The following is a 113948-nucleotide window of genomic DNA, read 5'->3' on the forward strand; positions in this document are numbered from 1 at the left end:
TGGTGTTCGAGTGGAGCCCGTCGGCGCCGATGACCAGGTCGAACTCTCGGCTGTCCCCGCTCTCGAAGGTGACCGTACGGTCGTCGATCGTGCCGATGGAGTCGCCGAAGAGGTACTCCACGTCGTCCTTGGCCGCCTCGTAGTAGATCTCGCTGAGGTCGTCGCGCATGACCTCGACGTGGCGGGACGAGGTGGCGCGGTAGATCTTGCCGAGGCCGACCGTCACCGGCCGCTTCCCGCGGCGGTGGGCGATCATCGTGGTGATGCCGGTGCGCCTGGCCTCGATCGCCTCCGAGACGCCCATGCGCTCGGAGATCTCCAGCGCCGGGCGGAACAGGTCCACCGCGTGGCCGCCCGTCTTGCGCAGCGTCGGCGCGCGCTCCACCACCGTCACCTCGAACCCGTGCCGGGCCAGCCAGTAGGCCGCGACGGGCCCCGCGATGCTCGCGCCGGAGATCAGCACCTTCATATCCGGTCCTTACTTAACGTTAGGTAAGTTGCTGACTTAACGGATGGTAAGGGAGGCTGGGTGGCGTGACAAGCCCCACCAAGCAACGCATCCAGGACGCCGCCCGCGAGCTGTTCGCGGTCAAGGGGGTGCAGCGCACCACGCTGCAGGAGATCGCCGACATGCTCGGCATCACCAAGCCGGCGCTGTACTACCACTTCGCGTCACGCGAGGACCTGGTGCGGAGCATCGTCCAGCCCATCGTCGACGGCGGCGAGGACTTCCTGGAGCGCATGGAGGCCCTGGAGAGCATCGAACAGGGCGAGCTGCTCAGCGCCTTCTTCGACTTCCACTACGCGTACCGGCGCGACATCCTGCTGCTGCTGACCGAGCTGTCGACACTCAGCGACCTGGGGCTCATCGAGCTGGTGGTCCGGTGGCGGGAACGGCTGACCGTCCTGCTGCTCGGACCCGAGCCGACACTCGCCCAGCGGGCGAGGGCCGTCATGGCGCTGGGCGGGATGCAGGACATCTCCACCCAGTTCGCTGACGTGCCCGCCGAGGAGCTGCGGCCGATCGCCGTGGAGGCGGCGCTGGACGTGTTGCGGACCGGTTGATCCGCGGCGCGCGGCGGGAGAGGAGTGGCGCGATGGCCGACGCTTCCCCCGTTACCAGAGCTCGTCTCGACGGGGACGATCTCTCGCGGGCCCGTTTCACCGACCCCGACATCACCGGCGCCCGCTTCACCCGCGCCAACCTGCCGCTGCCTGACCGTCCCCGGCCGCGCGATACTGGGGGCGTGGAGTACGTGTCCAGAGTGCCGCGGCCGCCGCTGGACGGGCTGATCGACGACCTGTACTACCTGGAGGGCGCGCCGCCGTACGCCCGGCTGCTGCTGCCGCCGACGCCGTCGGCGCTGCTCATCGTCAACCTCGGCCCGCCGTTCCGTATCCGCGCCGGCATCGGAACGGCCGGCTACGCCGACGGCTGCGCGATCACCATGCCCACCCGCGCCTTCGAGTTCGGCTACCCGCCGGAGACCCGGTCCGTCGGCGCGCACATCAAGCCGTGGGGGCTGGCGCCGTTCCTGCCGATGCCCGCGGCCGAGCTGTGCGACCGGCCGGTGACGCTGGAGCAGGTGTGGGGCCGCCCCGCCGTCGCCGAGCTGCGAGACCGGATGGCCACGGCGGCCGGACCCCACGAGATGCTGACGCTGCTCGAAGAGGAGCTGATGCGGCGGCTGGGCGAGACCAACGGCCTGGGGCTGGTCCGCCACACGTGCGGCGTCATCACGGCGACCGGCGGAGCGGTGCCGATCGGCGACCTGAGCATGGCGGCCGGCGTCAGCAGCACCCACCTGGCTCAGAGGTTCAAGGAGCTCGTCGGCGTCACTCCGAAGCGGCTGGCCCGCACCCACCGCTTCACCGCCACCGTGTTCGCGATCGACCCCGCCGGGCCGATCGACTGGGGCGACCTCGCCAGCGCGGCGGGCTACTTCGACCAGGCCCACTTCTGCCACGAGTTCCGGGAGTTCACCGGCCTCACGCCGACCACGTACATCGAGGTGCGGCGGCGGTTCCAGCGCGAACACCCCGGCCACGTCCTCGACAGCTGGCCGCTGCCCGCCGATTGATTTCTTACAAGAACGCCGGCTCACGAAACGTTAGCTTGGGGACACCCTGAAGCAGAGGAGAGTGCCGTGAGCAAGGTCGTCATGTACAGCTCGGTGTCGGTCGACGGCTTCATCGCCGACGACAACGACCAGCCCGGGCCCCTGTTCGACTGGCTGACCAGCGGCGACGTCCCGCTGGACGAGAGCGGCGTGCTGAAGCTGTCGCAGGCCTCCCACGACTACACCCGGGCGTACTGGGACCAGATCGGAGTCACGATCGCCGGCCGCCGCGTCTTCGACCTGACGGACGGCTGGGACGGCAAGCCGCCGGCCGGCGTCGATCACGTGGTCGTCGTGTCGCACCGGCCGATGCCCGAGGGCTGGGACCCCCGGGCGCCGTTCCACTTCGTCGACGGCATCGAGGCGGCCGCGGCCAAGGCACGGGAGCTCGCGGGTGACCGCATCGTCGAGGTCGCCGCCGGCGACGTGGGCGGCCAGATGCTCGCCGCGGGGCTGGTCGACGAGGTGCGCATGGACGTCGCCCCCGTCGTGTTCGGGTCCGGCAGGCGCTTCTTCGGGTCGGTCAACGCCCAGCACCTGCTGGAGGACCCTGACGTGGTGCTTCAGGGCAAGCGGGTCCTTCACCTGCGCTACCAGGTGCGCCGCTGACCGCCGCCGGGCGCCGGTTAGAGGGTGGCCGCCGGCCGTGACGCCCTCAGGGCCGTGACCACCGGCGCCAGCCCCTCGGCCTCCGCCCGGTCAAGCGCCTGCGTCAGCGCCGCCTCGTAGGTGTCGCTGGCCCCGGCCTTTCTGGCCCGCCCCTCCTCGGTGATCACCGAGTAGACCCCGCGCCGGTCATCGGCGCACAGGTCCCTCCGCGTCAGCCCCGCCTGCTCCAGCCTGCCCACGAGCCGGGTCACCGAGCTCTGGTTGAGCCCCAGCAACTCGGCCAGCTCCTGCATCCGCAGCTCGCCCTTGCCGGCCGTCGACAGGTGGCACAACGCCCGATACTCCGACAACCCCAGGCCATGCCGCTGCAGCGCGGTGGCCAGCGCGTGCTCGACCCTGGCGTGCAGCCGTACCACGCCCACCCACATGTCGTCGTCGAACGTCGTCATTTTCCCTCCAGGATTGACACCCACTCTACATGCATGTACAGAATATGCATGTACAAGCAATTATCAATCTCCTGGAGCTCTCCCCCATGGCCTGGATCCATCTCCTCATAGCCGCGGTCTTCGAAGTCGTCTTCGCCCTGGCCACCAACGCCAGCGAGGGCTTCACCCAGCTCGGCCCCTCGCTCCTGACCGTCGCCGCCGCCGCGGGAGGCATCTTCTTCCTCAGCCTCGCCCTCAGGACCCTCGACGTGGGCGTCGGCTACACCGTGTGGACCGGCATCGGCTCCATCGGCACCGTCGTCTTCGGCACCCTGCTCTTCCAGGAACACGTGAACACCTGGAAAGTGCTCGCCTTCCTCCTGATCATCGGCGGCGTCCTGGGCCTCAAGCTCTCCGACCGCCCCACCCCTGCGTAAGGAACCCCGTCATGGCCTGGATCTACCTCTCCATCGCGATCGTCTTCGAGATCGGCTTCGCCCTCGGTACCAACGCCACCAAGGGCTTCACCCGCCTGTGGCCCTCGATCTTCACCCTGCTGTCGGCGGCAGGCGGCATCTTCACCCTCAGCCTCGCCCTCAAGACCCTCGACGTGGGCGTCGGCTACACGATCTGGACCGGCATCGGCTCCATCGGCACCGTCATCCTGGGAGCACTCATCTACAAGGAGAAGATCACCCCGGCCAAGCTCGTGTCGTTCGCCGCGATCATCGGCGGCGTCGTGCTCCTCAAGCTCGCCGCGGGCCTCTGAACCGCTCGCCGCACCTCGTACCCTGGACCTCTCACGCGACGCAGAGGAGGCAGGGGTGACCGGGACGACCGTGGACGAGGTGATGGCCGAACTGGCCGCACTCGACGACCCGAGGGCGCGCGAGGTGAACGAGAAGCACGGCGACGACCACGGCGTGAACCTCGGCAAGCTCCGCGCCCTCGCCAAGAGCCTCAAGACGCAGCAGGACCTCGCCCGGCAGCTGTGGGCCACCGACGACACCGCGGCCAAGCTGCTGGCGCTCCTGATCTGCCGCCCGAAGGCCTTCGAACGCGACGAGCTCGACACCATGCTCCGCCAGTCGCGCACCCCCAAGGTGCACGACTGGCTCGTGAACTACGTCGTCAAGAAGAACCCGCACGTCGAAGAGTTGCGCCTCGCCTGGTTCGCCGACCCGGACCCTGCGGTCGCGAGCGCGGGCTGGGCCCTGACCACCGACCGCGTGACCAGGCGGCCCGACGGCCTCGACCTGGTGGCGCTCCTCGACACCATCGAGGCGGAGATGAAGGGGGCGCCGGAGCGGCTGCAGTGGGCGATGAACCACTGCCTGGCGCAGATCGGCATCGACCACCCGCAGCACCGGGAACGGGCGATCGGCATCGGAGAGCGGCTGGAGGTGCTGAAGGACTACCCGACATCGCCGGGCTGCACGTCACCCTTCGCACCGGTCTGGATCAACGAGATGGTGCGGCGACAGGGGTAGTCAGCCGGCCGCGGGCAGCTCGACGGTGACGGTGAGGCCGCCCTCGTCGCGGGGGCGCGCCGAGACGTGCCCTCCGTGCGCCTCCACCACCGTCTTGACGATCGACATCCCCAGCCCCGTCCCCCGGTCGGAGTTGAGCCGGTCCCCGTGCAGCCGTCTGAACGGCTGGAAGATGGTCTCCACCTCGTGCGGATGCACCAGCAGCCCGGTGTTGGCCACGACGAGCTCCACCCGGTCCGTCCGCTGCCGCGTGGTGACCCATACGCCGCCGCCGGGCTCGTTGTGCCGCATCCCGTTCTCCACGAGGTTCTGCACGAGCCGTTCGACGAGCACGGGGTCACCGGCGACGGGTGCGGAGTCGAGCAACCGGTGGATGGCGATCTTGCGTGTGGTCGCCTCCTCGTAGGCCAGGTCGAGGGCGTGCTCGACCACGTCCGACAGGTCGAAGGCCCGCCTGTCGAGCACGACCTGCTCGCCTTCCGCCAGGGCGAGCAGCCCGGCGATGAGGCGTTCGTGGCGCTCGTTGACGACGAGGAGGGATTCGCCGAGCCGTCGCAGGTCGTCGGAGGCGTCGGGGCGGCGGACGGCGACGTCGACGAGGGTGCGGTTGATGGCCAGCGGCGTGCGCAGTTCGTGGGAGGCGTTGGCGACGAAGCGGCGCTGGCCGTCGAAGGCTCGCGACAGCCGCTCGAGCATGGTGTCGAAGGTGTCGGCGAGTTCCTTGACCTCGTCGTCGGCGCTGTAGTCGAGCCGTTCGCGCAGGTCGTGGCTCTGGGCGACGCGGCGGGCGGTGAGAGTGGCCTGTTCGAGCGGCCGGTGGACGACGCGGGCCAGGCGCCAGGCGAGGAAGGCGGCCAGGGCGGTGCCGAGCGGAAGGACGAGGAGCCCGACGTTGCGGACGGATTCGAGGGTTCCCACCTGGTAGAGGCGGCGGATCTGGATGCCGCGCTGGTTGGCGACCTCCCATCCGGCCTGTCCCGGGTAGAACTCGAATCCGGCGGCGCGGACCACGTCGGGGTTGCGCCAGCCGGGCACGGGTTCGAGCTGGGCCCGCACGAGCAGGTAGAGGCCGATGAGCAGCAGCCCGGCCAGGACGAAGAAGATGGCGCCGCTGATGACGGCGAAGCGCACGCGCAGGGTCATGGGATGCGGTACCCCGATCCGGCGACGGTCTCGATGACCGGTGGTTCGCCGAGCTTGCGCCGTAGTTTGACCATGGTGGTGCGCACGGTGTTGGTGAAGGGGTCGATGTGCTCGTCCCACACCTTCTCCAGCAGGTCCTCGGCGGAGACGATGGAGCCGCGGGCGCGCATCAGCTCGTAGAGCACACCGAATTCCTTGCGGGCCAGCGGCACATAGCGTCCGTCGCGGAAGACCTGGCGCTGGCCGCGGTCGACGGTGATGCCGGCGCGTTCGATCACGGGCGGGTCGGCGGGTCTGGCACGCCGCCCGAGGGCGTGGACGCGGGCGAGGAGTTCCTCGAAGTCGAAGGGTTTGGGCAGGTAGTCGTCGGCTCCGAGCGAGAGCCCCGCCACGCGCGCCCGGACGTCGCCCGAGGCGGTGAGCATGAGGATGCGCAGCAGCCCGCCGCTGACCTGCCTGCAGACCTCGTCGCCGTGCACCTTGGGCAGGTCGCGGTCGAGGATGAGCACGTCGTAGTCGTGGACGGCCAGGCGTTCGAGCGCCGCCTCGCCGTCGTAGGCGATGTCCACCGCCAGCGCCTCGGCCCGCAGGCCTTCCCCCAGGGAGTCCGCGAGCATTCGCTCGTCCTCCGCAATCAGAATCCGCAACACATCCCCCGAATCCTGGCGTTTCTGATGTAACGCGAGCGTAACCACTTTTGATAACGGGCGGGTTATCGCCAGACCGGTCAACTTGCTGGTCATGCTGCAGAGAAACGCCCTGTTCGCGGGCATCCTGATCCTGGCGGCCTTGCTCCGTGCGGCCGTGATGCTGGGCTACAACACCGCCCAGTTGTTCTGGTACGACTCCTTCACCTATCTGGACACCGCGCTGCATCCGAAACCCTCTGGAGCGTTCCACCCGGTGGGGTACTCGTTGTTCCTGGGGTTGTTCCGCAGTGTGGAGCTGGTCGTGGCGGTGCAGCACCTGATGGGTCTGGGCATCGGGGTGATGATCTACGCTCTGCTCCGCCGTACCGGAGTGCCGGGGTGGGGGGCGGCGCTGGCGACGGTCCCCGTGCTGCTCAACCCGGCTTTCCTGCGCATCGAACACACGATCCTGTCGGAGACCCTGCTGATCCTGCTGATCGCCGGCGCGCTCACGGCGATGGCGGCCAGGCGGCCGGTCCTGGCCGGTCTGCTGATCGCGAGCGCCGGGCTGGTGCGCACGGCGGCGGTGCCGCTGCTGGTCGTCTTCGCGCTGTATCTGATCGTCAAGCGCAGCGGATGGCGCCCGCTGGCGGCGCTGGTCATCGCGGGCGCGCTGCCGCTGCTGGGTTATGCCGCCTGGTTCCAGCAGCATCACGGCAGGTTCGCGCTGAGCAACGCCGACGGGGTGTCGTTGTGGGCCCGCACGATGACCTTCGCCGACTGCGCGAAGATCAAGCCGAGCCCGGACGTGGCGCGGCTGTGCCCGAACGGCACGGTGGTCGACGCGGCCTCGGAGTACGTCTGGGCCCCTGATGCGGCGCTCGCCCGGCTCGGCGGCGACCGGTTCGGCCACAACCAGCTTGCCAGGAAGTTCGCGCTGCAGGCGATCACGAGCCAGCCGCTCGACTACGTGGCCGACGTCGCCAGGGACGCCGCGCTTCCCTGGTCGCTGACGCCGGTCGCGCATCCGCGCCGGGTGCCGCACCTGACCGATCTGCCGGTCGGCTCCTGGGGGCTGCCCACCGGGCACGACCTGATCGGCAAGGTCAGGAAGGAGTACGACACGAGCATCACGGGTCTGGCCAGCGTCGCGCCGTACGACACGGTCTTCGAGGTCTGGAAGTACCCCTACCTCCTGCACGGCCCGCTCTTCCTGATCATGCTCCTCGTCTCGCTGCTCAGGCCGTCGCTCCCGGCGGCCGTGGCGTTCTTCCTCTACCTCGGCCCGATCGCCGCGATGGACTTCGACCACCGCTACATGCTGCCCGCGGTGCCGTTCGCGTGCCTGGCGGGGGCGATCGCGCTTCACCACCTGGCGGGGCAGGTCACGCGGAAACGGGCCGGCGCGACGACCGTCAGCACGGCACGCGCCGCGGGCGAGACGAGGGTCGTCGAGGACGCCTTGCGCAGGTAGCCCACGGAGATCTCCTCGGTGCGCGCCTCCGGCTCCAGGGGCCGGCAGCCCGGCATCTCGAACATGCGCACCCTCACCGACGAACCGGGCGCCAGGTGCCACAGGGAGCGCACCCGCGACCCGGCGGGCACCTCGTCCAGAACGCTCATGACCTCCCCTTCGACCATGACCTTCCTGGTACGGCTGACGCCGTACGCGTCGTCGGTGAGCTCGTAGACCTGCCGGGTGCGCCCGATGGACGAGCTCACCAGCCGCGTGGCCGTACCGGGCCGGAACCGCGCGCCCTCGACGACGGGCACGTTGTGCGCGGTGGGCCCGACGGTCCAGGCCTGGTAGGCGGTCCGCTCGTAGGAGTGGAAGCCCGCCTCGACGAGCTGGTCGCGCCCGCCGATCTGGAAGGTCACGCCCATGTGGTCCTCGTGGCCGTGCAGTTGTCGCCCCGGCCCGAAGCGGATGGAGTAGAAGGTCGCCGACGGGTGCCACGAGCTGCGCCCGAACACGTAGCCGCCGGCGAAGACCCTGATCCGTTCCTGCGGCCGGGGGAAGCCTCGCGGCCGCAGGTCGGCGGGCCCGTCGCCGATGGCCACCAGCCGCCCGTCGGGCTGGGTGGCGTGGCCGACGTAGGCCTCCAGCGCGGTGCGCCGGGCGGCCAGCTCGGGCGGCGGGCGCAATCCGCACTCGCGCATGGCCTCGAAGGCGACGCCGAGCCGCTGGTGGACGTAGACGCCGTAGCGCGGCGCCTGCTCGCGCAGCACTCCCTGGTCGTCGACGGCCTGGCGCGCCGAGGAGGTCATGCGCGAGAGCGCCAGGTCGCGCCACTGGCCGACCTCCAGGCGGCAGCCCAGCCCGAGCAGGGCGATGTCCTGGTCGAGCCCGTGGTTGTGCCCGGCGCGGTAGAGGCCGGGGTCGGCCAGCACCCCGGCGTGCTCGACGAGGCTCGCCGACAGCCAGTCGCTGCGCACGTAGGCGCTGAGGCAGACCAGGGTCGGCGCGCGCAGCGCCACCGCGTGCTCGGCCCACGCCCACTCGCTCACGCCGAGCCCGGAGCGCGGGTTGTCGCGCACCCAGTCGCGGGTGATCTCCTCGGCCCGTTCCAGGTAGGCGTCGTCGCCCGTCTTCTCGTACTCGACGACGAGCCGTCCCATCCAGCGCAGCGCGTGCAGGCTGAGCATCCACGACCGGTTGCGGTGGGGGTCCATGCGCCAGTCGACGTCGGGTCCGAGCCGTACGGCGGGCAGTCCGTGGAAGGAGACCGGCTCCTTGAGCGCGTCGGAGACGGCGAACTGGGCGCGGTCGCAGATGGGCCGCCCCTTGCTCGCGGCCAGCGAGGGCCCGCCCGGTTCGGCGAGCGAGACGAGCCCGGCGACGAGCACCAGGACGAGCAGCAGCCGCCTCCTCACGGGCGCGGCCCACGATCGGTCCAGCCGGCTTCCAGGACGAGCTCGGAGCCGCCGTCGGTGACCGAGGCGAGCACCTGGCCGTCACCGGGGTCGATGATCAGCTGGCGGTGCGAGGCGCGCGGCCAGCGCAGGTCGTAGGCGAAGCCCACGCCGGGCCTGCCCAGCGAGTCGACGGTGCCGCCGAGGTAGCGCACGTTGCCGAGGCCGGCCAGCGCCCGGTAGGCGGCGGCGCGCACGCCGGAAGGCGCGGGCTTGCTCCACAGCAGGCCGCTCAGCGCATCGGCGACGACCCCGTCGCGCGCCCCCTCGGGCAACGACGGGAGCAGGGCGGTCACCGCCTGCAGCAGTCGCCCCGGGTCGTCGGGCAGCTCCTGGATCTCGGCCAGGCTCATGGGCCGTCCCGCCAGGCTGAAGGGCCGGTCGGTAGGGCTCAGCGCGCCGTCGGCCCCGCTCCAGGCGCGTCCGTCGCGCGCGGCCCACAGCTCGGTGACGCGGCCCGCGCTCTGCCGTCTGACATGCCAGAACGCGCCGCCGGCCGTGCTCGACTCGGCACGCGTGGCGGCCGCCAGCAGGATCGACTCGCCGGAGACCGTCACCGCCTGCCCTGGCCTGCTCTCGGGTGCCCGGGTCAGCGCCGGGTGGGCGACGGCCAGCGCGGCGGCGGCCCCGGCGAGCAGCAGACCGCCGACGAGCCGCCGACGAGCCGGGTACGGCGGGCGCGCCCGATGCGCGGCCGCGGGCCGTACCCTCTCCTGCTCCAGCCGCGCCCGCACGCGCTCGCGCGCGCCCGGGTCCGTCGCGGGCTCGCCGTACAGGTCACGAATCAGCTCATCCACGCGAGTCCTCCACCGGGTTGACGCCGCCCAGGGCGTCGCGCAGCTTGCGACGGGCCCGGCTGAGCCGGGAGCCGACCGTTCCGTACGGGATGCCGAGCGCCACGGCGATCTCCTCGTGGGAGAGCCCGGCCAGGGCGACGAGCAGCAGCACGTCACGATCGCCCTGGTTGAGGCGGGCGATGGCCCTGGCCAGATCGGGGCGCAGGGCCTGGGCGCTGACGCGGGCGGCGGCCTGGTCGTCGAAATGACCGGAAAGATCACCGTCGGCCACGCGCAGGGCCTTCAGTGCCCGGATCTCGCTGCGCCTGTGCTTGCCGATCAGCTTGGTCGCGATGCCGTACAACCAGGTGCGCACCGTGGCCCGCGACGGGTCGTAGACGTCACGTCTGCGGTAGGCGGCCAGGAAGGTCTCGGCGACCACGTCCTCGGCGTCGTCGGGCCCGAGCCGCTGGGCGACGTACCGATGGATCTCCCCGAAATACGCGTCGAACACCGCCTCGAAGGAGGCGGTCAGGTCATGCACCGCCGATGCGGTCCCCGTCATCACATGCCTTCCGAAAACAGAAGCGGTCGACCGGTATCACCCGTTCGACCGCTTCGCTTTCACGGAAGTTGCTAGACGGACAGATAGATCTCCGCGCCGTCGCCGTGGTGCACCTCGAGATCGGTGCGGAAGGAACGCGGCGGCTGCGCGCCGGCCTCGGTCTGCTTCCAGATCTGCTGCCAGGTCTCGATCAGCGCGCCGGGCATCGGCCCGCGCACCTCGATCTTCAGCGAGGGGCCCGCGGGCACGCGCACCGCGACCATGCCCTCGGGCAGCTTCGGCACCGCCCGCACGGCGACGCCGACGACCTGGGTGTAGGCGCCGTGGTGGTCGCTTTCGTAATCGGTCAGGACCGCGTACAGGTTCTCGTCGAGCCGGCCGGGGACGTGCGCGAAGGCGCCGGGCGCCGACGCCCGCTGCCACAACCGGGCCAGCCGCGCCCGCGCCGGATCGGACTCCTCGGCGTTGGTGGTCCGTACGGCAAGGCCGACGACAGTGAGCTCGCCCCGCTCGATCACGTCCATGCGATCGATCATAAGCCCTGATGAAAGGGGGAAAGCTCCTTCATATCGCAGCACCGCATAAGGTGGACTAACGTGAAGTTTCTCAACGGGCTCGAACCGTCGTACGACCTGACGTACAGCGACGTCTTCATGGTGCCCTCCCGTTCGGCCATCGGTTCCCGCCTCGCCGTGGACCTGTCGACCGCCGACGGCACCGGCACCACCATCCCGATCGTGGTCGCCAACATGACCGCCGTCGCCGGCCGCAGGATGGCCGAGACCATCGCCCGGCGCGGCGGCATCACCGTCATCCCCCAGGACATCCCCATCGACGTCGTCACCGAGGTCGTCGACTGGGTCAAGAAGCGCGACCTGGTGCACGACACCCCGCTCACGCTCACCCCGCACGCCACCGTCGGCGAGGCGCTCGCCCTGCTGCCCAAGCGCGCGCACGGCGCGGTCATCGTGGTCGACTGGGACAACCGCCCCATCGGCGTCGTGACCGAGGCCGACTGCTCGGGCGTCGACATGTTCACCCAGCTCGAGCAGGTCATGTCGACCGGGCTGCTGACGCTGCCCGCCGGGCTCGACCCGCGCGCCGCCTTCGACCGGCTGCACGAGGGCCGCCACCGGCTGGCGCCGATCGTCGACGACGAGGGCAGGCTCATCGGCATCCTGACCCGCACGGGCGCGCTGCGCGCCACGCTCTACCAGCCCGCGCTCGACGCCGAGGGCCGGCTGCGCATCGCCGCCGCCGTCGGCGTCAACGGCGACGTGGCGGCCAAGGCCAAGGAACTGCTCGAAGCGGGCGTCGACTGCCTGGTGGTGGACACCGCGCACGGGCACCAGGAGAAGATGATCTCCGCGCTGCGTGCCGTACGGGCCCTCGACCCCGGCGTGCCGGTGGCGGCGGGCAACGTGGTGACCGCCGAGGGCGTGAAGGACCTGGTCGACGCGGGCGCCGACATCCTCAAGGTCGGGGTCGGGCCGGGCGCCATGTGCACCACGCGCATGATGACCGGCGTGGGCAGGCCGCAGTTCTCCGCCGTGCTGGAGTGCTCGACCGAGGCACGCCGCCTGGGCCGTCACGTGTGGGCCGACGGCGGCGTGCGCCACCCGCGCGACGTGGCCCTCGCGCTGGCCGCCGGTGCGGCGAACGTGATGATCGGCTCCTGGTTCGCGGGAACGTACGAGTCCCCCGGCGACGCTCGCACCGACGCCGACGGCCGTAAGTACAAGGAGAACTTCGGCATGGCCTCGGCCAGGGCCGTTCGGCTGCGCACCGCCGACGACACGCCGTTCGAGCGGGCTCGCAAGGCCCTGTTCGAGGAGGGCATCTCCACCTCCCGCATGTACCTGGACCCGCACCGGCCCAGCGTCGAGGACCAGATCGACGCCATCGTGGCCGGGCTCCGCTCCTCGTGCACCTACGCGGGCGCGACCACGCTGGAGGAGTTCCACGAGCGGGCCATCGTCGGCATCCAGAGCTCGTCCGGCTACAGCGAGGGCATGCCGCTGCACCAGAGTTGGTAGCTTGGAGGCTTCGCTCATTTCGATCGGTTCGCTAGGAGAAACACGTGGCACTCGAGAAGCCGGAGATCGACTTCCCGGAGGGCAACCCGCCCGCTGACCTGGAGATCGTCGACATCTGGGAGGGTGACGGCGAAGAGGCCAAGCCCGGTCACCAGGTGAGCGTCCACTACGTGGGCGTGGCGTTCTCGTCGGGTGAGGAGTTCGACGCCTCCTGGAACCGCAGGCAGGCCTTCGAGTTCCCGCTCGGCGGCGGACGCGTCATCGCGGGCTGGGACCAGGGCGTGGCCGGCATGAAGGTCGGCGGCAGGCGCAAGCTGGTCATCCCGCCGCACCTCGGCTACGGCAACCGCGGCGCGGGCGCCGCCATCAAGCCCGGCGAGACGCTCATCTTCGTGGTCGACCTGCTGGGCGTCGCCTAGACATGTGAGTACGGCACCGCGGGGGCTCCTCTTCCTCGCCGCGGTGCCGTACACGCTTGTTCTCTTAAGCGTTCACCAGCGCCTCCTTGTTCCGCTTGTTCCTCAGGAGGGTGACCGACAAGGCGGCCGCCCCCAGGGCCAGCACCGCCGCCGCTCCCGACGCGACGTTCAGCCCGTCGGTGAAGGCGTCGCGTGCCCGGGCGATCAGCGCCTCGTCGCCGCTGGTCAGGGCGTCGGTGAAGCTGGTCGACACCTGCGAGCCGTAGACCGCGGCTCCCACGCTGCCCAGGATCGCCACGCCGAGCGAGACACCCAGGTCACTGGCGGTCGTGTTGACCGCGGAGGCCGCTCCCGCCTTCTCGGGAGGCGCGGAGCCGATGACCAGGTTGGTGGTCAGCGCCATGGTCGGGGCGATGCCCGGGTAGAGGATGTAGAAGCCGGTGATCAGCATCGGCAGGCCGGCGACGCTGCCGACCTGGGTCAGCACCAGGTAGCCGATCGCCGAGACCAGCAGGCCGCCGGCCACGACGTAGGCGGGCTGCACGCGCCGCGCCCAGATCGGCGAGAGCGTCGAGACCGCCACCAGCGCCAGCGCCGCGGGCAGGATCCACAGGCCCGACTCCAGCGGCGACAGGCCCGCCACGAGCTGCAGATACTGCGTGAACAGCAGGTAGACGCCGCCGAGGGCGATCGCGCCGAGCAGGAAGACGCTCAGCGCGCCGCTGAAGACCTTGTTGCCGAACAGCCGCACGTCCAGCAGCGGCTGCTCCAGGCTGAGCTGCCTGCGCACGAACGCCACCCCGAAGGCCAGGCCGACCACGATCGTCACCACCGCGGTGAGGGTGAAGCCCGCCTTGGCCAGCTCCTTGACGCCGTAGACGATCGGCAGCAGCGCGGCCATCGACATCAGCACGCTGGCCACGTCGGGCCTGCCCGCCTCCTTGTTGCGGTACTCCGGCACCGCGAACGGCGCGGCGACCACCACCAGGGCCATCACCGGCACGCCGATCAGCAGCGCGGCGCCCCACCAGAACGACTCCAGCACCAGCCCGCCGACCAGCGGGCCGATGGCCACGCCCACCGAGATGGAGGCGGCCCAGACGCCGATCGCGGTGGCCCGCTCCCGTGCGTCGGTGAACATGTTGCTGATCAGGCTCAGCGTCGACGGCATCACCGCCGCGGCGCCGACGCCCATCACCGCGCGGGCCGCGATCAGGGCCGGCGCGCTCTCGGTGAAGGCCGCGAACGCCGAGGCCACGCCGAAGGCCACCGCGCCGAACATGAGCACCTTGCGGCGCCCGATCCTGTCACCGACGGTGCCCATGGCCACCAGGAGGCCGGCCATCATGAAGCCGTAGATGTCATTGATCCACAACAGCTGGCCGTCGGTGGGTCTCAGGTCGGCCGCGATGTGCGGGGTCGCCAGGAACAACACGGTCATGGCCAGGAACAGCAGGATGGTGGGCAGCGACAGGACTGCCAGACCAAACCATTTCATTTCTTGTCTCCCTTAAATCTGGATAGTCGGCTTGCCCGGCGGCAACTCGCAGGGCGTCACCACGACGAGGACGTCCGCGTCCTCCAGCCAGGGCTCCAGGTCGGCCGCCTGGGCCAGGTCGATGAGGTCGACGTCGTACCCCTCTTCGCAGGCCCGCTCGGCCAGCCAGTCGGCCAGCAACCGGTCGGGTCCGGTGCGGTCGACGATGATCGCCACTCGCATGAAGGTCACCTTGCTGGGGAGGGCTTCGGAAATCCTTCGGACGGCCTTCGGCTACCGTGGTCCGCATGCGTTTCGGGGTGCTTGGTCCGCTTGCCGTGTGGACGGATTCCGGCGAAGAGGTCAAGATCCCCGAGGTCAAGGTCCGTGCCCTCCTGGCCGAGCTGGTCGTCAACGCGGGCCGCGTGGTGCCCTCCGACCGGCTGATCGACCACCTGTGGCCCACGCGGCTGCCCGCCAACCCGGCCGGAGCGCTCCAGACGCGCGTCTCGCAGCTGCGGCGCGCGATCGGCGCGCCGCTCGTGCTCTCGCGTGCCCCCGGCTACGTGCTCGACGTGCAGGCCGACGCCGTCGACTCGGTGCGCTTCCAGTCGCTGGTCGTCGCCGCCCGCGCCGCCTCTGCCGCGCGCGAGCGGGTCGACCTGCTGACGCGGGCCCTCGAATCGTGGCGCGGCGAGGCTCTGGCCGACTTCGCCGACCACGAGTTCGCGTCCGCCGAGGCCGTACGGCTCGCCGAGCTGCGGCTCACCGCCCAGGAGGAGCTCTTCGAGGCCCGGCTGGAGCTCGGCGAACACACCGCGCTGGCCGACTCCCTGGCCGCCGTGGTCGCCCAGCACCCGCTGCGCGAGCGGCTGCGTGCCGTCCACCTGCGCGCCCTCTATCGCGCCGGACGGCAGAGCGAGGCGCTGGAGGCCTACCAGGAGCTGCGCGAACGGCTCGCCGACGAACTCGGGCTCGACCCCTCGCCCGCGCTGGTGGCGCTGCAGCAGGCGATGCTCGCCCAGGACCCGTCGCTCGACTCCGCGCCCTCCAACCTGCCCGCCCCGCTGTCCGGGCTCGTCGGCCGCTCGGCCGCCGTCGCCGCGGTCACCGGACGGCTGGCCGCCTCGCGCCTGGTCACCCTCGTCGGGCCCGGCGGGGTCGGCAAGACGCGCCTGGCCATCGAGAGCGCGCGCAAGCTGACCGGGGCCCACCCCGACGGGGTGTGGCTGGTGGAACTGGGCTCGCTGACCGACGCCGCCTCGCTGGCCGAGCACGTGTCGGCGACCCTCGGCGTGCGCGACGACGCCTCCGGGGGCGACCACCTCGCCGAGTTCCTGCGGGGCAAGCGGCTGCTGCTCGTGCTCGACAACTGCGAGCACCTCACCGAGGGCGTGGCCGTGCTGGCCTCACGCCTGCTGGCCCACGCGCCCGGACTCCGGGTCCTGGCCACCAGCCAGCGTCCACTCGGGCTCGGCGGCGAGCAGCTGTGGCCCGTGGCGCCCCTGGAGGAGGCCAGCGCGGTCGAGCTGTTCCTGCAGCGGGCCGAGGCGGCCGGGCTCTTCCTCGACGACTCCGCCCTCGCCGCGGTCACCGCCGTGTGCCGCCGGCTCGACGGCATCCCCCTCGCGCTCGAACTGGCCGCCACGCGTGTGCGCGCCCTGGGCGTGCACACGCTGGCCGAACGTCTCGAAGACCGCTTCAAGGTGCTCACCGCCGGGCACACCGACGCGCCCGCCCGCCAGCGCACCCTGCGGGCGATGATCGAGTGGAGCTGGTCGCTGCTGTCGCCTCGGGAAGCCGTCCTGCTGCGGCGCCTGGCCGTGCACGCCGACGGCAGCACCCTCGAGGCGGCCGAGCGGGTGTCGGGGATGGACGACGTGCTCGACCTGCTGGCCGAGCTCGTCGACCGGTCGCTCGTGACCGTGTCGGGCACGCCGCCGCGCTACCGGCTCCTGGAGTCGGTGGCGGCGTACGGGGTGGAGCGGCTGCGGGAGGCCGGGGAGTACGACGAGCTTCGGGGTCGGCACCTGGAGTACTACGCCGGGCTGGCCGCCTCAGCCGTGCCGTACCTGCGGGGGCCTTCGCAGCTGGAGTGGCTGGGCAGGCTCGACGCCGAGGCGGGCAACCTGCGCGCGGCCTTCGAGACGGCCCTGGGGGTGGGGGTCGGGGTGGGGCTGGCGAACTCGCTCGCTTGGTACTGGGTGCTGCGGGGGCGGCTCGGCGAGGGTCGCCGCTGGTTCACCCGCGCCTTGGAGGCGGGGGCCGGCGCCTCGCTCGGCTCCTCGTCCGCCTCCCCGTCCGCCTCCCCGTCCGCCTCCCCGTCCGCCTCCTCGTCCGCCTCCCCGTCCGCCTCCCCGTCCGCCTCCCCGTCCGCCTCCTCGTCCGCCTCCCCGTCCGCCTCCTCGTCCGCCTCCTCGTCCGCCTCCTCGTCCGGCTCCCCGTCCGGCTCCTCTCCCTCCTCCTACGCCGCCGCGTCGGCCGAGCTGTGGCGGGCCGGGTTCGCGATGCGTCAGGGCGAACCCACCATGCCCGAAATATCCGGCGACCCCCTGGCCGCCTGGTACCTCATCAACGCCCGCCTCGGCGTCGGCGACCTCCCCACCGCCGAACAGCACGCCGCCCGCCTCCTGACCACCTTCGAGGCCGCCGCCGACGACTGGGGCACCGCCGCCGTCCTGGCCACCATGGCCCGCCAGTCCCTCCTGCGCAGCGACCTGACCCTGGCCGAGCAGTACGGCAAGCGCAGCCACGCCCTGTTCACCCGCCTGGGCGACCGCTGGGGCCAGCTGCACGCCACCTTCGCCCTCGGCGGCCACGCGGAGATCATGGGCGACTATCCCGCCGCCGCCCGCTTCCACCGCGAGGGCCTGCGCATGGCCGAGGAGCTCGGCCTCGGCACCGAGGTGCCCGACAAGCTCGCCTTCCTGGGCCGCATCGCCCTGCTGTCGGGCGACTTCGCCCAGGCCGACGAGCTGCACGAGCGCGCCCGCCGCCGCTCCGCCGAGCAGGGCTACACGCTCGGCGAGGAGTTCGCCGAGCTGGGCCTGGCCCTCAGCGCCCGGCGTCAGGGAGACCTCGACCGCGCCGAACGCCACCTGCTGAACTGGCTCGACTGGGACCGCAACCTGGAGTCGGCCACCGCCCTGTCCCTGATCCTGGCCGAGCTCGGCTTCGTCGCCGAGCAGCGCGGCGACGCCGTACAAGCTCGGACCCTGCACCTGGAAGGCCTCGACGCCGCGCGCGCCAGCGGTGACCCCCGGGCCGTCGCCCTGGCCATGGAGGGTCTGGCCGGAGCCGCCAGCCTCGAAGGCGACCTGGCCGAGGCCGCCCGCCTCCTGGAGACCGCGGCCGGGCTCCGCGCTTCGGTCGGCGCGCCCCTGCCCTCGGGCGAGCGCGGCGACGTCGACCGGATCACCGCCCGTCTGGCGGGGGCGGACGCGCAAACCCCCAGGTCGATCTGAGAACCCCGGAAGGGACAACTGTCGGTCGGATGAGGCACGATGGCCATGTGCTTCTCATCGACGTCGTACGCGTGTCGCAGGCGGTCGCCCAGACCTCCGCGCGGCTGGGCAAGGTCGGCCACCTGGCCGAGCTGCTCGGCAGGGTCGGTCCCGAGGAGGCGGAGATCGCCATCGCCTACCTCTCGGGAGAGCTGCCCCAGCGCCAGATCGGCGTGGGCTGGCGCTCGCTTCAGGAGCTGCCCGCGCCCAAGCTGGTGGCCACGGCGACCCTCACCGACGTCGACACCCTGTTCACCCGCATCAAGGCCGTCTCCGGCCAGGGCTCCCAGGCCGCGCGCAAGGCCCTGGTCCACGAGCTGTTCTCCGCCGTCACCAGCCAGGAGCAGTCCTTCCTCACCCGCCTGCTCAGCGGCGAGCTGCGGCAGGGGGCGCTCGACGGCGTCATGATCGAGGCGATCGCCAAGGCCTCCGGCGCGCCCTCCGCCGACGTGCGCCGCGCCCTCACCCTGCGCGGCTGGCTGCCCGCGGTCGGCGCCGCGGCTCTGTCGGGCGGCGTCGAGGAGCTCCACGCGTTCAAGCTCGAGGTCGGCCGCGCCGTCGCCCCCATGCTGGCGGGCAGCGCCCCCAACGTCGCCGCCGCGCTCGAGAAGATCGGCGGCCCCGCCTCCCTCGAATGGAAACTCGACGGCATCCGCGTCCAGACCCACCGCCTCGGCGAGGTGGTCAGGGTCTTCACCCGCACCCTCGACGACATCACCGGCCAGGTGCCCGAGCTGGTCGAGGCCGTGCTCGGACTGCCGTCCCAGGACCTGGTGCTCGACGGCGAGGTCATCGCCTTGCGCCCCGACGGCCGCCCCCACCCGTTCCAGGTGACCGCCTCCCGCGTCTCCAGCAAGATCGATGTCGCCCGGCTGCGCGAGAGCACCCCGCTCAGCGTCTACTTCTTCGACCTGCTGCGCATCGACGGCCAGGACATGCTCGACCTGCCCTACTCCGACCGCCAGAAAGAACTGGCGCGTGCCGTGCCGTCCGCGCTGATCACCCCGCGCCTGGTGACCGACGACGTCGCCCAGGCCGAAGCGTGGTTCACCGACGCCGTGAAGGCCGGCCACGAGGGCCTCGTCGTCAAGGCGCCCTCCTCCCCCTACGCCGCCGGCCGCCGCGGCGCCGGCTGGATCAAGGTCAAGCCCCGCCACACGCTCGACCTGGTCGTCCTGGCCGTCGAGTGGGGCCACGGGCGGCGCGAGGGCAAGCTGTCCAACCTGCACCTCGGCGCCCGCGACCCCGAGACGGGCGGGTTCGTCATGCTCGGCAAGACCTTCAAAGGGCTGACCGACGAGCTGCTCGCCTGGCAGACCGAGCGATTCCTCGAGATCGCCGACGGGCCGACCGACGAGTGGACCGTCAACGTCCGGCCCGAGCTCGTGGTCGAGATCGCCTTCGACGGCGTGCAACGGTCACCGCGGTATCCAGGCGGGATGGCGCTGCGGTTCGCCCGCGTGCTGCGCTACCGGCCCGACAAGCGCGCCGAAGACGCCGACACCGTCGAGACCGTCAGGTCGTTGATGTTCTGACCGTGGTCTCAGTCACCCGAGCAGGTGCGGGTGATGTGCGCACTGGCACGGCACGCATGACGCTTCTTCTTCCCGTTGGTCCCGTTCGCGGAAGGGCCACCGGAAGAAGCCACGAAGACGCGGGTCCAGGCGCTGGCCGTCACGCCCGTCGGCTGGTCCGGCCGGAAGCCCTCGGCCAGCAGCTCGGCCTTCAGCACCAGCTTTCCCCACACGCCGTTGGAAACCTTCAGGCGTAGAGACGCCGTCATGGCCGCCCCCGGTGCCAGCTCGACCGGGCGCGACGACATCATCACGCGCGGCGTCGCTGCCGCCAGCCGCAGCGGCATGGAGCCGCTCAGCGCGCCGTTCGCCGCGCGGGTCAGCGACAACTGCCGCCCGTTCCAGCTCAGGCGCAGGTTCCCTGGGGTGATGCCGTACCCGGTGACGCTCAGGCGCACGGACGCGGCGCGGTAGTGCGGCCCTCCCGCGGGATTGGTGAGCCGGAGGGTGGATCGGGCCGCGGGCCCGCCGAGCTCGGTACGGCGCGGCAGCTTGAGCTTGATGCTCGCGCGCCGGCCGGTGGTGAAGTCGTAGGTGGTGCCGAGCAGGGTGATGTTGTCGACGTACGTGTCGAGCGTGGCGGTGGTGTCACCGAGCCGGCCGATGTTGGCGATCACGCCGATCGCCCCGTCGCCGGCCCCCGTGCAGCCGTTGACGAAGGTGTCGAAGGTGGCATCGGCTCCGGCCGCGACCCCCGCGATCGCCCGGGAGGTACGCCACAGGGAGGAGCCCGTCGAGGTGAAATGTTGCCACTCGTCCGGACGTACCCCGCCGGCCAGCTGGGGCTGGAAGCTGAGCGTGGTGAACAACCCGCCGCAGAACATCGGCAGCTGCAGGCTGGGGCCGACCCCGGCGGCAGTGGTGCCCGCGCTGCTCACGTAGGTGTCGTAGGACACGGGCGACGCGGCGATCCGGGCGAGCGGTATGGCCTGGATCTGGCCGCCGCTCACGAAGTAGCGGGCGGCCTGGGCCTGCTCGCCGCCGTCGATCCGGAGATGCAGGCTTCCGTTGAAGCGGACCGGGTCGGTGAAGGACGTCACCTCTTGCACGCCCGGCTGCCGTCCGGCGTTGTTGGGATCGTCCTGCAGCCTGATCCACGGGCCTGCGGGGCCCAGGTCTCCGGAGCGGACCTCTTCGACCGTGCCGGCATACGAGGGGGCAGGGAGCCCGGCTATCACCAGCATTCCGGAAATGGCCGCGATTGTCTTAATCATGCGCGCAAGGTAACTGATCTCACACTCACCGTGAGGTCGCCTCGGTTGGACATGTCAGAACAGCACAGACAGATGATCACCGCTTGACGGATCGCACCACGGTCGCTGCTCGGCCCACCGCGTCCACCGCGTCCACCGCGTCCACCGCGTCTCCCGCATCCACCGCATCCACCGCATCCACCGCGCCTGCCGCGCCTGCCGCGCCTGCCGCGTCTGCCGCGAGCCAGTGCAGCCACTGCCCATGCGGCCCCGCCACCGCCAGCGGGCGCCCGTCCAGCGAGGGCAGGAACCCCGCCTGGTCCCGCGGCAGGTCACTCCCGGCCCGCTCCAGCAACTCGGGCAGCCGCGCCGTACCCTCGTTGGAGATCCACCGCACCGGCAGCTCCCGCACGGTGGCGATGAACCGCTCCCGTTCCTCCAGCGGCAAGTACGGCATGACGGCGCTGTGGAACACCACCACCGTCACACCCTCCGGCGCCTGCTCCACGAGCGCGCGCAGCCCCTCGTTGAGATCGGCGGCGACGATGCGCGGCGGTTGCGCCGCCACCACCCGCACGGCCGCCCGCAACCGCCGCAGCCGGTGCTCCTGCTCGGGCCAGACGAGACACTCCAGCCACCGCATCTCCTCGGCGTCGCGCACGTCGAGCGGATTGATGTCGAGCCCCGCCCGCCACACCACCTCGAGCGGCCCACCCGGCAACGGCACCGGCCCGGTGGTGCGGCACTCCAGCAACACCGGACTGTCCCGCGGCCCGATCGCCTCCGCCCCGTCGTAGCTGTAGCGGTAGCGATCGGGAAAGAGGCACAACCCCGCCGACGCCCCCACCTCGATCAACGCCAGCGGCCCGGGGATCGAGGCGAGGATCGGATAGAGCGTGGCGCACCGCCCGACCTCGTTCGTCTGCGTACGGCGAGCCAGCATGATCGCGCTCACCCGCCGCCAGTGCTCGACGATCCACCCGACGACATCGCCGTCGACGGCCCCACCCGCATAGCGCACAGCACCGAACAGCAGATTCGGCTGCCGCTTCATCTCAGGCAGCTCATCCAGCAGCTTCAGTAGCCCAGGATGATCGGCGACCTCGTTGGCAAGCCGCTCGTACCGGGGCGAGTGCCCCCGGACCTCCTGCGCCGCAAAACGCCTATACCACTGCGCGGTCGTCTCCATCCGACCTTCCTCCCCATCGGCGCGGACCCCTACCGAAGTAAGCGGTTAGCCAGAAATCACAAGATCCCCCCTCTAGTGTCGGGTACTCGCGACGACCGCTTTGGCAAAGTGGCATATGTCACCATACGTACCTTTAATTTGCCTTTGTCGGCTATTCGTCGCATAGGTTCAACCAGTCGCGGGCCCCCGCTTTGCCCGCCCTTGGGACTGGCCGACGCACCCCATCCCCTCCGGCCCCGGTCCCGTGACTCTGTCCCCGACCTAGGACTCGTGGTTCCCCTTGGGCCAGCACTCCGCCAAGCCTTCCCGCACGCCGTCGCGCAAGCCTTCCCGCACGCCGTCGCAGAAGCCTTCCCGCACAGCTACGGCTTCCCGCACAGCTTCCCGCAAGAACCTGCTCGCGCCCGGCAAGCGCCGCTGGACCGCCATCGCAGCGGGCGCCGCCGCCCTGGCCATCGCCTCCACGGCCGCCTGGGCCTCGGTGAACACATCGTCGACGACCACCATGGCCACCGCGGGCTCCCGCGTAGCCGTCTCCCCCACCACCCCGTCGACCACCTCCAAGCCGACGCCCACCGAGTCGACACCCTCCAAGTTCTCGGCCGCATCGCCTTCGCAGACTTCGTCAAGCGGTTCAGACTCTTCGGACTCCTCCGCTTCCCCTGACAAGCCCAAGTCGACCTCGTCGTCCCCCAAGCCCAAGAGCTCCGAGGCGGCCAAGAGCAAGAAATCCGAGGCGTCCGGCCCGCGAGTCATCTCAACCGGCACCTGCGGCGCGTCCTTCTACGGCGACCCCCAGATGACGGCCAGCGGCGAGCAGTTCGACCCCACGGCCATGACCGCCGCCCACAAGTCCCTCCCCCTGGGCAGCAAGGTCCGCGTCACCAACCCGAACAACGGCGAGTCGGTCACCGTACGCATCAACGACCGCGGACCGTACGTCGGCGGCCGCTGCCTCGACCTGTCCGAGGCCGCCTTCGACGCGATCGGCGACACGGGAGCCGGCGTGATGACCGTCAAGTACGAGGTCCTCGCCTCCTAGCCACGGGCACACGTGCGGCCCCCTCACCCCATCGCCCCGCACCCCATGGCCCGCACGCCGTCGCCTCGCACGCCGTCACCCCACCATTGCCGCGCCCGTCGCCCTGACGCCGTCGCCTCGCGCGCCGTCACCCCGCACCCGTCGCCCTGCGCGCCATCACTCGCATGGCATCCCCCGGTCAGGCACCACCCCGCACGGCTCCCCCGGCGGGCCACCATCCCGGCATCCGCCCACCCTTGACTCGGTGGAACATCGCAGCCTTGCGGCAATTTAGTTATGCGCATAATGTTATTCGCATAACTATTGCCCCAGGAGGAACCGTGGATTTCGCCCAGGCCGACGCCCTCAACCAGGCCATCCGCCTCCTCAGCCTGCGCCACCGAGCCAGAGCCGCCGCCCTACTCACCCCGCTCGGTCTGCACACTGGCCAGGAAGCACTCCTACTCGAACTCGCCCGAACCGGCCCCATGATCCAGGCCCAGCTCAGCGAAGCCCTCGGCTGCGAACCCCCCAGCGTCACCCTCATGACACGCAAGCTCGAAGCCTCGGGCCATATCCGCCGTGTCCCCACCCCCGCGGACAAGCGTGCGACCGTCGTCGAGCTCACCGAGAGCGGCAGAGCCCTGACCGAGCAGATCAAAGACCTGTGGATGGCCCTGGCAGAGGAGACCGTCACCGGCCTGCCGCCCGAGACCGTGTCCGCCCTCCCCGAGCTCATCAACACCCTGACCGCCAACGTGGACAGCCGACGCCCCCGTGCCGCCCAGAACCGCTCCCACCTCTCGCCCGGACCGACCTCCCCCGCGAGCAAAGCCGACCAGGCACACCCTCTGTCAGGCACCTACGAGCCGAGCGCGTCCGCCTGGGTGCGCGAGCACGTTGAGCAGATCATGCGCACCGGCACCACGGATGGCGTCACGATCAAGGGCCTGCCGACCGTCCTGGTGACCTACCGCGGCGCCATGTCCGGCAAGATCCGCAAGACACCGCTCATGCGGGTCGAACACGAGGGACACTACGCCGCCGTCGCCTCCCAAGGCGGCGCGCCCAAGAACCCGCAGTGGTACTTCAGCCTGCTCGCCGAGCCTTTGGTCGAAGTGCAGGACGGTACGGCCAGCGGGGTGTACCGGGCACGCGAGGTATTCGGGGAAGAGAAGGCGCTGTGGTGGCGACACGCGGTGGACGCGTACCCGGACTATGCGGACTATCAGCTCAGGACCGAGCGCCGGATCCCGGTCTTCGTCCTCGAACCGGCCGATGTGGAACCCGCCGGTGGTGGATCGACCGACGACGGGATGGCTGACTAGGTTGGCGGAGGGTTACGGGCTGCCACCAGGGGAGACCGAGCGGACACAGAACCCCGTCGATTGGCTGAGGGCGGGACCCAGGCGTGGGCCGGGCGGCGCGGAGCCCCACGACTGAGGCACGAGGGCGCAATGCACACCCGCACGAGCCCCTTGCTCGTCGGCGGTAGGCCCGGTTCGCCTCGCATCTAACCTCGGCGAAGGTGGCCAAGTGGTCACCCTGGGGCCGCCGTCGGAGGTGCGCCGAGGTGTTCGACCTGGTCTCTGGCGCGGTGCCGACGCCGCAGTACGGCGATGCCGATGGTCATCCCGCACAGCACGTCAGGCCCCCTGCGAGAAAGCCGGACCACTCGCGAACACCACGACGCCGGCCCCCGGCCCGGTCATCCGCCGCCAGCCGAGCCGCTCATAGAGCCTCACGGCGCCGACAGCCTCCGGAGAGGTCAGCAACCAGCAGGCCTCCGCCCCGTCGCACAGCAGCTCCAGAATCCGCCCGCCCAGCCCTTGCCCGCGCGCGTGCGGACTCACCGCCAGCTCATCCACCTCCAAAGCTCCCACCAGCCGCGTCTCCACCTCATCACCCAGCACGGCCCGAACCCGCCCATAGGCTCGTCCCGTGGGAAAAGGGCTTTCGGTACGCCACGCCGTACCGAACCCCGCAGGCCCACCATCATCGCTGGCCAGCACCGCCGCGAACCCGGGCCGCCGCACGTCCGCGGTGAGCCGCTCGACGAACGCGTCGGCGCCCCACCCGTCCTCGTTCCACGGCGGCTCCGCGAACGCGGCCCGGTAGAGCTCCACCAGATCACTTACGCGTGCGAGTACGTCCGGCCCGGTGAGCCGCTCCAGCCTCACGCGGCCATCCCCATCGTCCCCACCCCCAGCGCGCTGCTCCGGCCTCATGCCGCGACCCGCACCTTCCCGATGCCGAGTGTGCTGACCATCGGCAACATCCCCGATTCGAACACCGCACCCAGCAACGGCCGGCTCAGCTCGGCCAGCCGCCCGGCCGCCGTCTCGCCGAGTGCCTGCCACGGCCCCGCCGCCAGGTCATCGGTAAGCCGTTCCACCCGCTCGCGAAGGGCGTGCCCAGCGGGGGTGGCCGCGCCGTCAGCGTCGATGAGCCCGCGCCCGGCCAGCCGTTCCCGGGCCGCCGCCCACTCCTTCGCGCTCCAGCCCCGCCCGGCGAAGTTCTCTTCCGGCGCGGCTCCGACGGCGGCGAAGGAGACCAGCGCCTCGCAGGCGTCCAGCCCGGCGGCGTGCAACGCGGTCAGGTGCCCTTCCCCGCGGTGCTCGCGGAGCACGGTGTACGCCTGCCACAGAGCCAGGTGCGGCTCATCGGGCCAGGGAAGATCGAGGTTGGCCGCGGCCAGCGGCCGATGGCCGAGATCGACGCTCTCTGCTGCCCTGATCGCGAGCTCGGCCGCCTCCCCCAGCCCTTCCACCACGCCGAGGGCGCGGAAGGTGCGGTCCACGGCCCGCGATCGAGCGCCGAGCACCTGCTCCGGCGTCGCCACGTCCCAGACCGCAGGCACCTGCTCGGCGATCATGGCTGGACTGAAGCTGTAGTACGTGGCCGCCACCAGCCCCGGCCCGGCCGCACCCAGCGGCGCCGTGCGCCAGGCGAAGTAGCTGGGCCAGCGCGACTCGACGTCATAGCCGAGCATCGCGGCCTCCCCGAAGGCCTGCGAGCTGAAATAGAGCGTCGCATGCACCGGCTCGATCTGATGCCACATCTGCCGTGCAAGAGACCCGGACATGGTTCACACCCTCACTGTCTATATATGCTGAGACAGTGACGATAGATCCCTGGCGCATCACTGGTCAACCTCAAATAGACAGTTATGTCGGCAGGTGGGTCGAACATGCGGTGCGCCTCGTCAACACCCTGACGGCCACCACCGCCCACGGTCGCCCCGCCACCCCGCCCTCCTCGGGCGAGGACCGCCTGGCCGCGATCAACGCCCACCTGACCGAACCGTCCCGGCTCACCCCGGTCGACGCCGACCGGCTGGCAGAGGTCGCAGCGGAGCTGCGCGTACTGTTCGGCGCCACCGGCCACGTCCACACCGTCGCGTCCCGGCTCAACGACCTGCTCATCCGCCACCGAGCCGTCCCCAGCCTGCACGGCGACCCACCCGTACTGGCCTTCCATGCACCGGACGCGACCCTCGTGGAGGCCTGGACCGGCGACCTGGGCACGGCTCTCGCCATGGTCATCGGCGTCGGCCAGTCGGCCCGCCTCGGCCGCTGCGAGGCCGACAACTGCGCTCTGGTGTTCTTCGACACGACGCGCAACGCCTCACGCCGCTTCTGCGACCTGTCCTGCCAGAACCGCGCCAAGGCCAGCGCCTACCGCGCCAGACGAGCCACGCGGTAGGACGCGGGCGGTCGTGTCATCAGTGGAGCATCTACCTGCGCATCCCTAGCTGTACTCGCTACGTGTGCCTACAAGGCGGGCTTTCCTACGCGGCCCGGGCATCGTCCCGAGGATCGCCCGCCGTGGATCGAGTCCAGCCAGCGCTCGGGGTAGCACTTCGGCAGCTGGGGTCTGCGCTACTTCACCAGGCGGAGCGTCATCGGGTAGCGGAACGAGCCCTCCGTCAGGGCAGAGACGGCACCCGCGATCGACAGGACGAAGGCTGCCACCCAGATCACCGGCAGCAGGACGACGCCCACCACCGTGATCGGCAGCAGGATCGACGCGCCGATCACCGTCAGGTGGAAGTTGAGCGCTTCGAGGGCGTGCTGGCGGATGTACGGCGAGGTCTTGCCGCCGGTGAGCAGGAAGATCAGGGGGCCGACGACGGGGAAGCCGATGGCGGCCAGGCCGTGGGCTGCTGAGGCGGCCAGGCGTTCGGGGCTCTCGGTGGGGCCCGTGTGCATGCGGGCGGCGGGTGCCTGGCGCGGCGGGACGTGCCTGGGCATGGGGACGCCGCGCGGGCCGTACAGCTCGGACATGATCGGCATCAGGTCGCCGTGGGTGCGAGCGGTCATCGCACGCTCCAGGCGGTCGTCGAACTCCATTTCGTCGAAGCGGCCCTCGGCGTAGGCGGCTTTGACGTGCTCCACCACGTGCTCGCGGTCCTGGTTCGTGACGCGAAGCTGCTCCACGGGTGCTTGCCCGGTCCTCATCGGTGTGCCCGCCATGACGCCTTCCCCTTCGGATGGAGTGATCTGACTTCATCCTGCAATCTCCTCGGGATGTGCGGCATCGGGGCGAACCCGGAGCTGACCCGGAGAACAGCCCCGACGCGAGGGGCGGCTGAACGGTATAAAAAGGAGTCATGAGATGGCGAGACCGTTACGGCCTGCGTCGGCTGCGCGGGCCCAAGGTCGCCAAGTTCGACCGCGAAGCGACGGACGCCGACATCGAGGCTCTGATCGCCTTCGCCAAGTCGAGGCGTGGCGTTGAGTTCTATGTCGAGCCTGAGACCTTCGCGACCGACACGACAGCCGTTGCGGTGGCCGACGACGGTGAGTGGACCCGACGTCGGGTGGGGGCTCCCGCTGTGATCAGGAAGGTGGCGCACAATCTTGGGCTGCCTGTTTATGACGTGAATCTGACCGGGTATCCGGCGAGGATGCGCGCATACAAGCGACCGGAGACCGGCGACGGGAGCTGAGGAGGAGAGGAGCAGAGAAGGCTGGCGCCTGGTCGGCTGGCACCGAAAGTGGTGGGCACTGAGCCGGCGCGTTGGTCTCGCGAGGATGGTGCCCGCGCCTCCAGGGCGTGAGGAGGGCGCGGGTGTGCCTTTGTCGCCGCTCCGCGGCTTGTTCCGCTTGGTTTCTGGCTGCCGCCCTCGTCTCGCACGTCGAGTCGGGCCACGTCGACGGCGTGCTGCTGGCCCCGCACGACCTCCCTGTCCGTCGTTCGGGGCTTGCGTGTGATCATGGGGGGTCGTCGGAGGTCTGGTCGTCGAGTAGGCCCAGCAAGGGGATGAGCCAGGTTTGCTTGGGCGATCCCATGGCCGTGTCGAGGTCTGATGAGGTGGGCAGGCGGTCGGTGAGGAGCTTGGGCGGCAGGAGTTGCTCCAGGGCGTGACGGAGCAGGTGGGCCATGGAGTACGTGGGGTCGATGCGCAGGGCGCGTTCGAGGGCGATGGCGGCCAGGACGCAGTCTCCTGATCTCCAGGCGGCCATGGCGAGCAGGGAAGCTGCTGGGGGGACGAATCTGGGTTCCAGGCGGCGGGTGAGGTCTCGCCACAGAGGGAGGTGGGCGTCTTGCATGCACGTCCACGCCTCGTCGCGGACTCGGATGATGGCCAGGTCGAAGCCCAGTTCGGCGGCTTGGCGGTCGGATAGGCGCTCGGGTGAGGTCATGGCGGAGCGCACGCGGGTGAGGGCTTCGGTGACGTATTCGTCGGCGAAGCGGTCGGGGTTGCGGCAGTCGACGAGGCGGGAGACCAGGGCTGCGGCGGTGTCCGAGGTCGCGCGGCGCATGCCCAGGCGGATGGGGCCGGTGGCGGGTGAGATGGTCGCTTCCAGCATGGCGCGGTCAGGGAGGGCTACCAGGCCGTGGACCGTGGCCTCGGCGGCTACCTGGGTGGTGGTGATGTCGAAGGGGGTGCCTTCGATGGGGCAGCAGGCCGGGACGTCGCAGAGGTAGGACCAGAAGCGGGTCTCCTCCGCGCGCAGGGCCTCGGCCACGGGGACGCCGGCCTTTGCGGCCAGTTCGCGCATGGTGTCGACCGCGGGGGTGACGAGGGCGCCCGGGCCGTAGCCGACGACGATCAGCTCGGTGATGCGCTCGCGGGCGAGCATGGCGGGGAAGGGGGCCAGGGAGTGCTGGGACAGGGGGAGGTCCCAGCGGGCTGCGATCTGCACCTGGCGGCGGGTCAGGCCGAGGGCGATGAGGCTTTGGGCGGGGTGGTAACCCAGGAGGTACGGCACCGCGGCGAGGATGTCGGGGGGAGCGCTGAGGCTGAGCAGGGTCGTCTGTGCGGTGTTGGTGGAGGACATGGACCGGAGCATGCCGGGGGTTGGGGTGGGAGGAATCGGGCTTGGGGTTGGGCTGTGGATAACTGTTGGCTTCGCCGGACGGCGGGGTGGGGCGGTGGGGGTGGGCGTGCGCGGCTGTTAGCCCGAGGCTGGCCGTACGCCGGTTGGCGCTGTGCTGGCCGTACGCGGGTTGTCAGCGGGGGGCCAGGCGGCCGCGGACCATGAGGGCGGCGCCTGCGACGGCGGCGGGCATGGCTACCACGGCCACCAGAGGCACCAGGAAGAGCAGGAAGATGGGCACCCCGAACCCGAGCGTGAGCGGCAGGTTCTTGCGCAGCAGCGCCATGCGGGCCTTGCGGGGCAGGTCGCGGCGCTCCAGGGCCAGTGTGGTGAGTTCGACGCTCAGGAAGAAGCCCGAGACCATGGCGCCGATCACCGGCACCACGGTCTGGCCGATGACCGGGATGAAGCCGAGGACGAAGAGCGGGATCGTGAAGGCCAGGACGTAGACCAGTGTGACGAGGCTGTCGCGGATCGAACGCGGCAGGGTGCGCCACCACGGCTTCTCCTCGTGGTCGGGCAGGGGGTCGGCCTCGCCGGAGAGGCGCTCGTAGAAGGGTTCGCCGATGGCGAGCGTCAGGGCCGCGTAGGTGATCACTGCCAGGGCGAGGCCGCCGATGAAGATGATCACGCCCATGATGGTGCGGAAGGTGTCGCGCCAGCTCCAGGAGTCGGCGAATGGGGTGGCGAAGTCCGCGATCTCGAAGGCGTACTTGCCGAGGAAGATCAGCGCCACGACGTACACGGCGAAGGCGATCACGGCGGGGATCAGCCCGAACAGCCACCACCGGCCGTGCTTGGCCACCCAGCCGATGCCCTGGAAGAAGAAGCCCACACCGCTGAAGAAGTCGCGCATGCGGAGAAACCTAGCGCCAGAAGTCGGTCACCGCGTAGCCGAGTTCGCCGAGGAGCGCGCGCACTCTGGGCAGGGAGATGCCCAGGACGTTTCCATGATCGCCGTCGATGCCCTCGACGAACCAGCCGCCGAAGCCATCGAGGGTGAAACCGCCGGCGACGGCGAGGGGTTCGCCGGTGGCGACGTAGGCGGCGATCTCGGCGTCGGTGGGGGTGGCGAAATGGACGACCGTGGTCTCGGCCGCCGAGGCCTCGCGGCCGGTCACGATGTCGATCAGGCAGTGGCCGGTGACCAGGCGGCCGGTGCGGCCGCGCATGAGGCGCCAGCGTTCGGCGGCGACCTCGGGGGTGCCGGGCTTGCCGTACGGGCGGCCGTCGAGTTCGAGGATGGAGTCGCAGCCGATGACGACGGCGTCGGAGAGGTCGGCGGCGACCTTGCGGGCCTTCTCCTGGGCCAGGAGGAGGGCGAGCTGGGCGGGAGTGGGGGCTGAGAGGGCTTCCTCATCGACGCCGCTGACGATCACCTTGGGGTCGATCCCTGCGCTGCGCAGGAGAGCGTGACGGGCTGGTGAGGCGGAGGCCAGGACGATCATTCGGCCAGTTTACCGGTCGGGAGGCAGGCACAACTCGGGGTTGGGAGGGAGGGGCAGGGCACTGGTGGGAGGCTGCAGCGGGGGCTGGCATGAGGGTGCGTGGCAGGGGGGTGCAAGCGGGGGCTGGCATGAGGGTGCGTGGCAGCGGGGGTGCAGCGGGGGCTGGCATGAGGGCGCGTGGCAGCGGGGTGCAGCGAGGGCTGGTATGAAGGCGCGTGGCAGCGAGGCATGGCGGGGGCCTGGGCGGGTCACGTGGGTGTGAGTGGATCGGGTGGCCCGCCCTGGGCCCTCGATGCCGTCACCAGTCCGGGTTGGAGCCGCCCCCGCCGGGAGCCGACTGCGGCTGGCGCTGCTCGGTGGCCGGGGCCGCCGACTGCTGCGGCGCGGACTGCTGCTGCGATCCGCCGCCGAGGAGGCCGCCGAGCAGGTCGCCGAGGCCGCCGCCTCCGCCACCTGCGCTGCCGCCGAGGATGGCGCCCAGGAGGTCTCCCAGGCCGCCGCTCGACATGTCGGTGGTTTCCTTGTTCAGGTCCTGTGCGACGGCGCCGGCGTCCATGTTCTGCTTGGTCGCGCGGTTGGCGAGCAGGGACATCACCATCGGTGCCAGGAGTGGCAGCAGCTTGGCGATGGTGCCCATGTTGATTCCGGCGAACTGCGAGATGCCGGCCGTGGCCTGCTGGGTGCCCTGTTCGCCGAGGACGTGTTCCAGGATGCCCTGGCCGTCGCGGGTCACCGAGGAGACGTCCGAGTTGAACGGGTCGCTGGTGACGTGGTCGTCGAGGGCCGAGCGCAGCGCTTCGGCGCCTTCCGGGCGGTCGGCGTTGACCGCCATGCCGCCGACGATGGTGCCTGCGGCGGCTTCGACTGCTTGCTTGGCGGTGGAGACGTCCGTGCCGAGCAGGCCTGCGATCTGCTCCAGGCCGGAGTTGCCCAATTGCTGAAGAAGTTCATCGTTGAGGCTCACGAGGGGGAGCTTCCCGGCGGTAAATCGGGATAAATGCCGTTTAGGGCAAAGATTTCGCACGTGCCTGTGGGGCCGCCGAGAGCGGCGGCCCCACGGGAAGAAGCGGTCATGAAGGGTTCGAGCGGGCCCGCGACCGCCCCTCCTGCTACGCGTACGTCTCGAACTCCGCGACCTTCGGCGTCCCACCAGCGCTGACGATCTTGAACGTGATCTTCGCCAGCGACGTGGAAGCGAACGTGATCACCCCCGCCCCCGTCCCCGACTTCAGCACCGCGCCGGTGTCGGCGTTGATGACCTGCCAGGACCCGATGACCCCCGCCGACCCGGAGGCCTCACGGATGACGATGCCGGAGATCGACTTGGCCGAGCTCCACTTGATCGACACCGAACCGGTCGAGCCGACCGGCGACCAGTAGGTGGCCAGGTTGCCGTCGCGCACGTTGCCGTAGCTGGTGCCGTCGGCCTTGCTGGAGCCGTCCGAGCCCGCGCCGATGCTCAGGTTGGTGCCACCGGGAGGCGTGGTCGGCGTGGACGTGGGCGTGGCGGTGGGGGTGGGAGTGGACGACGAGGTCGGCGTGGGGGAAGGCGTGGTGGGCGAGCAGCTGCCGTCCGACACCCGCAGGCCCGTGTTGGCGCCCGCCGTCTGGCGCACGATGTTCGGCACGCACGAGGCTCCGTCGAGGCGGTAGGAGTACGGCACGCTGACCGTGGTGTTCGACTGCACGTTGGGCCCGGCGGGCTTGAAGTCGCTGCCGGGGCTCGACCAGGTCACGTTGTCGAAGATGTTGCCGGCGACCTGCCAGTAGCCCGCCTCGGAGGTGTAGAACGTGCCCAGGACGTCCTTGGAGTCCTTGAAGTAGTTGTTCTCCACCTTGGCCCGCCCGCCGGCCCGCGAGTTGATGCCGGATTCGTTCAGGCTGGTGTAGGAGTTGTTGAAGATGTGCGAGATGCCGCCGCGCAGCAGAGGTGTGCGCGAGTCGATGTTCTCGTACAGGTTGTGGTGGAAGGTGACGTAGCCGTTGGTGCGGTCGCTCTCGCTGGAGCCGATGAGCCCGCCGCGGCCGGAGTTGCGCAGGATGCTGTAGGACAGGGTCACGTACTGCGTGTTGTCCTTCATGTCGAACAGCCCGTCGAAGCCCTCGGACTCGCCGCCCGAGGCGAGCAGGGTGGCGTGGTCGACCCAGACGTTGCGGACGTCGCTCTCCATGGAGATGGCGTCGCCTCCGTTGGAGGTGGGCGAGCCCGACTTCTTGACGTTCCTGACGGTGACGTTCTGGATGATGATGTTGCTGGCTTCGCGGATGTGGATGCCGACCTGGTCGAAAACGGCCCCGGCGCCGACGCCGATGATGGTGACGTTGCTGATCTGCTTGAGCTCGATCACGCCGGCGGCGGTGTTGCAGCTCTCACCCGAGACCTTGGCGGTGTTGCCGTGGTTGATGGTGCCCTCGACCTGGATGGTGATCGGGGTGCTGCTGCTGGCGCGGCCGCAGAGGGCGGCGTGGATCTGGGTCCCGGTGGTGGCCTTGACCGTCTGGCCGCCTGCGCCGCCGGTGGTGCCGCCGTTGCTCGACGCGTAGCCGGTGGCGGTTCCGACTGCCGCCGTGGCCTGGAGCGCCGGGAGGGCCACGGCGGCCGCGCCCGCAAGGGTGGCCGTGGCCAGCGCTGCCGTGAGCCGTAAAGCCGCTGCTCGTTTCATCTGGTCTCGCCTTCCTGACCGTAAGAGGATGCCGCGGGGGCGGCGACATCAGGGCTCGCCGGAGGCGCTGCGGGCCAGGCAGCTCTCGCTCGGCGACAAGGGTGGAAAGCGCTTTCCGCAACCTTTAATCGACCCTAAAGCGGTCCGTCAAAAGGTGTCAACGGCGTGAGCAAAAGCTGCAACAATCCTGCACACACGGCTGTGAGAATTGCAGAACCCCGGCTAGGAAGCACGCTCCAGCCCCGCGGCCCGGTAGGCCGCCGCCTCGTCGAGCGTCTCGTGCTCCAGCAGCGCCACCACGATGGCCTCGAGCTTCTCGCGGTTGTCCACCAGCAGCCGGATGGCCTGCTCGTAGCACTCGTCCACGATCCGGCGGACCTCGTCGTCGACCGCCGCCAGGGTGGCTGGAGCGGCCTGCGGGGCGCCCTCCGACGGGAGGATCGTCAGCGGCCCGATCTTCTCCGACATGCCCCAGCGCCCGACCATCCCGCGGGCGATCATGGTGACCTGCTCCAGGTCGTTCTCGGCGCCGGTGGTGATGACGTCGTAGATGACCTTCTCGGCCGCCATGCCGCCCAGCGCGCCGATGATGCGCCCGAGCAGGTAGTTGTAGTCGTAGGCGTACCTGTCGGTGTCGGGCGTGGACAGGGTGACGCCCAGCGCCCGCCCGCGCGGGATGATCGAGATCTTGCGCACCGGGTCGGCTCCGGGCTGGAGCATGCCGAGCAGCGCGTGGCCGGCCTCGTGGTAGGCGGTCCTGGTGCGCTCCTCCTCCGGCATCACGATGCTGCGTGCCGTACCGAGCTGGAGCTTCTCCAGGGCGTCGGCGAAGTCGGCCATGGAGACCTTCTCCTTGCCGCGCTTGGCGGCCAGGAGGGCGGCCTCGTTGACGAGGTTGGCCAGGTCGGCGCCGGTCATGCCGGGCGAGGTCTTGGCCAGCTGGTCCAGCGAGACGTCGCCGTCGAGCGGGACTCCGCGAGTGTGCACCTCGAGGATGGCCATGCGGCCCTTGGCGTCGGGCGGGGCGACCATGACGGTGCGGTCGAAGCGGCCGGGACGCAGCAGGGCCGGGTCGAGCACCTCGGGGCGGTTGGTGGCGCCGATGACGATGACGCCCTCGCCGCCGGAGAAGCCGTCCATCTCGGTGAGGATCTGGTTGAGCGTCTGCTCGCGCTCGTCGTGGCCGCCGAGGCCGGAGTTGCCGCCGCGGGCGCGGCCGATGGCGTCGATCTCGTCGATGAAGATGATCGACGGGGCGACCTTGCGCGCCTCCTCGAACAGGTCACGCACGCGGGAGGCGCCGACGCCGACGATCATCTCGATGAACTCGGAGGCGCTGGCCGAGAAGAACGGCACGTTGGCCTCACCGGCGACGGCGCGGGCGAGCAGGGTCTTGCCGGTGCCGGGAGGACCGGCGAGCAGCACGCCCTTGGGCAGCTTGGCCCCGAGACGGCGGTACTTGCCCGGGTCCTTCAGGTAGTCGACGATCTCGACGAGCTCGTTCTCGACCTCGTCGATGCCGGCGACGTCCTCGAAGTTGACGCGCACCTTGGCGGCCTCGACCGGTTTGGACGACTTCGACTTGCCCAGGCCGCCCAGTCCGCCCCCGCCGCCCATCATCGACGCGCCGCGCCGCATGATCCAGACCCAGAGGCCGACCAGGAGCAGCAGCGGCAGCAGCGAGAGGATCAGGTTCCAGAAGACGCCGCGGTTGGTGCTGAGCGGCTCGGAGGTGATCTCCACGCCGGAGTTGGTCAGCTGCTGCATGAGCTGGGTGTCGTCGACGAAGACCGGGATCTCGGTGACGAAGTTCGTGTAGGACTTGTTCTCGCTGTCGGGGTCCTGCGCTGCGGTCTTGAGCACGCCGGTCACGGAGTAGCCCTGCGCCGAGATGTCCTTGACGTTCTTGGCGTTGACCTGGCTGATGAACTGGGAGTACGAGATCGTCTCGGGCGGGTCGCCGTCGAAGAAGGATGAGATCAGGAAGAACGCCGCGTAGACGACCAGCAGGGTGAGCGCGAAACGCCACCAGTTGATCTTCGGGCGCCCGCCGGGCGTGCCCGGCAGGCCTTCGGCGCGCCATGGCGGCTTCGGCTTGTCCTTGTCCCCATCCTGCGCCGGCTGTCCCGAACGTTCCACGGCGATCACCCCCTAGATCAAGATCTAGCCTAGTCCACGCACCCCCGCGGCTATGCGGGCGACCTGTCCCCATTGCCCCTTGCGCGCGTCAGGCACGGTGACGAAGGCCAGGCCGGGCTTGTAGGAGCCCCCGTCCATGACGACGACGGCGTCGAGGGCCGTGCGCTTGCCGTACTTCACCTGGTAGACGAGCATCCAGCCCTTGGGCATCGGCTTGGAGGCGATCCACCGCGTGATGGCCGCGCCGCGGGGGTGGCGGCTGAGCGTCCATCGGGCGGCGAGCAGGGCGGTGTCGCGCATCTCCTTCTGCACCTGGATCGGCACGGGAGCGGTGACGAGCATGGCCGCGGTGGTGCCGCGGATGACCTGCCTGGAGGTGTAGGGGCCGGAGCCGTACTTCTTCCACGGCTTGGTCAGGGTGGGCACGACCAGGCCCGACTCGCGGTCCTTGAGCGTGGCCTTGTACGGGCGCACGGCCTTCATCGGCAGCCGCGACGGGAGCTTGGCGATTCGGCTGTCGGCGTAGAAGGCCTCCATCGCCGTGTATCCGGGGGCGAGCGAGGAGCCGGGCGACGGGGTCGGACGCGGCGAAGGCGAAGACGGCGGCGGCGAGGTCGCGGGTACGGCCACCGCGCCCCCCGCCGCGGTCGCGGACGAGGTGGGCATCGCCGATGGCGCGGCGACCGGCGCAGCCTCGTCCTCGTCCGGACCGGACGGGAGCAACCAGAACACCACGGCGGCCAGCACCACGGCCACCGCGAGCACCCGGTAGATCAGCCTCATCGGCAGGTCTCCGATGAGCGACCGCTTGGGAGGGGAGGGACGGCGCGGCGCAACGACAGAGGAACGCACGGTCCCACCTTCCCCATCAAGCACGATCGGGAGCGTACGGCATATCACCGCAAGCCGCCCAGCTCGTATCCGAAGTGTCATCATGACGAGGTGACCCAGGTGGAACTCCGCTTCGATCAGGCTTCTCGCGACAGCCGCACGCACACGAATCTGTCGGCGATCCGGCGCGACGAGACGGGCCTGTGGGTGGCGGGTGACGAGACCGCCACCATCGAGCATCTGACCTGGACGGGGGATCATTTCGGCGCTCAGCGCGGTTTCCGGCTGGCCGATTTCGTCGACCTGCCGGCGGGCCCCGACGACGAGGCGGACATCGAGGGCCTGGCCCGGCACGACGGTCATCTGTGGGCGATCGGCTCGCACAGCCTCAAGCGCCGCAGGGTCAAGACCACCAGGAACCAGGACAAGGGCCTGCGAAGGCTCGCGACCGTCCTGCGCGAGGAGAACCGGTTCATCCTCGTACGGCTCCCGCTCGACGCGGCGACGAACTCCCCCGCCAAGGGCTCGATCATGTCGGGCCGCGCCGAGAACCTGGCCTACCACCTGCGCGACGACCCCCATTTGGCGCCCTTCCTGGCCCTGCCGGGCAAGGACAACGGCCTCGACATCGAGGGCATCGCCGTCACCCGCCACGGCGTGCACCTGGGCCTGCGCGGCCCCGTGCTGCGCGGCTGGGCGGTGGTGCTGGAGATCCATCCGGAGGTCGACGGCCCCCGCATGCGCCTGCGCCGCCCCTACCGCAAACACTTCCTGGACCTGGGCGGCCTGGGGATACGCGACATGTGCCCGTTCGGCGACGACCTGCTGCTGCTCACCGGCCCCAGCATGGATCTCGACGGCCCGGTCAGGCTCGTGCGCTGGAACCCGCTCACCCAGCAGGGTCTCGCCGACGACCTGCAGGTTCTCGCCGAGCTCCCCCACGGCGTGGGCTGTGATCACCCGGAGGGGCTGACGCTGCTGCCCGACGGCCGCGTCATGGTCGTCTACGACAGCCCGTCACCGGCCAGGATGACGGAACACGGCGTCTACGCCGACATCCTCACGATCTGAGCCACGGCGCGTCCGCCACGAAGGTGGCCGATCCGGGAGCGATCTCGGTGAACCCGGCGTCGCGCACGACCGGCAGCCCGGAGTCGGCGAGCTTGCCGAAATCAGGAGAGGTCCGTACGGCCACGGCCAGCCCGCCGGCCAGCCACGCCTCCCGGTCGCGCTCCGAGGTGGCCCACCACGCCAGCTGGGCGCTGTGTCCCGCCTGTGCCATGGCCTTGCCAGCCGACATCTCCAGCGCGGGGTTCTCCCACAACACCGGCACGCCGTCAGGCTCGCCGTATTCGGCGGTGTCGTCGAGCCGGGTGCCCGACACCTGGAGCCTGGCCAGGTCGCGCGGCCAGTCGTCGAGCGGCACCGGCGGATGCACCCGCACCTGGGCGCTGCGGTGCACGACGGTACGGCCGGGCAGGGCGATCGCCCGTTCCCACTCGGCACCGCGTGCCCTGCGCACCACCTTGCGGATCCTGCCGGTCGACTCCCAGGCGTCGATCTCTCCCGCCCAATCGCCGGGATCGGCCAGCAGCCCGAGCACGGCCATCGCCGCCGCCTCCAGCGCGTCAGTGCGCTGCGGCGGACTCGCTCGCTCGATCCGGACGACCAGGGGCAGAACCATCATCACGCCGCTTTCCAACGGTCTTGATGGCCAGGGACATTCCCGCCGCCAGCAGGCACAGGCCGCCCGCGACGAACCAGGCCACATCGTAGGCGCCCAGGTGGTCGCGGGTCAGCCCGGCGCCGACGGCGGCGATGGCGGCGCCGACCTGGTGGGAGCCGAAGACCCAGCCGAAGACGACCGCGCCGTCGGCGCCGTAGATCCTGCGGCACAACGCGACCGTCGGCGGCACGGTGGCCACCCAGTCCAGGCCGTAGAAGATGATGAAGACCAGCATGCTCGGCTCGGCGGTCCCGGAGAAGAGCGAGGGCAGGATCATCAGGCTGAGCCCGCGCAGGCCGTAGTAGACGCCGAGCAGGATGCGGGGATCGACGCGGTCGCTCAGCCAGCCGGAGGCGATGGTCCCGGCGATGTCGAAGACGCCGATGAGGGCGAGCAGTCCGGCGGCGACCGGCTGGGTCATGCCGTGGTCGTGGGCGGCGGGGATGAAGTGGGTGCCGACGAGCCCGTTGGTGCTCATGCCGCAGATCGCGAAGCCGCCGACGAGGTACCAGAAGGGCCGGGTCCTGGCCGCCTTGGCCAGCACCGACAGGGCGCGGACCGCGGCGTTCACGGTGGGCGCTGGTGCGGGCGTCGCGGGAGCGCCGCCCAGGGCTGTCGTCCCGACGTCCTCCGGCCGGTCGCGCAGCAGCAGCCACACCAGCGGCACGACGGCCAGCGCCGCCCCGGCGACCGCGATCGAGGCGACCCGCCAGCCGGGCCCGTCGGCCAGGTGGGCGAGGACCGGCAGGAAGATGAGCTGCCCGGTCGCTCCGCCGGCGGTCAGCACGCCGGTGACGAGCCCGCGGTGCCGTACGAACCAGCGGTCGGTCACGGTGGCCACGAACACCAGCGCCATCGACCCGGTGCCCAGCCCCACGAACACGCCCCAGAACAGCAGCAGCTGCCACGAGGCGGTCATCCACACGGTGAGCCCGCTGCCCAGCGCGACCAGCAGCAGCGCGAGGCTGACGACGCGGCGCATGCCGAAGCGGTCCATGAGCGCGGCGGCGAAGGGCGCGGTCAGCCCGTAGAGGACCAGGTTGATCGAGACCGCGAGCGAGATCGTCCCCTTGGACCAGCCGAACTCGGCCTGCAACGGGTTGATCATCACGCCGGGGGTGGCACGGAAACCCGCGGCGCCGAGGATCGCCACGAAGGCGACGGCGGCCACGAACCACGCTCGATGGATGCGCATGCCCACATCCTGGGGCCGCACGGCCGGAACTCACGAGTGGCCAGAAAGCCAACATGTGTAAGAATCGGGCCATGGCGCACCGCATCGCCGTCGTCGCGCTCGACGACGTGGCCACGCTCGACCTCGGCACTCCCGGCCAGATCTTCTGGGCCGCGCGAGACGCCGCGGGCGAGCACCTCTACGAGGTGGTCACCTGCTCGATCGGCGGCGCGCCCGTGCGCACGGGCGGCGGCTACAGCATCCTGCCCGACCACGGCCTGGAGGTGCTGGCCACGGCCGACACGGTCCTGGTGCCGGGGGTGCACAGCGGCACCGTGCTGGAGCGCGGCGTCATCCCGGCGGAGTTGCGCGAGGCGCTGCAGGGGCACCGGCGGATCATGTCGATCTGCACCGGGGCCTACGTCCTGGCCGCCGCGGGGCTGCTCGACGGCCGCCCGGCGACGACCCACTGGCGTGACGCCGACCGGTTCAGGGCCCTGTTCCCGCGGGTGCGGCTCGACCCCGACGTGCTGTTCGTCGACGACGGCGACGTCCTGACCTCGGCTGGGGTGGCGGCCGGGCTCGACCTGTGCCTGCACGTCGTGCGCCGTGACCACGGCGTCGAGGTGGCCAACCGCACCGCGCGGCGCTGCGTGATGGCGCCGTGGCGCGAGGGCGGCCAGGCGCAGTTCATCGAGCGCCCGCTGCCGCCCGCGACCGGCCCCAGCACCGCCGCGACCCGCGCCTGGATGCTGGAGCACCTCGACGAGCCGCTCGACCTGGCGGCGCTGGCCAGGCATTCGCGGATGAGCGTGCGCACCTTCACCCGCCGCTTCCGCCAGGAGACCGCGCTGAGCCCCGCGCAGTGGCTGATCCAGCAGCGGGTCGAGCACGCGCGTCACCTTCTGGAGAGCTCCGACCTGCCGGTCGACCAGGTCGCCAGGCGGGCGGGCTTCGGCACCGCCGTCTCGCTGCGCCAGCACCTGAACGCCGCCGTCGGCGTTTCGCCGCTGGCCTACCGGCAGACCTTCCGCGGATCCGTCTAATTGGGCCTTGTCGGCCACGGCGAGCGAGCCTACGATCCAGACAAATATTTAGGAAACTTTCTTAAAAGAAAGGCTTCCACGGTGCGCCGAACAGCCGCTTTACTCGCTGCCGTCCTCCTCGTCCTCCTCCTCTCACCTCCCGCCCAGGCAGCCGCCCGGCTGACAGCCGTCTTCAGCCTGTCGGGCTCCACGGGCAAGTTCGTCGTGACGAATCCGGGCACCACCGCGGTCTCCGGATGGTCGATCGTCTTCGACCTGCCCAGCGGGGTGACCGCGAGCAGTCCCGTGCACGCCACCATCGTGCAGAACGGGACACGGGTGAAACTCACACCCGCGTACTACATCGACACCCTCCAGGCGGGCCGTACGACCGAGCCCTTCAGCCCCACGGTCAACCTGAGCTCCGCCGTCCAGCCGACCGCGTGCACCATCAACGGCGCCAACTGCGACGGCAGCGGCGAGGACCCGCCGCCGCCCGCGCCAGTGGCCGCGGAGTACTCCGTGGCCGGCAACGCCGCCAAGTTCGTCGTCAAGAACAACACCACCACCGCGCTCAACGGCTGGTCCATCGTGTTCGACCTGCCCGCGGGCGTCACCGCGAGCAACGCCGAGCACGCCTCCCTGACCCAGACGGGCCGCACGGTCACCCTGACCCCCGCCCACTACAACACCACCGTCGCGGCGGGCCGCACGACCGAGCCCTACAGCCCGTCGTTCCGCGTCAGTACGGCAGGCGCCGAGCCCACCGGCTGCCGCGTCAACGACGTCAACTGTGACGGCTCCCCCGACGCCCCACCCGGCGCGCCCGGCAACCTGCGCTCGCCGGTCAAGACGACCAAGACCGTCTCGCTGGCCTGGGACGCCTCGGCCGCCGGCAGCCTGCCGATCGTCGGCTACGAGGTCTACAACGGCTCGGCCCTGGCCACCACCGTCACCGGGACGACCGCCACCGTGACCGGGCTGACGCCCAACACGAACTACTCCTTCACCGTCAAGGCCAAGGACCGCAAGGGCACCCTCTCGGGGGCGAGCAACACGCTGGCCGTACGGACCAACAACCCGTCGGACGACACGCAGGCGCCGAGCGTGCCGGGCAACCTGCGCAGCACCGCCGCCACCTCCTCGACCGTGACGCTGGCCTGGAACGCCTCCACCGACAACAGCGGCGTCGCGGGCTACGACGTCTACCAGGGCACGAACGTCGTCGCCTCGGTCGCGGGCCCGACCGCCACGATCAGCGGCCTGTCGCCCTCGACGGCCTACAGCTTCACCGTCAGGGCACGCGACCTGTACGACAACATGTCCGCGGCCACCGCGCCGGTGTCGGTGACCACGGCCGACATCGTCGACGGCTACGCGCGGGTCGGCTACTTCGTGCAGTGGGGCATCTACGGCCGCCAGTACTTCGTGCGCAACCTCGACACCAGCGGGGCCGCTGCGAAGCTGACCCACATCAACTACGCCTTCGGCAACGTCGACCCGGTCAACCTGACCTGCCTGCAGGGCGTGACCAAGGGCACGACGCAGAACCCGCAGGACCCCAACCAGGGCGACGGCGCCGGTGACGCCGAGGCCGACTATGGCAGGCCCTTCAGCGCCGCCCAGTCGGTCGACGGGGTGGCCGACACCGGATGGGAGAAGCTGCGCGGCAACTTCAACCAGCTCAAGAAGCTGAAGGCCAAGCACCCGCACCTCAAGGTGCTCATCTCGCTCGGCGGGTGGACCTACTCCAAGTACTTCTCCGACGTGGCCGCCACCGACGCCGCGCGCAAGAAGTTCGTCTCCTCCTGCATCGACATCTACATCAAGGGCAACCTGCCGGTGTACAACGCCGCGGGCGGACCCGGCACCGGGGCGGGCATCTTCGACGGCATCGACCTCGACTGGGAGTGGCCGGGCGCCGAGGGGCACCCGGGCAACCACGTCAGCCCGGCCGACAAGGTCAACAACACGCTGCTGATCGCGGAGTTCCGCCGCCAGCTCGACGCGCTGTCGGTCACCACCGGCAAGCGCTACCAGCTGACCGCCTTCACCCCCGCCGACCCGGCCAAGATCGAGGCGGGCTGGGAGCTGGCCGAGGTCGCCAAGCACATGGACATCTTCAACGTCCAGGGCTACGACTTCCACGGCGCGGGCAGCGACAACTCCTGGGAGCCCAACCGCACCGGGCACCAGGGCAACCTGTACGCCGACACCGACGACCCGTACACCTTCCACTTCAGCGTCGAGAACGCGATCAACGTCTATCTCGCCGCCGGGGTGCATCCGCGCAAGCTGACCATCGGCCTGGCCTACTACGGGCGTGGCTGGCAGGGCGTCAGCGACGGCGGCAAGGCCGGCGAGTGGCAGTCGGCCACGGGCGCGGCGCCCGGCCAGTTCCAGGAGGAGGCCGGCACCCGCGGCTACTCCAACCTCGTGGCCTCGGTGCCGGGCTGCACGGTCCGCCATGACGAGCAGGCGGTCGCGACCTCCTGCTACACCGGCAACGGCGGGCAGTGGTGGACCTTCGACGACGCCTGGTCCATCCAGAAGAAGGTGGCCTGGCTCAAGAGCAAGAACCTGCTCGGCGCGATGATCTGGGAGATGTCGGGAGACCCGGGCATCCTCACCAACACGCTGGACACGGCTCTGAGATAGACGAAAAGGGCCGCCCTGACGGGCGGCCCTTTTCACCGGAGTGGAGCTATGGGGATTCGAACCCCAGACCTCTTCCATGCCATGGAAGCGCGCTACCAACTGCGCCATAGCCCCGCTGTTGTTGCTTGGAAAGCATATCGGACTTTCGGAGGTGCCCAGACACGTCAACCCAGAGCGACAGACTTGCTACCTTCCGTTACATGACGACGACGATGGTGGAGGCCCACCCCCTGACCGCGCGCTGCGCGAAGATCTTCGCCACCAGGGAGCACATCCTGCTCGGGGTCAGCGCACTGAACGGATATTTCACCGTCCCGACCCTGACGACGCTGCTCGGGTGGGCGACGGCCCAGTTCGCCCGGGTGGACGTGCTGGTGCCGGGGATGGAGCTCGCGGGCACCCTGATGGCCAAGGGCTACGAGCGGCCGAGGGCGCGCAAGAAGGCGCGGGAGGAGATCAACAACACCCGTAACCGGGTGAGCAGGGCGCTGGAGGCGGCGGGCGCGACGGGCGTGGGCGTTTTCAGCTGGACCGATCTGTACGGCGAGGTCGCCTACGAGAAGACGCGGCAGGAGATCGGGCTGCTTTACGAGAGCGACGGCGAATTCCGCGAGCATTGCCACACCGCTCTGGCGGAGGTTCTGGGCACCGCGGAGCACGCCGGAAGCGCGCTGCCGTTCCTGCTGGCAGAGCTGCCGTTCATGGTGAACACGCCCGAGATCCTCGGGACCAGGACCTCGCTGTTCTGCTATCCGAAACTCCTCCCCATGGGCGAGTGGCTTTTCTCCGGAAATATCCCGAGTTCGAATCAGGGAATTCTCACAACCCGATTGACAGGCGTTGTCGCGGATAAGGACGATTATCCAGGGGTGGCACGAACATGAATGTGCAGCGCGAAAACGCCGGCCACGCATTCGACACCAGCGACATGGACGGCGACGGTTTCCTCGATCAGCGCGACATGATCGTGGTGGCCGAATCCGTCTGCGCCCGGCTCGGCCTCGGCGAGGCCCGGCGCGAGGCGGTGATCACCGCCTACGACTACGCCTGGCGCAACGCCGTCGATCTCATCGGCACCGACGAGGACGGCAAGATCAGCAGGGAGGCCTACGTCAGGTACGCGACCTCCCCCGATCTCGACCGGGTCGCCTTCACCGCCCACATCGTCTGGCCGATCGGCGACGCCCTGTGGGACGCCCTCGACACCGACGGCGACGAGCAGCTGACCAGAGGCGAGTACCTCCGCCTCTGGGGCGCCTACGACGTGGCGGGCTGGTCGGCCAGGGAAGCCTTCGAGCGCCTCGACACCAACCGCGACGGCAGGCTGTCGAAGGACGAGTTCGCCCAGGCGATCTACGACTTCTACTACGGCTCCGACGTGCCGATCTTCGGACGGCACTAACCGATGGTCCTGGCCCGCTCCACCAGCTGGGCCAGTTCGGCGAGCTTCGGGTCCTCGGCCTCGGCCGCCAGCCTGGCCGCCTGCTCCGACAACGATGCCAGGTCCATGCCGAAGGCCTGCCTGTCGCGCATGTAGAGGGCGAAGGCGGCCACGACCGCGTCCACCTGCAGCCGCAGCGGGGCCTTGGTCCACAACGACTCGTGCAGGTCGCCGGCCTCCAGCGCCTTGCTCGACTCGGCGGGCGTGCGGGTGTCGGGGTCCTGCCAGCGCACGGTGGCCGCGGCGAGCTGCCCGGAGGCGCCCGGCCGTAGCCTGACCGCGTACAGCGCGGTCACCGCGTGGCCGGGACCGACCTCGCCGCCGTCCTTGGAGTCGTCGCGGAACTCCTCGGTGGCCAGCTGCCGGTTCTCGTAGCCGATCAGCTGGTAGGACTCCACGACCGACGGGTTGAAGACGACCTGGGCCTTGGCGTCGCGGGCGCGCAGCTCGATGGTGGCGGGCAGGTTCTTGACGAAGGCCTGCTCGGCCTCCTCGATCGTGCTGACGTAGATGGCGTGGCCGTCGCCGTTGTCGGCCAGCTGCTCCATCAGCTCGTCGCCGTACTCCCTGCCCACGCCCACGGTGAGCAGCGTGATCTGCCGCCCGGCGTGCTCGGAGACCCGGTCGAGGATGCCCTGCCAGGTGGTGTCACCGGCGTTGGCCAGGCCGTCGGACAGGAGGATGACCCGGTTGGTGGCCGCCGGGCGGAAGCCTCGCGCGGCGATCTCGTAGCCCTCGGTCAGCCCCGCGGCCACGTTCGTGCCGCCGGAGATCTGCAGCGCGTCGACCGCCGCGAGCAACGCGTCGCGCGAGACCAGCGGCGTCATGTCGGACACGACCTGCGCCTCGGTGCTGAAGGAGACGATGGCCACCTGGTCACCCGGGCTGAGCTGGCCCAGCAGGGTGCGCAGCGCCGACTGCACCAGGTCCAGCCGGCCGGGCTCGGCCATCGAGCCGGAGACGTCGACGACGAAGGTCAGGTTGGCGGGCCGCCTGGCCGCCGCGTCGGAACGCCGGGTCTGCAGGCCCACCCTGACCAGGCCCTCGTTCGTGCGTCCCGGGACCCTGGCGCCGTCCACGTGCACGGTGAAGCCGTTGTCGCTGGGTTCCGCGTAGTCCTGGCGGAAGGCGTTGACGAACTCCTCCGGCCGGATCCGGTCGGGGGTGGGCCACCGCCCTTCGGCGAGGGTGCGGCGGGCGTGGTCGTAGGAGGCGGTGTCCACGTCGAGGGCGAAGGTGGAGATCTGGGAGACCTCGGTGTCCTGCTCCTGGCCCTTCTCCTCGGGCGCCGCGGCCGCGGTGGGCCTGGCCTGGGCCTCCTGCTCCTGCTGCGGCGCGCGTGCGGCGGAGTCCGACTGGCTGCCAACGGGCCCGTTGCTGCCGCCTCCGCAGGCAGCAGTCAGGCCAAGGAGTGCGACTAATCCGACAACGGCGACTACCCGGCGACTTTTCATACCTGCTCTGACGGACGGCTTGCGGCGATTGGCCGGGCCCGTTATCCAAAAGTGCACAAAAGCCAGACGACTTGTGATGAACCACCACAATCCGATATTGCTATCGGCATGCGCGTCTATTTGGGCCTAGCCGCAAAGCACGGCGTGATCGCGGCCCGCTCGCTCGACCGAGCCCGCTCGATCATCGAAGAGGCCTTCCCCGTGCCCGCCGAGGTGATCAGGCGCGACGAGTGGCACGGGACCGGCGTCTCCCTGCTGGGCTGGACCAACGAGCCCGCCGGCGCCCGCGAGCCTGACCTGCTCCACCGCCTGCCCGACCGGGTCGTCGGCGTCAACGGCCACCTGGCCGACCCGAAGGACGTCGTCCGGCTGCCCGACGACGACGTGGCCGGATGCCTGTCGGCCTGGGTCGCCCGCGACGGCGAGCTGACCGCGGCCACCGCCATCAACCGGGTCTGCCCGGTCTTCCACACCGAGACCGACGAGCTGCACATCGTCGGCAGCCGCGCGCTGCTGGTGCACCTGATGGCCCGGGAGCGGATCGGCTACGACCTGCTCGCCCTGCAGTCGATGGCCCGGCAGGGCTTCTTCCTGTCGGACGAGACCCCCTACGAGGGCGTCACGGCGCTGCGGCCCAGCTCGCGCATCACCGTGCGCGACGGCCGCCGCACGATCACCGAGACCCCGCTGCCCGAGGCGGCGCCGCCCGCGAACAAGAAGGCGGCGATCGCCGAGCTGGCCGACGCGCTCGTGGCGACCGTCGAGCCGCTCAGGAACACGGCCGAGCCGGTCAACCTGGCGCTCACCGGCGGGCGCGACACCCGGATCCTGGCCGCGCTCCTGCACGCCGCCAGGGTGCCGTTCCGGGTGACCACCAACGGGCTCGACAGCCACCCCGACGTCATCCTGGCGCGGCGGATCGCCGCCAAGCTCAAGGTCGAGCACACGGTCATCGCGCCGCCGCAGACCGAGGCCAAGGACGCCGTCCACGTCGAGCACCCGCTGATGCGCGCCTACGAGACGCTGCGCACCTGCGAGGGCATGACCTCGGCCTACGAGTCGATCGTGAGTTACCTGCCCTACAGCAACAAGCCGACCATGTCGGGACAGAGCGGCGAGACGCTCAGGGCGGGCTCGCTCAACCTCCTGCAGACCGACCTGAGCGACAAGGCGCTGCTGCGGCGCATCACCACCACGTTCTGCAAGGACGGCAAGCTCTTCAGCGCCGCGGCCAACGAGCACGCCAAGGAGCTGGCCAGGCCGTGGGAGCGGCGCACGAACAAACTGGAGACGCTCGACCACCTCTACATCTGGTACAAGGTCGGCCGCTGGCAGGCCAGCGCCCGCGCGGGCTCGCTGCGCCGGGGCGACCCGGTCCGCCCCTTCCTCGACAACCGGGTCGCGCGCGTCGCCCTCGGGCTCGACCAGGACTGGCGCCTGTCGGAAGAGGTCATCTACCGCCTCATCCTGAAGTTCGCCCCGCAACTGCGTGACGTGCCCATCGAGGGCAAGGCGTGGCGCTTCGCCGCCGGGCTGAGCAAACGCTGGCCGTGGCAGCACGTACCGCCGGAGCCGATGCCCACCGTCAGGACGGGCGGGGGCTGGTCGTGGCGGACCAGCCCAGGACCTCGGTTGTCGGCGATCCTGCGCGAGCAGGTGCTGGGCACGCTGGAGGCCCTGGAGCCGATCGTCGACCCCGACGAGGTGCGTGCCCTGTTCGCGGAACCGGTGGTCGCCAGGCCCGCGCAGGCCTGGCACCTGTACACCGTCAGCACCATGGTCACCGGCCTGTACCCCGGCAAGGCGCCGGAGCACCTGGAGCCGGTGACCGTGCACAAGCCCTAGCCGAGCACCGGGTAGTTGGAGCGGAAGACGCCCTGCGGGTCGCGCGCCCGCTTCAGCTCGCGCAGCCGCTCCAGGTCCGCCCCGGTGAAGGCCTGGGCGGCGTCGTCGCCGGGCGCCAGGAACGTGTACGGCCTGCGCCCGCTGACCGAGTCGCCGAGCTGCCCGGTCAGGCCAGCCAGCCTGCTCCTGACCGCCTCGGTGAGCTCGGGCCCGATCCCCGCCCCGAAGGCGTAGAGCAGGTACGGCTCGGCGAGCGACCCCGACGGCAGGTCCGACGGACGCGCCAGCGCCCCGCCGAGGTGACGAAGCTGGAAGCCGATGAGCGGGGCGAGATCGCCCAGGACCAGCTCCACCACGCGCTCGTCGAGCACCGGGATCAGCTCGCCGCGCCCCAGGCCGGGGCTCGGGTCGACCGGGTCATTCGTGATCGTGCCCAGCTCCGACAGCGCGAGCGTGCCGCGGGTGTCGAGCATCGCGCCGCCGAGCTCGTCGATCCTGGCGAGCACCTCCTTGGCCTCGGACTCCGGACCGTAGAAGGCCAGGTCAAGCCCGGCCATGGCGGGCGCGCCCGGCGGCTGCACGTGGTTGAACCACACGGTGAGCTCCTCGGGCGCGTCGGAGGTGAGCGCGCGGAACAGCTCCAGCACCTCGGCGGCCCGCTGCCCCGGCCACATCACGCGCCCGCCGTACACCGCGTCGATCGCCTGCAGCCCGATCTCCAGCGCGGTCACGATCGCGAAGTCGCCGCCGCCGCCGCGCAGCGCCCAGAACAGCTCGGGGTCGGAGTCGGCGCTGACGCGGCGCTGCTCGCCGTCGGCGTCGACCACCTCGAAGGCCAGCACGCTGCCGGCGGCGAAGCCGAACTTCCTGCTGAACCAGCTCAGCCCGCCGCCCAGCAGGTATCCGGTCACGCCGACGCCAGGCGCGCTGCCCGGCAGGCCGGTCAGGCCGTGGCGGGCCGCCTCGGCCTGCACCTGGCCCCACTTCGCGCCGGCGCCCACGCGGGCGACGCGGCGCTCTGGGTCGACCTCGACGGTGTCGAGCCCTCCCGTGCGCAGCAGGATGGCGCCGCCCGCGCTGCCGGAGGCCCCGTGGCCGTTGGGCTGGGTGGCGATGGCCGCACCGGTACGGCGCGCGTGCCGTACGAGCTCGGCCACCTCGGCGGCCTCGGTCACCTCCGCCACCGAGGTCACGGGCTGCTGCACGGTCAGGTTCCAGGGCCGGGACGCGGCCTCGAAGCCGTCGTCGCCGGGGAAAAGATTCTTGGTCATACCCCTATGACGGATCCGGCGGAAAAAGTGTGACTGGATACCATGACGACATGCTCGTTCCCCTTCCGACCAGGCTGCCGACCGTCGCCGTCCTGGCCTTCGACGGCATGGCCCCGTTCGAGCTCGGCTGCGTGGTGGAGGTCTTCGGACTGCCCAGGCCCGAGCTCCGGGTGCCCTGGTACGACCTGAAGGTGTGCGCGGAGAGCCCCGAGCCGCTCCGCGCGGTCGGCGGGTTCACCCTGCAGGCCGCGCACGGGCTCGACGTGCTGTCCTCGTCCGACACGGTGATCGTGCCCGGCGTCTCGGACGTGCGCGGCCCGGTCTCCGGGGAGCTGGTCGCCGCGCTCCGGCGGGCGCACGAGCGCGGCTCCCGGCTGGTCTCCATCTGCTCGGGCGCCTTCGCTCTGGCCGCGGCGGGACTGCTCGACGGCCGCGAGGTGACCACCCACTGGCGCTACGCCGACCTGCTGCAGCGACGTTTCCCCGCCGTCCGCGTCAACCCCGACGTGTTGTACGTGGACCACGGCGACGTGCTCACCAGCGCGGGCAGCGCCGCCGGGATCGACCTGCTCATCCACCTGGTCCGCAAGGACCACGGCGCCACGGTCGCCAACGACGTCGCGCGCCGCCTGGTCGTGCCGCCGCACCGCGAGGGCGGCCAGGCCCAGTTCATCCAGGCCGCGGTCACGCCCGTCAACGAGCACGACGGCGTCGCCCACGCGATGGCCTGGGCGCTCGACCACCTCGCCCGGCCGATCACCGTCGCCCGGATGGCCGCTATCGCGTGCATGTCGGAGCGCACCTTCATCCGCCGCTTCAAGCAGCAGACGGGGACCTCGCCGCTGCGCTGGGTCATCTCCCAGCGGGTGGCGGCCACGCTGCCGCTGCTGGAGTCGAGCGACGCGCCGGTGGAGGAGATCGGCGCGGCGGTCGGCTTCGAGAGCCCGGTGACCTTCCGCCACCACTTCTCCCGCACCATGCGCACCTCGCCGTCGGCCTACCGCCGCGCCTTCGCGCTGACCTAGGGCCTGGTGAGGGGCCTGGGCCCGGGTTCGAGCACCTCGTAGGCGTCGCGCACCCAGTCGGCCAGGAGCGGCCTGGTCATGACCGGGTCGACGATGTCCTCGACCAGGAAGGCCTCGGCGGTGCGGAAGGGCGAGCGCACCGCCTCCAGCCGGGCGGCGATCTCGGTCTTCAGCGCGGCCGCCTCCGCTCCCGCCTCGGCGAGCATGCGCTTGAAGGCCACCTCCAGGCCGCCCTCGATGGGCAGCGAGCCCCAGTCGCCCGACGGCCAGGCGATGCGCAGGCCGTACCTGGAGTGCGGCCTGTGGGCGGCGCCCGCGACGCCGAACACGCGTCTGACCAGCACCGAGGCCCACGGCACCGTCGACTGGTAGACGGCGGCCAGGGCGCGGGCGCCGTGCCGGATGGTGCCCGCGCGTTCGGCGGCGCTGCCGATCACGAAGCCCGGCTGGTCCACCAGGTGCACGACGGGCAGGCTGAAGGTCTGCGCCAGGTCGATGAAGCGGGCGGTCTTGTCGGCGCCGTCGGCGGTCATGCCGCCGCCGTAGATGTTCGGATCGCCGGCGAGCACGGCGACCGGGTGCCCGTCGAGGCGGGCCAGCGCGGTGATGGTCGACGGGGCGAAGCGGGCGCCGAGTTCCAGGACGTCGTCGAAGACCGTCCGCATGATCACGCGCATGTCGTAGGGCCTGCGGCGGTCGCGCGGCACGATGTCCCGCAGCACCGACTGGTCGAGCGCCTGCCTGCCCGCCCTGACGGGCGGCCTGGTCCAGGCGTTCTGCGGCAGGTAGGACAGCACGGACCTGGTCAGCTCGAAGGCCTCCTGCTCGGAGGAGGCCACCAGGTCGACCGTTCCCGCCGCCGAGACCGCGCGCCAGCCGCCGAGCTCCTCCTTGCCGACGCTCTCGCCCATGCCCGCCTCGACCACGGCCGGCCCGGCGACGAACACCTGCGACAACTCGCGGACCATGATCGAGACGTGGGAGGTGACCAGCCGGGCCGCGCCGAGCCCGGCGACGGGACCCAGCGCCAGCGCCACGACCGGGACCCGGCCGAGATTGGCCACGACCTGGTCCCAGCCGGGATTGTGGGGCACGTAGGTGCGACCGAAGTCCTCCAGCTGCTTGACGCTCCCGCCGCCGCCGGTGCCGTCGACGAGCCGGACGAGCGGCTGGCGCATCTCCCCCGCCATGCGCTCGGCCAGCACCTGCTTCTCGTGGATGGCCGCGTCGGCGGCGCCGCCGCGCACGGTGAAGTCGTCGCCGACCAGCACCGCCTTGCGCCCGGCGACGACCGCCCTGCCGACGATCGTGTTCGACGGGGTGAAGTCCTTCAGCTCCCCCGCCTCGTCGTAGACGGCCTGGCCGGTCAGCGCGCCGACCTCGGTCCAGGAGTCGGCGAGCGCGTCGAAGCGCTCGCGCACGGTCAGGCGGCCGGTGGCGTGCTGGCGCGCGACCCGCTCGGGGCCGCCCATGCGGGCGGCCAGTTCCTTGCGGCGCTCCAGCTCGGCCAGTTCGTGATCCCACACGGCGACGACGCTAGACGAGGACGCCCGGATTGAGAATCCCGTTCGGGTCCAGCGCCGTCTTGGCCGCGCGCAGCGCCAGCGCGAACGGCTCGGGCCGCTGGCGGTCGTACCAGGGCCGATGGTCGCGCCCGACCGCGTGGTGGTGGGTGATGGTGCCGCCGTGCAGCATGATCGTCTCGGAGACTCTGCTCTTGATCGAGTCCCAGTCGTCGCCCGAGGCGGTGATCGTGTAGTACGGCGCGGGCCCGTCGGGGTAGACGAACGCCAGCCGGCAGGTGATCTCCCCCAGCCCCATCACCTCGTCGTGCAGCTTGGCGAACCGGTCCCAGGTCACCGCCGTCTCGACCGTCTCGACGAGCACGTCGAGGCCCGGATAGGCGTTCCTGAGGTACGGCATGCGGGTGAAGGAGCCCTTCCACTCCCGGTCCTGCCTGATCTGCTGGGGCTCGCCCCGGTGGGAGCGCACGATGCGCAGCGCCGCCTCCATCAACGAGTCGACGGGCCCGGACTCGAAGCCCAGGATGAGCACGCAGTGACGGCCGTCGCCGCCCGCCGCCAGAGCCGCCTCGCGGGCGTCGAGCAGGCGGCAGTTCGACGGGTTGAGCCCCGACTGGGCCAGGTCGTGCACCGCCGCGACGCCCGCGACCCACTCGTCGAACAACACCGGCACCGACACCTTGGCCGTGGGACGCAACTGCAGGCGCACCCACGCCTGGGTGATCACGCCGAGCGCGCCCTCCGAGCCCAGCAGCCACCGGTCGGGCGAGGGGCCCGCCCCGCTGCCCGGCAGCCGCCGCGACTCCCACGCCCCGGCGGGCGTCAGCGCGCGCACCGACTCGATCAGGTCGTCGATGTGGGTGTTGCCCGTCGCGTAGTGGCCGCCCGCCCGGGTGGCGATCCACCCGCCGAGCGTCGAGAACTCGTACGACTGCGGGTAGAAGCGCAGCTGCAGCCCGTCGGGCAGCTGGGAGTTGATCACCGGTCCCGTGGCGCCCGCCTGGATCAGCGCCGCCCTGGACAGCGGGTCGACCTCCAGGACCCGGTCCATGCGTCCCAGGTCGAGGCTGAGCGCGGGACCGTCGAAGCGCGCCTCGACGCCGCCGACCACGCTCGTGCCTCCGCCGTACGGGATGACCGCGACGCCGGTCGTGGCCGCCCACTCCAGGACCCGCTCGATCTCGTCCTCGGTGCGCGGCCTGGCCACCAGGTCGGGGGCGTTGGCGAAGTCGCCCCGGTAGGCGCGGGTCAGGTCGCGGAAGGCCTTGCCGTAGGTGTGACGTGCTCTTTCGTACGGCTCCGCGGTGGCGAAGCCGGACAACAATTCGGGCACGGGCAGCCTGGGCGGCGCCATCCTCACCCGCTCGAAAGGTACTGGCGGCCGCCACGCCGACGGGTCTCCCAGGCCGATCACCTCAGAGATCAGCCGGGCGGTCTGCTCCAATTCGTGGTGGTCCGGCTCGGGACCCCATGCCCAGTGGCTCATAACCTCTTATACGTGCTTCGGGCCGCTCTTGTGATCCTCACCGTGGTCGTCGTGCTGTTCGCCCTGCTCTGGGCGTTTCAGCGCAGCCTCATCTACCTGCCGGACGACCGGCCGGTTCCGGCCGCCCGCGACGTCACGCTGACCACCGCCGACGGGCTGGAACTGAAGGCCTGGCACTGGCCGGGAGGCGAGGTGACGGTGCTGGTCGCGGGCGGCAACGCGGGCAACAGGAGCCACCGCCTGCCGCTGGCCGAGGCGCTGGCCGCGCGGGGTTTCTCGGTGCTGCTGATGGACTACCGCGGTTACGGCGGCAACCCCGGCTCCCCCACCGAGGAGGGGCTGCTGATGGACGCCAGGGCCGCGCGCGAATTCGTCAAGGGCCGCGTCGTGTACTTCGGCGAGAGCCTGGGCGCGGCCGTGGTCACCGCGCTGGCCCTCACCCATCCGCCCGAGGCGCTCGTGCTGCGCTCGCCGTTCACCTCGCTGGCAGACGCCGGGCGGCACAACTACCCGTTCCTGCCGGTGCGCCTGCTCCTGCGCGACCGCTTCCCCCTGGTGGAGCAGGTGCGCGAGGTCCGGGCGCCGGTCACGGTCGTCTACGGCACGCACGACACGATCGTCCCGCCCGAGCTGAGCCTGGAGGTGGCCAGGGCGGCGGGAGCCAGGGTGATCGCCGTGGAGGGGGCCGGCCACAACGACCGGGTGTTGCTGGACGGCCCCCAGGTGATCGAGGCGGTGCCGCGGGGCGGCTGACGGCTCAGGCCCCGTCGAGGACCTCGCGCAGCTTGGCGGCGAAGGCCTCCGGCTCGCCCGGGTAGCCGAGCTCGCCGCCCATGAAGCCGCCGTGGTGGCTGGGGAAGACCACGGCCTCGACGCCCAGCCGCTGGGCCACGCCCTCGCCGCCGCGGGCGGCCATGGTGCCCGCCCCCTCCACGCTGACCGCAGGGACGACGCGGGTCGAGGCCGCGCGCAGGGCGTCGAAGTCGTGCTCGTAGTGCGTGCACGTGATGAGGTTCTGCGCGAACATCACGTCGTCGCGGGTGCCGTCGTCCTCGGTCGGCATGCCCATGGCGGCCGGGTCGCCCACGGGCAGCTCCCCGATGTCCTCGGGAAGCTCGCCCACGTGGCTGGTGATCGCCATGAACTGCGCCATCGCCGAGCCGAAGCCCTCCTTCTCGTAGGTCTCGCGCATCTGCTGGATGAGCCTCTCGGCGTTGGCCCGGTCGGGCAGCACCGGCGCGGCCGGCGGCTCGTGCGCCACCAGCGTCGAGACCAGCTCCGGGTGCCTGGCCACCAGCGCCAGGGCGTTCACGGCGCCGCCGCTGCTGGCGAACACCTCGACGGGCCCGCCGACCGCCTCGATGACGCGGCGCAGGTCGTCGGCGTGGATGCCGGGCGTGGACTCGCCCGCACCCGGCTCGCGCTGACTGCGGCCGGCGCCGCGCGGGTCGTAGGTGACCACGGTGCGGTCGGTGAAGAAGGTGGCCAGCGTGGTGAAACCGGTGGCGTCCATGGGCGAGCCGATGAGCATCAGCGTCGGCTTGCTGCTGCCCTGGACCTCGCGCACGTCGTAGGCGATGACGGCGCCGGGCGCCTCGATGGTGTGGCTCATGTTCTCTCGCTCCTTGTCAGGTGTCATCAGGTAGACCAGCCGGAGCGGAGAAACTCATCGGTCGAACGTGTAGGAATGACTCCCGTCCGGCGCGATGTGAATCCGCATCTCGCCACGCAGCCCGGTCAGCTCCCCGGTGCCGGAATCGGGCACCACCGAGACACGCAGCGACTGTTCCCCCTCATCACTGATCCCCGTGTGCTGGAGCAGAAAACTACCTTTTCGGCCGTCCAGCTCGCCAGTGACGTGCTCAATGGCCACGTAGGTCCGTGATTCCTCCACCGGAGTGGTGCCCATGGTCATGAAGACGACGCTGCTGCCGGTCAGGTCGCCGCGGAAGGTCTTGCGGAGGGTGACCTGGGTGACGGCGATGCCGTCCTGGTCGGCCACGGGCGGCTGGGGCTCCCAGCTGTCGATCACGAAAGTGCCTGTTGCGCTCATGTCGTCCAAGCTATGGGTCATACCTGTCAGCTGCTGTCAGGTACCTGCCAGACGTTCCACCACGGGCGCCAGTTGCTCCAGGTACTGCCCGTTGACCGACACGTAGGAGATGCCCAGCTTGTCGCGGCGCCGTTCCAGGGTGTCGGCCATCTCCTCGACCGAGCCGCTCAAGACGCCGATGCCGGCCGTCGACGGGTCCATCCACGCCGGCACGCCGTTCACGCCCGCCAGGTTGACCATCAGCTCCAGCTCGCCGAACCGGTCGCCGGCGATCTCGTAGAGCTCGTCCAGCTTGGCCGACAGCTGCTCCTCCGTGGCGTCCGCGGCCAGGGCGAGCGCCACCGTGTCGGCCCGCTCCGCGGCCAGGCGCAACGCCGCCGGGCTCGAAGCCGCCATGAGGATCGGCACCTCGCGCACCAGGTCGAGGGTCTGGGCGACCCTGGCCAGCCGCTGCTGGGCCGTGCCGAACTCCACGCCGAGCTTCTCCGCGTCCGCCCAGCCCATCGGACGTCCCGCGCCCAGGCCCAGCTCGAAGCGGCCGTCGGAGAGCCGGTGCAGCGTGCTCGCCTCCCACGCGACCGTCGCGGGCGTGCGGATCGGCGAGCTGGCGACGTAGGTGCCGACACGCAACCGCGTCGTGACGGCGGCTGCCGCCGCCGTCGCCGCGAACGGCGAGAAGGTGTTGAGCGTGTCGGGGACCAGCAGCGTGCTGTAACCGAGCTCCTCGGTACGGCGGGCGAACGCGGTCCAGGCCTGGCCGGTCGGGGCGAAGCCGCCGACGGCGCCGAATCGGAAAGGTCTCATGCCCCCACGATCGCCCGCGCCCCGCCCCCGGGGCATCGGCCCGCGGGCGGCTTCGCCACTACGCCGGCCGATGTAGCCGAAGGTCGAAACTGTCGGTGACCGACGTCACACTGGCAGCCATGGAACCTGAGATCGGCCCGATCACCCTGCCCAAGGCGTACGGCACGCCGACGCGCACGATGGAGTGGAGCACCGTGCTCGAGCGCCTGCGCGCCGCCCACCGCTTCTGGCTGGCCACGACCCGCCCCGACGGCCGCCCCCACTCCGTGCCGATCGACGGGGTGTGGGTCGGCGAGGCGTTCTACTTCGGCGGCTCCCCCGAGACCGTCCACCAGCGCAACATGGCCGTCAACCAGGAGGTCGTCGTCCACGTCGAGGACACCAAGGCCTCGATCATCGTCGAGGGCCGCGCGGTGCTCGTTCCGATCACCGACGAGGTGCTGCGCGTCACCGAGGAGAAGTACGGCTGGGCCCCGCCCGCCACCCACGAGTGGATGCTGGAGCCCCGCCGCGTCCTCGCCTGGGATGACCTTTCGGCCAACGCCACCCGCTTCACCTGGCGACGCTGACCGGCGCCTGCACCGTCAGCGTCTCCTCCCCCGACGGTCCCGTGAGCCGGATCGACAGCTGCCAGAGGCCCGCCATCGACAACATCTCGCCCCCGGCCACGAAACGCCCCGCCCCGGCCGGCCGCGCCCGCACCTCGGGAGCCGCATGACCCATCGACGGCATCGAGGCGGCGATGGTCACCGTCTCGGCCCGTCCCGAGGTCACCCGCACCTCGACCTCGCCGCCGATCTCCACCCGCACGGCGTAGGAGGCGCCCGTGACGGCCACGCTCACCGGGTCGCCGCCGCGGCCCAGCACGAACACGGCGACCGTCACGGCCGCCAGCGCGAGCACGCCCAGCAGGCGCTTCACCGCGGCACCTCCACCACGAACGGCGTCGTCACGATCCGGTCCGCCGTGGCGTACTGCGCCCAGGCCAGGTAGCGGCCCGGCGCGGGGAAGCCGAAGGTGAAGCGCAACGTCGTGCCGCCCGCGCCCATCTCGTGCACGTGGCCCAGGAACGCGCCGTCGGCGCTGCGCACGATCAGGTGCCCGGCCATGCCCAGCCAGGGGCGGCTCGCCGCCACGGTGTCGACCTCGACGGTCGTGGGCCGCCCGGCCACCGGCACAGCGGGCACCAACCGCGGCACACCACCCACCGACCGCGCCGTCGGCTCGCCTCCGCCCCGCTCGTCGCCGCTCGGGTCGCCTCCGCCGGGCTCGGCCTCGCCCGGCTCGCCTCGGCTCGTGTCGTCTGTTCCTCGCTCCCCTCCGCCCGCGACCGTGAACTCCCCCGTGAGCAGTTGCCCGCCCGACTCCTGGCGTTCCAGCTCGGCGTAGACCAGGTGCCGACCCGGCCTCTCGGCGCGCAGCGTGACCTCCAGCCGTCCCGGCGCCGTGCGCAGCGGATGGCTGTGGCTGAACGAGGCGCCGTCCTGGCTCGTCACCACCAGGTGGGCGAGCGCCTCGTGATGCACGGCCAGGTCGTCCACCGGCACGCCCGTCGCGCCGTCGACCAGGTCGAGCCGCAACGTGTAGTCCTGACCGGCCACCGGCGCGGCGGGCATCGTGGTCACGAGCGCGCGAGCGAAGGGCCGCGGCCCCGCCGTGGGCTGGGCGCCGTCGGGGTCGGCGGCGGGCAGGTACGGCTCCAGCACGACGAAGGTCGCCGCGACCGCGACGGAGGCGGCCATGCCCGCCGACAGCAGCATGCCCGCGCGCCTGCGCGCCACCGCCCCGGTCAGCAGGCCGCCCACCGCCAGCAGCGCCGCCGCCAGCAGGGCGCCGTAGATCAGCAGTTCCCAGCTCGCGCCGCGCTCCACCAGCACGCGGAAGGGCAGCACGGCGCTCTCCGACCCGGCGCTCAGCCTCAGCTCGTACGGCCCCGCCTCCTCGGCCCGCAGCTCCACCGCCCCGCCCTGCCGTACGCCACCCGTCGCAGCGCCGCCCGGCAATCCGTCGCCCGGCGATCCGTCGCCCGGCGATCCGTCGCCCGGCGATCCGTCGCCCGGCGCCGTGCCGCCCTGCCGTACCTCGCCCGTCGCAGCGCCACCCGGCGGTCCGTCGCTCGGCGCCGTGCCGCCCGGCCGTACCTCGCCCTTCGTCGTGCGGCCGTCGGTCACCGAGCGCAGCTCCAGCGTCAGCCGTTCAGGCGCCGTCCCGTCGTAGGTCTCGACGCTGACGCGCAGCGGCGCGGGCACCCGGCGCACGCCCTCGACCACGACCGTCAGCTCGGACCCCGCGATGGTCAGGGCGACACGCAGGTCCGCCCCGGCGGAGACGACGTGCGCCGCCGCCGGGGCGGAGGACCCGGCCAGCACCAGGAAGACGACCAGCAGGCAGCACAACCGCCTCATGGACGGCGGGCGTCGGGCAGCATCAGCACCCCGAGCACGAGCCCGAGCAGCCCGGCCACGATCGGCGCGCCGGTCCACAACTCCGGCACCAGCGGCAACGCCCCGGCGGCGGCCGAGGCCACCCCGATGTAGATCGACCAGGTGAGGAACGACCAGACCCCCGCGAACGTCCAGAACGCGCCCCGCCTCGACTCCGAGGGCCGCAGCCGCAGCACCAGCAGGTCGCCGACGAGCCCGGCCACGACAATTCCCAGCAGGATCGGCCAGTTGCCGAACATCGTCTGCGCGCCCGACATCAGGATGAAGACCGTCGTGAACAGCGTCAGCGCCCCGAAGGGCAGCTTCCACCGCCGCACCAGGAACAACACGGCCGAGGTGAGCACCACGTTGCTGATCACCATCGCGGTGGCCAACTGGTCGGGGCCGCCCCGGAAGTCGGCGCCGGAGAACGCGCCCACGATCCCCCGCGGGCCCCACTGGAGCGCGTCGCCGTACGACAGGAACAGCGAGACCAGCGTGCTCGCGAACGCCAGCCCGAGCACCGCGGGCACCAGCCGGCCCAGCGAGGGCCGCTCGCCCACGTCGGGGGCCTTCCACGCCGAGCGCAGCGGGGTGGTGACGATCAGCGCCATCGTCGAGACCAGGCCCAGGTGCGAGGGGCTGAACAGGATGTCGATGTTGGTCTCGATGCCGAGCACGGTGTGCCAGATCATGTCGGCCAGGCCGAAGGTCGCGAAGGCGGGAATGGCGAGCAGTCCGGCCAGGTACCCCTGTGGCACGGCCGCCAGCCCCTGCCTGCCGGTGCGGACGTTGCGCCACACCTGCCACACGATCCACGCGGAGACCGCGGCGAAGCCCGAATAGAACACCGCGTGCCACGGGGTGAAGAAGGTCTCCAGCCCGACCAGCTCGGGGTTGGAGTGCGCCCACGCGTCGATCATCAGCCCGACGCCGAACCAGACGCCCAGCAGGGCCGTCACGAGATCGGTCCCCGGTGAGACCCACACCCTCGCCTCGCCGGAATCAGCCCATAACCGCCGGGTCTCGGCCCCCGTCATCGCCATGCCGTCACTCCCTTTCCCTAGCTGTCCCGAACGAGCCTAGTCGCCCGCGGCGTTCATTAAAGTTGGCTGAGAAATCGGCCCTCCACCTGGTCTTTATCCGGGAGTGCATGTCACGCTCCTGGTGGTGGGGAAGCGGAGAGTCGAAGTGAAACTCAACATGGGATGGGGCGCCAGGCTGGCGGCGGCGATCACGGTCGTGGCGCTGGCGACCGGGTGCGCGGCGGCGCGGTCCGCCTCTCCCGGGCAGGGCACCACGGAGCCCAAGGTCACCGAGACGGCGCAGCCACGCGCGCGCACCGAGCCGCCCCCGGTGGCGGCCAACTGGCCGCGCTGGGGTTTGACCCACACCCAGACCAGCGGCAACAACGGCGACGACCGGCTGCTGCGCGGCGCCTCCGAGACCCTGTCGCGGGTGCCGATGTTGCAGAACCAGCACATCATGGGCTTCGGAGTCGGCAACCCGGAGGAGAACCCGGGCGAGTTCAACTTCGAGGACCTCGACAGCCGCATGCGCCTCATGGACGAGTCGGGCGGCCTGCCGCTGATCACGCTGTGCTGCGCGCCCGACTGGATGAAGGGCGGGCCCGCCGGCCAGACCTCCTGGGAGAAGGAGCACCTGGAGGCCGCCCCCGAGCCCAAGCACTTCGACGACTTCGCCAAGCTCGCCGCCACCGTCGCCCAGCGCTACGACCACGTGCAGTACTTCATGGTGTGGAACGAGCTCAAGGGCTTCTGGCCCGACCACTCCCGGCCCCCGGACATCGAGGGCTACACCGAGATGTACAACAAGGTCTACGACGCGGTGAAGGCGGTGCGCCCCGACGCCAAGATCGGCGGGCCGTACATGGGCTTCCACAGCGTGCGCAGCGACGGCGGCAACGCCTCCTCGCTGGCGGGCCCGTGGGGCGCGGTCGACCAGCTCGTCCTCGACGCCTTCGACTACTGGAACAAGAACAAGAAGGGCGCCGACTTCATCGTCGTCGACGGCGCCTCGCCCACCGACGACCACCAGCTCAAGCCGGACGCGTTCGGCGCCACGCAGAAGTTCGCCGACGTGACCCGGTGGCTGCGCGACAAGACCGGCAACCTGCCGGTGTGGTGGTCGGAGTTCTACTTCATGCCCGAGGACGGCTCGACCGACTGGCCCGAGCAGATGCGCGTCGCCGTCCAGGCGGTGTCCATGATGGAGTTCGCCCGGGGCGGCGCCGCCACCGCGCTGTACTGGAACCCGCAGACCAAGTCGGGCGCGTGCAAGGGGTGCATGTGGAACCCCTCCGACGGGGCCGCGCGCGGCGCGGGTGATCTGATCAGCAACTTCGTGAAGTGGTTCCCCGCCGGGGCGGAGCTGGAGGAGGTCGCCGCCTCCGACGAGCGCGTCAAGGTGCTGGCGCAGGCCCAGCAGCTGGTGATGGTGAACACGTCCGACGAGGAGGTCAGCGCGAAGGTGGACGGGAAGGACGTCACGCTCAAGCCGTACGAGACCCGATGGGCCGATCGCTGAGCCGGCGTTTCCGGCATCATGACCTCGTGTCCGCCGTGGCCGCCAATCCGGCGCTGCCGGCCGATCTCGTCGACAGGCTGATCGCCTCCGCCGACGAGTGGACGGCCGCGGTCCTGGCCGACCGCGAGGACCTCACCCCCTCCCAGGCGCGCGTGCTCGCCGCCCGCGACGAGTCGGTGCTCCCCGGCCTGGTCAAGCGCGGCCTCCTGCCGCTCGACGCCGTCGACCCGGCGACCCGCCCGGACGCCGCCCTCGTCCTGCTCGCCGAGGGCGCCGGCCTGCCCTCATGGCCCGCCGCGCTGGCGGCCGACCCCGCCCACCGGGAACGGCTGGCCGCCTGCCCCGGGCTGCCGGCCGGGATCCAGGAGCTTCTCGCCGGCGACCAGGATGTCCAGGTCGTCGCCGAACTCGCCCTGTGGGCCGGGCCCGATCTGGCCGCCCGGCTGTCAGCGCATCCTCACGCCGAGGTCCGCAGCGCCGTGGCGGTCAACGTGTCGGCGCCTCCTGAGGTGCTGGCCACCCTCGTCACCGGCGGCACCCTGCCGCCGCCGCTCCACTGCCTGGTCTGCGACCGGGAGTCCACGCCGTACGTGCACGACCCAGGGTGCCCGAGGCTCGACTGCGACCTGCGCCCCGGCGCGTCGTGCGACGGCTCCCACGAGTCGACGATGGACGAGCTGCGGCTCAGGGCGATCTCCAACCCGTCGACACCGCCCGCCGTCCTGCTCCGCTTCGCGGACGCTCCGTCGATGCTGATCCGCCGGCAGCTGGCCCAGCGCCCTGACCTCCCCCAGGAGATCTACGAGCAGCTCGCTGCCTGCCCGGAACCCGGGGTCCGCAGCTCACTGGCCGCCAACCCCGGCATCGGCGACGCCCTGATCCACCGCTTGGCCGAGGACCCCGATCCCCTCGTGAGGCGCGACCTGGCCGGCAACCCGAGGATCCCGCCGGCCGTCCTCGACGACCTCTCACGGACGACCAGGATCGGCGCCACCCTCCTGCCCCGGATCGCGGCCGCCTCGGGCTCCGAGGTCGAGGAGCTGGCGGCCTCGGCGAACCCGGTCCTGCGCATGCTCGTCGCGGCACGCCGCGACCTGCCGCCCGCCGTACGCGACGCCCTGGCCGCCGATCCCGACGCCAAGGTCGTCAAGGCCGTGGCGGGACACCCCGGCCTCTCCGACACCCAGCTCAGGGCCATGATCGGCCGTCACGGCGCCATGGTCGCCGCCGCCGTCGCCACGAACCCGGACGCCTCGCCCGCCCTCCTGGAGGAGCTGACCCGCCATCGCCCGCCCGTGCGCAAGGTGCTCCGCGAGGTCGCCCGGCACCCCAACGCCTCGGCCGCCGCGCTGCTGACCTGCCTCGACGACCACCGGGCAGGAGAGCTGGCGGCCGCCCACCCCGGCCTTCCGCGCGAGGTCATGGAGAGCCTCCTCGCAGCGGGCACATGACAGCGATCTTCCGCCACGCCGCGAACGTCACGACCGGGGCGATGACCAGGATGGACGTCGCCGCGCCGCCGCACGACTTGATCGTGGTCGGGACGGCGCGGCGAGTTCCCTGAGCTACACGCGCTTGGCGCGGTCGACGATCTCGCGCAGCAGCTGGGCCTCCTTCGAGTCGCCCGCCTTGGTGAGGTTGAGCTTGGCGGCGAACGCCTTGAGCTCCGAGGCGGGAAGGACGAGCGCCGCGTTGCACAGCCCCGCGAGCAGCTCGGTGTCGGTCGGGGCCGCCCTGGTCTGGTAGAACGTGAACAGCTCGCGGGCGAGATAGCGCTGGGTCTCGATGGAGACCCCCTCCGCGGAGTGCGCGAAGAACTTGAGGGTCTCATTGATCATGCCCATCTTGGGCGTGGCGTTCTGCAGGCCGAACGCGCAGTACGAGGCGATGATGTTGTTCTGGTACTGCTTGACCACGGGGTCGGTCTGCGCGGCGATCGGCACCTGCCGCAGGTGCTTGGCCACCACTGACGTCGCCAGCATGCCGAGGTCGACATGGTCGCCGCTCTTGGCCGTCGCGCCGGGGAGCAGGTTGCTCGACAGGTGGCCGAAGGCGTAGAAGTTCTCGACCATCGTCCCCTTCGGCTCGTGGCCGGTGTTGATGCGGACGTACATGTTCTCCGTGGTCGGCTCCGGCCACGGTCCTGGAATTCCGGCGACGTACGACGTGCGCAGGAACGAGAAGCTGTCACGCAGGTCGACCTGAACGAGGTGCTCGAACAGGGAGCCGACCCGGCCGGTGGGCGTGGAGCGCAGCAGCAGCGGGATGCCGTCGACGTACTTGGAGCCCTGGGCGTAGTCCGCTTCGATCGGCCAGCAGAACGCGTCGACGAACTTGGCGTTCTCGGCCGCGTGGGTGATCAGCGACAGCTCGTCGCGGTGCCCGTGGCGGAGCATGTGGATCACGAGCTGTGCCTCGTCGTGCGAGGCGAGGTCGAGATCGATCTCCGTCAGCAGGGCCTCGGCGCGCGAGAACGCCGAGTCGAGGTTGCCCTTCTTGGACAGCATCGTCAGGTCGGCGGCGGAGACCTTGCCGGTGCCGAACGAGGCGTACTTCTGGAAGCTCTTGCACAGGAAGACCTCGAGGCTGCCGTTGGCGATCTGCTCCTTGAGCCCGCCGAGCACCTCGTCGAGCTGGGTCGGGTCCTTGGGCGGTTTGCCAGGCAGCTGGATCGTGGTGTCGAGGATCAGCGCGAACGGCGGGTCGCCCTTCTTGCGTTGCGAGACGGCGTGCTGGACGTCCTTCACGAGCTTGCCCGCGTCTGCGGGGACGAAAGGCGTGCTCGGGTTGAGCGCCGCGACCAGGACGTCGCTGGCCGGTGCCACCGTCTCGCCCTTCTTCAGCCGCTCCAGCAGCATGCCCGTCTCGAAGTAGTCGACCTTGTCGGTCGGGCGGGCGACCTTGTCGTGGCCGCGGGCGCTCAGGGCGATGTGCAACGCGGTGCTGAGCGAATCCATGCCACTGGAGACGAGGCGGTTGTCGAGCTGGATCGTCTCTTTGGTGACCAGCGGCTCGATGCTGGGCGCCCGCTCCAGCGTGATGGCCCTCATCGTGTCGCGGTAGTCGATGATGTTGTAGTTCTTCGCCGCGGCGACCACCAGGCCGATCTCGTCCATCATGAGGTCGACGGCTCGCATGGAGACCGTCGGGTTGTGCTCGTTGGCCACGATGATGTCGAGCAGCTGGGCCATCGACTTCATGGCGTTGGCGGTGAGCGTGTCGAACCGGTCAGGTCCGAGCTCGTCGGTCAAGCCCAGTACGAGGTTCTCGACCATGGCGCACACGGGAGCCAGCTGGCGCGAACTCCTGGCGATCTCCTGCAGCTGGGAGAAGGCGCTGGAGGTCATCAGCTGGATGAGGTCGGCCCGGGTGTCGACCTTGAAGTTGGTCGGGGGCGCCTTCTCTCTCACGTCCATGAGTTCGTAGAGCTGGTACGCCGACGGAGCGGAGCCCAGCTCGTGCAGGACGGAGGGCCAGAGGATGTCCTTGACCGCCTGGGTCCCCTTGAGCACGCTGACGCCCGCCCTGCCCTGGAGCGGCTCGACCGTGAGCTTCTTCGCCACCTCCGTGCCCAGCAGCATCTCGATCTTGCGCAGTACCCGCGGGCTGTTGACCAGGAAGTCGCCCTCCTCGATCTTGACCTTCGTCTGCAGCCCGCTCACGAAGGCCGGCACGGCCTTCTCGAAGGTGGAGCGCCAGTAGGTGGTCACCATGTCGTTCTGGGTCGACAGGCTGGTCACGTCGTCGCGCTGGGTGGGGGCCTTCCTGAACCCCATCTGGCTCGCGAGGTGCGCCTGCTTCGTGCCCTGCACGGTCTCGGCGAGCTCCTCACGCCGCTTCGCCGAGTAGGCCACCTTCCCGCTGTTGAGGTCGGCGACGAACTGCGCCGCCTGCTTCAGGTGGCCCATGGAGGAGGCGTCGGCCACGTTGTCGGTGCGCTGCTCCAGGGCGGCCAGCTTCACCATTCGGTCGTCGGCGGTGTACAGATCCAGGGCGTTGAGCAGCTGCGGATCCTTGATCTTCGACGACTTCGGGAGCGTGGCCGCCTTCTTGAGGTTCTTCGGCGGCACGAGGTCGAGGTAATGGGCCGGGTTGTCGTGCTGGGCCGTGGGTGCCTGCTGGATCTCGACGACCGGATGCTTGAGTCGGGTCGTCGCCGTGACCTTCAGGAAGTCGCGGGCCTGGTCGGTCATGAGCTCGGCCATGATGAGCCGCGACATCGAGCTGCGATCCTTCGGCGAGAGCTCGGCCAGCTGGTCGGCGATGAGCTTCATGACGGGTTTCGCGGCCGCAGGCCGCATGCTCTGCAGCTCGGATGCGATCGTTCTGGCGGTCGTGATGTTGGGTTTGGCCCTGAACGCCTGCCAGGACTTCGGTAACGAGGCCGAGCCGACGGACACGTCATGCTTGGTCACCGACAACGGTGTCGTGCTCGATGCGAACTTCGTGCGTCGTGGTGTCGTGGTTGTCGTCTTGCGTCTGGACTTGCTGCTGCTGCCGCTCGTGTGCTTCTTCATGTTCCCCCCCAGCAAATCTCGCTGACGCCCGATCGTCCTTCTTCGGACACAGCGTGCACAGGTGTCTCTTCCGCCATATTCATGACGCCGTTTCTGAGCTTGTATCTCTGGGGGTGGACCGTTCCCTGGAACGGTCCACCCTCAAACAGGCTTCCTTGAGGGGGGAACGCATGGCGGGCAACGACGCGCTGCCGAGCTACGAAGAGCTCTTCGACGACACCGAACTCGATCGCCGCCAGGAGGACGAGGCCAGGACGGTCTACTCGCCCGGCGCCTATCTCGCCGAGCTGCTGGCGCTCATCGACAACGTCTTCCAGCAGCCGTCGCTGCTCGGTGACGACCGGCGCGCCGATCTGAAGAAGATCCTGCTGGACGGGGAGAACACCTTCGCCGAGTCGCCGTATCTCGACGTCGTCGTCGAGCTGCTGGAGAAGCTGGCCGGCGGCCCGCCGTACGAGGTGATGCGACGCCTGGAGCATCCGTTCGGCATGCCGTTCTCGCTCGACGAGGAGCGGTTCAAGACCTACCTGCGCCGGCTGCGGACCGGGCCGGACGAGCTGTACCGGATCTTCGCGCCGGTGGCGGACGCCGACACGGTGGCGCGGTTGTTCCTGGGGCTGTCGGCCGACGCCGTCAGGCATCTGACGTCGCCGGCGGACGAGGCGAGGATCAAGGCGTTCTACGGGCTCACGCCGCAGGACCAGCTGACCCCGCTGGCGCAGGTGGAGACGTTCAAGCAACTGACGGGCCTGTCGGCGCTGGAGTTACGCGAGCTGCTGGGTGAGCCGGAGGACACCGAGCGCCCGGCCAAGGAGTCGTACGCCAACCGGGGCACGGGGCCGGTCACCGTCTCGGAGGACGGCACGGAGCTGCTGGGCACCAGTTTCGGCTGGTACGACCGGGTCAGCAGGATCGTCCGGCTGGCCCGGTGGACCGGGCTCGCCCTGGGCGACCTCGACCGCGTGCTGACGACCTGCTGCGGCGGCGAGATCAACGCCGCGGCGCTGCGGACCACGGCGGTCGTGGTGCACCTGCGGCGCGGCTACGACCTCACCGTCGACGGCGTGTGCGGGCTGGTGGCGGCGGTCGAGCCGGTTCCCGACGATCTGCCCGCCACCTCGGGCGACATCCTCGGCCCGCACAACAAGGAGTACCGCCGCAGGCTCGCCATCGCGATCGAGACGGCCGAGAGCGACCTCGTCGAGACGGTGCGCCGCTACCGCGACAGGTACGGCGCCCTGGAGCCGAGCCCGTTCGACCGCGGCCCGGCCGGGCCGGCGCAGATCGCGCTGCTGCGGAGGGTGGGCAGGCTCACCGCGGCGCTCGGCATGCCGGCGTCGGAGCTGTTCGACCTGCTGGCCGTGCTGGAGAGCGATCCGTCGTTGTGGCGCCACTCGACCTTCTCCGTGCTGGGCGGCGTCGAGCCGACGTCGCAGGACTGCTACCGCATCCTGGAGGGCGGCGACCCTGCCTCCGGCCTGTGGCTGGCGCAGACGTTGCTCGCGGTCAGCCGGTGGATGCAGGACAGCGGCTTCGGCGCCCAGGAACTGGCCGACGTCCTGGGCAGCGGGCCCGGCGGGGGCGACGACCGGGCCACCGTCCTCGACGGCCTCGACCAGCGGTTCCAGGAAGTCTCCATGGATCCGTCCGCCTTCGCGAGCGAGCGCTTCGGGCAGCGCGCCGCGCAGGTGGTCCACGACGTGCTGGCTCAGCGCTCCGAGGGTGTGGTGTCGAAGCGCGACGCCCGGCTGCTGAACCTCGATCCCGCCGCCGTCACCGCCGCGGCGTACGAGGCCGTCACCTCCCTGGGCATGATCGTGGAGGAGGACCTGGCGGGTCTCGGCCTCGGCGAGCGCCTGGCCGGCAAGATCCATGCCCAGCTGGTGTTCAGCGGGCGCCTGCGCGCCGACAACACGCTCGTCGTCGAGCACCTGCCGGAGACCGACTACGCGCTGGTCCTGGAGCGGGACTTCGCCTCCTTCACCGAGGCGCTGTTCAAGCTGATCAACAGCGTCGGCAACGGCACCTCGACCTTCTACCCCTCCGACCTGGCCACGGTCGGCAACCTGACGCAGGCTCAGCTCGACGAGCTGTACGACAACCTGATCCACCACGGCTACATCGACGACCAGGGCAATGTCCAGGACCCGGCCTTCTTCGCCGACGAGGCCAACCTCGAGGACTTCCGCGTCAACGCCGAGCTGTCCGACGCCTCCCCCGAGGTGCTCGCCGTCCTGCGCGGGCGCATCGACGCCTTCCGCGCCGAGCCGCTCCCCCTCGACCCCGGGCTCTTCGCCTCCCTGCGGCTGGGCGAGGCGCGCCTGGCCAGGCTGCTCGACGGGCTGCGCTTCAACGGCTACATCGACGACGACGGCGCCTACCTCGACAAGCGGGCCATCGCCGATCTGCAACTGACGGACCTCGCCCTGCCGCCCGAGTTCCACCCGCACAGGCTCACCGTCCTGGACGCCATGAAGCGGCAGGTCGCCGAGCTGGAGACCGCCCTGCTCACGTTCGCCCCCGAGGACTTCGCCGAGGTCGCCGACGCGGTGATGGCGCAGCGGGCGATCGCCGCGATGGAGGGCGTCGCCCTCGACGACGGCTGGCTGGTGTCGGAGGTGGAGACGCTCGGCGAGGGGTTCACCGCCGCCGAGACCGACATCGTGGCCCGCAGGGTCGCCGAGTGCGCCCAGGACGAGCGGCCCTACCGGATCCACCCGGACGCGCTGGCCGAGCTCGGCTTCGACCAGGACCAGCAGGACGCCCTCGCCGAGCAGCTGATGGCCGCGCAGTCGCTCACCGGCACGATGTCGGTCCCCGCCGAGGCGATCCCGTTCTTCGCCAATCCCACCAACGTCATCCGCTTCGCCCTGCCCGGCCTGGAGGACTTCGAGCGCGAGGTGTTCTTCCTGCTGCACGCGGTCGCCGTCGAGCTCTCCGAGGCGATCGACGAGGTGACCGGCTCCCTGGAGGAGCTGGCCGGCCGCCAGCAGGACGCCCTCACCTCCGTGCTGGCCGACGCCTTCGGCGTTCCCCCCGAGACCGTCGCGGCGATCTGCGAGGGCGTGACCGGCGGGCTTCCCGAGGCGATCGAGATCCTCGTCCCGCCGGTCATCGCCGTCCCCCGGCGGCTGGGCGAGCCGCACTTCGCCGCCGCCTACGAGCGCATCCGCCGCTTCGCCCTGCTGGCCTCCAAGCTCGGCATGAGCGCGGCCGAGGTCGCCGTCGCCTTCCACGACCAGGACCTGACCGGCAAGTACCCCGAGCCGCTGGCCCTGCCGCCGGGCGTCACGGCCGTCGACGCGGTGCTGCGCAGCTCCGACGGCCGCATCTACGTGTTCGCCGGTGACGCCTACTGGAGCTACTCCGCCGACACCTACGCCCTGCTCGACTCCAAGCGCCGGCCGCTGACCGACCTGTCCGCGTGGTTCACGGGGCTGACCTCGATCGACGCCGCCTTCTCCTTCCCCGACCGCACGGAGTGGATCATCGGCCGCGCGGGCGGCGAAGGCGAGTCCTCCCGCCTGTTCGTCAAGGAGCCAGGCAGCATCCGGTGGGCGCCGCGCGACCAGCTGTGGGGCAAGGTCAGGAACACCTTCGACGCACCGCGCAGGATCGACAGCGCCTACGTCGACGAGAACGGCAGGACCTACCTGTTCAGCGGCGACCAGTACATCCGCTACTCCAGCCCCGACTTCACCACGGTCGACGAGGGCTACCCGCGCGTCGTCGCCGAGTGGTGGCAGGCGGAGGGCCACGACGCCGCCCTGCCCGAGGCGTTCACCGGGGCGCTCGACGCCGCCTTCCACGACGCCGACGGGCGCGTGCACCTGTTCGCGGGCGGGCGCTCCTACGAGATCGGCGGCGCCGAGCAGCCGATCTCGGCCAGGTGGGGCCGCATCCGCAACACCTTCGACGGCTCCGGCATCGGCGGCGCGTTCACGGGACCGGACGGCAGGGCCTACCTGTTCCAGGGCGACCAGGTGATCCGCTACACCGACAGCGTCGAGAACGACGGCGTGCGGGTCGACGACGGCTACCCGCGCCGCATCGAGTCGGAGTTCCCCAACCTGCCGGGCGAGTTCCGCACCGGCGTCGAGGCCGCTCTCACCGAGCCGGGCACCGGGATCGTGCACCTGTTCAAGGAGGGCAGGACGGTCTCCTTCTTCTCCTCGGGCGTCGGCATGCCGCAGGACACCGCCGACCGCTGGGGCAGGCTCTCCGACGTGCTGACCCGGGGCTCCGTGGACGCCGCGTTCGTCGGCATGGACGGCAGGACGTACCTGTTCAGCGGCGAGAGGTACATCCGCTACTCCGGCGCCGACTACGCGGTCGTCGACCTCGGCTACCCGAGGCGGATCGCCGGCGACTGGGGCGGGCTGCGCACGGTCGGCGCCGCCTTCGTGACGGACGGCAGGACCTACCTGTTCGGCCGGGGCGGCCGGCTGTTCGACGTGCCGCTCGTGCAGGAGTCCGAGCTGAACGCGGGCCGCCTGTCACCGGCGCTGCGCCGCCGCTGCGCCGAGCACGGCCTGACCCTGGCCGAGACCGCCACGGTCGCGGCCGAGGGCACCGACGAGCACCGGGTCTGGCACGTCACCACCGAGCAGGGCATCGCGCTCACGCTGCGCCGCAACCCGCTGCACATCCAGGTGCACGCCGACGACGGGCTCTTCCACGTCCGCTACTCCACCAGGGACTACGGCAGCGCCGACGCGGGCTATCCCAAGCCGGTCTCCGACAACTGGTGGAACCTGCCCGCCTCGCTGGCCGCCGATCCCCGGTTCGCGGTGATCGACGCGATCCTCACCGACGGCGCCGGCCGTACGTACCTGTTCGCCGGCGACCAGTTCGTCGTGTCCGACGCCCGCCACCGCTGGTGGTCCGAGCCGCGCACCATCGCCGGGCACTGGGACAGCCTGCTGCCCTTCACCAAGGTGGACGCCGCGTTCGTCGGCAAGGACGGCAGGACCTACGTCTTCTCGGGCGACAGCTACATCCGCTTCTCGACCGGCGACTACACCAGGGCCGACGACCGTTACCCGGCCTCCGTCCCCGCGTACTGGGGCAACGTGGTCAACCGCATCGCCAGGACGGGCCGGGTCGACGCCGCGCTGGTCAGGACCGTGACCGAGCAGGTCGACGGCCGGGCGGTCGACAACACCTACACCTACCTGTTCTCCGGCGACCAGTACGTGCGATACCTGGGCACGCAGCTCGACCACGTGCAGGACGGCTACCCCGCCGCCCTTTCCGAGCTGTCGCGCGAGCCCGGCATGGCGGCGCTCGACGTCACGCTCGACGGCGTCGACGCGGCCTTCGCCGACCGCCGCACCGCCTACCTGGTGCGCGACTCCCTGTGCCACGTCGTCTCCGACGGCCTCTACCGCCGCTACGACGACAGCTCGCTGGCGGGGGTGAGCTGCGCGTTCGTGGAGGACGGCACGCTGCTGGCCGAGGACGCCGGCGGATGGAAGCACCATGCGGCCGTCGAGGCGGCCAGGAGCATGATGTCCGCGCCGCAGGAGGTCACGCCCCGGCTGCTGCGTGCCGTACCTGAGGACTTCCGCAGCGGCCTCGACGCGGTCCTGCACGGCGCGGACGGCACGGCGTACCTGTTCAAGGGGCCCAGGTGCCTCAACGCCCGGCTCAACAAGGCCTACCCGCTGGCCGAGGAGTGGGGCAGGCCGCGCAACACGATCTACCAGGACAACGCGGTCGACGCGGCGTTCGTCGGCAGGGACGGCAGGACCTACCTGTTCAGCGGCGACCAGTTCGTCAGCTACGCCGCCGACGGCCCCGGCCTGACCATCGACGGCGAGCCGCGGCCGATCGCCGAGCACTGGGGCGGCCTGCACGACGTCGCGCTCGCCTACGTGCGCGGCGGCAAGACGTACGTCTTCGAGTCGCCCGGCGAGGACGGGCGCATGCGGTACGTCGTCTACTCGGGCGCGGCCTACACCGCGCCCGACGACGAGCCGGGCAGCGCCGGCGAGGACTTCTGGCAGGTGCCCGAGCAGTACCGCGTGCCCGGCCACCCCGTCCCGAGCGCGGTCCTGTTCGAGGGCAGCACCATGCTCCTGCTGTACGGCGAGCAGTGCCTGCAGCACGACGACAGGACCGGCACCTGGTCCTACCCGCGCCCGATCGAGCGCCTGTGGCCCGGCTTCGAGCACACCCTGGCCTCCAGCAGGGAGGACGGCGACGCGCTCCGGACGGCCTTCACCGCGCCCGACGGCTCGACGTACTTCTTCCTGTCCGAGCAGTACTCCCGCCACGACGGGCACGGGTTCGCCCCGCTCGCCGTCATCCGCGACCGGTGGGGCAGGTCGCCCAACCCGTTCGTGGCCGACGACGACAGCGCCGCGATCGACGCCGCCTGCGTCTTCGGCGACGGCACGACGTTCCTGTTCGCCGGCGACCGGTACGTGCGTTACACCGGCCCCGAGTACCGCTACGTCGATCCCGGATATCCGCGGAAGATCGTCGGCAACCTGCGCAAGGAGGCGGCGTTCTCCGGCCTGCCCGAGGCGTTCGACGACGCGGTGACCGGCCGCACCGTCGACGCCGCCATCGCCACCGGCCGCACCGCGTGCCTGCTCGTGGGCGGCTCCGTCCACGTCGTCTCCCGCGAGGCGGGCGCGGTGCGCCACGTGAGCGCCTTCGGCAAGGTACGGAACACCATCGTCGACAGGGAGAAGGTCGACGCGACGATCGTCTCCGGCGTCCACACCTACCTGTTCTCCGGCGACCAGTACGTGCGCTACACCGGCACCGAATACGCCTACGCCGACGACGGCTACCCGCGCACCATCGACCCCCACCTGGCGTTCGACCTGCGCCTGCAGGAGGAGCTGCCCGCGGAGTTCGCCGACGGCCTCGACGCGGCCTTCCGCGGCCCCGACGGCACCGTCCACCTCATCAAGGGCGCCCTGTGCCAGCGGGTCGGCAGGTCCGAGCCCGAGCCCGTCACCAGCCTGTTCGGCAAGGTGCGCAACGCCTTCGCCGACTCCGGCCACCAGCTGGTCGACGCCGCCTTCGCCGCGTCCACCGGCGAGTTGTACGCCTTCAAGGGCGGGCAGTACGTGCGCTACCGTCCCGGCCGGTTCGACGTCGTCGAGGAGGGCTACCCGCGCACGGTCCGCGACGACTGGGGCGACGTGCCCGACCGCTTCGAGTCCGGCATCGACGGCGCCTTCGTCTTCGAGGAGCGCACCTACCTGTGCAAGGACGACGAGTACGTCCGCTACTCCGACGGCTTCCACGAGGTCGACCGCACCTACCCGCAGCGCTTCCGTCACCGCTGGGGCGGCACGGCCGACTACCGGCTGAGCGACGTGCACACGATCACCCGCTTCATCGAGCTGGCCAGACGCGTGCCCGACGGCCTGCTCGCGGCGGCTGACGACCCGTACGAGCACCTCAGCAGCCTGTTCGGCTGGGACGCCGACGAGATCAGGTGGGCCAAGCGCAACGCCTCCCTGCTGACCGCCGAGGCCCACGCGATCGCCGCCTCGGCGCACCGCGCCCCGCCGGTGCGCAGGGAGGAGGACCGCTTCGAGATCGAGTTCATGCTCCGGCTGGTCGAGCTCTTCGAGCTCAGCGACCGGATCGGGGAGGCCCCCTCCGCGCTCCACGGCGGCGTCTGGCGCCACGCCTTCGCCACCACCCCCGACCTCGCGACGGCCAACACCGCCCTCTACGGGATCATGGAACGGCTGTTCACCGGCGAGTGGCCCGCCCTGTCGGCCGCCGTCCACGACGAGCTCAACGTCGCCAAGCGCGACGCCCTCGTCTCGACCGCCGAGGGTACGGCACGCGAGCTGTACGACCGGCTGCTGATCGACGTCGAGATGGGCGGGCAGGGCCGTACCTCACGCGTGCGCGAGGCCATCGCGGCCGCCCAGCTCTACGTGCACCGCTACCTGCTCGACCTGGAGAAGGGCCCCGAGCAGCGCAAGCAGGAGATCAAGTCCTGGTGGGGCTGGCTGAAGAACTACCGCATGTGGGAGGCCAACAGGAAGGTCTTCCTCTACCCGGAGAACTACTTGCGCCCCGAGCTGCGCGGCTCCAAGACGCCCGCCTTCCGCGACCTGGAGGACGACCTGCTCCAGGGTGAGATCACCCAGGAGAAGGTCGAACGCGCCTACAAGCGCTACCTCGACGAGTACACCGAGGTCTCCCGGCTCTCGATCACCGGCGGCTACGTCTACACCGCCGACGGCGCCGAGGAAGGCACCCGGCGGCTGGTGCTCTTCGGCCGGACCAGGACGGAACCGAGGCGCCACTACTGCCGCGAGGCGGAGTTCAGGGACGGCGAGCGCCTGTCGGCGACCTGGGCGCCGTGGATGAAGGTCGACGCCCAGATCGAGTCCGAGAAGGTCTACCCGGTGCACGCCTTCGGCCGCATCTTCGTCTTCTGGCCGACGATCGAACCCGTCGCCCCCGAGCCCGGAGCGACGACCTCCCTCACCGACAAGCAGACCGGCGACACCCGGACGATCACCCCGCCGCCGCCCAAACAGCGCGTGCGCGTCAACTACTCCTTCCGCAACCTCAACGGCGAATGGGTGCCCGCGCAGGTCCTGCCGCTGGAGGACGTGCAGAACGCGCCCGTGTGGAACCCCACCCTGTACGTCCAGGCGTCGGCCACGGTGCCGGGGCCGAGCGGCGACACGCACGACACCATCCTGATCACCTGCTCCTACACGGTGTGGACCCCCTTCGGCCCCAAGCGCGTCAGCCCGGCGTTCGCGCTCACCCCCGAGCTGTACGCCTTCCGCGCCCAGGGCGTGCCGGAGCCGGTGCGCGAGACCCGGCTCGACCGGATCTTCGCCGAGCCCGTCGACCTCGCCAAGGTCGTCAGGTTCGCGATGCCGGCCGAGGCCGAGAGCGGCGCGTGGGTGAGCGTCGACCACAAGGGCGGCAGCTTCCTGTGCCGTCCGATCACCCCGCCGAAGGCGGCCGAGGAGACGCCGCGCAACCTGAGCGGCAACGGCGACCGGCTGCCGGCGTGGTCGCCGATCCACGCCGCCGTCGCCCTGCCGGGAGGGCTGCGGTACTTCTTCAACAACACCGGCGAGAACGGCTCCGGCCCCTTCTACGTGGAGCTCCCCGCCGACCGGCCCAGCGCGCTACGGCTCAGCAAGCCGGCCACCGCCGAACGCTGGGGACACGTCCCGACCCCCCTCTACGACGACAAGGCCGAGGTCGACGCCGCCATCGTCAGGAACGGCCGGCTCTACCTGTTCTCCGGCGAGAACTACTACCGCTACTCAGGCGCCCCCTTCGGCAGGATCGATCCCGGCTACCCGAAGAAGATCGCCGACAACGAGGAGAACTTCCCGCAGTGGAGCTCCGTCTCCGCCGCGGCCGTCGACTCCGACGGGACCGAGTACTACCACTCGCCCGACCGGCAGTGGGTGCGCAGGACCCGGCAGAGCCACACCCTGGAGCCCTTCCAGCCGCAGTGGGCGCTCGGTTTCACCAAGGTCGACGCGCTCCTGTTCCAGGGCGACACCGTCCTCGTCGTCACCGGCGAGACCTACCGGCGCTGGGACGGGCGCGCGGAAGGGCCCATCCAGCTGAAGGACAACCAGGACGGCCTGCCGCGCTCCGCCCCGGTCAGCGCGCCCTTCCGCCACGGTGACGCCGTCTACTTCTTCGACAACGACGCCCACACCTACCTGTCCATCACGCCCAGGCCGAGGCGGGGCAACAGCCCCAGGGAGTACGTCCAGAGCGATCCGTCGCCCATCAAGGAACTCGGCGTGGCCAGGACCGCGATCACCGACGAGGGCGTCGACGCCGCCTACGTCGCCGACGGCGTGCTCTACCTGGCCAGAAACCAGGAGTACGTCGCCTACACGCTCACCGGCGGCCTGCCCGGCCTCCTGGCCGACCCCACCTACCCGCGGGCCATGGACCGCCGGATCCGCGCCGTCTTCCAGCGCTCCGGCCTGCGCTACGTCCTCAGCGGCACCGACTACGCCGTGCTCGAAGCCGGTCAGAGCCTCGCCTCCCCGCTCGACTACTCCCCCGTCGCCGGCAACTGGGGCGGCCTGCCCGCCGGCTGGGAGACGGGCATGGACGGCGTGCTCGACGCCGGCGACCTCTACCTGTTCACGGGCGCCAAGTACGTCACCTACGCCGCCGGGACGTTCCAGCGGCCCTACGAGATCGCCGCGCTGCCGCACGAGGTCATCAGGCTCACCTCCAGCACCGCCTACAAGCTGAACAAGACGCTGCTGGAAGGAGGGGTGCCCGCGCTGCTCTCGCCGTCCATCCAGGAACTCGACGAGCTCCCGGCCTTCAGCACCGCCGACTCCGGCCCCACCACCATCAAGGTCACCGCCTCGGCCGCAGAACAGGGCGTGCCGACCAGCTCCCACCTCGACTTCAACAGCGGCAACGGCCTCTACTACTGGGAGGTCTTCTTCCACGCGCCCACGCTCATCGCCCAGGCGCTCAACACCGCCCAGCGGTTCGACGACGCCAGGACCTGGTACGAATACGTCTTCGATCCCACCCAGCCGCGATACTGGCGGTTCCTGCCGTTCCTCGCCGTCGACGTCGAGGCGCTCATCCAGTCGTGCCGCGACGACCTGGCGGCGCTCGCGATCTCGATCGAAGGGCTCGACGAGATCCTGGCCAAGGTGGAGCCGATGGCCCCCGCCTTCCAGCACCACCGCGAGCTCACCGAAGCCGAGAAGACCTACCTGGGCACGCTTCCCGCCAAGATCGAAGGGCTGGCCGTCCCCGCCGAGGCGCGGCCCGGCCTGGGCGAACGGCTCGCCATGCTCGGCAGGCTGCGCTACCAGTACTCCCTCATGGGCGACAGGGGGGCGCTGCTCAAGGCCTACGCGGACGACCCCTTCGACCCGCACACCATCGCCGAGCTGCGCCCCGGCGCCTACCGGCGCGCCGTCGTCATGGCCTACGTCGACAACCTGCTCGACTGGGGCGACCTGCTGTTCCGGCAGTACACCGCCGAGAGCGTCGACGAGGCCAGGATGTTGTACATCTTCGCCTACGACCTGCTCGGCGAGCGCCCGCCCGAGGAGCTCGGCGCCCGGCCCGTCACGGACGCCCTCACCTACGAGCAGATCCGCGCCCTGCCCCCGGCCAACGGGCTGCCACCCGAGCTGGTGAAGGGAACGGGGCAGGTGCACGCCAGCGTCGCCGGGCCGTACTTCCACGTGCCCGCCAACAGCGTGTTCCTGGAGTACTGGGACCGGGTCGAGGACCGGCTGCGCAAGATCAGGGCCACGCTCGACATCATGGGCGTCAGCCGTCCGCTGCCGCTGTTCGAGCCGCCGATCGACGTGATGGCCCTCGTGCGCGGCGTCGCGGGCGGGGCCTCGCTCGACCAGATCGCCGCCGCGGCGGCCGTGCCGGTGCCGCACCACCGCTTCTCCTTCACCTTCCGCAAGGCGCAGGAACTGGTCGACAAGCTCCGCCAGTTCGGCGGCGACCTGCTCAGCGTGCTGGAGCGGCGCGACTCCGAGGAGCTGACGCTGCTCAACCAGCGGCACGAGGGCACGATCCTGGCCCTCACCCGCGCCGTGCGCGAGGCCGAGGTGGAGATCGCCGCCACGAACCTGCGCGAGACACGCGTCAGCGAGCAGGGCGCGCTGGAGCGCGTCAGCCACTACGAGCACCTCATCGACGAGGGGCTGCTGCCGCTGGAGGAGGCACAACTCGCCATGATGTCGACGGCGGTCGTCGCGCACGCCGTCGCCACCGCCTTCCAGACCGGCGCGGCCATCTCCTCCGGCCTGCCCGACATCATGATCGGCCTGTTCATCACCGGCAGCAAGCAGGGCGGGCAGCAGGTCGGCGAGGCCCTCGGCCACGGCGGCGAGGCCTCCTCCACTCTCGCAGAAGGGCTCAACGTCATCGGCGAACTGCTCGGCATCCGCGCCGGCCAGGAACGCATGGCCCAGGACTGGACCTTCCAGCTCGCCCAGGCCCGCAACGACGTGCAGCAGATCGGCCACCAGATCAGGGCCTCGGAGCTGCGCCTGAAGGTCGCCCAGCGCGAGCTGGAGATCCTCGACCAGCAGATCGCCAACCTCGAAGCGGTCGGCGCCTTCATGACCGGCAAGTTCACCAACCTCCAGCTCTACCAGTGGATGGCCGGACGGCTGTCGGGGCTGTACTTCCAGGCCTACTCCATGGCCTACGAGATGGCCCGCTCCGCCGAGCGTGCCTACCAGTACGAGCGCGGCACCACCGACGGCCACATCCAGCCGCTCTACTGGGAGAGCCGCCGCAACGGCCTGCTCGCCGCCGACAGCCTCGGCCTCGACCTGGAACGGCTCGGCAAGGCCTGGCTCGAAACCGACCGCCGCGGCCTGGAGATCACCAGGAAGGTGTCGCTGCTGGCCCTCGACCCGCTCGCCGCGCTCAACCTGCGCACCAGCGGACGCTGCGAGTTCGCCCTCACCGAATCCCTCTTCGACCGCGACTTCCCCGGCCACTACCGCCGCCGCATCAAGACCGTCTCCGTCGACTTCACGGGCTCCGACGGCAAGCTCGGCCTCAACGCCGTGCTGACCCAGCTCGACAGCAGAACCGTGCTCGAGGCCGATCCCAAGGCCGTCAAGTACCTGCTCGACCCCAAGGGCCCCATGCCCGCCACCCTGCGCGCCGACTGGCGCGGCGGCCAGCAGATCACCCTGTCGCACCTGGAGGAGTACAAGGAGAACAACGGCCTGTTCGACCTGCGCTACGACGACGACCGCTACCTGCCCTTCGAGGGCACCGGCGCCGTCTCCCGCTGGCGCCTCGAACTGCCCTCCGGCGGCGCCGCCCAGCTCACGGACGTCACCGTCACCGTCAAGTACACCGCGGAACAGGGCGGCGAACTCTTCGCCGGCGCCGTCAAGGGCATGCTCAAGCCGTACGCCACGGCCCGCTACTGCGACGTCGCCGCCGAGTTCCCCGACGAGTGGTCGGCATTCGCCGAAGGCGACGACGGCACCCTGACCCTGCCGCTCACCGCCGACCTGTTCCCCGGCATCGTCGGCCGGGCGGTCACCGGGGTGTACGCGCTCTACACGGGAGGCTCCGGACGCTTCCTCCTCCACGGCGAGGCCCGCCTCGCCCTCACCGAGGGCAAACTCCTGCCCACACCGGGGCTGGCCGCCGGGACATGGGACCTGGTCTACGAAGGAGACCGGTCGACGCTCGAGGGGGTGAAGCTCATCCTGTCGTACCGGGCCCGCTGACGCTTGGGACTGGCGGGGAGGCCGGCCTCCCCGCCAGCGCCGCGGCCTGACAAACGACGAACGCCCGGCCCCGAGTGAGCTCGGTCCGGGCGTTTCCCATGGTCAACCTGTGTGGAGCTAAGGAGATTCGAACTCCTGACCCCCTCCATGCCATGGAGGTGCGCTACCAGCTGCGCTATAGCCCCTTGCCTTCGCCGATAGTCTAGCGGATGTGGCGCCCTCTACGACCGAGATCTTCTCAGCACATCGCAGCATCCTCATGGCCGTGGCCTACCGCATCCTCGGGAGCGTCGCCGATGCCGAGGACGTCACGCAGGAGGCGTGGTTGCGCTGGGCCGAGGTCGATCATGACGAGGTCGAGGATCCGAAGGCCTACCTGATCCGCGTCGTCTCCCGCCTGGCGATCGACAAGCTGCGCTGGGCCAAGTCGCGCCGCGAGGCGTATGTCGGCCCGTGGTTGCCGGAGCCGATCAGCACCGAGCCCGATGCGGCCGAGCATGCCGAGCTGAAGGATTCGGTGGAGCTCGCGCTGCTGGTGGTGCTGGAGAAGTTGTCGCCGCTCGAGCGCGCGGTGTTCGTGCTCAAGGAGGCGTTCGAGTTGCCGTTCGCGGAGATCGCGGAGGTCATCGGCCGCAGCGAGGCGGCCACGCGGCAGTTGGGCAAGCGGGCGCGCGAGCACGTGCAGGAGGGCAGGGCGCGCTTCGACGTCGACCGGGAGCGGCGGCGTGAGATCACGCAGAGCTTCCTGACGGCCTCGGTGCAGGGCGATCTGAGCGGCCTGCTCAGCCTGCTGTCGGCCGACATCACGCTGGTCAGCGACGGTGGCGGCAAGGCGCGTTCGCCGCTGCGGGTGCTGGTCGGCGCGGCGAGTGTGGGGCGTTTCCTCACCAGCACGACCACGCCCGAGGGCATCGACAAGTTCATGGCCTCGATCGGCGTGGAGGACTACCGCGACCTGTCGTACGGCGTCGCGGAGATCAACGGCGCGCCGGCGATCGTGGGCCGTGCGGGCGGGCGGGTGATCACGGTGATCTCGCTCGTCGTGGTCGACGGCCGGGTGGAGACGGTCTACCTGATCGCCAATCCCGAGAAGCTGGCCGCGCTCAGCTGAGGCGGCTGCCCGAACTCATGCCGGAGGTCATCCTCAGGTAGTCGTCGCCCAGTTCGAGGGTGACGGCCAGCGGGCCGAGGGCGGAGGTGCGGGTGACGTGGGTGCCGCCGCACGGGATCCAGGCCTCGCCGTCGGGCAGGGCGCAGTGCCAGGTACGGCGGGCGGTCAGTTCGGGGCCTGGCACGTCGACCCAGACCGGCGCGTCGGCGGCGACCCAGCGGGCGAGGACGGCGTTGACCTCCTGCTCGGCGGCGGCCAGGTCGAGTCCTTCGGCGGTGAAGCCCTTCTTGCGCAGTGACTTGCCCAGCCGGTAGACGTCGACGGCGCCGTGTTCGACGATCGACGACGAGGTGATGGCCTGCTGGTCGAAGTCGGGGTGGCCGAGCGCGTCGTGGGCGGTCTCCTTGCGCCACTGCGAGGCCAGCGCCATGTTGAGCGCGAGCGCGGCGAGGTGGCAGCCGGTGTGCCCGGCGGACAGGGCGGCGCGGTAGTCGCCGTCGACCTCGAGTTCGACCTCGCGGCCTTCCTCGATGGGTGCGTCGATGACGTGGACGACGAGCCACTCCCATCCGTCGCTGCCCCGCCGTACCGGGATGTCGGATCCGAGGAGGATGCCGCCGTCCGACTGCGCCCCCGTGAGGCAGTCGGAAAGCGTGCGCCCGTCGAGGGTGCCGCGGTCGGCGGGCTGGTCGGCCCAGGTGTGGTCGAGCGGGTGGAAGGGCGTCTCGGCGACCACGACCCCGTAGGCCTGCCCTACCGGGACGGTTCCGACGACCTGTGAGCGGCCGGTCAACGCCCCGTCGGGGAAGGTGACAGATGTGGACTTCATACGGAAATCTTCGCAGGCTCGTCCTCGAGGAACCGGTTACGACCCGCGTAGAGGCCGGTCACCAGCTGGATCGCGAGGACGGCGAAGATCATCAGATAGGGCACCGACCAGCCGCCGGTGGCCTTGTAGATGAGGCCGACGACGAGCGGGCCGAAGCCGGCGATGAGGTAGCCGGCGCTCTGGCCGAAGGCCGACAGGGCGGCGGTGTGCTCGGCGGTGCGGGTGCGCAGCGCGAGCATGGTCAGCGCCAGCGGGAAGGATCCCATGCCGACGCCGATGAAGATCGTCCAGATCCACGACGGCGCGATCCAGAGCCCGGCGAAGCCGATCACGTAGAAGGCGACCAGGCCGACGATGACGGGCCGCTGGTCGTTGAAGCGGGTGGCCAGCGCGGGGATCACCAGCGAGATCGGGATGCTGAGGGCGGTGAAGACGCCGAGCACCAGGCCGGCCTGGGAGGTGGTGTATCCGGCGTCGGTGAGGATGGTGGGCAGCCAGCCGAACATGATGTAGGCGATCATCGACTGGGTGCCGAAGTAGACGGCGACCGACCAGGCGAGCTTGCTGCCGAGCAGGGCGCGCAGCCCGCCGCCGACGGCGCTGGGCGCGGCGACCTCGGCGCGGGGGCGGCGGACCAGGGCGAACCACGGGATGGCGGCGATCACGGCCAGCACGGCCCACACGCCCAGGGCGATGTGCCAGTCGCCTCCCGCGGCCCGCTCGATGGGCACGGTCGCGGCGGCGGCGAGCATGGTGCCGACGGCCAGCGCGGTGGTGTAGACGGTGGTCATGACACCAGCGCGGCCGGGGAAGTGGCGCTTGATCAGCGTGGGGATGAGCACGTTGCCGATCGCGCCGCCGGAGAGGGCCACGGCGCTGCTGAGCAGGAAGACCGGGGCGTTGCCCACCATGGCGCGCACGAGCAGGCCGGCGCCGAGCAGCACGAGGGCCGACAGCAGCAGGCGGTGCTCGCCGAATCGGCGCGCGAGCGACGGGGTGGCCGCGCCGACGAAGGCGAAGGCCAGGACGGGCAGGGTGGTCAGCAGCCCGGTCCCGACGCTCGACATGCCGAGGCCGGCGGCCAGCTGGTCGAGCAGCGGGCCGACGCTGGTGACGGCGGTGCGCAGGTTCAGGGCTGCCAGGATGATCCCCAGCACGAGCAGCCAGGCCAGCGATCCGGAACCGCTTCTCACCCTGGTTTCGGTGGCGACGCTCATGCCGAAAAGACCTCCATTCATCCCATGATTCGATGAATAGAGTAACAGGACCGTAATGGGGGTTTATTCCTGGCTCACATGACGAAGCCCCCTCCCGGAGACCGGAAGGGGGCTTCGGCGTCCCGTCAGATCGGACGGGTGGGCGGGGGGAAGTCATCCCGCCCCACCGGACCCGGGCCCGGAGGAGGCAGATCGGGCGAAGGCGGCAGGTTGTCGCCACCGATGGTGCCAGGAGGCATCGGTTCGTCGCCCGTGCCGTAGGTGGACCCCGGCTGGTGCTGCTTGCCCGGCACGTCGCCGCGCCAGGCTCCCGTCTCGCTGCCACGGGACTCGATGAAGCGCTGGAAGCGCTCCATGTCGTTGCGGACACGCATCCGCACGAGCTGCAGCCAGTCGCCCGCGGTCTCGACGAACCCCTCGGGGTCGTACTCCATCTGGAGCGTGACGCGCGTGGAGTTGTCGTCGAGCCGGTGGAAGGTGACGACGCCGGCCTGGTGGGGCCGGTCCGTCGTGCGCCAGGCGACGCGCTCGTCGGGGTGCTGCTCGGTGATCTCGGCCTCGAACTCGCGGCGGACGCCCGCGATCTCCGCAACCCATTGGGTGCGCGTGTCGGTGAGCTGCTTGACCGACTCCACGCCCTCCATGAACTCGGGGAAGCTCTCGAACTGCGTCCACTGGTTGTAGGCCGTCCGCACTGGGACGTTTACATCTACGGAGTGTTCGATGGTGCTCATGACCGCCCCCTGCCCTCGGGGGCGCGGGCTTAACGCCGACGTAGCAACCAGTACAGACCCACCAACGGAAGGATCAAGGGGATGAACAGGTATCCCTTTCCATAAACCGACCAAACGGTTTCGTCGGGGAAGGCCGCGGCATCGATGACGCTGGCCGTACCGATCACCAGCACCCCGGCCAGCTCGATGCCCAGCGCCCACAGCGCCAGCCCGCGCCTGCCCATCGCCAGCGCGACGGTCAGCAGCACGTAGACGGCGGCGGCGAAGGCCGACAGGGAGTACGCCAGCGGCGCCTCGTCGAACCTCGTGAGGATCTGCACCGTCGCCCGCGCGCCCGCGGCCAGCGCGAACAGCCCGTAGACGGCGACGAGCGCGCGTCCGGCGCCCGTCCCGATGACGCGCCCGCCCTTGGTGTCGTCGTTCTGATCGATCACGCGTGACCCGCCCAGATCTGCAGGAGCCTGCCGGTCATCACCGCGACCGCGAAGCCCGCGACGACGAGGATGGCCGAACCCCACCGGGTGCGCTCGGCGAGCGCCAGGAAGACGCCGGCGGGCGGGATGAGCGCCGTGCCGGCCAGATAGCCGTAGAGCGTCGCCTTCTCCGCCGGGCCCTCGCCGCCGACGGCGGCGGCGATCGTGACGCCCGCCTGCACCAGCAGAGCCACTTCCAGTACGGCGAAGCCGACCAGCAGGACCATGCCCATCGCCCGGTTGCGGATGGCCACGATCAGGCTCGCCAGGGCCAGCAGCAGGGCGGCCACGATCACACCGGTCGCGAGGGGTTGGAGCATGCCAGAAGGCTACCGCCCGGCGCCCTCGCCCAGCGCTCCGAGTCCTGCCCGTAGCCTTGGACCATGGAGCGGATCCTGGTGAGTGCGTGCCTGATGGGGCGGCGTGTCCGCTTTGACGGCGCCGCCAAGACCAGCACGTCCTCCTTGCTGGCGACCTGGCGCGAGGAAGGGCGGCTGGTGCCGTTCTGCCCCGAGGTGGAGGGCGGGCTGGCGATCCCCCGCCCCGCCGCCGAGATCGTCGGAGGCGACGGCTCCGCCGTCCTGGCCGGTGAGGCGCGCGTCATGACCGCCGGGGGCGGCGACGTGACCGCCGCCTTCCTGTCAGGAGCGCGGCAGGCGCTGGAGCTGGCCAGGTCGCAGGGCATCCGCATGGCGATCCTGAAGGAGGGCAGCCCGTCGTGCGGCTCGCTCGTCGTCCACTCCGGTGACTTCACCGGAACCAAGGTGCCCGGCCACGGCGTGACGACCGCCCTGCTGGAGTCGCACGGCATCCGCGTCTTCGCCGAAGACGCGCTCGACGCGGCCCTCGCCCATCTCCGCACGCTGGAAGCCCGCTAGAGCCGATCTAGCGCCCGTCTCGCGCCTTCCAGACGTGAAGAGCCTGCGAACGGCCGTGATCATCGGCAGCACCCGGGAGGGCCGCGCCGGGGAAGGCGTGGCCACCTGGTGCGCCACGCACGCCACCGGACGCTCCACGCTCGACGTCGACCTGGTCGACCTGGCCGCCTACAGCTTCCCCGAACGGCATCCCCGCTCGCCGACGCCCGCGATGACGGCCCTCACCGGCCGCCTCGCCGTGGCGGAGGCGTTCGTCGTCGTCACGCCCGAATACAACAGGAGCTTCCCGGCCGCGCTCAAGCAGGCGATCGACTTCGCCTACGACGAGTGGCACGCCAAACCGGTCGGTTTCGTGTCGTACGGCTGCGCGTCGACCGGCCTGTACGCCGTCGAGCAGCTCAGGGGCGTCTTCGCCGGGCTGCACACGGTGACCATGCGCGACGCCGTCGGCATCGACCTGCTGCGGGGCGGCCCCGGCGACGCCGACCTGGTCGCCCTCGACACCCTGCTCGACCACCTCACCTGGTGGGGCCTCGCGCTGCGCGACGCCCGAGAACTGAGAGGAACACCATGACGACCTTGGCCATTGAGACATCCGGCCTGGTGAAGACCTTCGGCGACAACCGAGCCGTGGACGACCTGGACCTGGCCGTCCCGGCCGGCACCGTCTACGGCGTGCTGGGCCCGAACGGCGCGGGCAAGACCACCGCCGTCCGCATGCTCGCCACCCTGCTGCGGCCCGACGGCGGCCAGGCCCGCGTGTTCGGCCACGACGTGGTCCGCGAGGCCGACGCGGTGCGCGGCAGGGTGAGCCTGACCGGGCAGTACGCCTCGGTCGACGAGGACATGACGGGCGCGGAGAACCTCATCCTGCTCGGCCGCCTGCTCGGCCACAACAAGGCCGCCGCCCGCGCCCGCGCGGAACAGCTGCTCGACGCCTTCGGCCTGACCGAGGCGGCGGGACGGCAGGTCAAGAACTACTCGGGCGGCATGCGCCGCCGCGTCGACATCGCGGCGTCGATCCTCAACACCCCCGACCTGCTCTTCCTCGACGAGCCCACCACCGGCCTCGACCCGCGTGCCCGCTCCCAGGTCTGGGACATCGTGCGCATCGTCGTCGCCCACGGCACCACCGTCCTGCTGACCACGCAGTATCTGGACGAGGCCGACCACCTCGCGAGCCGCATCGCCGTCATCGACCACGGCAAGCTCATCGCCGAGGGCACGCCCGGCGAGCTGAAGAGCTCGATCGGCTCCGGTTCCGTCCACGTACGGCTGCGCGAGGCCCGCCAACGCGAGCAGGCCGAGAAGGTGCTCGCCTCCGCCCTGGCGACCACGGTCGTGCTGGAGGCCGACCCCGTCGCGCTCACCGCCCGCCTCACCGCCGGCCAGGAGGCCGTCGCCGCCGAGCAGGCCGCCCGCGCCCTGTCCGAGCTGGCGGCCGCGGGGATCGTCGTCGACGACTTCTCCCTCGGCCAGCCCAGTCTCGACGAAGTCTTCCTCGCCCTCACCTGATCCGGACCTCTTGGAGAACACCATGACCACCACCACGTCCGCCCCAGAGACCTACAGCCCCGTCGCCGAGACCCTGGGCGCCGTCCTGTCACGCGAGTCCCGCCCGCCGCGGCCCGGAGCCCTGTCGGCGTCGGCGACCTTCGGCTGGCGCGCCATGCTCAAGATCAAGCACGTGCCCGAGCAGCTCTTCGACGTCACCGCCTTCCCGATCATGATGACGCTGATGTTCACGTACCTGTTCGGCGGCGCCCTGGCCGGCTCCCCCGGCGATTATCTGCAGTTCTTCCTGCCGGGCATCATGGTCTCCAGCGTCGTCATGATCACGATGTACACCGGCATCGAGGTGAACAAGGACATCGAACGCGGCATCTTCGACAGGTTCCGCACCCTGCCCATCTGGCGTCCCGCCCCGATGGTGGGCTACCTGCTCGGCGACGCCGTGCGCTACACGCTGGCCTCGATCGTCATCCTGCTCGTCGGCCTGGTGCTCGGCTACCGCCCCGCCGGCGGATTCGTCGGCGTCGCCGCCGCCATCGCCGTGCTGGTCGCCTTCTCCTTCGCCTTCTCGTGGATCTGGACCATGTTCGGGCTCATGCTCCGCAGCGAGAAGTCGGTCATGGGGGTGAGCATGATGGTGATCTTCCCGCTGACCTTCCTCAGCAACGTCTACGTCAAGCCCGAGACCATGCCGAGCCTGCTGCGGGCCTTCGTCGAGATCAACCCGGTCAGCCACGTCGTCTCCGCGGTGCGCGCCCTCATGGCGGGCACGCCGGCGACCTCGGAGCTGATGTGGGTGCTGGTGGCGGGGGTGGCGCTCATAGTGGTGTTCGGCACCCTGACGATGCGGCTCTACAACCGCAAGTAGCGGCTCACAGGACCCAGCGCACCGGCTCCGCCGGCTGGTAACGGCAGGTGGAGCCGGTCGAGACGGCCTCGCGCAGGTGCGCGGCCAGCTCGGGATGGGCGGAGTCGAGCTTTCTGAGCACGTCGCGGATGCGGGCGGTGACGGTCTTCCGTGCCCGCTCCGCCTCGTCGCCCAGGCGCCGGCTCCTGCCGTCGAGGCCCGCCGCCGAACGCAGCTGGTCGAGCAGCGCCTGCCGCTCGCGGTCGAGGGCGGCGGCGCGGTCGTCGTCGCCGCGCTCCACGGCGCGGTCGATCTCGTCGTCGAGGCTCTCCAGGTGGCGGCGGTAGCGGGTCCTGGCCTCGTCGTCGAGCAGGTCGTCGCCGCCGAGGCTCCTGGCCGCCACGACCAGGTCGCCGCCCTCGGGGGCCAGGAGGGTGACGGCCGGCAGGTCGCGGCCGGGGGCGGCGAGCAGGAGGTGGAGGTCGCGCAGGCCCTTGGCGTCGGGCAGGTGCGCCACCCGCCCGCCGTACGCCAGCCGCCAGACGGTGCCCTGGCGGGTGAACTCCCCCTCGACGCGTGTGGATCCAAGGGCGACCACCGGCTCCCTGGGCACCGCCGTACCGAAAGCCGCCGTCTCGGGCACCGCCGAGCCCGAGGCCGGGGCCGAGGCCGAGCCCGAGGCCGCACCGCCCGAGGCCGAGCCCGAGGCCGCCGTGCCCTCCCGGCCCGTGGCCGATTCCTGCGCCAGCGACCGTGCCCGCTGCGCCACCTGCTCCATTCCCAGCGCCGAGGCCTCACGCTCCACCGAGCCCAGCACGTCGAGCGCCCCCGCCCCGCCCGAGGCGAGCAGCGCCTCCCCCAGCCCTGCTCCCGCAAGCACCGCCCACGGGCGCGCGCCGAGCCGGACGGCGCTCTCGCGGGCCGCGGTGAACGCCGCGACCGCCTCCTCCCACCGCGACTCGGCCGCCTCGACGAGCGCCGCCCAGTAGTCGAACGGCCCGCTGACGTCCCACCCGTAGAGCGAGACCGCCCATCGCCCCCGGTGCGGCGCGATCCACGCGCGGGCGGCGGCGCACAGCTCGGGATCGCCGGTGGTGGCGGCGAGCTCGGCCTGGAACCTGATCCACAGCGGCTCGGCCGATCGCACCCGCCGCTCGCCGCGCGTGGTGGCCTCGGCGAGCAGCCGCAGGGCGGCGTCGACGTCGCCCAGGCGCAGCGCCGTGAGCGCCTCGATCAGCACGGGGCACGGATGCGTGGAGTCGCGCATGCGCCGATGCAGGTCGCCGACCTCGCCGGGACGGCCCTGGAGCAGGAGCGCCGCCCATTCGAGGTGTCCGATCATGTGCCCGCAGCGTTCGTCGAGCATGGCCTCCTCCGACCCGTGCAGCTCCTCGACGAGGGCCGCGCACGCGTCGAAGCGGCCCATGAGGCAGTCGACGATGGCCTGGTCGAGCCGGGTGCTGAAGGTCACGAGGGGATGGCTGCTGCGGGAACCGGCGGCGAGGTAGTCGCCGAAGCGCTCGAGGAAGACGGATTCGCCCAGCTCCAGGTGGGCGACCCAGCGCAGGGCGGCGGCGAAGTGCTCGCCCTCGACGTTGCCGGTGCGGCGGAACAGCCGCAGCAGCTCGTCGGTCAGCTCGACGCGTTCCTGGGCGGTGCCGGGCGCCCAGATGCTGTCGTGCAGGCTCCACAACCCGGCGACGAGGGCTTCGACGTCGTCGCTCTCGCGGGCGCTGAGCGCCAGCTGGATGGCCAGGTCTTGGGCCAGGCCCTCGGTCGAGGCGGGCTCGCTGCCCACGAGCCTGACGTAGGCCTCGCGCAGCAGCTCCTGCCCGCTCTCGCCGCTGTAGGGGCCGCGGCGAGCGCCCAGTGCGACCCTGGCCAGCGGGATGGGGTCGTCGATGTCGCGGGCGATGGCCAGGGCGCGCGTGTAGAGCACCGTGGCGCCGTCGTGGTCGCGGGTGTGCCAGAGCTGGTTGGCCAGGTCGAGGGCGATCTGGGCCTGGCGGGCCGGGGGGAGCGCGGTGGCCGCTTCGAGCGCCCGCCGGTGGTGGGTGATGGACTCCTCGACGGCGAGCCGCAGGTCGGCGTGGCCGGCGGCTTCGAGCAGGAGCTCGACGGCGCGCTCCGGGTCGACGTGGTCGCCGGCGAGGTGGGCGTGGCCGGCCAGGTCGGAGCTTCGCAGGTGGTCGCGGAGCTCGGGCTGCCGCTCGACGGCGGCGACGACCGCCGCGTGGAGCTGCTGGGCGCTCGCCGCCAGGCCGGCGTAGAGCGTCTCGCGCACCAGGTCGTGGACGAAGGAGAAGAGCCCGTCGCCCAGCACGACGACGAGCCGCGCCGCGACGGCCTGGTCGAGCAGCCGGTCGACGTGGGCCACCGGCTCCTCGGCGAGGGCGGCGAGTACCTGGCGGTGGAACTGCCGCCCGAGCACGCAAGCGCGGCCCAGCAGGGCGGAGACGGGGGCGGGTAGCAGGTCGATGCGCCGGTGGACGGCGTCGCGGATGCCGGGGGCGCTGGCCGAGACGGAACCGCTGCCCTGCCAGAGCCGGGCGATCTGCTCGACGAAGAAGGGATTGCCGCCGGTGCGGGCGTGCACCTCGGCGACGAGCGGCTCCGACGGCGCGCGCCCGGCGACGCGGGCCATCAGCTCGCCCACCGACTCGGCGTCGAGGCCCGTGAGCGGGATGACCGAGGCCTTGGCGAGCAGGGGCTGGAGGGGGTGGACACCGGGCTCGACCTCGGCGTCGCGGTAGGTGCCGACGAGCAGGAGCCGCTCGAACCAGGTGTGCTGGGCGGCGAACTCGAGCAGCCGGACGGAGGCGGGGTCGGCCCAGTGCAGGTCGTCGAGGACGACGATGACGGGCCTGGTCTGCGAGGCCGAGACCAGCGCGGTGGTCACCGAGTCGTAGAGCTGGAAGGCGTCGGACGACTGGTCGCCCAGCAGGCCCGCCAGCCTGCTGCCGGTCGCCTGCTCGGCCTGCGACCACTCGGGGCTGCGCCGCAGGGCGCGCATGACCTGCACCCACGGCCAGTAGCCGGGCGCGGAGTCGGAATCCCAGCAGGAGCCGCTGAGCACCAGCGCGCCCTGGGCCCTGGCCAGGCCCACGGCGTGGGTGACCAGGGTGGTCTTGCCGATGCCCGCTTCGCCGGCGACCAGCACGAGCCCGCCGTGGCTGGACATCGACCGGGAGATCTCGGCGTGAAGCAGGGCCGACGGGTGGTCCCTGCCGATGAGTGCGGCATTCATGACGGTGAAGAAACTACCCCCGTGCACTGACAACTTTTGGACGCGCGCCGAAGTCTCACCCTGAAAACACGCGCTTTTGTCACATATAGCGGCGTAACATCGCTGCCGCGAAAGACAAAACGGGTGGGGGCCCGAAAAATCGCGAAATTTACGGGGAAAGGACGAGGCGTATGCCTGTCAACCTGTCCAACCTCAGGCCACTGGCCTGGGACTCGGCGAGCCTGGATGCCGACACCAAGGCGATGCTCGACAACCTGCAGCCCAACATCCTGCGCGCCCATGTCCGCGAGCACCTGGCGATCCTGATCCTGCGCTTCAACGACGCCGCGGAGGGCAAACGGTATCTGCGCGAGATCGCCCTCACCCATGTGAAGTCCGCCCGCAAGCACCTGGAGGAGGTCAGGGAGTTCGGCAGGACCGGGCGCATCGGCACGCCGTACGTGGGCATCGGGATCAGCCGCGCGGGCTACCGCGACCTGGGCCACTCGGTCGCCGACATCCGAAGGTTCGGCGACGCCGCCTTCAAGGACGGCATGAAGCGCCGCATCGCCGAGGTCGGCGACCCGCCGGTGGAGCAGTGGGAAGCCGCCTACCAGCGGGAGATCCACGCGATCATCCTGATCGGCGACGCCGATCCCGAGCCGGTGGAGCGGCTGCGCCTGGAGTTCGTGCGCGACCTGCCCGAGTCGGCCCGGGTGCTGGGCGAGGAGAGCGGCACCGGCATGCGCAACCCCGCGGGCGACGGCATCGAGCACTTCGGCTACGTCGACGGCCGCAGCCAGCCGTTGTTCCTGGCCGACGAGGTGGAGCGCGAGCCGCGCAAGAACTGGGACCCCTTCTTCCCGCTCGGCAACGTGCTGGTGGCCGACCCGTTCGCGCCCGACCCGAGCCGCCACTTCGGCAGCTATTTCGTCTTCCGCAAGCTGGAGCAGAACGTCAGGGCCTTCCGCCAGATCGAGGAGGACCTCGCCGACGACCTGGGCCTGCAGGGCAGGGAGCGGGCCAGGGCGGGGGCGCTGCTGGTCGGGCGCTTCCGCGACGGCACCCCGATAACCAGCAAGGAGAAGGCCGGCGGCGGCCCGGTCGCCAACGACTTCACCTACGACGGCGACGACAACGGGGACCGGTGCCCGTTCAGCGGGCACGTCCGCAAGACCAACCCCCGCTCGTTCGGCCGCGAGGTCATCATGGCCAGGCGTGGCCAGACGTACGGCGAGCGGACCGACGTGCCGTGGGACGACGCGGAACCGCACACCCGTCCCAGCGCCGGGGTGGGCCTGCTGTTCATGGCCTTCAACTCCCGCGTCGCCGACACCGCCGACGGCCGGTTCGGCCAGTTCGAGTTCACCCAGCGCAGCTGGGCCAACGAGCCGAACTTCCAGGTGGAGGGCACCGGTCACGACCCGGTGATCGGCCAGGGAGACCGCGAGATCAAGGTCGTGCTCCCGAAGGCGTGGAACAGGCCCGACCGTACCCCTGCCATGCGTCAAGTTCCGCAGACCGTGACAATGATGGGCGGAGAGTATTTCTTCATGCCATCACTCGCATATCTCCGCGGTCTCGTATAAATGCCGTAGGGTTTCGGCCCATGAGTTTCGCGACATTTGGCATCAACGCGATCCTGTGGGTGCTACAGGTCATCATCCTCATCGTGGGAGTGGTCCTGACGGCCATGGCTCGCCGCAACCATGGCCGGGCCGCCCTCGTGGGCATGTTCGGCTGCCTGGTGTTCCTGCTCGACGTGATCGTCAGCGTCGTGCAGGCGTTCCTCCTCCCGGAGTTCGCCCGCGACCTGGGCAGCATCATGACGGCAGCGATGATCTTCTCGGTTCTCCACCTACTGTTCTGGGTGACCGGGCTGGGGCTGCTGGTGGCCGGGGTCGTCATGCGGCGCCCAGCCGCCGCTCCCCAGCAGCCCTTTCCGCCCCAGCAGCCCTACTACCAGCAGCAGCCTCCACCGCCCGGCTATCCCGGCCACTGAGCCGGTTGGCGCGATATATTGGTAAAAGTCATGAGCGAAGAGCACGATCAGACGATCAGGTACCGCAGGCCCACGCCCGGGCAGCCCGCGCAACCTCCCGAGCCGCCCCAGACGGTTCGCCTGCCGTACACCCCCGACCTGTTCCCCGACGTGGCCCACGTCGAGGCCAAGCCCCCGCGCTCGGCCTGGTGGTGGGTGGTCGTGGCCAGCGTGCTGCTGGCGGTGGTGGCCGCGGCGGCCATCGCCATCGTGCTCTGGTCCACCGGAGGCTAGACCCGGGTGAACTCCATCACCCAGTTGGTCTCCCAGGTCTGCTCGCCGTCGGTCGAGAAGGCCTGCTCCCAGCGGGCGTGCGTGTCGTCGACCCGCGTCCAGACGAAGCGGCAGCGGATCGGCGTGCCCTCCCAGACCTCGTCGGAGTAGAACGTCCCGACGTCGCCCTCCCAGCGGCCGACGACCGGGATCGGGTCGAGCGAGCCGTTGAGGCTCGAGGCCCAGTAGATCGACCACAGCCCGGTCTCCGGGTCGCGGAAGCGCACGGTCAGGCCGTTGTATCCGCGGGTCGGGAAGTGCACCTCGTCGAAGCTGGCGTTGCCGTCGAAGTGCCTGCTGGCCACCGAGCGCCCGGGGAACTCCTCCCAGTCGTCGCAGCCGGCCAGGCGCTTGAGGAGATAGCGGTTGTGCACGTCCCACGTGCCGGCGAGGAAGTCGAAGTCACTCATGGCAGGACCGTATGCGCGGGTCACTGCCATCTATTGTCAGTGATATGCGCGCTTCCCGACTGCTGTCGATCCTGCTCCTGCTGCAGACCCGCGGCCGCATGACCGCCAGGGAACTGGCCGAGCGGCTCGAGGTCTCGGTCCGCACCATCTACCGCGACGTCGAGTCGCTGCACGCCGCCGGGGTCCCGCTGTACGGCGATGCCGGGCCGTCGGGCGGCTACCAGCTCCTGGAGGGCTACCGCACCCGGCTGACCGGGCTGACGGCCGACGAGGCGGAGTCGATGTTCCTCGCCGGGCTGCCGGGACCCGCCGCCGAGCTGGGCCTGGGCAGCGTGGTCGCCGCCGCCCAGCTCAAGCTCAAGGCGGCGCTGCCGCTGGAGCTGCGCGACCGGGCCGAGCGCATCCAGGAACGGTTCCATCTCGACGCGCCCGGCTGGTATCGCGAGCGCGACGAGCTGCCGTTCCTGCCGGCCGTGGCGGAGGCGGTGTGGAACCAGCGCGCGATCGAGGTGCGCTATCGCCGCTGGGCGCCGCCCCACCTGGTCAACCGGCGGCTGGAGCCGTACGGGCTGGTCGTCAAGGCGGGCCGCTGGTACGTGGTCGCCCGCAGCGGCGAGCAGGTGCGCACCTACCGGGTCTGGCAGATCCAGGAGCTGCACGCGCTCGACGAGGGCTTCGAGCGGCCCGCCGGCTTCGTGCTGGCCGACTACTGGCTCGGCTACCTCAGGGAGTTCGAGGAGCGGCTGCGCCAGGGGCAGGCCACGGTACGGCTGTCGCCGCGCGGGCTGGAGCGGCTGGGCGACATGATGACGCCGGGTGTGGTCGCGGCGGCGCGGGAGAGCGCCTCGGCGCCCGACGCCGACGGCTGGGTGACCGCGGCGCTGCCGATCGAGGGCGCGGAGCACGCGTGCAGCGAGTTCCTGCGGCTGGGCATGGACGTGGAGGTGCTGGAGCCCGCCGAGCTGCGCGACCTGATGCGGCAGCACGCCAAGGCGCTCTCGGCCTTCTACGGACGCTGATCGGGGGCTTTCAACTCCTGACGTTCCGGGTAATTTCCGGGATATCACCCCGGCTTGGGGACTGCCATGGACCTCCACGAGCGCCTGCTGATCCAGGTCAGCGCCCGCGACGTCTACGACGCCGCCGTCCTGGCCGGGCACCCGCACGCCGGGCTGGTCTTCACCGGCCAGGCCTCGCACGACGCGGTGCGCATGGTGCGCCGTCACGGCTACGACGGTCCCGTGCTGGCCGACCGCCGCCGCTATGCGGGCTCGGCCCGCCTGCGCGGCACCGTACGGCTCTCGCCGCACTGGATCGCCGACCAGGTCGAGGCGGGAGCGACGGAGATCCTCACCGATTCGGGATACATCGGCGCGGGCGACGGCGACGCCATACGTTCCACGCTGGAGCAGGCCGGCCAGTGGGACGACGTGATCGCGGTGCTGCCCGTGCACGCCCGCTGGGTGCGGGAGGACCGCGCGGTGCTGCTGGCCTCGATCGCCGCGTACGGCGGGCCGGTGGCGCTCGTCGTCGAGGACGGCCCCGCGTTCGAGCCGTTGCCGCTGCCCCTGCTCTCGGCCGGGGTAGCCGCCTTGGGCGCGCTGGCGTGCGGTGCGCCGTGGTCGGCGATCGGGGTGCGCGAGGTGCTGCGCCATTTGTATCCGGAGCCGCACGAGGTGCGCGGCGGCTGGCGGCGCGGCGGGGCGCGCAGCGCGTTCGTGCCGTCGGTGATGGAGTTCTGGCCGGTCGAGCGGCTCAAGAAGCTGCGCGCGCTGACCTGCCCCTGCTCGACCTGCCACGGCCGCATGATCGCCTGGCTGGCCGACGCCGAGGAACTGGTGGTCAACACGCACAACAGCAAGGTGCTGCACCGGCTGCACCTGCAGTTGCTGAGCTCCACTCACCGGCTGGAGTGGTGGCGCAGGCGCATGACGTCGAACGTGCGGGTGACGTGAAAGCCCGCTTTGAGGTAGAGGTGGTAGGCGGGCGTGTCCTGCCCCGTCCACAGGAACCAGGCGGTGTGCAGGCCTTCGGCGCGCATCCTGGCCAGGGTCCGGTGCAGGAGGACCTTGCCGAGCCCGGCGCCACGCTCCTCCGGGTCGACGCCGAACGGCCCGAACCGCTCGGCGGGTCCCTCGTAGGCGCCATAGGCGGTGAACCCGACGATGCGGTCGCTTCTCGCGATGAGCAGCCGCCCGTTATCCCGAAATTTCCTGATCGCCTCGCCCCAGTCCGGATTGAACCCCGCCGCGAACCGCACCAGCTCGGGCAACTCCCCGTCCACCGGCTCGCGGACCTCGTACCCGGACGGCAGGTCCGTCGCGGGCGGCGCGTAGGCAGCCAGGCCGCGGTCCATCGCCACCGCCGTCGTCACCTTCTCGAACCCCCGCCCCCGCAGCAGCGCGCCCGCCGCCGGATAGAGCTCCGGGTCGACGCCCGGCAGCAGGTAGTGGGGCGTGTAGCAGGCGAAGTCGACCCGCCGCCGATCGCCGAGGAACTCCAGCGCCGCATCGAGCAGCCGTCCGCCGAGCCCGCTCCCCCGGGCCTCGGGCGTCACGAAGAGGAACGGGATCCATCCGGTCTCCGGCTCCAGGTCCAGCCCCGGCGCCAGGGGTGTCAGCCGCCTGATCGCGTAGGCGCAGCCCGCCACCCGGCCCGCGTCTTCGGCCACGATCAGGCCGCCGGGGTCGAAGTTGGGGTCGAGCAGCACCTTGTCGCGCCACCACCGGGGGGTGACGGGGTCGGCGGGCATGCTCCGGTTCCATGCCTCGACCAGGGCTTTCTCGTCGCCGGGGAGGAAGGTTCGCACCCGGCGGCCGTCGGGAGATCTCACTCGGGATCCGCCTGCCTGTTGTTCCGCGCCCGGAAGGGCGCCGTGCTGTCCCGGATCACCAGCTCGGTGCCGAGCTCGACCCGTCTCTGCATGAGCGGCTCGTCCTCGGCCAGGGCGACGAGCATGGAGGCCGCCGTCGCGCCCATCTGCACCAGGGGCTGGCGCACGGTGGTGAGCGGCGGGATGGCCCACCGCCAGGCGGGCATGTCGTCGAATCCGACCACGCTGAGGTCCTTGGGGATGCGCAGTCCCAGCTCGTGGGCGGCGTGGTAGACGCCGATGGCCTGACCGTCGTTGGCCGCGAAGATCGCGGTGGGCGGATCCCGCAACTCCATCAGCCGGCGGGTGTGGACGATGCCGTCGGTGATCTGGAACGTCCCGTGGCGGATCAGGTCCTGGTCGATCGGCACCCCGGCCGCGTCGAGGGCGGCCCGGTACCCGTCGAGTCGCGCCCGGCTGGCGACCGCGAACTCGGCTCCGGTGATCATGGCGATCCGGCGGTGGCCCAGTTCGAGCAGGTGGCGTGTGGCGTCCAGCCCTCCGCTCCAGTTCGTGGCCCCGACCGAAGGCACCCCCCGGCCCGGGTCCCCGGCGGGGTCGAGCACGACCAGGGGGATCTCGCGGCTGTCGAGCCGGACCCGCTGTTCCTCGGTCGGGCCGGAGAACACCGTGATGACCCCGGCGGGGCGGCGGCTCAGCACGCCCTCGATCCACTGGTGCCCCGGCACGTGCCGGCCGCCCAGCTCGGAGATCACCACGCTCAGCCCATGACGTCCGGCGACCGACTGGACTCCCTTGACGATCTCTATCGGGTAGTCGCCGGCCAGTTCGTGGAAGACGACCTCGATGAGGCCCGCCGGTTTGATGCGTCGCCGTTGCCGGCGGAATCCGTGTTCCTGGATGAGGCCCTCGACCAGTGCCCTCGTCTCGGATCCCACCTCCGACCTGCCGTTGACCACCTTGGAGACGGTGGCCACGGAGACCCCCGCCAGCGCGGCCAGTTGAGCGAGGGTCAACGCTTCGGACGTCACAGCGGGAGTCTACCTTCTGTGACCATTCGGGAAGTTAGCGAGATTCGGCCCGAAATCTACGGTTGCCAACAGGTAACTTCTGTGAAATTTTCACATTCACGGGCCACGAGGCACGATCTTCCCCGGAGCGAACAGCCAGGCCGGGGAGCGTGACGGAAGCCAGGCCCGCGTCGGCGAGCACGACGCCTCGTTGACGGCGGCAAGAGCGTCAGATGTACTCCGCGACAACGTATCGGCCGAAGGATTGGACGTTTGATTGTTAACGCTAACATTCCCCAGCCGCCTCCGGCGAACGCTTGCCGTACTGGCGTCATCGCTGCTCATCGCCGCTTTCCTCATCGCCCCGCGTGCTGAGGCGGCGACCGTCGACACCAACGCCTGGTACGTCCTGATCAACCGCAACAGCGGCAAGGCCCTGGACGTCTACAACCTCTCCACGGCCGACGGCGGCCGGATCACCCAGTGGACACGCAACAACGGCAACCAGCAGCAATGGCAGTTCGTCGACTCCGGCGGGGGCTACTACCGCCTCAAGTCACGCCATTCCGGCAAGGTCCTCGACGTCTACAACCTCTCCACCGCCAACGGCGCCGCGATCGTCCAGTGGGCCGACCACAACGGCGCCAACCAGCAGTGGCGCCTGGCCGACAGCTCCGGCGGCCACGTCAGGCTCATCTCCCGCCACAGCAACAAGGCCCTGGAAGTGCAGGGCGCCTCCACCGCCGACAACGCCAACATCGTGCAGTACGACGACTGGGGCGGCAACAACCAGCAGTGGCAGCTCGTCCAGGTCGGCGGCGGCGGCAACCCCGGCACCTGCGAGCTCCCGTCGACCTACCGCTGGAGCTCGACGGGCCCGCTGGCGCAGCCGAAGTCGGGATGGGTCTCGCTCAAGGACTTCACCGTCGCCCCCTACAACGGCAGGCACCTCGTCTACGCCACCACGCACGACACCGGCACCCGGTGGGGCTCGATGAACTTCGGCCTGTTCACCAACTGGTCGGAGATGGCCTCGGCCAGCCAGAACACGATGACGAACTCGACCGTCGCGCCCACGTTGTTCTACTTCGCCCCGAGGAACATCTGGGTGCTCGCCTACCAGTGGGGCGGGACCGCCTTCTCCTACCGCACGTCGAGCGATCCGACCAACCCGAACGGCTGGTCGGCGCAGCAGGTGCTCTTCTCGGGCAGTATCAGCGGCTCGGGCACCGGCCCCATCGACCAGACGCTCATCGGCGACAGCCAGAACATGTACCTGTTCTTCGCGGGCGACAACGGCAAGATCTACCGGGCGAGCATGCCGATCGGGAACTTCCCCGGCAGCTTCGGCACCTCCTCGACCGTGATCATGAGTGACACGACGAACAACCTGTTCGAAGCCGTCCAGGTCTACAAGCTCCAGAACCAGAACAAGCACCTCATGATCGTCGAGGCGATCGGCGCCCAGGGCCGCTACTTCCGCTCGTTCACGGCCACCAGCCTGAACGGTTCGTGGACCCCTCAGGCAGCGACCGAGGGCAACCCCTTCGCCGGCAAGGTCAACAGCGGCGCCACGTGGACCAACGACATCAGCCACGGCGAGCTGATCCGCGCCAGTGCCGACCAGACCTTCACCGTGGACCCCTGCAACCTGCAGCTGCTCTACCAGGGCCGCAGCCCCAACTCCGGCGGCGACTACGGCCTGCTGCCGTACCGGCCGGGCGTGCTGACACTCCAGCGCTGACGGCATGACACGGGCGGGCTCGGCACGACCGGGCCCGCCCGTGCTGCGCCTCGGCCCGCCCGTCCCGAAAGGATCATCATGAGATCTGCACTCGCCCGGATCATGAGCGTGCTCTGCCTCATGATCCTGTTACCCGCGACAGCGGCCAGAGCGGACAACCCGATCGTCCAGACGATCTACACCGCCGACCCCGCGCCGCTCGTGCACAACGGCCGCCTCTACCTCTACACCGGCCATGACGAGGACGGCTCCACCTACTTCACGATGCGCGACTGGCGCGTCTACTCCACGACCGACATGGCCAACTGGACCGATCACGGCTCGCCCATGAGCCTGGCCACCTTCGCCTGGGCCGACGCCAACGCCTGGGCGGGTCACGTCGCGTACCGCAACGGCAGGTTCTACTGGTACGTCCCGGTGCGCAACCGGTCGACCGGCGGCATGGCGATCGGCGTCGGGGTCGGCGACAGCCCGACCGGGCCCTTCCGCGACGCGCTGGGCCGCCCGCTGGTGGAGAACAACGAGATCGACCCGAACGTCCTCATCGACGACAGCGGCCAGGCCTATCTGTACTGGGGCAATCCCCGCCTCGCCTACGTGCGGCTGAACAGCGACATGATCTCCTACTCCGGCGCGGTCACCTACATCCCGCTGACCACGGCGGGGTACGGCACGCGCACCGGCAACCCCAGCCGCCCCACGCTGTACGAGGAAGGGCCCTGGGTCTTTAAGCGCAACGGCCAGTACTACAACGTGTTCGCCGCGGAGTGCTGCTCGGAATTCATCGGCTACTCGACGGCCCCGAGCCCCACCGGGCCGTGGACCTACCGCGGGACCGTCATGCCCCGGCAGGGCGGCAGCTTCACCAACCACGCCGGGATCATCGACTTCGCCGGAGGGTCGTACTTCTTCTACCACAACGGCGCCCTGCCGGGCGGCGGCGGTTACACCAGGTCGGTGGCGGTGGAGAAGTTCGCCTACAACGCCGACGGCACCATCCCCACGATCAACATGACCACCGCGGGACCACCCCAGGTCGCCACCCTCGACCCGTTCGCCCGGCAGGAGGCCGAGACCAACGCCTGGTCATCGGGAGTGGAGACCGAGCCGTCCGGCGAAGGCGGCATGAACGTCGGCTTCATCGAGAACGGCGACCACATCAAGGTCAGGGGCGTCGCGTTCGGCAACGGCGCCTCCTCCTTCACCGCCCGCGTCGCCTCGGGCACCTCCGGGGGCCGGATCGAGCTGCGTCTAGGCAGCCCCACCGGCACTCTCGTGGGCACCTGCACCGTCAACGGCACCGGCGGCTGGCAGATCTGGGCCACGGTCACCTGCCCGGTGTCCGGCCTGAGCGGCACCCGTGACCTGTACCTGCGTTTCGCGGGCGGCAGCGGCTACCTGCTCAACCTCAACTGGTGGCAGTTCACCCCGTCGGGCGGCGGCGGCGGGAACCTGCTGACCAACGGCACGATGGAGGACGGCACGACCGGCTGGACCAGCTCCGGCGGCACCCTGTCCTCCGCGACCGACGTGGCCCACGCGGGCAGCCGGTCGTTGCTCACCTCCGGCCGCACCTCCGCCTGGCAGGGTCCGCACCAGAACGTCACGACCCGGCTCACCAACGGCAGGACCTACACCACCGGCGTCTGGGTGCGCTCCCAGAGCGGGACCCCCAGCGCCAAGGCGACCCTGACCCTCACCGCGAACGGCACCACGAGCTACCTCCAGCTCACCCCCGCGCAGACGATCAGCAGCACCGGCTGGACCCAGCTCACCGGCACTGCGACCGTCTCCTGGACCGGGACGCTGACCAGCGCCTCCTTCTACGTCGAGACGGCCGCGGGCACCGACGGCCTCTACATCGACGACGCCTCCTTCCAATGAGAATCGGAGCGATCTCCATGCGCAGGAAACCAAGCCGAGCGCTACCGGCCGCGTTGGCCCTGGCGATGGCGCTCATCCCCGCCGCCCAGGCCCAGGCACTGGACAACGGCGTGGGCCGCACCCCTCCGATGGGCTGGAACACCTGGAACACCTTCGGCTGCAACATCAACGAGACGCTGATCCACCAGACCGCTGACGCGATCGTCAGCTCCGGCATGCGCGACCTCGGATACCAGTACGTCGTCGTCGACGACTGCTGGTTCGACCCCAACCGCGACTCCGCCGGCAACCTGCGGGCCAACCCGTCGAGGTTCCCGAGCGGCATGAAGGCGCTCGGCGACTACCTGCACGCCAGGGGGCTGAAGTTCGGTCTCTACCAGGCGCCCCTGGACCGCACCTGCGCCCAGTACTTCGGCGCCTATCCGGGCGCCACCGGCAGCCTGAACCACGAGGTCCAGGACGCCAGGCAGTTCGCCGCCTGGGGCGTCGACTATCTCAAGTACGACTGGTGCTCCCCCACCGGCACCATCGACGACCAGGTCCGCACCTTCGCGAAGATGCGCGACGCCCTGGCGGCCACCGGCCGGCCGATCCTCTACAGCATCAATCCCAACAGCATCCACGAGAAGACCGGCCCGCAGCGGAACTGGGGCGACGTCGCCAACATCTGGCGCACGACCGAGGACATCACCAACGTCTGGAACTCCGGCCAGACCAACGGCTACCCGATGGGCATCCAGAACATCGTCAACGTCAACGCGCCCCTGTCCGGCTACGCCCGGCCGGGACAGTTCAACGACCCCGACATGATGGTGGTGGGCAGGGGCGGCATGACGGACACCGAGATGCGCAGCCACTTCGCGCTCTGGGCGATCATGGCCGCACCGCTGATCGCCGGCAACGACATGCGGGCCATGGACTCCGCGACCGCCGCCATCATGAAGAACCAGAACCTGGTCGCCATCAACCAGGACCCGCTCGGCCTGCAGGCGACCCAGATCGGCAACGACGGCACCCGGCGCATCCTGGCCAAGCGGCTGAGCAACGGCGACGTCGCGGTCGCGCTGTTCAACCAGGGCGGCAGCACGACGACGATCAGCACCACGGCCTCGGCGATCGGCCTGTCGGGCGGCTCCTTCAGCCTGCGTGAGGCCTGGACGAACGCGGTCACCTCGACCACCGGGGCCATCTCGGCGAGCGTGCCGTCCCATGGCACCGTCGTGTTCCGGGTCAGCGGCGGCACGCCCAACCCCGCGTCGACGATCCGCGGCGTGGGATCGGGCAGGTGCGCCGACGTCACCGGAGCCTCCCAGACGAACGGCACCCGCGTCGCGCTCTGGGACTGCCACGGCCAGAGCAACCAGATGTGGACCTCCACGTCCGCCGGTGAGCTGCGCGTCTACGGCGCCAAGTGCCTCGACGTGAACAACAACGGCACCGCCGACGGCACCAGCGTGATCATCTGGGACTGCAACGGCCAGAACAACCAGAAGTGGCGCTTCAACACCGACGGCAGCATCACCGCCCTCGGCGCGAACAAGTGCCTGGACGCCGCCGGGACGGCCAACGGGGCCGGCCTGCAGATCTGGTCCTGCAGCGGGGCCGCCAACCAGCGGTGGGTTCGCCCCTGAGAAGACGATCCGCGCTGCCGCCCTTCACGGACGGCAGCGCGGAGCCGTTTCAGACGCGGGTCCAGCGCTGGTTGGAGCCGCCCCAGCACGAGTAGAGCTGGAGCCGGGCGCCGTTACCGGTGCCGGCGGCGTCCAGGCACAGGCCCGACTGCACGCCGACGATCGTCCCGTCGGCGTTCACGCGCCACTTCTGGTTGTTGCCGCCCCAGCAGGAGTAGATCTGCACCCTGGCGCCGTTGCCGGTGCCGGCGGCGTCGAGGCACTTGTTGCCGTAGACGCGCAGCTCCTGCGCCGCGGTGGAGGTCCACTGCTGGTTGGGGTTGGAATGGCAGTCCCACAGCTGCACCTGCGTGCCGTCGGTCGTGCTCGCGCTCGGCACGTCCACGCAGCGCCCGGACGCGACGCCCCTGATCTGGCCGCCGGGATTCGGCGCGGACGTCTCCAGGCCGAAGAAGCGGATCGCGTGCTCGGCCATGCCGGGGTGCGGCAGGTTGTGCCCCGCCCCGGTGACGGTGTACGCCTCGACCTGGCCGGCCCCGTAGACCCTGCGCGTCCAGCCCGGCTGCGGGCTGGTGATCGAGGCGGGCGTCTGGCTCACCCCGTGCACGTCGGTCCACTGGTCGATCTCCTTCTGCAACATGCTGAAGTTCAGCACGTCGTCGGCGGTGCCGTGCCAGGCCGTCAACCGCGGCCGCGGCCCGGTGTAGCCGGGGTAGGCGTTGCGGACCAGGTCGCCCCACTGCCGCGCCGTCCGGTCACCGCACCCGGGCGGGCCGAGGCATCCGTACGGCACGCCGGCGAAGGGGGCACCGGCCTTGAACACGTCGGGATAGGTCGCCAGCAGGTTGACGGTCTCCATCGCGCCGGAGGAGAACCCGGTGGCGAACACCTTGGCCGGGTCGCCGTTGTGGCGTTGGACGACGTAGTTCACCATGGACACGATCGAGCCGGGGTCGCTGCCGCCGCCGTGCCTGAGCGCCTCGTTCGACCACACGTCGAAGCAGTTCGACAGGCCGTTGGCGCTCTTGTTGGCCTGCGGATAGATGACGATGAAGCCGTGCCGGTCGGCCAGGGACGCGAACTCGGTCTGCCGGTGGAAGTCGGTCGCCCGGCCGTTGCAGCGGTGCATCGCCACCAGGATCCCGGGACGCGCGGCCACGGTGTCGGGCACGTAGAGGTGCATCTGGATGTTGCCGGGGTTGGCCCCGAAGTCGCCGATCTGGGTCAGCGTGGCCGCTCTCGCCTGGGGCGCGAGGGCCACGAGACCGGCCAGGACGGTGATCAGGACGACGAACAGCGTCGAGATCACCGTCCCTGCCCGGATCGGCACCGGCTGGTGCCTTCTCACGATGGCCTCCTAGCCTCGGTTCCAGGTCCACTTCTGGTTGTTGCCGCCCCAGCACGAGTACAGCTGGAGCTGGGTCCCGTTGCCGGTGCCGTTGCCTGCGGCGTCGAGGCACAGGCCGGACTGCACGCCCACGATGGAGCCGTCGGCGTTGACGCGCCACTTCTGGTTGTCGCCGCCCCAGCAGGAGTAGATCTGCACCTTGGCGCCGTTGCCGGTGCCGGCGGCGTCGAGGCACTTGTTGCCGTAGACGCGGATCTCCTGCGCGGAGCTGGAGGACCACTGCTGGTTGGGGTTGGTGTGGCAGTCCCACAGCTGGACCTGGGTGCCGTCGGTCGTGGAGGCGCTCGGCACGTCCACGCACCGGTTGGAGGCCACGCCCCGGATCTGGCCGGACCCGCCGGGATTCTGCGTGGTCGTGACCGTCGGCGAGGGCGAGGGGTTGGGGTTGGCGTTGTTGAGCGCGTTCAGGACGGAGGTGTAGGCGGCCTTCTTGTTGCCGTTCCCGTCGAACAGCAGCGCGCTGGCGCCCGAGCCCAGCCACGAGTCGGTGTCACGCACGCCCCACACGGTGACGCCGGTGCATCGCGCCACGGCCAGGCAGTCGTTGACCACGTTGGCGTAGGTGGTGGCCGAGCCGCCCTGGATGTCGAGCTCGGTGATCTGCACGTCGACTCCCAGGGCCGCGAAGCTCTGGATGGTCGTGCGGTAGTTGCTGTTGTAGGGGCTGTTGCTGTTGAAGTGCGACTGCAGGCCGACGCAGTCGATGGGCACGCCGCGCTGCTTGAAGTCGCGGACCATGTTGTAGACGCCCTGCGTCTTGGCCCAGCTCCAGTTGTCGATGTTGTAGTCGTTGTAGCAGAGCTTGGCCGACGGGTCGGCGGCCCTGGCGGTGCGGAAGGCCACCTCGATCCAGTCGTTGCCGGTCCGCTGGAGGTTGGAGTCGCGCCGGCCGCCGGAGTTGCCGTCGGCGTAGGCCTCGTTGACGACGTCCCAGGCGTAGATCTTGCCCCGGTAGTGGCCCATCACGCCGTTGATGTGGTCGATCATCGCCTGGCGCAGGCTGCCGCCGGACAGTGACTGCATCCAGCCGGGCTGCTGGGAGTGCCAGGCGAGCGTGTGGCCGCGGACCCGCTTGCCGTTCTGCACGGCCCAGTTGTAGATCCGGTCGCCGCCGGTGAAGTTGAACTGGCCGCGGTTGGGCTCCGTGGCGTCGATCTTCATCTCGTTCTCGGCGGTGATCATGTCGAACTCGCGGTTCGCGATCGTGGTGTACGCCTGGTCGCCCAGTTTTGCCCGCGGCGATGGCGGTGCCGAAGTAGCGGCCGCTCTGCTGCGCGGCGGCGGCCAGCGTGGTGGCCGCGGCGTTCGCGGGGATCGACACGACCAGCGCGGCGCCCACGGCGCCGAGCGCGCCGATGATGCCTAAGGCTTTCATGCGCATGCCTGACTCCAGACTGAAATGGCGGAAGAGAAACGCGGGAATCCAGTGATCGACGCCGCGCTCCGGATCGGTGGCGCGCACCACGATGGCGTCCTGGCCGGCGGTCCTCACCGATCACCACATCAGGCAGGACCGACCGCCTCGGAGATCAGTCTGGAAACGCGACCGAAACATGTCAACACCTAAGCGAAATTTTCGGTGACACGATCGGGCCTTCAGGCGGTCAGGCAGGGGACAGCCGTTTTCGGGCGTGAAATTTTCACCGGTGTGCGGGACGGTCCCTCTTGACGGCATCCGGCCCGCCGTATTGACTCGCCGTCATCACCACGATCCCTTCGGTGCCGAAGGAGGACCGGACACCTGATTGTTAGCGCTAACAGAGGACGGCACCACACGTCCTGAAACACAAAAGGAGGCGGTGTCGACGACACCGCCTCCAACAAGCCCTACAGGAGGTGGAGCTATGGGGATTCGAACCCCAGACCTCTTCCATGCCATGGAAGCGCGCTACCAACTGCGCCATAGCCCCTGGTCACCGCTTCGAGCCTGCTCGTTGCGGCGCTCGGAGAGCATATCGGCTCCACGAGGATTCGCCTAATCGGCGACCGGGATGTCGTCGCTGTTGATCGGCTCGGGCAACGTGCCGGCATTGTGCTCCAGCAGCCTCCAGCCGCTGCGGCCCTCCTCCAGCACCGACCACGAGCAGTTGCCGAGCCCGCCGACGGCCGACCACAGCTCCTGCGGAAGCCCGAGCAGGGCGCAGATGCCCAGCCGCAGGGCGGCGCCGTGGGAGGCGATGACCAGCAGGCCGTCGTCGTCGAGCTTGGCGGCCCAGCGGCGCATCGCCGTGGAGACGCGGTCGGCGACGTCGGCGACGTCCTCACCCTCGGGCGCCTCCCAGGCGATGTACTCCTGCGGCCAGCGGGAAGCGATCTCCTCGCGCGTCAGGCCCTCCCACAGGCCGCCGCCGCGCTCGCGGAAGTCCTTGTCGACGTGGACGTCGAGGTCGACCAGCCGGGCCACGGCCAGCGCCGTGTCGTTGGCGCGCCGAAGGTCGGACGAGACGACCAGGGTGGGGCGGAGCGAGGCGAGCAGGGAGCCCGCCCGCGCCGCCTGGGCGATGCCCGTCTCGTCGAGCGGGATGTCGGTGTGCCCCTGGAAACGGTGTTCGACGTTCCACAGGGTCTGCCCGTGACGCAAGCAGACGATTCGCTTGCTCAATTACGGCCCCGCTGCTGGTTGACCTGCTGCACGCTCTCGGGCAACGCGATGGCGGGGCAGTCCTTCCACAGGCGCTCCAGCGCGTAGAAGGTGCGGTCCTCTTCGTGCTGCACGTGCACGACGATGTCGAGGAAGTCGAGCAGGACCCAGCGGCCCTCGCGCTCGCCCTCACGGCGCACCGGCTTGGCGTCGGCCTCGATGCGCAGGCGGTCCTCGATCTCGTCGACGATGGCGCGCACCTGACGGTCGTTGGTCGCGGAGCACAGCAGGAAGGCGTCGGTGATCACGAGCTGCTCACTGACGTCGTAGGCGAGGATGTCATCGGCCAGCTTGTCCGCCGCGGCCTCGGCGGCGATCTTGACGAGCTGGACGGCTCTGTCGGATGCGGTCACGATGTGGGTCTGTCCTCCATGGATGACAAGTACCCTTTCAGGTTACCCTTCCCCGGCCGGGGCGCTCACCTGCAATTCCGGTCACCCGGCGTAGGCCTGGGCCTGGAGGGTGTACATCTCCGCATATACCCCGCCCCGTTCCATCAGCTCGGCGTGGTCGCCACTCTCCACGACACGCCCGCGCTCCAGCACGTAGATGCGGTCGGCCCACCGCACGCTCGCCAGCCGGTGCGTGATCATGAGCACCGTGCGCTGCACGGCGTGGCGCCGGATGCTCTCGAAGATGGCGTGCTCCGAGCGCGCGTCCAGGGCCGCCGTCGGCTCGTCGCAGATCAGCAGCGGCGCGTCCCGATACAGCCCGCGCGCGACCGCGATGCGCTGCCACTGGCCGCCCGACAGCTCCGTCCCGCCCCGGTAGGCCGGGTCGAGCAGGGTGTCCAGCCCGTACGGCAGGCGCTCGACGACCCGGTCGGCCCCCGAGGCGGCCAGCACGCTCGCGGGCGGCCTGGCCGTACTCAAGGTGATGTTCTGCCCGGCGGTGAACGGCCAGTGCGTGAAGTCCTGCGCGATGACCGCGATCCGGCCGCGCAACGCGTCGCGGTCGACGTCGCGCGACTCCACCCCGCCCCAGCTCACCGTGCCCTCCTCCGCCAGGTAGAGGCCGCCGACGAGCTTGGACAGGGTGGTCTTGCCCGAGCCGTTCTCCCCCACCAGGGCGACGACCTGGCCGGGCTCGATCTCGATGCTCACCCCGCGCAACGCCGGCTCCTCGGCGCCCGGGTAGGTGAAACTCGCCCCGCGCACGCTGACCCGGTCCAGGTCGGCGGGCGGAGCCGTACCTCCCTCAGGGGCGATCCGCTCCTCGGCGCGCGCCAGGAAGTCGCGGTAGTCGGAGAAGTACAGCCCGGCCTCGTAGGCGGAGTTCAGCCCGTACAGGAACGAGCTCGTGGCGGATCCGGCGCGCTGGATGGCCAGCACCGCGGTCGCGGCTGCGGCCAGCTCGACCTGGCCCGCCCACAGCAGCACGCCCAGCACGACGTAGACCGCGCCGTCGGCCACGCCCCCCAGAGTGTTGCCCACCACGGTGGCCAGTTGCTGCTTGCGCGCCGCCCGCAGCTCGTAGCGGGTGACCCAGCTGTAGACGCGTTCGAACTCGGCCAGCAGATAGCCGCGCATGCTGTAGGAGCGGACTTCGGCGGCGGAAGCGCGCTCGGTCATCAGATCCTGCAAGGTCCGCTGCCTGCGGTTCGCGGCCGCGATTCCGGCGTTGATCTGATAGCCGACCCGGGCGGAACGCACGCTGGCCCAGGTGGTCGGCACGGTCGCCAGCAGCACCAGCGGCATGAGGACCGGGTGCAGCACGCCGAGCGCCCCGGCGATCGTCACCAGGCCGAACAGCCCGCCGATGCTCCCCATCACGGCCCACAGCAGCCAGGTGGCGCCACGAACGGACATCGCGGAGGTGCGCTGCACCTGGTCGTGGAAGTCGGGGTCGTCGAAGGCGGCCAGCTCGACCCGCGTGGTCAGCTCGACCAGCCGGGTGCTGACCGTCTGGGTGATCTGCGGCTCCAGCCGGGCCTTGATCCAGGCGGCCGCCTCCCTGAACGCCGCGCGTAACACCATCGACGCCACGACCGCCACGACCGCGGGCATCGCCGCCTGGATGCGCTCGCCGGTCGGCACCGCCTGGAAGAGCTGGGTGAGCACGTCGTTGGTGGCCAGCAGGCCGAAGGCGGTGAACAGCTCCGAGGCCATCGTCGCGCCGAGCATCACCACGGTGTCGGTGCGGCTCGTGCGCCACGACAGGCTCAGCACCTCTCGCACGAGGATCGGCAGGCGGCGCAGCATGGTGAGCAGCCCCGAGGCCGCGACCTGCGCGTCGTGCATCCACCACGGCTGCTCGACCAGCTCGGCGCCGTCGAGCGTTTCGTCCCCCACAGGGATCAATATCACCGCCGACCGGCGACATTACCCCTGATATAGGCCCCGTTTTCCGATGTATTGCACGATTCCATCCGGCACCAGGTACCAGATCGGCTCGCCGCTCTCCACGCGCTCGCGGCACTGCGAGGAGGAGATCGCCAGCGCGGGCACCTCGATGAGGCTGACCTTGCCGTGCGGCAGGCCGGGGTCGCGCAGGGTGTGGCCGGGACGGGTGCAGCCGACGAAGTGCGCCAGCTCGAACAGCTCGTCCACGTCCCGCCAGCTCAGGATGGCCGCCAGCGCGTCGGCTCCGGTGATGAAATACAACTCGGCCTGCGATCCGTAGATCTCGGCGACGTCGCGGAGCGTGTCGATGGTGAACGTCGGTCCCGGGCGGTCGACGTCGACCCTGGAGACCGAGAACCGCGGGTTCGACGCGGTCGCGATCACCGTCATCAGGTACCGGTCCTCGGCCGCCGACACCTGCTTGTCGTCCTTCTGGTACGGCCGGCCGGTCGGGACGAACACGACCTCGTCCAGATCGAAGTGGTGCGCCACCTCGCTGGCGGCGACCAAGTGCCCATGGTGGATCGGGTCGAACGTGCCGCCCATGACCCCGACGCGGCGCTTACCCTCCCCACTCGGTGCGTTCATCATGGATGGGACCATACGCGCAAGCCGTATGGAGCTTTACGGCACCCCCTCTTCAATGAATCGCGCACCACACCATTCGCGGACGTAGCATGCCCGCATGACGACCACCCCGGATCGCAGCCGCGTCCAACTGCCCGGCATCTCATCCCGTGCCTACGAACACCCCGCAGACCGGTCCGCGCTGGTCGCTCTGCGCAAGCTGAGCGGGTTCGACACGGTTCTCAAGCAGATGTCCGGTCTCATCAGCGAACGCCGGCTCCGCCTCATGTACCTGGCCTCCGCCGTGCGCGCGAGCGAGACCCAGTTCCGCTCCGTCTACGACATGGGCCGCGATGCCGCCTACACGCTCGACCTGCACCGGGTCCCCGAGATCTACGTGCAGCAGGACCCGCGCGTCAACGCCATGGCCATCGGCTTCGACGACCCGTTCATCGTCGTGACGACGGGTCTGCTGAACCTCATGAACGAAGAGGAGCAGCGTTTCGTCATCGGCCACGAGACCGCCCACATCCTGTCGGGCCACGCCGTCTACCGGACGATGCTCATCATCCTCACCCAGCTCGCCACCCGCGTGGCCTGGATCCCGCTCGGCTACATCGGCCTGCGCGCCATCGTCGCCGGTCTCGAGGAGTGGTTCCGCAAGTCCGAGCTGTCGTGCGACCGCGGCGGCCTGCTCACCGGCCAGGACCCCGAGACCGCCAAGCGCGCCCTGATGAAGCTCGCCGGCGGCGACTACACCCACGAGATGAACATCGAGGCCTTCCTCGCCCAGTACCAGGAGTACGACACCGCCGGTGACCTGCGCGACGGCTTCCTCAAGGTGCTCAACCTCCTCGGCACGACCCACCCGTTCGCCGTCGTGCGCGTCGCCGAGCTCGACAAGTGGCACCGGCGCGGAGAGTACGAGCGCATCCTCTCGGGCGACTACCCCCGCCGCGAGGACGACGCCGACGTCAAGGTCACCGACGAGATCAAGGCCGCCGCGGAGTCGTACCGGCGCTCCTGGTCGGAGTCGCAGGACCCGTTCATCGGCGTGCTGCGCGACGTCGCCGAGGGCGCTGTCAACGCCGGCGAGCGCATCTTCAACCGCTTCGCCCGGCGCGACGGCAACTGACAGGTTGCTCACGGGGCGGCTTTGACCGTATCGTCCCGCCCCGTGAGAATCCCTGCCATCGCTGCACTGAGCTGCGCCTTCGTGCTGGCGTTCACCTCCCCCGCCGCCGCGTACCCGATCGACGAGCCCGAGCTCACCGGCAACGCGCTCTACACCTACGGCCCGCTGCCCGAGTCGGAGTGCGTCGAGAAGCCGATCGACCCCAACAACGTGAGCGCGGCCAAGACCTACCTGCGCGGCCTGTTCTCCTGCCTCGACTCCACCTGGGGCCAGTACCTCGCCGCCAACGGCGCCGAGTCCGACCCGATCAAGGTCGTCTTCGTCAAGAAGCTGCCCAAGAAGTGGTGCGGGATCACCACGGGCAAGGACGACTCGCAGTTCTGGTACTGCGACAAGACCAAGACGGTCATCTTCCAGCTCGGCAAGAGCTGGCTCGACTACCCGGAAGACCTGTGGCTGTTCTACATGGCCGCCAGCTCCTACGCCTTCCATGTGCAGAACCTGGTCGGCATCGCCGAGGGCTTCGACCGCGCTCCCTACAAGGGCAAGGCCGAGCTCAACGAGCAGTTCCGCCGCCTGAACCTGCAGGTCAACTGTCTCAGCGGCGCCTTTCTCAAGAGCGTCTGGCCTCTCAAGGGACGTGACGGCGGCGACCTCAAGGAGTTCTACGGACTCTTCGACGACGACCCCGACTACGGCAAGAAGCGCTCGCAGCTCTACTGGCTGAAGGAAGGCTTCTCCAACGCCGACCCCGGCGACTGCAACACCTGGAGCGCCTCCTCCTCTAGGGTTGCCTGATCATGAAATTTCCCCTGATCGCCGCCTTATCGGCCGTCCTGCTACTCCCGCTCGCCGGCACCGGCGCCGCGTCCGCCGCCGCGCACCCGGTCAAGGACAGGACCCTCACCGCCAACGCCCTCTACGGCAGCGGACCCCTCGCGCAGACCACCTGCGTCGAACCCGCCATCAAGCCCAACAACCGCACCTCCGCCAGGAAGTACCTCGATGCCGTCTTCACCTGCCTCGAAGCAGCGTGGGGCCCGCACCTGACCGCCGCAGGCCTGCCGTACGAGCCGATCAAGGTCGAGCACGTCACGTCCGTCCCGAAGAAGTGGTGTAACGGCGAGGACTCCAAGCAGGCGTGGGAGTTCGCCTACTGCGACTGGGACGGCGTCCTCAAGATCAAGCTGGGCGGTCGCCTGCTCGACCACGTCACCGACCTGTGGTTGTTCGAGTCCGCCGCCTACATGTACGGACTGCACGTCACCGACCTGACCGGCATGTACGACGCGGGCGAGAACCTGCGGGCCGGCAGCAAGGACGAGCACTACGAGCAGATGCGGCGCCACTCGCTCCAGGCCGCGTGCCTGGGCGCGGTGTTCACCAGGAGCGTCTGGCCGCTCGAAGGGCGCACGGACGTCGACTGGCAGTACTACCTCTACCTCCTGGCCGGCGACCAGCCCGGCCGTCCCAGGGAGGACGGCAGCGCGGCCTCGCTCCGGCACTGGGCCGAGCGCGGGTTCGCCACCGGCGACCCGGGCTCGTGCAACACCTGGAGCGCGCCCTCGTCGAGAGTCTCCTAGCCGAACAGCAGAGCGATCGCGCGCACGGCCGCCGTGCACAGGGCGACGAATCCGCCCAGCACGGCCAGTGCCCGCAGGCCCTCGCGCCGCAACTGGGGCAGCCGTGCGCCGACCCGCTCGATCTCCCGGCCCAGGATGCCGCCGCAGACGACGCCGAACACCACGCCTGCCGCCGTGACCGGCGCGATCTGCTCCCACCAGACGGCTCCGAGCTCGCCGCCGGCCACCGCCCAGAGCGTCGCCCCGGCGATGGCGGCGGCGGGGATGCCCGGCCACACCACGACCGTGAGCGCCGACACCGCGGCGGCCACCGGGAAGAGCAGGACGCGCAACGACACCCTGACCTTGCGCGAGGTGCGCTTGTGCACCGACCAGTGGCCCAGCCACAGGGTGCGGGTCAGCGTCACGAACACGGCGGTGATGGCGACGGTGGCCGCCGGCCAGATGAAGGTCGCCACGACGCACGGCACCGCGAGCACGGCCAGGACCACCAGGGCGATGTTGCCCTGCGGGAGCGCCGTGGTGCTGGGTTCGGCGCCCGAGGCCGCGGCCGCTCGTGCCGCCGCCCTCGCCCGCACCTTGCGGCCTCGCGCCGCCGGGCCCGCCTCGGCGGCGCTCCGCGCGTCGACCGACGAACGGCCGGTCAGCTTGGCCCGGGACTCGCCCGATGCTCGCGCCGCCGCCCTGGCCTCCTGGGCGGCGGTGCGAGCGGATACGGCCCCTCGCCCTTCGGCGGCTGACCGCGTCGTAACACGCGGCTCCACCCCTCCGCCCCGGGCCGCCGCCCGCGCCTCACGTGCTTCGCGTGCGTCCGCACCTCCGGATCGGGCGGCTGCTCGTGCTTCGCGTGCTTCGCGTGCCTCCGCACCTCCGGAACGGGCCGCCGCCCGCGCTTCACGTGCTTCGCGTGCCTCCGCGCCCCCGGATCGGGCCGCCGCCCGCGCTTCCCGCGCCTCCTGAGCCGACGACCGGCTCGATGTGCGCGGCTCGGGCGGCCCGGACCTGCTTGTCGTGCGTGGCTCCTGCGCTCCGGACCGGCTCGTCGCCGCCGCGCCACGCGCATCGTCGGAGGCACGCCCCGCGACCCGCGCGTCACCGCTCGTCCGGCCCACCGCCGCTCCCCGCGGCTCACCCGCGGCCCTCGCGTCGCCCGCCGCCGATCGCCCGGAGGCCGCAGCCCCTCGCGCCTCCGCCGGCGACCGCCCCGAGGCCCCGGCCCCGCGTGCCTCACCCGTGCCGGGACGCCCAGAAGCCGAAGCACCACGCCCGTCCACCGGGGACCGCCCGGAAGCCGAAGCACCACGCCCATCCACCGAGGACCGCCCGGAAGCCGAAGCACCACGCCCGTCCACCGGGGACCGCCCGGTGGTCGAAGCACCACGCCCGTCGGCCGAGGACCGCCCGGAGCTCCCAGCTCCCCGTGCCTCCGCCGCGCCCGGACGTCCCGAGCCGGACGCCCCGCGGGCCTCGCCCGCGCCGCGCCCCGTCGCCGAGCCCCCGCGCGGCTCGGGCGCTCCCGCCCTGCCGCGCGGCTCCGCCGTACCCCGTCCCTCGGCCGCCGAGCGGCCGGGCGTGCCACCACCGCGCGACTCCGCCGATGGCCGCCCCGAGCCCGGAATGCCGGAACGCCGCCCGGGACGCGCCCGCTCGCCCGTGCTGCGTCCCTCCTCCGAGGAGCGCCCGCGCGGGCCGCCGCCCTCGACGGGGGCGCGCGGCTGCGGCGGCGCGTCCTGCGAGTCGGCCGAGGCCTTGGCCAGCCGCGTCAGCCGGTCGGCGAGCAGCGCCGCGGTGGGCCGCTTGGCGGGCTCCCGGTTGAGCGATGCCCTGACCAGCGGCAACAGCCCGGCGGGCACCCCCTTGAGGTCGGCCTGCCCGTTGAGCACGTTGTACATCTGCGCCTCCGCCGTACCCCGCCCGAAGGTGGGCCGCCCGGTGGCGGCGAAGGCGACGGTGGCGGCCCACGCGTAGACGTCGGCGGGCTCGGCCACCTGCTCGTCGGCGAACAGCTCGGGCGGCGCGTAGCCGGGGGTGCCGAGGAAGGTGCCGGTCAGCGTCAGCCGGGTGGCGTCGCTGACCTGGGCGATGCCGAAGTCGATCAGCACGGGCCCTTCGGAGCCCATGAGCACGTTGGCGGGCTTGAGGTCACGGTGGACGATACCGGCGGCGTGCACGATGGCCAGGGCCGTGGCGATGCCCCTGGCCAGGTCGACGAGCTCGGAGCCGAGCAGCGGACCGCCGCGCCGTACCCGGTGGAGCAGCGTGTCGCCGTCGATGTACTCCATGACCAGGTAGGGCCGGTCGCACTCCAGGTCGGCGTCGAGGACCCTGGCGACGTACGGGCTCTCCACCCGGCGCAGCGCCCGGACCTCGCGGTCCAGTCTGACCCTGGACTTCTCGTCGTCGACCAGGTCACGCAGGACCTTGATCGCCACCTGCTCGCCGCGGCGGCTGCTGGCGAGGTAGACCTCGCCCATCCCGCCCCGGCCGAGCTTTTCGAGAAGGGCGTAGGGCCCGACCTTGCCGAGCTTGCTCACCGTCCCTCCCCTGCGCCCATAAGGGCACAACTTTAACCGTCACTGCCTCTGGGTTGGCTGAGGCGCGCCGTTACTTCGAAAGGAGGTTGTCGAGCTCCGCCCGCTCGTCGGCGAGCTTCTTGCGCCCCTTGCGCCGCCAGTGGATGTGTCCTCGTCCCTCCAGCCAGAGCAGCAGCCGGTCGGCGCAGAAGAGCACCACGGCGGCGAACACCAGCGCGATCACGATCTCCATGTCACCCAGTCAAGCCGCTACCCACGGCGAGAACACGGTGACACGCCGTCTAGCTGCGGATATGCCCGTCGCCCGTGTAGATCCACTTGGTGGAGGTGAGCTCGGGCAGTCCCATGGGGCCGCGCGAGTGGAGCTTCTGGGTCGAGATGCCGATCTC

Annotated in this window: 99 protein-coding genes and 3 tRNA genes (2 of these 102 cut by a window edge); 45 read left to right on the forward strand and 57 right to left on the reverse strand. The window is 70.7% G+C overall.

What is annotated here, in order from left to right:
* A protein-coding gene (locus ACIBH1_RS33615; protein WP_397318017.1) for an FAD-dependent monooxygenase crosses the window boundary here: on the reverse strand, positions 1-469 show its 5' portion. 719 nt of this gene lie to the left of the window's left edge; only the first 469 of its 1188 coding nucleotides appear in the window; it begins with the start codon at positions 467-469; the stop codon falls past the left edge of the window.
* Between the two features lie 65 nt (positions 470-534).
* Between ACIBH1_RS33615 and ACIBH1_RS33620 the strand changes: the two genes are divergently transcribed.
* The 3 genes from ACIBH1_RS33620 to ACIBH1_RS33630 all read left to right on the forward strand — a co-directional run bounded on the left by ACIBH1_RS33620 (position 535) and on the right by ACIBH1_RS33630 (position 2729).
* Complete coding sequence (locus ACIBH1_RS33620) at positions 535-1065, forward strand: TetR/AcrR family transcriptional regulator (protein ID WP_397318018.1); 531 nt, start codon at positions 535-537, stop codon at positions 1063-1065.
* Between the two features lie 32 nt (positions 1066-1097).
* Positions 1098-2081, forward strand: a complete 984-nt coding sequence (locus tag ACIBH1_RS33625; protein ID WP_397318019.1) for an AraC family transcriptional regulator — start codon at positions 1098-1100, stop codon at positions 2079-2081.
* 66 nt (positions 2082-2147) lie between these two features.
* Positions 2148-2729: a dihydrofolate reductase family protein gene (locus ACIBH1_RS33630; protein ID WP_397318020.1), complete on the forward strand. Its 582-nt coding sequence runs from the start codon at positions 2148-2150 to the stop codon at positions 2727-2729.
* 17 nt (positions 2730-2746) lie between these two features.
* Here ACIBH1_RS33630 and ACIBH1_RS33635 read toward each other — a convergent pair whose 3' ends face one another.
* Positions 2747-3178, reverse strand: coding sequence for a MarR family winged helix-turn-helix transcriptional regulator (locus tag ACIBH1_RS33635; RefSeq protein WP_397318021.1), 432 nt, complete (start codon positions 3176-3178; stop codon positions 2747-2749).
* 86 nt (positions 3179-3264) lie between these two features.
* Between ACIBH1_RS33635 and ACIBH1_RS33640 the strand changes: the two genes are divergently transcribed.
* The 3 genes from ACIBH1_RS33640 (at position 3265) to ACIBH1_RS33650 (ending at position 4647) form a co-directional block, all read left to right on the forward strand.
* Positions 3265-3594, forward strand: coding sequence for a DMT family transporter (locus tag ACIBH1_RS33640; RefSeq protein ID WP_397318022.1), 330 nt, complete (start codon positions 3265-3267; stop codon positions 3592-3594).
* Positions 3595-3605: 11 nt separating this feature from the next.
* Complete coding sequence (locus ACIBH1_RS33645) at positions 3606-3926, forward strand: multidrug efflux SMR transporter (RefSeq protein ID WP_181615524.1); 321 nt, start codon at positions 3606-3608, stop codon at positions 3924-3926.
* Between the two features lie 82 nt (positions 3927-4008).
* Positions 4009-4647, forward strand: a complete 639-nt coding sequence (locus ACIBH1_RS33650) for a DNA alkylation repair protein (protein WP_397318131.1) — start codon at positions 4009-4011, stop codon at positions 4645-4647.
* Here ACIBH1_RS33650 and ACIBH1_RS33655 read toward each other — a convergent pair whose 3' ends face one another.
* Together ACIBH1_RS33655 and ACIBH1_RS33660 are read right to left on the reverse strand one after the other, a co-directional pair.
* Positions 4648-5790, reverse strand: coding sequence for a sensor histidine kinase (locus ACIBH1_RS33655; protein ID WP_397318023.1), 1143 nt, complete (start codon positions 5788-5790; stop codon positions 4648-4650).
* Entirely contained in the window at positions 5787-6437 is a 651-nt protein-coding gene (locus ACIBH1_RS33660; protein WP_397318024.1) for a response regulator transcription factor, read from the reverse strand. The genes ACIBH1_RS33655 and ACIBH1_RS33660 overlap by 4 nt, the downstream gene beginning before the upstream one ends.
* A 94-nt stretch (positions 6438-6531) precedes the next feature.
* Between ACIBH1_RS33660 and ACIBH1_RS33665 the strand changes: the two genes are divergently transcribed.
* Positions 6532-7893: a hypothetical protein gene (locus tag ACIBH1_RS33665; RefSeq protein ID WP_397318025.1), complete on the forward strand. Its 1362-nt coding sequence runs from the start codon at positions 6532-6534 to the stop codon at positions 7891-7893.
* Here ACIBH1_RS33665 and ACIBH1_RS33670 read toward each other — a convergent pair.
* The 4 genes from ACIBH1_RS33670 to ACIBH1_RS33685 form a co-directional block, all read right to left on the reverse strand.
* Positions 7785-9293 (reverse strand): heparinase II/III family protein, encoded by a 1509-nt coding sequence (locus ACIBH1_RS33670; RefSeq protein ID WP_397318026.1) that lies wholly within the window; start codon positions 9291-9293, stop codon positions 7785-7787. The two genes, ACIBH1_RS33665 and ACIBH1_RS33670, sit on opposite strands and share 109 nt — an antisense overlap.
* On the reverse strand, positions 9290-10129 hold the full coding sequence (locus ACIBH1_RS33675) for a CU044_5270 family protein (protein WP_397318027.1): 840 nt from the start codon (positions 10127-10129) through the stop codon (positions 9290-9292). Before ACIBH1_RS33675 ends, ACIBH1_RS33670 begins: the two co-directional genes overlap by 4 nt.
* On the reverse strand, positions 10122-10673 hold the full coding sequence (locus ACIBH1_RS33680) for an RNA polymerase sigma factor (RefSeq protein WP_397318028.1): 552 nt from the start codon (positions 10671-10673) through the stop codon (positions 10122-10124). The genes ACIBH1_RS33675 and ACIBH1_RS33680 overlap by 8 nt, the downstream gene beginning before the upstream one ends.
* A gap of 71 nt (positions 10674-10744) precedes the next feature.
* Positions 10745-11197, reverse strand: coding sequence for a GyrI-like domain-containing protein (locus ACIBH1_RS33685; RefSeq protein ID WP_397318029.1), 453 nt, complete (start codon positions 11195-11197; stop codon positions 10745-10747).
* Between the two features lie 72 nt (positions 11198-11269).
* Between ACIBH1_RS33685 and ACIBH1_RS33690 the strand changes: the two genes are divergently transcribed.
* Together ACIBH1_RS33690 and ACIBH1_RS33695 are read left to right on the forward strand one after the other, a co-directional pair.
* Positions 11270-12709 carry a GuaB1 family IMP dehydrogenase-related protein gene (locus tag ACIBH1_RS33690; RefSeq protein WP_397318030.1) on the forward strand — a complete coding sequence of 480 codons (1440 nt, stop codon included), beginning with the start codon at positions 11270-11272 and terminating at the stop codon, positions 12707-12709.
* A 44-nt stretch (positions 12710-12753) separates the two neighbouring features.
* Positions 12754-13128, forward strand: coding sequence for an FKBP-type peptidyl-prolyl cis-trans isomerase (locus tag ACIBH1_RS33695; RefSeq protein ID WP_397318032.1), 375 nt, complete (start codon positions 12754-12756; stop codon positions 13126-13128).
* A gap of 64 nt (positions 13129-13192) precedes the next feature.
* Here the strand turns inward: ACIBH1_RS33695 and ACIBH1_RS33700 are convergent, their stop codons facing one another.
* Both ACIBH1_RS33700 and ACIBH1_RS33705 read right to left on the reverse strand, forming a co-directional pair.
* A complete protein-coding gene (locus ACIBH1_RS33700; protein ID WP_397318033.1) occupies positions 13193-14626 on the reverse strand; it encodes an MFS transporter in 1434 nt (477 codons plus the stop codon).
* A gap of 12 nt (positions 14627-14638) precedes the next feature.
* On the reverse strand, positions 14639-14848 hold the full coding sequence (locus tag ACIBH1_RS33705; RefSeq protein WP_397318034.1) for a hypothetical protein: 210 nt from the start codon (positions 14846-14848) through the stop codon (positions 14639-14641).
* 65 nt (positions 14849-14913) lie between these two features.
* Here ACIBH1_RS33705 and ACIBH1_RS33710 point away from each other — a divergent pair, with 65 nt between their 5' ends.
* Together ACIBH1_RS33710 and ACIBH1_RS33715 are read left to right on the forward strand one after the other, a co-directional pair.
* A complete protein-coding gene (locus ACIBH1_RS33710; protein ID WP_397318035.1) occupies positions 14914-18069 on the forward strand; it encodes a BTAD domain-containing putative transcriptional regulator in 3156 nt (1051 codons plus the stop codon).
* 47 nt (positions 18070-18116) lie between these two features.
* Positions 18117-19643, forward strand: a complete 1527-nt coding sequence (locus ACIBH1_RS33715; RefSeq protein ID WP_397318036.1) for an ATP-dependent DNA ligase — start codon at positions 18117-18119, stop codon at positions 19641-19643.
* Between the two features lie 8 nt (positions 19644-19651).
* On the opposite strand, the gene ACIBH1_RS33720 is transcribed toward ACIBH1_RS33715, so the two are convergent.
* From ACIBH1_RS33720 to ACIBH1_RS33730, 3 genes are all read right to left on the reverse strand, one after another.
* Positions 19652-20896, reverse strand: a complete 1245-nt coding sequence (locus ACIBH1_RS33720; RefSeq protein WP_397318037.1) for a hypothetical protein — start codon at positions 20894-20896, stop codon at positions 19652-19654.
* Positions 20897-20972: 76 nt separating this feature from the next.
* Positions 20973-22064 carry a DUF2332 domain-containing protein gene (locus tag ACIBH1_RS33725; protein WP_397318038.1) on the reverse strand — a complete coding sequence of 364 codons (1092 nt, stop codon included), beginning with the start codon at positions 22062-22064 and terminating at the stop codon, positions 20973-20975.
* 261 nt (positions 22065-22325) lie between these two features.
* The gene (locus tag ACIBH1_RS33730) at positions 22326-22832 is read right to left on the reverse strand and encodes a hypothetical protein (RefSeq protein ID WP_397318137.1); all 507 of its coding nucleotides are present in this window, start codon (positions 22830-22832) and stop codon (positions 22326-22328) included.
* Here ACIBH1_RS33730 and ACIBH1_RS33735 point away from each other — a divergent pair.
* Together ACIBH1_RS33735 and ACIBH1_RS33740 are read left to right on the forward strand one after the other, a co-directional pair.
* A complete protein-coding gene (locus ACIBH1_RS33735; RefSeq protein WP_181615658.1) occupies positions 22819-23106 on the forward strand; it encodes a septal ring lytic transglycosylase RlpA family protein in 288 nt (95 codons plus the stop codon). The two genes, ACIBH1_RS33730 and ACIBH1_RS33735, sit on opposite strands and share 14 nt — an antisense overlap.
* 320 nt (positions 23107-23426) lie before the next feature.
* The gene (locus tag ACIBH1_RS33740; protein WP_397318039.1) at positions 23427-24413 is read left to right on the forward strand and encodes a nitroreductase/quinone reductase family protein; all 987 of its coding nucleotides are present in this window, start codon (positions 23427-23429) and stop codon (positions 24411-24413) included.
* 318 nt (positions 24414-24731) lie between these two features.
* On the opposite strand, the gene ACIBH1_RS33745 is transcribed toward ACIBH1_RS33740, so the two are convergent.
* Positions 24732-25265 (reverse strand): GNAT family N-acetyltransferase, encoded by a 534-nt coding sequence (locus ACIBH1_RS33745; protein ID WP_397318040.1) that lies wholly within the window; start codon positions 25263-25265, stop codon positions 24732-24734.
* A 44-nt stretch (positions 25266-25309) separates the two neighbouring features.
* Positions 25310-26170, reverse strand: a complete 861-nt coding sequence (locus tag ACIBH1_RS33750; protein ID WP_397318041.1) for a hypothetical protein — start codon at positions 26168-26170, stop codon at positions 25310-25312.
* Between the two features lie 110 nt (positions 26171-26280).
* On the opposite strand from ACIBH1_RS33750, the gene ACIBH1_RS33755 reads away from it, so the two are divergent.
* A complete protein-coding gene (locus tag ACIBH1_RS33755; protein WP_397318042.1) occupies positions 26281-26790 on the forward strand; it encodes a CGNR zinc finger domain-containing protein in 510 nt (169 codons plus the stop codon).
* A gap of 176 nt (positions 26791-26966) precedes the next feature.
* Here the strand turns inward: ACIBH1_RS33755 and ACIBH1_RS33760 are convergent, their stop codons facing one another.
* On the reverse strand, positions 26967-27524 hold the full coding sequence (locus ACIBH1_RS33760; RefSeq protein ID WP_397318043.1) for a DUF1707 and DUF4870 domain-containing protein: 558 nt from the start codon (positions 27522-27524) through the stop codon (positions 26967-26969).
* A gap of 173 nt (positions 27525-27697) precedes the next feature.
* Here ACIBH1_RS33760 and ACIBH1_RS33765 point away from each other — a divergent pair, with 173 nt between their 5' ends.
* Positions 27698-28036 (forward strand): hypothetical protein, encoded by a 339-nt coding sequence (locus tag ACIBH1_RS33765; protein WP_397318044.1) that lies wholly within the window; start codon positions 27698-27700, stop codon positions 28034-28036.
* Positions 28037-28301: 265 nt separating this feature from the next.
* Here the strand turns inward: ACIBH1_RS33765 and ACIBH1_RS33770 are convergent, their stop codons facing one another.
* From ACIBH1_RS33770 to ACIBH1_RS33800, 7 genes are all read right to left on the reverse strand, one after another.
* Positions 28302-29372 carry a DUF4192 domain-containing protein gene (locus ACIBH1_RS33770; protein WP_397318045.1) on the reverse strand — a complete coding sequence of 357 codons (1071 nt, stop codon included), beginning with the start codon at positions 29370-29372 and terminating at the stop codon, positions 28302-28304.
* 172 nt (positions 29373-29544) lie between these two features.
* On the reverse strand, positions 29545-30267 hold the full coding sequence (locus ACIBH1_RS33775; RefSeq protein ID WP_397318047.1) for an EI24 domain-containing protein: 723 nt from the start codon (positions 30265-30267) through the stop codon (positions 29545-29547).
* A 10-nt stretch (positions 30268-30277) separates the two neighbouring features.
* Positions 30278-30859, reverse strand: coding sequence for a Maf family protein (locus ACIBH1_RS33780; protein ID WP_397318048.1), 582 nt, complete (start codon positions 30857-30859; stop codon positions 30278-30280).
* A 298-nt stretch (positions 30860-31157) separates the two neighbouring features.
* Complete coding sequence (locus tag ACIBH1_RS33785) at positions 31158-31823, reverse strand: DUF937 domain-containing protein (RefSeq protein ID WP_397318049.1); 666 nt, start codon at positions 31821-31823, stop codon at positions 31158-31160.
* A gap of 145 nt (positions 31824-31968) precedes the next feature.
* Complete coding sequence (locus ACIBH1_RS33790; protein WP_397318050.1) at positions 31969-33522, reverse strand: polysaccharide lyase family 1 protein; 1554 nt, start codon at positions 33520-33522, stop codon at positions 31969-31971.
* Positions 33523-33744: 222 nt separating this feature from the next.
* Complete coding sequence (gene ftsH / locus ACIBH1_RS33795; protein WP_397318051.1) at positions 33745-35661, reverse strand: ATP-dependent zinc metalloprotease FtsH; 1917 nt, start codon at positions 35659-35661, stop codon at positions 33745-33747.
* A 24-nt stretch (positions 35662-35685) separates the two neighbouring features.
* A complete protein-coding gene (locus ACIBH1_RS33800) occupies positions 35686-36513 on the reverse strand; it encodes a hypothetical protein (RefSeq protein ID WP_397318052.1) in 828 nt (275 codons plus the stop codon).
* Between the two features lie 90 nt (positions 36514-36603).
* Between ACIBH1_RS33800 and ACIBH1_RS33805 the strand changes: the two genes are divergently transcribed.
* On the forward strand, positions 36604-37563 hold the full coding sequence (locus tag ACIBH1_RS33805; protein WP_397318053.1) for a DUF3616 domain-containing protein: 960 nt from the start codon (positions 36604-36606) through the stop codon (positions 37561-37563).
* Here ACIBH1_RS33805 and ACIBH1_RS33810 read toward each other — a convergent pair.
* Both ACIBH1_RS33810 and ACIBH1_RS33815 read right to left on the reverse strand, forming a co-directional pair.
* Entirely contained in the window at positions 37553-38179 is a 627-nt protein-coding gene (locus ACIBH1_RS33810) for a peptidyl-tRNA hydrolase (RefSeq protein WP_397318132.1), read from the reverse strand. The two genes, ACIBH1_RS33805 and ACIBH1_RS33810, sit on opposite strands and share 11 nt — an antisense overlap.
* Positions 38121-39413: an MFS transporter gene (locus ACIBH1_RS33815; protein WP_397318054.1), complete on the reverse strand. Its 1293-nt coding sequence runs from the start codon at positions 39411-39413 to the stop codon at positions 38121-38123. Before ACIBH1_RS33815 ends, ACIBH1_RS33810 begins: the two co-directional genes overlap by 59 nt.
* 71 nt (positions 39414-39484) lie before the next feature.
* On the opposite strand from ACIBH1_RS33815, the gene ACIBH1_RS33820 reads away from it, so the two are divergent.
* Entirely contained in the window at positions 39485-40438 is a 954-nt protein-coding gene (locus tag ACIBH1_RS33820) for a GlxA family transcriptional regulator (protein ID WP_397318055.1), read from the forward strand.
* Positions 40439-40519: 81 nt separating this feature from the next.
* A complete protein-coding gene (locus tag ACIBH1_RS33825; RefSeq protein WP_397318056.1) occupies positions 40520-43075 on the forward strand; it encodes a glycosyl hydrolase family 18 protein in 2556 nt (851 codons plus the stop codon).
* Positions 43076-43116: 41 nt separating this feature from the next.
* Here the strand turns inward: ACIBH1_RS33825 and ACIBH1_RS33830 are convergent.
* Positions 43117-43189: transfer RNA gene (locus ACIBH1_RS33830), tRNA-Ala, on the reverse strand.
* A gap of 86 nt (positions 43190-43275) precedes the next feature.
* Here ACIBH1_RS33830 and ACIBH1_RS33835 point away from each other — a divergent pair.
* Both ACIBH1_RS33835 and ACIBH1_RS33840 read left to right on the forward strand, forming a co-directional pair.
* A complete protein-coding gene (locus ACIBH1_RS33835) occupies positions 43276-43959 on the forward strand; it encodes a tRNA-dependent cyclodipeptide synthase (protein ID WP_397318057.1) in 684 nt (227 codons plus the stop codon).
* Positions 43956-44477, forward strand: a complete 522-nt coding sequence (locus tag ACIBH1_RS33840) for an EF-hand domain-containing protein (RefSeq protein WP_397318058.1) — start codon at positions 43956-43958, stop codon at positions 44475-44477. Before ACIBH1_RS33835 ends, ACIBH1_RS33840 begins: the two co-directional genes overlap by 4 nt.
* On the opposite strand, the gene ACIBH1_RS33845 is transcribed toward ACIBH1_RS33840, so the two are convergent.
* A complete protein-coding gene (locus ACIBH1_RS33845) occupies positions 44474-45970 on the reverse strand; it encodes a von Willebrand factor type A domain-containing protein (RefSeq protein ID WP_397318059.1) in 1497 nt (498 codons plus the stop codon). The genes ACIBH1_RS33840 and ACIBH1_RS33845 overlap by 4 nt on opposite strands.
* A gap of 108 nt (positions 45971-46078) precedes the next feature.
* On the opposite strand from ACIBH1_RS33845, the gene ACIBH1_RS33850 reads away from it, so the two are divergent.
* The gene (locus tag ACIBH1_RS33850) at positions 46079-47815 is read left to right on the forward strand and encodes an asparagine synthase-related protein (protein WP_397318060.1); all 1737 of its coding nucleotides are present in this window, start codon (positions 46079-46081) and stop codon (positions 47813-47815) included.
* Here ACIBH1_RS33850 and ACIBH1_RS33855 read toward each other — a convergent pair.
* Positions 47812-49086 (reverse strand): FAD-binding oxidoreductase, encoded by a 1275-nt coding sequence (locus tag ACIBH1_RS33855; protein ID WP_397318061.1) that lies wholly within the window; start codon positions 49084-49086, stop codon positions 47812-47814. The genes ACIBH1_RS33850 and ACIBH1_RS33855 overlap by 4 nt on opposite strands.
* Before the next feature lie 50 nt (positions 49087-49136).
* Here ACIBH1_RS33855 and ftrA point away from each other — a divergent pair, with 50 nt between their 5' ends.
* Entirely contained in the window at positions 49137-50111 is a 975-nt protein-coding gene (gene ftrA / locus ACIBH1_RS33860) for a transcriptional regulator FtrA (protein ID WP_397318062.1), read from the forward strand.
* Here the strand turns inward: ftrA and ACIBH1_RS33865 are convergent.
* Positions 50108-51637, reverse strand: coding sequence for an acyl-CoA carboxylase subunit beta (locus ACIBH1_RS33865; protein WP_397318063.1), 1530 nt, complete (start codon positions 51635-51637; stop codon positions 50108-50110). The genes ftrA and ACIBH1_RS33865 overlap by 4 nt on opposite strands.
* A gap of 10 nt (positions 51638-51647) precedes the next feature.
* Positions 51648-53120 (reverse strand): FAD-binding oxidoreductase, encoded by a 1473-nt coding sequence (locus ACIBH1_RS33870; RefSeq protein ID WP_397318064.1) that lies wholly within the window; start codon positions 53118-53120, stop codon positions 51648-51650.
* 12 nt (positions 53121-53132) lie between these two features.
* Here ACIBH1_RS33870 and ACIBH1_RS33875 point away from each other — a divergent pair, with 12 nt between their 5' ends.
* On the forward strand, positions 53133-53873 hold the full coding sequence (locus ACIBH1_RS33875; protein WP_397318065.1) for an alpha/beta hydrolase: 741 nt from the start codon (positions 53133-53135) through the stop codon (positions 53871-53873).
* 4 nt (positions 53874-53877) lie between these two features.
* Here ACIBH1_RS33875 and ACIBH1_RS33880 read toward each other — a convergent pair whose 3' ends face one another.
* Genes ACIBH1_RS33880 through ACIBH1_RS33890 form a run of 3 tightly spaced genes read right to left on the reverse strand, consistent with a single transcriptional unit; the run spans position 53878 to position 55977 of the window.
* Positions 53878-54732: an alpha/beta fold hydrolase gene (locus tag ACIBH1_RS33880; RefSeq protein WP_397318066.1), complete on the reverse strand. Its 855-nt coding sequence runs from the start codon at positions 54730-54732 to the stop codon at positions 53878-53880.
* A gap of 54 nt (positions 54733-54786) precedes the next feature.
* A complete protein-coding gene (locus ACIBH1_RS33885) occupies positions 54787-55173 on the reverse strand; it encodes a DUF3224 domain-containing protein (RefSeq protein WP_397318067.1) in 387 nt (128 codons plus the stop codon).
* A gap of 36 nt (positions 55174-55209) precedes the next feature.
* Positions 55210-55977 carry an LLM class flavin-dependent oxidoreductase gene (locus tag ACIBH1_RS33890; protein WP_397318068.1) on the reverse strand — a complete coding sequence of 256 codons (768 nt, stop codon included), beginning with the start codon at positions 55975-55977 and terminating at the stop codon, positions 55210-55212.
* 119 nt (positions 55978-56096) lie between these two features.
* On the opposite strand from ACIBH1_RS33890, the gene ACIBH1_RS33895 reads away from it, so the two are divergent.
* Complete coding sequence (locus ACIBH1_RS33895) at positions 56097-56546, forward strand: pyridoxamine 5'-phosphate oxidase family protein (protein WP_397318069.1); 450 nt, start codon at positions 56097-56099, stop codon at positions 56544-56546.
* Here the strand turns inward: ACIBH1_RS33895 and ACIBH1_RS33900 are convergent.
* Genes ACIBH1_RS33900 through ACIBH1_RS33910 form a run of 3 tightly spaced genes read right to left on the reverse strand, consistent with a single transcriptional unit; the run spans position 56530 to position 59446 of the window.
* Entirely contained in the window at positions 56530-56898 is a 369-nt protein-coding gene (locus tag ACIBH1_RS33900) for a hypothetical protein (RefSeq protein WP_397318070.1), read from the reverse strand. The two genes, ACIBH1_RS33895 and ACIBH1_RS33900, sit on opposite strands and share 17 nt — an antisense overlap.
* Positions 56895-58382 (reverse strand): hypothetical protein, encoded by a 1488-nt coding sequence (locus ACIBH1_RS33905; RefSeq protein ID WP_397318071.1) that lies wholly within the window; start codon positions 58380-58382, stop codon positions 56895-56897. The genes ACIBH1_RS33900 and ACIBH1_RS33905 overlap by 4 nt, the downstream gene beginning before the upstream one ends.
* Positions 58379-59446 (reverse strand): hypothetical protein, encoded by a 1068-nt coding sequence (locus ACIBH1_RS33910; protein WP_397318072.1) that lies wholly within the window; start codon positions 59444-59446, stop codon positions 58379-58381. The genes ACIBH1_RS33905 and ACIBH1_RS33910 overlap by 4 nt, the downstream gene beginning before the upstream one ends.
* A 145-nt stretch (positions 59447-59591) precedes the next feature.
* Here ACIBH1_RS33910 and ACIBH1_RS33915 point away from each other — a divergent pair, with 145 nt between their 5' ends.
* Both ACIBH1_RS33915 and ACIBH1_RS33920 read left to right on the forward strand, forming a co-directional pair.
* Complete coding sequence (locus ACIBH1_RS33915) at positions 59592-60947, forward strand: xylan 1,4-beta-xylosidase (RefSeq protein ID WP_397318073.1); 1356 nt, start codon at positions 59592-59594, stop codon at positions 60945-60947.
* Between the two features lie 26 nt (positions 60948-60973).
* Entirely contained in the window at positions 60974-62398 is a 1425-nt protein-coding gene (locus tag ACIBH1_RS33920) for a hypothetical protein (RefSeq protein ID WP_397318074.1), read from the forward strand.
* A gap of 114 nt (positions 62399-62512) precedes the next feature.
* On the opposite strand, the gene ACIBH1_RS33925 is transcribed toward ACIBH1_RS33920, so the two are convergent.
* Positions 62513-65167, reverse strand: coding sequence for a hypothetical protein (locus tag ACIBH1_RS33925; protein WP_397318075.1), 2655 nt, complete (start codon positions 65165-65167; stop codon positions 62513-62515).
* On the opposite strand from ACIBH1_RS33925, the gene ACIBH1_RS33930 reads away from it, so the two are divergent.
* Together ACIBH1_RS33930 and ACIBH1_RS33935 are read left to right on the forward strand one after the other, a co-directional pair.
* A complete protein-coding gene (locus ACIBH1_RS33930) occupies positions 65151-65489 on the forward strand; it encodes a hypothetical protein (RefSeq protein ID WP_397318076.1) in 339 nt (112 codons plus the stop codon). The two genes, ACIBH1_RS33925 and ACIBH1_RS33930, sit on opposite strands and share 17 nt — an antisense overlap.
* 145 nt (positions 65490-65634) lie before the next feature.
* Complete coding sequence (locus ACIBH1_RS33935) at positions 65635-78696, forward strand: hemopexin repeat-containing protein (RefSeq protein ID WP_397318077.1); 13062 nt, start codon at positions 65635-65637, stop codon at positions 78694-78696.
* Positions 78697-78808: 112 nt separating this feature from the next.
* Here the strand turns inward: ACIBH1_RS33935 and ACIBH1_RS33940 are convergent.
* Positions 78809-78881: transfer RNA gene (locus ACIBH1_RS33940), tRNA-Ala, on the reverse strand.
* Positions 78882-78955: 74 nt separating this feature from the next.
* Between ACIBH1_RS33940 and sigJ the strand changes: the two genes are divergently transcribed.
* A complete protein-coding gene (sigJ, locus tag ACIBH1_RS33945) occupies positions 78956-79807 on the forward strand; it encodes an RNA polymerase sigma factor SigJ (protein ID WP_397318133.1) in 852 nt (283 codons plus the stop codon).
* On the opposite strand, the gene ACIBH1_RS33950 is transcribed toward sigJ, so the two are convergent.
* The 5 genes from ACIBH1_RS33950 to ACIBH1_RS33970 all read right to left on the reverse strand — a co-directional run bounded on the left by ACIBH1_RS33950 (position 79800) and on the right by ACIBH1_RS33970 (position 83380).
* Positions 79800-80636, reverse strand: a complete 837-nt coding sequence (locus ACIBH1_RS33950) for a metal-dependent hydrolase (protein WP_397318078.1) — start codon at positions 80634-80636, stop codon at positions 79800-79802. The genes sigJ and ACIBH1_RS33950 overlap by 8 nt on opposite strands.
* Positions 80633-81853 carry a CynX/NimT family MFS transporter gene (locus tag ACIBH1_RS33955; RefSeq protein ID WP_397318079.1) on the reverse strand — a complete coding sequence of 407 codons (1221 nt, stop codon included), beginning with the start codon at positions 81851-81853 and terminating at the stop codon, positions 80633-80635. Before ACIBH1_RS33955 ends, ACIBH1_RS33950 begins: the two co-directional genes overlap by 4 nt.
* 125 nt (positions 81854-81978) lie before the next feature.
* Positions 81979-82587: an SRPBCC family protein gene (locus ACIBH1_RS33960; RefSeq protein ID WP_397318080.1), complete on the reverse strand. Its 609-nt coding sequence runs from the start codon at positions 82585-82587 to the stop codon at positions 81979-81981.
* A gap of 29 nt (positions 82588-82616) precedes the next feature.
* Positions 82617-83021, reverse strand: coding sequence for a hypothetical protein (locus ACIBH1_RS33965; protein WP_397318081.1), 405 nt, complete (start codon positions 83019-83021; stop codon positions 82617-82619).
* On the reverse strand, positions 83018-83380 hold the full coding sequence (locus ACIBH1_RS33970; RefSeq protein ID WP_397318083.1) for a hypothetical protein: 363 nt from the start codon (positions 83378-83380) through the stop codon (positions 83018-83020). Before ACIBH1_RS33970 ends, ACIBH1_RS33965 begins: the two co-directional genes overlap by 4 nt.
* A 63-nt stretch (positions 83381-83443) precedes the next feature.
* On the opposite strand from ACIBH1_RS33970, the gene ACIBH1_RS33975 reads away from it, so the two are divergent.
* From ACIBH1_RS33975 to ACIBH1_RS33990, 4 genes are read left to right on the forward strand one after another with little or no spacing between them, the layout of a single operon-like run.
* Positions 83444-83938: a DUF523 domain-containing protein gene (locus ACIBH1_RS33975; RefSeq protein WP_397318084.1), complete on the forward strand. Its 495-nt coding sequence runs from the start codon at positions 83444-83446 to the stop codon at positions 83936-83938.
* Positions 83939-83972: 34 nt separating this feature from the next.
* Positions 83973-84512 carry an NADPH-dependent FMN reductase gene (locus ACIBH1_RS33980; RefSeq protein WP_397318085.1) on the forward strand — a complete coding sequence of 180 codons (540 nt, stop codon included), beginning with the start codon at positions 83973-83975 and terminating at the stop codon, positions 84510-84512.
* The gene (locus ACIBH1_RS33985) at positions 84509-85453 is read left to right on the forward strand and encodes an ATP-binding cassette domain-containing protein (RefSeq protein ID WP_397318086.1); all 945 of its coding nucleotides are present in this window, start codon (positions 84509-84511) and stop codon (positions 85451-85453) included. Before ACIBH1_RS33980 ends, ACIBH1_RS33985 begins: the two co-directional genes overlap by 4 nt.
* A gap of 22 nt (positions 85454-85475) precedes the next feature.
* Positions 85476-86318, forward strand: a complete 843-nt coding sequence (locus tag ACIBH1_RS33990; RefSeq protein ID WP_397318087.1) for an ABC transporter permease — start codon at positions 85476-85478, stop codon at positions 86316-86318.
* 4 nt (positions 86319-86322) lie between these two features.
* Here ACIBH1_RS33990 and ACIBH1_RS33995 read toward each other — a convergent pair whose 3' ends face one another.
* Positions 86323-89544, reverse strand: coding sequence for an ATP-binding protein (locus ACIBH1_RS33995; RefSeq protein ID WP_397318088.1), 3222 nt, complete (start codon positions 89542-89544; stop codon positions 86323-86325).
* Between the two features lie 170 nt (positions 89545-89714).
* Between ACIBH1_RS33995 and ACIBH1_RS34000 the strand changes: the two genes are divergently transcribed.
* Genes ACIBH1_RS34000 through ACIBH1_RS34010 form a run of 3 tightly spaced genes read left to right on the forward strand, consistent with a single transcriptional unit; the run spans position 89715 to position 91798 of the window.
* On the forward strand, positions 89715-91112 hold the full coding sequence (locus tag ACIBH1_RS34000; RefSeq protein WP_397318089.1) for a Dyp-type peroxidase: 1398 nt from the start codon (positions 89715-89717) through the stop codon (positions 91110-91112).
* 20 nt (positions 91113-91132) lie between these two features.
* Complete coding sequence (locus ACIBH1_RS34005) at positions 91133-91525, forward strand: hypothetical protein (protein ID WP_397318090.1); 393 nt, start codon at positions 91133-91135, stop codon at positions 91523-91525.
* Between the two features lie 30 nt (positions 91526-91555).
* The gene (locus tag ACIBH1_RS34010; protein WP_181615588.1) at positions 91556-91798 is read left to right on the forward strand and encodes a hypothetical protein; all 243 of its coding nucleotides are present in this window, start codon (positions 91556-91558) and stop codon (positions 91796-91798) included.
* On the opposite strand, the gene ACIBH1_RS34015 is transcribed toward ACIBH1_RS34010, so the two are convergent.
* Positions 91795-92247, reverse strand: coding sequence for a hypothetical protein (locus ACIBH1_RS34015; protein WP_397318091.1), 453 nt, complete (start codon positions 92245-92247; stop codon positions 91795-91797). The two genes, ACIBH1_RS34010 and ACIBH1_RS34015, sit on opposite strands and share 4 nt — an antisense overlap.
* Positions 92248-92291: 44 nt before the next feature.
* On the opposite strand from ACIBH1_RS34015, the gene ACIBH1_RS34020 reads away from it, so the two are divergent.
* Complete coding sequence (locus tag ACIBH1_RS34020) at positions 92292-93266, forward strand: helix-turn-helix transcriptional regulator (protein WP_397318092.1); 975 nt, start codon at positions 92292-92294, stop codon at positions 93264-93266.
* A gap of 66 nt (positions 93267-93332) precedes the next feature.
* Positions 93333-94202 (forward strand): hypothetical protein, encoded by an 870-nt coding sequence (locus ACIBH1_RS34025; RefSeq protein WP_397318093.1) that lies wholly within the window; start codon positions 93333-93335, stop codon positions 94200-94202.
* On the opposite strand, the gene ACIBH1_RS34030 is transcribed toward ACIBH1_RS34025, so the two are convergent.
* Together ACIBH1_RS34030 and ACIBH1_RS34035 are read right to left on the reverse strand one after the other, a co-directional pair.
* Complete coding sequence (locus ACIBH1_RS34030; RefSeq protein ID WP_397318094.1) at positions 94148-95080, reverse strand: GNAT family N-acetyltransferase; 933 nt, start codon at positions 95078-95080, stop codon at positions 94148-94150. The two genes, ACIBH1_RS34025 and ACIBH1_RS34030, sit on opposite strands and share 55 nt — an antisense overlap.
* On the reverse strand, positions 95077-96111 hold the full coding sequence (locus ACIBH1_RS34035) for a LacI family DNA-binding transcriptional regulator (protein ID WP_397318095.1): 1035 nt from the start codon (positions 96109-96111) through the stop codon (positions 95077-95079). The genes ACIBH1_RS34030 and ACIBH1_RS34035 overlap by 4 nt, the downstream gene beginning before the upstream one ends.
* A gap of 304 nt (positions 96112-96415) precedes the next feature.
* Between ACIBH1_RS34035 and ACIBH1_RS34040 the strand changes: the two genes are divergently transcribed.
* The 3 genes from ACIBH1_RS34040 to ACIBH1_RS34050 all read left to right on the forward strand — a co-directional run bounded on the left by ACIBH1_RS34040 (position 96416) and on the right by ACIBH1_RS34050 (position 101349).
* Positions 96416-97834, forward strand: coding sequence for a non-reducing end alpha-L-arabinofuranosidase family hydrolase (locus tag ACIBH1_RS34040; RefSeq protein WP_397318134.1), 1419 nt, complete (start codon positions 96416-96418; stop codon positions 97832-97834).
* A 78-nt stretch (positions 97835-97912) separates the two neighbouring features.
* Entirely contained in the window at positions 97913-99718 is a 1806-nt protein-coding gene (locus tag ACIBH1_RS34045) for a family 43 glycosylhydrolase (protein WP_397318096.1), read from the forward strand.
* Positions 99719-99735: 17 nt separating this feature from the next.
* Positions 99736-101349 (forward strand): glycoside hydrolase family 27 protein, encoded by a 1614-nt coding sequence (locus ACIBH1_RS34050; RefSeq protein ID WP_397318097.1) that lies wholly within the window; start codon positions 99736-99738, stop codon positions 101347-101349.
* Positions 101350-101398: 49 nt separating this feature from the next.
* Here ACIBH1_RS34050 and ACIBH1_RS34055 read toward each other — a convergent pair whose 3' ends face one another.
* Positions 101399-102697: a PHB depolymerase family esterase gene (locus ACIBH1_RS34055; protein WP_397318098.1), complete on the reverse strand. Its 1299-nt coding sequence runs from the start codon at positions 102695-102697 to the stop codon at positions 101399-101401.
* Between the two features lie 9 nt (positions 102698-102706).
* Positions 102707-103939, reverse strand: a complete 1233-nt coding sequence (locus ACIBH1_RS34060; protein WP_397318099.1) for an endo-1,4-beta-xylanase — start codon at positions 103937-103939, stop codon at positions 102707-102709.
* Here ACIBH1_RS34060 and ACIBH1_RS34065 point away from each other — a divergent pair.
* The gene (locus ACIBH1_RS34065) at positions 103902-104123 is read left to right on the forward strand and encodes a hypothetical protein (RefSeq protein WP_397318100.1); all 222 of its coding nucleotides are present in this window, start codon (positions 103902-103904) and stop codon (positions 104121-104123) included. The two genes, ACIBH1_RS34060 and ACIBH1_RS34065, sit on opposite strands and share 38 nt — an antisense overlap.
* A gap of 471 nt (positions 104124-104594) precedes the next feature.
* Here ACIBH1_RS34065 and ACIBH1_RS34070 read toward each other — a convergent pair.
* The 5 genes from ACIBH1_RS34070 to nadD all read right to left on the reverse strand — a co-directional run bounded on the left by ACIBH1_RS34070 (position 104595) and on the right by nadD (position 108331).
* Positions 104595-104667: transfer RNA gene (locus ACIBH1_RS34070), tRNA-Ala, on the reverse strand.
* 65 nt (positions 104668-104732) lie between these two features.
* Positions 104733-105359, reverse strand: coding sequence for a histidine phosphatase family protein (locus tag ACIBH1_RS34075; RefSeq protein ID WP_397318101.1), 627 nt, complete (start codon positions 105357-105359; stop codon positions 104733-104735).
* Entirely contained in the window at positions 105356-105751 is a 396-nt protein-coding gene (gene rsfS, locus ACIBH1_RS34080; RefSeq protein ID WP_181615598.1) for a ribosome silencing factor, read from the reverse strand. The genes ACIBH1_RS34075 and rsfS overlap by 4 nt, the downstream gene beginning before the upstream one ends.
* An 81-nt stretch (positions 105752-105832) precedes the next feature.
* Positions 105833-107689 carry an ABC transporter ATP-binding protein gene (locus tag ACIBH1_RS34085; protein WP_397318102.1) on the reverse strand — a complete coding sequence of 619 codons (1857 nt, stop codon included), beginning with the start codon at positions 107687-107689 and terminating at the stop codon, positions 105833-105835.
* A gap of 30 nt (positions 107690-107719) precedes the next feature.
* Positions 107720-108331: a nicotinate-nucleotide adenylyltransferase gene (gene nadD, locus ACIBH1_RS34090; protein ID WP_397318103.1), complete on the reverse strand. Its 612-nt coding sequence runs from the start codon at positions 108329-108331 to the stop codon at positions 107720-107722.
* A gap of 94 nt (positions 108332-108425) precedes the next feature.
* On the opposite strand from nadD, the gene ACIBH1_RS34095 reads away from it, so the two are divergent.
* Genes ACIBH1_RS34095 through ACIBH1_RS34105 form a run of 3 tightly spaced genes read left to right on the forward strand, consistent with a single transcriptional unit; the run spans position 108426 to position 111025 of the window.
* Positions 108426-109442, forward strand: a complete 1017-nt coding sequence (locus ACIBH1_RS34095) for a M48 family metallopeptidase (RefSeq protein WP_181615600.1) — start codon at positions 108426-108428, stop codon at positions 109440-109442.
* Between the two features lie 42 nt (positions 109443-109484).
* Positions 109485-110240 carry a neutral zinc metallopeptidase gene (locus tag ACIBH1_RS34100; RefSeq protein ID WP_397318104.1) on the forward strand — a complete coding sequence of 252 codons (756 nt, stop codon included), beginning with the start codon at positions 109485-109487 and terminating at the stop codon, positions 110238-110240.
* A gap of 2 nt (positions 110241-110242) precedes the next feature.
* On the forward strand, positions 110243-111025 hold the full coding sequence (locus ACIBH1_RS34105; RefSeq protein ID WP_397318105.1) for a hypothetical protein: 783 nt from the start codon (positions 110243-110245) through the stop codon (positions 111023-111025).
* On the opposite strand, the gene ACIBH1_RS34110 is transcribed toward ACIBH1_RS34105, so the two are convergent.
* From ACIBH1_RS34110 to ACIBH1_RS34120, 3 genes are all read right to left on the reverse strand, one after another.
* Positions 111022-113559 (reverse strand): protein kinase, encoded by a 2538-nt coding sequence (locus tag ACIBH1_RS34110; RefSeq protein ID WP_397318106.1) that lies wholly within the window; start codon positions 113557-113559, stop codon positions 111022-111024. The genes ACIBH1_RS34105 and ACIBH1_RS34110 overlap by 4 nt on opposite strands.
* A gap of 70 nt (positions 113560-113629) precedes the next feature.
* Complete coding sequence (locus ACIBH1_RS34115; RefSeq protein ID WP_397318107.1) at positions 113630-113791, reverse strand: hypothetical protein; 162 nt, start codon at positions 113789-113791, stop codon at positions 113630-113632.
* Between the two features lie 49 nt (positions 113792-113840).
* Positions 113841-113948, reverse strand: the final stretch of a protein-coding gene (locus tag ACIBH1_RS34120; RefSeq protein ID WP_397318108.1) for a glutamate-5-semialdehyde dehydrogenase. The gene runs 1137 nt beyond the window's last position; the window shows 108 of its 1245 coding nt (coding positions 1138-1245); its start codon lies beyond the right edge, outside the window; its stop codon occupies positions 113841-113843.

The organism is Nonomuraea sp. NPDC050663 (assembly GCF_044456985.1).
Classification (GTDB): Bacteria; Actinomycetota; Actinomycetes; order Streptosporangiales; family Streptosporangiaceae; genus Nonomuraea.

Coding starts and splice junctions, on each gene's coding strand:
- ACIBH1_RS33625 (WP_397318019.1), top strand. CDS start 1,098: ATGGCCGACGCTTCCCCCGTTACCAGAGCTCGTCTCGACGGGGACGAT.
- ACIBH1_RS33635 (WP_397318021.1), bottom strand. CDS start 3,178: ATGACGACGTTCGACGACGACATGTGGGTGGGCGTGGTACGGCTGCAC.
- ACIBH1_RS33640 (WP_397318022.1), top strand. CDS start 3,265: ATGGCCTGGATCCATCTCCTCATAGCCGCGGTCTTCGAAGTCGTCTTC.
- ACIBH1_RS33645 (WP_181615524.1), top strand. CDS start 3,606: ATGGCCTGGATCTACCTCTCCATCGCGATCGTCTTCGAGATCGGCTTC.
- ACIBH1_RS33650 (WP_397318131.1), top strand. CDS start 4,009: ATGGCCGAACTGGCCGCACTCGACGACCCGAGGGCGCGCGAGGTGAAC.
- ACIBH1_RS33655 (WP_397318023.1), bottom strand. CDS start 5,790: ATGACCCTGCGCGTGCGCTTCGCCGTCATCAGCGGCGCCATCTTCTTC.
- ACIBH1_RS33665 (WP_397318025.1), top strand. CDS start 6,532: ATGCTGCAGAGAAACGCCCTGTTCGCGGGCATCCTGATCCTGGCGGCC.
- ACIBH1_RS33680 (WP_397318028.1), bottom strand. CDS start 10,673: ATGACGGGGACCGCATCGGCGGTGCATGACCTGACCGCCTCCTTCGAG.
- ACIBH1_RS33685 (WP_397318029.1), bottom strand. CDS start 11,197: ATGGACGTGATCGAGCGGGGCGAGCTCACTGTCGTCGGCCTTGCCGTA.
- ACIBH1_RS33700 (WP_397318033.1), bottom strand. CDS start 14,626: ATGAAATGGTTTGGTCTGGCAGTCCTGTCGCTGCCCACCATCCTGCTG.
- ACIBH1_RS33705 (WP_397318034.1), bottom strand. CDS start 14,848: ATGCGAGTGGCGATCATCGTCGACCGCACCGGACCCGACCGGTTGCTG.
- ACIBH1_RS33710 (WP_397318035.1), top strand. CDS start 14,914: ATGCGTTTCGGGGTGCTTGGTCCGCTTGCCGTGTGGACGGATTCCGGC.
- ACIBH1_RS33720 (WP_397318037.1), bottom strand. CDS start 20,896: ATGATTAAGACAATCGCGGCCATTTCCGGAATGCTGGTGATAGCCGGG.
- ACIBH1_RS33725 (WP_397318038.1), bottom strand. CDS start 22,064: ATGGAGACGACCGCGCAGTGGTATAGGCGTTTTGCGGCGCAGGAGGTC.
- ACIBH1_RS33750 (WP_397318041.1), bottom strand. CDS start 26,170: ATGTCCGGGTCTCTTGCACGGCAGATGTGGCATCAGATCGAGCCGGTG.
- ACIBH1_RS33765 (WP_397318044.1), top strand. CDS start 27,698: ATGAGATGGCGAGACCGTTACGGCCTGCGTCGGCTGCGCGGGCCCAAG.
- ACIBH1_RS33770 (WP_397318045.1), bottom strand. CDS start 29,372: ATGTCCTCCACCAACACCGCACAGACGACCCTGCTCAGCCTCAGCGCT.
- ACIBH1_RS33775 (WP_397318047.1), bottom strand. CDS start 30,267: ATGCGCGACTTCTTCAGCGGTGTGGGCTTCTTCTTCCAGGGCATCGGC.
- ACIBH1_RS33780 (WP_397318048.1), bottom strand. CDS start 30,859: ATGATCGTCCTGGCCTCCGCCTCACCAGCCCGTCACGCTCTCCTGCGC.
- ACIBH1_RS33790 (WP_397318050.1), bottom strand. CDS start 33,522: ATGAAACGAGCAGCGGCTTTACGGCTCACGGCAGCGCTGGCCACGGCC.
- ACIBH1_RS33810 (WP_397318132.1), bottom strand. CDS start 38,179: ATGATGGTTCTGCCCCTGGTCGTCCGGATCGAGCGAGCGAGTCCGCCG.
- ACIBH1_RS33815 (WP_397318054.1), bottom strand. CDS start 39,413: ATGCGCATCCATCGAGCGTGGTTCGTGGCCGCCGTCGCCTTCGTGGCG.
- ACIBH1_RS33820 (WP_397318055.1), top strand. CDS start 39,485: ATGGCGCACCGCATCGCCGTCGTCGCGCTCGACGACGTGGCCACGCTC.
- ACIBH1_RS33835 (WP_397318057.1), top strand. CDS start 43,276: ATGACGACGACGATGGTGGAGGCCCACCCCCTGACCGCGCGCTGCGCG.
- ACIBH1_RS33840 (WP_397318058.1), top strand. CDS start 43,956: ATGAATGTGCAGCGCGAAAACGCCGGCCACGCATTCGACACCAGCGAC.
- ACIBH1_RS33845 (WP_397318059.1), bottom strand. CDS start 45,970: ATGAAAAGTCGCCGGGTAGTCGCCGTTGTCGGATTAGTCGCACTCCTT.
- ACIBH1_RS33850 (WP_397318060.1), top strand. CDS start 46,079: ATGCGCGTCTATTTGGGCCTAGCCGCAAAGCACGGCGTGATCGCGGCC.
- ACIBH1_RS33855 (WP_397318061.1), bottom strand. CDS start 49,086: ATGACCAAGAATCTTTTCCCCGGCGACGACGGCTTCGAGGCCGCGTCC.
- ftrA (WP_397318062.1), top strand. CDS start 49,137: ATGCTCGTTCCCCTTCCGACCAGGCTGCCGACCGTCGCCGTCCTGGCC.
- ACIBH1_RS33870 (WP_397318064.1), bottom strand. CDS start 53,120: ATGAGCCACTGGGCATGGGGTCCCGAGCCGGACCACCACGAATTGGAG.
- ACIBH1_RS33880 (WP_397318066.1), bottom strand. CDS start 54,732: ATGAGCCACACCATCGAGGCGCCCGGCGCCGTCATCGCCTACGACGTG.
- ACIBH1_RS33885 (WP_397318067.1), bottom strand. CDS start 55,173: ATGAGCGCAACAGGCACTTTCGTGATCGACAGCTGGGAGCCCCAGCCG.
- ACIBH1_RS33890 (WP_397318068.1), bottom strand. CDS start 55,977: ATGAGACCTTTCCGATTCGGCGCCGTCGGCGGCTTCGCCCCGACCGGC.
- ACIBH1_RS33895 (WP_397318069.1), top strand. CDS start 56,097: ATGGAACCTGAGATCGGCCCGATCACCCTGCCCAAGGCGTACGGCACG.
- ACIBH1_RS33905 (WP_397318071.1), bottom strand. CDS start 58,382: ATGAGGCGGTTGTGCTGCCTGCTGGTCGTCTTCCTGGTGCTGGCCGGG.
- ACIBH1_RS33910 (WP_397318072.1), bottom strand. CDS start 59,446: ATGGCGATGACGGGGGCCGAGACCCGGCGGTTATGGGCTGATTCCGGC.
- ACIBH1_RS33930 (WP_397318076.1), top strand. CDS start 65,151: ATGATGAGCCGCGACATCGAGCTGCGATCCTTCGGCGAGAGCTCGGCC.
- ACIBH1_RS33925 (WP_397318075.1), bottom strand. CDS start 65,167: ATGTCGCGGCTCATCATGGCCGAGCTCATGACCGACCAGGCCCGCGAC.
- ACIBH1_RS33935 (WP_397318077.1), top strand. CDS start 65,635: ATGGCGGGCAACGACGCGCTGCCGAGCTACGAAGAGCTCTTCGACGAC.
- sigJ (WP_397318133.1), top strand. CDS start 78,956: ATGGCCGTGGCCTACCGCATCCTCGGGAGCGTCGCCGATGCCGAGGAC.
- ACIBH1_RS33950 (WP_397318078.1), bottom strand. CDS start 80,636: ATGAAGTCCACATCTGTCACCTTCCCCGACGGGGCGTTGACCGGCCGC.
- ACIBH1_RS33955 (WP_397318079.1), bottom strand. CDS start 81,853: ATGAGCGTCGCCACCGAAACCAGGGTGAGAAGCGGTTCCGGATCGCTG.
- ACIBH1_RS33960 (WP_397318080.1), bottom strand. CDS start 82,587: ATGAGCACCATCGAACACTCCGTAGATGTAAACGTCCCAGTGCGGACG.
- ACIBH1_RS33970 (WP_397318083.1), bottom strand. CDS start 83,380: ATGCTCCAACCCCTCGCGACCGGTGTGATCGTGGCCGCCCTGCTGCTG.
- ACIBH1_RS33975 (WP_397318084.1), top strand. CDS start 83,444: ATGGAGCGGATCCTGGTGAGTGCGTGCCTGATGGGGCGGCGTGTCCGC.
- ACIBH1_RS33985 (WP_397318086.1), top strand. CDS start 84,509: ATGACGACCTTGGCCATTGAGACATCCGGCCTGGTGAAGACCTTCGGC.
- ACIBH1_RS33990 (WP_397318087.1), top strand. CDS start 85,476: ATGACCACCACCACGTCCGCCCCAGAGACCTACAGCCCCGTCGCCGAG.
- ACIBH1_RS33995 (WP_397318088.1), bottom strand. CDS start 89,544: ATGAATGCCGCACTCATCGGCAGGGACCACCCGTCGGCCCTGCTTCAC.
- ACIBH1_RS34000 (WP_397318089.1), top strand. CDS start 89,715: ATGCCTGTCAACCTGTCCAACCTCAGGCCACTGGCCTGGGACTCGGCG.
- ACIBH1_RS34005 (WP_397318090.1), top strand. CDS start 91,133: ATGAGTTTCGCGACATTTGGCATCAACGCGATCCTGTGGGTGCTACAG.
- ACIBH1_RS34010 (WP_181615588.1), top strand. CDS start 91,556: ATGAGCGAAGAGCACGATCAGACGATCAGGTACCGCAGGCCCACGCCC.
- ACIBH1_RS34015 (WP_397318091.1), bottom strand. CDS start 92,247: ATGAGTGACTTCGACTTCCTCGCCGGCACGTGGGACGTGCACAACCGC.
- ACIBH1_RS34020 (WP_397318092.1), top strand. CDS start 92,292: ATGCGCGCTTCCCGACTGCTGTCGATCCTGCTCCTGCTGCAGACCCGC.
- ACIBH1_RS34025 (WP_397318093.1), top strand. CDS start 93,333: ATGGACCTCCACGAGCGCCTGCTGATCCAGGTCAGCGCCCGCGACGTC.
- ACIBH1_RS34045 (WP_397318096.1), top strand. CDS start 97,913: ATGAGATCTGCACTCGCCCGGATCATGAGCGTGCTCTGCCTCATGATC.
- ACIBH1_RS34050 (WP_397318097.1), top strand. CDS start 99,736: ATGCGCAGGAAACCAAGCCGAGCGCTACCGGCCGCGTTGGCCCTGGCG.
- ACIBH1_RS34060 (WP_397318099.1), bottom strand. CDS start 103,939: ATGATCACCGCCGAGAACGAGATGAAGATCGACGCCACGGAGCCCAAC.
- nadD (WP_397318103.1), bottom strand. CDS start 108,331: ATGATGAACGCACCGAGTGGGGAGGGTAAGCGCCGCGTCGGGGTCATG.
- ACIBH1_RS34095 (WP_181615600.1), top strand. CDS start 108,426: ATGACGACCACCCCGGATCGCAGCCGCGTCCAACTGCCCGGCATCTCA.
- ACIBH1_RS34105 (WP_397318105.1), top strand. CDS start 110,243: ATGAAATTTCCCCTGATCGCCGCCTTATCGGCCGTCCTGCTACTCCCG.
- ACIBH1_RS34115 (WP_397318107.1), bottom strand. CDS start 113,791: ATGGAGATCGTGATCGCGCTGGTGTTCGCCGCCGTGGTGCTCTTCTGC.